This window comes from Arthrobacter sp. FB24 (genome assembly GCF_000196235.1).
Taxonomy (GTDB): Bacteria; Actinomycetota; Actinomycetes; order Actinomycetales; family Micrococcaceae; genus Arthrobacter.
The window spans coordinates 3,842,433-3,954,163 of the sequence record NC_008541.1; the positions used below are offsets into that span (position 1 = coordinate 3,842,433).

Below are 111,731 nucleotides of genomic sequence, written 5' to 3' on the forward strand. Positions count from 1 at the left end.
TTCCACCCCGGCGCCGAGGCTCCGGAGATCGCCTACCTCCTCGAGCGCCGCGCGGCACTCGGCGGCTACACGCCCGAGCGCCGCCCCGACCACAAGGCCATTGAACTGCCCGAAGCCAAGACCTTCGACGTCGCCAAGCGCGGCACCGGCAAGCAGCAGGCCGCCACCACCATGGCCTTCGTCAGGCTCCTGAAGGACCTGCTCCGCGACAAGAAGTTCGGGCACCGGATTGTTCCGATCGTGCCGGACGAATCCCGCACGTTCGGCATGGACGCGTTCTTCCCCACGGCCAAGATCTACAACCCGGGCGGCCAGAACTACCTCTCCGTGGACCGGGACCTGGTCCTGGCCTACAAGGAATCCGCCCAGGGCCAGCTGATCCACCCCGGCATCAACGAAGCCGGCGCCGTCGCAGCCTTCACCGCCGCCGGCACCGCCTACGCCACCCACGGCGTCCCGCTGATCCCGGTCTACGTGTTCTACTCCATGTTCGGCTTCCAGCGCACCGGCGACGCCTTCTGGGCCGCCGCGGACCAAATGACCCGCGGCTTCATCATCGGCGCCACCGCAGGCCGGACCACCCTCACCGGCGAAGGACTCCAGCACGCCGACGGCCACTCCCCCATCCTCGCCGCCACCAACCCGGCCGTCGTCACCTACGACCCCGCCTACGGCTACGAAATGGGCCACATCATCCGCGACGGCATCGAGCGGATGTACGGACCGGGGGCCGCAAGCGGCGAAGGAACCGGAGCTGCATCCGATAAAAACCTGATGTACTACCTCACCGTCTACAACGAACCCATCACCCAGCCCAACGAGCCTGAGAACCTCGACGTCAACGGTGTACTGAAAGGCATCTACCGGGTATCGGCGTCGGGTGCGGAAGGTCCCAAGAGCCAGATCCTGGCCTCGGGCGTTTCGGTGCCCTGGGCGCTGGAAGCCCAGCGGATCCTGGCCGAGGACTGGGGTGTCTCCGCGGACGTCTGGTCCGTCACGTCATGGAATGAACTCCGCCGCGACGGCCTCGCCGCCGAGGAGGAAGCCTTCCTGAACCCCGGCGAACCGGCCCGGATTCCGTTTGTGGCCCAGCAATTGGCTGATGCGCAAGGCCCGGTCGTTGCGGTCTCGGACTACATGAAGGCCGTCCCGGACCAGATCCGCCAGTTCCTCCCGAACCAGTTCGCCTCGCTCGGCGCGGACGGCTTCGGCTTCTCCGACACCCGCGCCGCAGCGCGCCGCTTCTTCAAGAACGACACCCACTCCATCGTGGTGAAGACGCTGCAAATGCTCGCGGCGAGGGGCGACGTGGAGGAGGGGGCGCCGTCGTACGCCATGGACCGCTACAAACTCCTGGACGTGAACGCCGGAACCACCGGAGGAGCCGGCGGCGACGCCTGACCGCCTCATCGATACAACAGTTGACGGCAGTGTTCCGTACGGAACACTGCCGTCAACTGTCATGTGGCTGGATAGGCTGGAGCGATGGCTGACTTACGGGAACGGAGTACGACGGCGGTGCTGCTCGCCGCCGGCGCGGGCACCCGTTTGGGGCGGGGCCCCAAGGCCCTGCTGCCGTTCCGCGGCCGCACCCTGGTGGACGTGATCGCCGGGGTGCTGCTCGACGGCGGATGCCGCGACGTCGTGATCGTCCTCGGGGCCGACGCGGTCCGGGTCCGCGAAACCGCCGACCTGGCCCCGTACACCGTCGTCCATAACCCGGACTGGCAGTCCGGGATGGGCGGTTCGTTCCGGCTGGGAGTTGCCGCAGCGGCAGCTGACGACCATGTGCTGGTCGCGCTGGTGGACCAGCCCGGCCTGACTCCGGAAACCGTGTCCCGGCTCCTGGCAGCCCACGCGCCCGGCCGGGTGACTGCCGCCGCCTACCGCGGTGAGGACGGTGTCCTCCGGCGCGGCCATCCGCTGCTGCTGGACGCCGGCCTGCGAGCCGACGCGGCTGAATCAGCAACAGGCGACGCCGGAGCCCGTCATTTCCTGCAGGCCCACCCCGAGCTCATCGATCTGGTGGACTGCAGCGACCAGTCCGGCGGCGGGGACCTCGACACCCCTGAGCAGCTGGGGCTTCTCGGCTAGCGGCTCAGGGCCGCATTCCCGCTGCGAGCAACTCCTCCAGTCCGCGTTTGAAGCCGGACCGGCCGCCATGGGCTGGATGCCTGATCTTCGGCACGTCCAGGCCGCTCCGGTGCAGGCTGCGGTGCGCCACATTGCCTACGGCCACCACGGTTTCGATCGGAAAGAGCTCTGTCAGTGCCTGCCAAAAAGGAGTGCCGAGTGCTGCCTCGGCCGGCTTCGGTGTGCGGTTGGACAACGGACGCCCCGGCACGTGCGTATGCCACGGGCAGGCGCTCCACAGCAGGGGCAGGACTTCCAGCTCGGCCAGGACCTGCCACATGACTGTTGCGGTGGGCTCGGCTGCGACGCCGGCTGCTTCAGCCGGCAGCACATATCCCTTGCCCGGCCCGAACAGGCCAAAGCTATTGGGCGGACCTTCAAACATGGTGCGGTTGGTAAAGGGAACACCGGTGACCCTCATGCCCCTGAAGCCGGGGGCCTCCCCCACCAGCAGCACTTTCGGGGATCGGTCCAGCATTTCCTGCAGGTAGATCCCCAGGTTCCGCCGGCGCTGCGCATTTTCCGGGACGGCGTGGTCGAAGAAGTTGTTGCACCCCGGCCCTGTTGCCACGGCCGCGAGCCGCTCGATGAAGGCATCGATTGCCGATGAAGTCATTCCATGCCGTTTCCCTTGGCAGCTGGTCGGGCAACCAGAATATCCGGGCCGCCGCCGTAGCATGGGGGCATGACGGATATGACCATCTTCACGGTGGGGCACTCCACTCATGCCATCGACGAATTCGTCGGCATCCTCAAGGCCCACGGCATCAAGAAGCTGATCGACGTGCGCACCGTCGCGAAGTCGCGGCACAATCCGCAGTTCAACGAGGGCGCCCTGGCGGCGAGCGTGCGCGCCAGCGGGATCACCTACCGGCGGATGGAATCCCTTGGCGGACTGCGGCACGCCCGGAAAGACAGCTCCAACGGCGCCTGGCGGAACGCGTCTTTCCGGGGGTATGCGGACTACATGCAGACCGAAGAGTTCTCGTCAGCGATCGATCAGCTGATGGAACGCGGGCGCACCAACAACGCGGCGATCATGTGCGCTGAGGCGGTCCCGTGGCGCTGCCACCGCTCATTGATCGGTGACGCACTCCTGGTCCGCAACGTCCAGGTGCTGGACATCATGACCGAAAAGTCCGCCAAACCCCACACCCTGACTTCCTTTGCACGCGTCGAGGGAGAGCGGGTGTGGTATCCGGCGGACTAACGAGCTGTCCGTTCCAGGACGGCGGCCACTTGCTCGGCAGCTGCCGGGTCGGCCCGGGCCAGGCGTGCCTTCTTGAGGTTTTCCCGCACGATCCAGCGCACATCCTTGTCGTCGCTGGCCGCCCACCTTTCCAGCCGGTGGAAGCCCTCCGCCGGTGCCGCCGCAATGGCAACACTCCAGCAGTACCCCAGCCCCTGCCGCAGCACGCGGAACTCTTGGGCACGCCGGGACTGGGGCCCCAGTCCCTGGACTGACGCCGTGATCCGGTCCAGGACCTCCACCGCCCGGCGGCCATCGTCCGGATTGGCGAGCAGCCGGGGTTCACAGATACCGGCCGCCACGGCGCGCTGCACCAGTAGCGGGCCATCCACCCAGTCATCGGTTACGGCCCACAATGCCGGCATGTCCGCATCGCCGAGTCGCTGCAGGGCCATCGCCACACCCTCGCGCACCCGCCAGCGGGAATCCGCTGCCAGCGACCTCAACACTTCCGCAGCCTGCGGCTCGCCGTCGGCAAGTAAACGGCCAAAGCCGACGGCGCCGCAGGTGGCCAGGAATTCGTCCTGGCTCTCCGCGCACCTTCGGATCAGGGCGGGGTCAGCCACGTCGGCGAATGCCTCCGCAAGTTCTATGTTGCCGCGGGGGCCGGGAAGGCCGGATTCGTGGTTAAGGTAGGCCACCACCTGGTCAGCGGGGAGCGACTCCAGCACCGCCCTGTAATCCGAACGTTTGGTCATCGGCCAATTTCCCCGCTCCCGAAGTGCCCCTGACCGTCAAGGAATCCTGCGCGCTACCAGCGCGGGTGGATCGATTCGCGGAAGTAGCGGTCGTAGATTTCGTGGACACCGACGTCGAACGTGGCATCGATTCCGCTGACATCCGCAGCTGCAGCGTTGGAGCGCGCCTGGTCCACGTTGCGTGCACCCGGGATCACCGTGCTGACCCCGTTCTGAGCCGTGATCCAGGCGATGGCCGCCTGTGCGGTGCTGACGCCGTCGGGCACCAGTTCCTCGAACTCGGCCACGGCTTTGAGGCCCTGCCCGAAGTCCACGCCGGAGAAGGTCTCCCCGACGTCGAACGCAGAGCCGGTGCGGTTGTAATTCCGGTGGTCGTTCTCCGCGAAGGAGGTATCCTCGGTGTATTTTCCGGAGAGCAGCCCGGAGGCGAGCGGCACGCGGGCGATGATGCCCACCCCGGCAGCCTCCGCCGCGGGCAGCACGTCGTCCAGCGGCTTGAGCCGGAAAGCGTTGAGGATGATCTGCACGGTGGCAGTGCCCTGGTGGCGCATGGCTTCAAGGGCTTCGTCGGTACGCTCCACGCTGACGCCGTAGTTCCGGATAGCACCCTCGGCCACCAGTGTGTCCAGCGCATCGTAGACTTCCGCGTTGCTGTACACGGCGGTGGGCGGGCAGTGGAGCTGGACCAGGTCCAGCTGTTCCACGCCCAGGTTCCGCCTGGACCGGTCCGTCCACTCGCGGAAGTTGGCCAGGTTGTAGTTCTCCGGCCGCTGCTCCATCCGGCGGCCCATCTTTGTGGCCACCGTGATGTCCAGGCCCGGGTTATCGGCCAGGAACGCGCCGATGGCCTGCTCGCTGCGGCCGTCGCCATAAACGTCTGCAGTATCGAAGAACGTGACGCCCTCTTCCACGGATGCAGCCAGGATGGCCTGCGCCTGCGCAGGGTCCACGTTGCCCCAGTCCGCGCCAAGCTGCCAGGTCCCCAGGCCAACAATGGAGACGTTCCGTCCGGTCTTGCCCAATATTCGCTTTTCCATCATCCGACTATAGGCCGTTAGCGCTCTCAAATCGCGAGGCGACGCCTGCTTCCTTCAGACCAAGGTAGATCTTGTCCCTGGCGATGGGCAGCTCGGCGAACCTCACTCCGGTGGCGTTCCGGATGGCATTGGCGAGCGCCGGCGCCACTGGGTTGAACGGGCTTTCGCTCATCGATTTCGCCCCCAGCGGGCCCAGTTTGTCGCTGGTCTCGGCGAAATAGACCTCGCTGCGGGGCACGTCCGCGAAAGTGGGGATGTGGTACTGCCGCAGGATGTCCGTGGTGACCTTTCCGCCGGCGTCCACCTTCACTTCCTCGTACAGCGCAGCGCCGAGGGCCTGCGCGATCCCGCCTTCGATCTGCCCGCGGCACTGCCGCGGGTTGACCACCACGCCGGCGTCGGCGGCCTGGACGCTCTGCAGGATCTTCAGTTCGCCGGTGCCCGTATTTACGGCCACGCGGAAGCCCTGGACATTGAATGCCACCGAGCGCGGCGTGCCGCCCCAGTGTCCCTCGGTGGCGAGTTCGACGCCGGCGGCCTCGGCGGCGTCGAAAATTTCCGTCAGCGGCACCCGCGTTCCTTCGCACACCACAGCGTCATCCTCCAGCACGCAGCCGGAGGACTGGACCTGACGGATGCCGGCAGCGAACGCCCGGATCCGGATGGCGAGTTCTTCGGCCGCGGCCAGCGTGGCCTTGCCTGCCACCACGGTTCCGGCCGAGCCGAACGCGCCGGTATCGTGCTGCACCAGGTCCGTGTCCGACTGCCGCACCGTGATGCGCCCCGCCGTCGTGGACAGCGCGGTGGCCGCGAGCTGCGCATGGACGGTGGTGGTGCCGTTGCCGAATTCGGCGGTCCCGACGTCGGCAGCGTACGTTCCGTCCGGAAGGAGCCGGAGCTTTGAGTGGGCAAAGTGGCCGCGCGGCGGGACGGTGTCGATCATGGACAGCGCGGTCCCCTCGCCCGTGACCCAGTCCGGGCCCAGGTCGTCCAGTCCGGCGGCACGGTACCGTTCCAACCCGCGGGCCAGGGCACCCTGCACCAGCCGCGTGCACTGGTCCAGCCCGTAGCTGCCATAGTGCACGTCTTCCTCGGGCTCGGGATGCGTGGAGAGCATGTCGTCGCCCTCCAGGACCATGTTGCGGCGGCGGAACTCCAGCGGATCCATCCCGATCCCGGTGGCCAGCTCGTCAATGCCGGATTCGATGGCGAAGATCATCTGGCTGAGGCCGTAGCCCCGGAACGCGCCCGACGGGACTGTGTTGGTGTACACGGCGTGGGCGTCCACTTTCTTGTTGGCGCACTTGTACACGCCGAGTGATTCGCCGCAGCCGTGGAACATCACGCCCGGGGCATGGTTGCCGTAGGCGCCCGTGTTGGTGAGCACGTCCAGCTGCAGCGCGGTGACCCTGCCGTCCCTCCTGGCGCCGGCCTTGAGGTGGATGGTGAACGGGTGCCGGGTGGTGGCGGCCGTGAACTGCTCCGTCCGGGTGAATTCGAGCTGCACCGGCCGCTTCAGCTTCATCGCAGCCAGTGCCACCACGTCCTCCGTGAGCACCTCCTGCTTGCCGCCGAAGCCGCCGCCCACGCGGCCGGCCACCACGCGGATCTGTTCTTCCGGGATATCGAAGACCCGGGACAGGGTGCGCCGGACCAGGAACGGGACCTGGCTGGAGGTGCGGACCTGCAGCCGGCCTTCCCCGTCCACGGATGCGATCGCGGCGTGCGTCTCCAGTGCGGTGTGCTGCACCCGCTGGGTCCGGTATGTCTGTTCGTGGATGAAGTCGGCCTCGGCGAACCCGGCTGCCACGCTGCCGAGTTCCGAATGCAGCTCTGCCACGACGTTCTGCCCGGGCCGGCTGATGCGGGCCGTGACCGCGTCCTTTTCCCCGTGGATCGCGGGGGCACCTGGGCGCATCGCGTCCTCGGGGGTGAAGACGGCGTCGAGCACCTCGTACTCGACTGTGAGGGCGCGGACGCCGGCTTCCGCCGCCGCCACGGATTCGGCGACGACGGCAGCCACCTTCTGTCCGATGAACCGCACGACGTTGTCCAGGACGCGGGTATCGTCCGGATCGTCGGTGTAAAGCTCGTGCTGGGCGGTCGAGAAAAGCTGCGCCGGAGCGTCCTCGTGGGTGAGGACGGCCACGACGCCTGGAACCTGCAGCGCCGCGCCCGAGTCAATGGAGACGACCCGCGCATGGGCGTGGGGTGACCGCAGGAGCTTCAGGTGCAGTAGCCCTTGCAGCTCCTCTGCCGGAACGTCCAGGGTATAGCGGGCTTTCCCGGTGACCACCGCAAGGCTGGCAGGGGCGGGAACGTCGTCTCCGAGCTGGCCCGGCTTGGGCTCGGGCTGGCCTTCGCCGGCGATGCCCGAACCCGGGCCCCTGGGGTCCGGGTGTCCTTCCTGGCCGCACACGGCATCCTCGATGGCCCGGTAGCCGGTGCAGCGACACAGGTTTCCCTTGAGGTTCCGGGGCAGGTTTTCCTTCTGCTCCTCGTCGAACGTGGCCGCCGTCATCACCATGCCGGCGGTGCAGAATCCGCACTGGAATCCCTGGCGGTCCAGGAACTGCTGCTGCATCGGGTGGAGGGCGCCGGCAGTTCCACAGGTGCCGGCCAGGCCCTCGACCGTGGTGACGGAGTGCCCTTCGGCCCGAACGGCCGGGTAGATGCAGCTGTGCACGGGAGTGCCGTCCACGTGCACGGTGCAGGCACCGCAATCGCCACCGTCGCAGCCCTTCTTGACGCCGAAGTTGCCCTGTTCGCGCAGGAAGGTGCGCAGGCACTGGCCGGGGCGCGGCGCGGCTTCGGCCTGGACGCCGTTGATTTCAATGGCGCGGGTGGTGTCGTTGGCCATGCTCAGGCCCCTTCCTGCAGAGACGAAGCCTGCGGTGAAGACGTTTGCTGTGGTGAACCGTGCTGTGGTGATTTTCGCTGCGGCGGCCAGAAATCCCCGGAGACACGGACCGGCGGAACCCCGGCAGGGGCTGCCAGCTCTGCCCGGATTTCCTCGGCAAGCCGGTACGTCATGTCTTTCCGCCAGGCGGGCAGGCCGTGGATGTCATCGTGGTAGAGCTCCGCCGGAATGGCGGCGTCGAGCGCGTCTACGAGGGAAGCCGCGGAGACCGCCGCGGTGGCCGGAAAGCGCAGCTGCACGGGGCGTTTCGTGGCGGCCGTGACGGTCAGGACCAGGGTGCCGTCGTCGTCGAGCCTTCCGAGCAGCAGCACCCCGGACCGTCCCAGGTTGCTCAGCGACAGCCGGCGGAAAGCCACCCGGGCGGCAAGGGCCGACGCCGGAAGGTGGACTTTGCGGAGGAGCTCGCCGGGTGCCAGGCAGTTGCGCCCGTCCCCCGTGACGAACTCCGCCACCGGGACGGTCCGGCTGGCGCCGTCCGCCCCGAGCACCGTGGCCACTCCGTCGAGGGCGGCGCAGAGCGAGGTCATGGGGCCGGCGGGCAGCGCGGTGCAGAGATTGCCGCCCACGGTGGACATGTTCCACACCTTGAAGGAGGCCACGAAGGAGTCGCAGCAGGGGCGGATGAGGTCCAAGGCGGGCCAGGCAGCGGCCTGGTCCACCGCGGCAGCGGACCCGGGCAGGGCGTACAGCTCCGCCACCGTGCAGGTCGCCGCGAGCTCGATGCCCGCGTCCGTCACCGTGACGGCGGGCCAGCCGGCGGAGCCGAGGTCCAGCAGACGGCGGAGCGGTTCTTTGCCGAAGGCAAGGCTTCCATAGGAGAAGAGCACCGTTCCGCCGGCCAGCCAGGCATCGCCGTCGCGCCATTCGGCCGGGTCCTCGGTGCGGACCACGGCCTCGATGGTGTTCATGTCCATGGGGTCTCCTGGTGTTGCGCGGTGTTGACGTTGTCAATGGGTCCGGTTTCGTGAACGGGGCCGGTTCTGTGAATGGGGCCTGCGCCGTCTTTCAGCGACGCCGCCAGCATGGAGGCACCGGCCGAGCGGCTGCGGCTGGCCACGAGTTCTGCGGTGATGGACACGGCCACTTCGGCCGGGGTCACGGCGCCGAGGTCCAGCCCGATGGGCGAATGTAGCCGGGACAGGTCTTCGGGGCCTACCCCGGCGGCAAGCAGTGCATCGACGCGTTGCCGGTGGCTGCGCCGCGATCCCATGGCGCCCACATAGGCGAGGTCAAGCCCCAGCGCGGTGTGCAGCAGCGGGATGTCGAACTTGGGATCGTGGGTCAGGACGCACGCCACGGTACGGGCGTCGATGCGCCCTGACGCAGCTTCCTCAGCCAGGTAGCGGTGCGGCCAGGCAGTGACCACCTGGTCCGCCCCGGCAAACCGTGACTGGCCGGCGAAGGCCGGGCGGGCGTCGCAGAGGGTCACGTGGTAGCCCAGCAGTTGGGCGGCGGGCAGCAGGGCGGCGCCGAAGTCGTTGGCTCCGAAGATCAGCAGCCGCGCAGGGGGCAGCCGGCTCTCTACGAGGAGTGTGACGGGCTCCGGTACGGTGGCCGGGCTGGTTGGGGCGTTAGGCGGCACGGCTGCGCCGGAAAGGCAGCCTTCCGGCGGGGCGAGCCGGACCAGGCCCGTGCGGCCGCCGCGCAGCAGGGGTTCCAGCTGGGCGGCGGCCGCCAGCATCAGATGCCCGGCCGCGGGTGCTCCCAGCCCGGTCAGGCCCAGCAGCGCCGCGAGTTCCGTGGAATGCTCCGCCTGGAAACTTGCCGGGTCCGGAATCACGACGGCGCCGCCCCCGTGGGCGTCCACCCTGCGGATGAGTGCGAGTGCGCTGGCGGATCCCTGACCGGCAAGGAGCCGCAGGCTTTCCAGCCGGAGCGCGCCGGGCGCCGCGCCCAGGGGTTCGATATGGATCTCCAGCTCTCCCCCGCAGGTGAGCCCGACGGCGAACGCGTCCTCCGCGCTGTAGCCGAAAAACTCGCGGCGTGTGCCGCCGTCGTGCATTGCCGCCAGCGCCGCCTCCACGACGGCGCCCTCAACGCAGCCGCCGGACAGGCTCCCCAGGACGTCGCCGGCCTCGGACACCAGCATGGAGGTGCCCAAGGGCCGGGGTACGGATCCGCCGGCCCCCACCACGGTGGCCAGTGCGCAGCGCTGCCCGGTGGCGGCGGGCCGCCATTCCTTCAGTGAAGGCATCAGATCCAACATTGCTGCACTCCCTTTTCCTGTGCGGCGATGGTGTCCATATTCTCGTTCCTATCGTGCGCCGGGGGAAGCACCGGCAGTTGTGGCGCCTGCGTCAGTTTCATTGCACTCTGTGGCTTGCCGTTGTTGAACAACCGGGTAGTGAACCAGCGGTTTGGTGGACCGGGGCCGGCCCCATCTGCCTGCCCCGGTCCGGTCTATGTGGTCCCTACGGGGGTCCCTATGCGCCCAGCAGCGCGTTGATGGGACCGCGGGCAAAATAGATCAGGAAGCCGGCCGTGACCACCCACATCAGCGGGTGCACCTTCCGGATCCTGCCGGAGCAGGCACTGATCACCGCCCAGGAGATGAAGCCCACGCCGATGCCGTTGGCGATGGAATAGCTCAGCGGCATGGTGACGATGGTCAGGAAGGCGGGCAGTGCCACGGAGAACTTGCTGAACTTGATCTCGCGGATCTGGGCCATCATCATTGCGCCAACAACCACCAGCGCTGCCGCGGCCACTTCCAGCGGCACCACGGACGTGAGCGGCGTCAGGAACATCGAACCCAGGAACAACGCGCCGGTGACCACGGAGGCCAGACCCGTGCGGGCGCCTTCCCCGATGCCCGCGGCGGAGTCGATGTACACCGTGTTGGACGAACCTGACGTGGCACCGCCGGCCACGGCCCCCAGACCTTCGACGATGAAGGCGGACTTCAGCCGCGGGAACGTGCCGTCCTTGTGCGCCACTCCGGCGCTCCTGGCCAGGCCGGTCATGGTGCCCATGGCATCAAAGAAGTTGGTGAACACCAGCGTGAACACCAGCATGGTCGCCGCGAGGCCGCCGATCCGGCCGAAGGCGCCGAACAGGTCGAACTGCCCCACCAGGGAAAGGTCCGGGGCGGACACCAGGTGGCCGGAGAGGACAGGGGTGTTCAGGTGCCAGCCGCCGGGGTTGCTCGCGCTGCCGGGGCCGATCTTCATGACTGCCTCGACCACCGCGGCGAGTACGGTGGTCGCCACGATGCCGATCAGCAGGCCGCCCTGCACCTTGCGGGCCACAAGCACTCCCATGACGAGCAGGCCCACGATGAACACCAGGGTTGGAACCGACGTGATGGAACCGTTGTCGCCCAGCTGGACAGGGGGACCCGCCGTGGTGGCCCGGACAAATCCGGAATCCACGAATCCGATGAAGGCGATGAACAGCCCGATGCCCACCGTGATGGCGGCCTTCAGTTCCTTGGGCACGGCCCGGAAGATGGCGGTCCGTGCGCCGGTGACGCCGAAGAGGACGATCAGGATTCCGTTGATGACCACCAGGCCCATGGCCTCGGCCCAGGTGACCTCCTGGATCACGGCCACGGCCAGGAAGGAGTTGATGCCCAGCCCTGCCGCGAGCCCGAAGGGGAGGTTGGCGATCAGGCCGAACAGGATGGTCATGACGCCGGCGGTGAGGCCGGTGACGGCGCCCACCTGCGCTGCGGACAGCCAGCCCCCGGCAACGTCGGTGGGGGCATTGTCCGCGCTGAAACCACCCAGGATCAACGGGTTCAGGATGACGATGTAGGCCATGGTGAAGAAGGTGACCAGGCCGCCGCGAACCTCGCGGGCCACAGTGGAACCGCGTTTGGTGATTTCGAAGAATCGGTCCAGGAAAGCATTGGCTGGCTGCGGGCGCTTGGGTGCGGCCGGTTGCTGCCGCTCGTCGGAGGTAGTGTCCAGGATTGTCATCTCAGCCGCCGGCCCTAGTAGTCAATCCTGGAGTCGAGCGTGTTCCAGGTGTTGAAAGGTTCGAGGATCGGCGGTGCCTGCGGGTCGTCGAGTTCCAGCTTGGCCACCGGCATCAGCGCGTCGCGCCCGCCGTTTTCGAAGTACTCGTAGAAGACTGCGTCGTCGAAGCCAACGGAGGCGGCGTCGTGCCGGTCCGCTGCGAACACCACGCGCTCCACCCGCGCCCACAGTGCTGACGCCAGGCACATGGGGCACGGCTCGCAGCTCGTATAGAGGGTGGCGCCGGTGAGGTCGAAGGTGCCCAGCTCGCTGCAGGCACGGCGGATGGCCGTGACTTCGGCGTGGGCTGTGGGGTCGTTCGTAGCGGTGACGCGATTGACGCCGCCGAACGATTGTCCGTCTGCCGTGACAACGACGGCACCGAACGGGCCGCCGCTGTTAAGGACGTTGGCCGTGGCCAACCTGATTGATTTGGCCAGGTAATCCTGGGCCGTGACGGTGGTACTCATGATGCGACTCCCTTTGCTGGGAAGCCGGTACGCCGAGGTGGGACGAAAAGGCCAGATGCGACGGTTACCAGGCTTCAGCATGTGCTTTTGAAGGTTAAGTTGCGCCTGGTAGATAGCTTCCCCGGAGTCCGGGGGCCCGCCTTTGGCAAAATCGAGATTAGCACCTGAACGTGAGCTGCGCCATAGGTTTTGGAAAGTTAATTTCGTGATGTGAAATTACGGCGGCCGGGCCGGCCGCCAGACGGGGCGCCACGTGCTGTCACAATCCAGTGCGTTGACGCGGCGCTTCCCGCCGTCCTACGCTGATGCCGAACCGGCGCTCGCCTTACCCGCGCCGGGAGCCTGGATCAGCAGACAGGCCCTCACTGAGCTGGCATTCCATCCGCACGCTCAGACAGGAATCCCGTTTATGGCTACCCACCGCTCCGCACACAGGCTCTGGATCCGGAATCCACTCGCAGCCTTCACCGCCAACAATCTTGATGCCACCGGCGGGATCGTGGTGGCCGGCGGCATCATCACGGAAGTCCTGGCCGCCGGCCAGCAGCCTTCCGCGCCCTGCCAGGAAACGTTCGAGGCCGGCAGCCACGTCCTGCTGCCGGGCCTGATCAACACCCACCACCACTTCTACCAAACACTCACGCGTGCCTGGGGTCCGGTGGCCAACGTCCCGCTGTTTCCGTGGCTGCAGAACCTGTACCCGGTCTGGGCCCGGCTCAAGCCGCGGGACCTGGAACTGGCTACCACCGTTGCACTCGCGGAACTGCTGCTCTCCGGCTGCACCACAGCCGCTGACCACCACTACCTCTTCCCCCAGGGCATGGAAGACGCCATCGACATCGAGGTCCGGGCGGTGCGGGAGCTCGGCATGCGGGCCACGCTCACCCGCGGCTCCATGACGCTCGGAGAGGACGACGGCGGCCTGCCGCCACAGTCCACCGTCCAGCAGCCGGACGTGATCCTGGCGGACAGCGAGCGGCTCATCCGGGAGTATCACGAACGCGGCGACGGCGCCGTCATCCAGGTTGCCCTGGCCCCGTGCTCGCCGTTCTCCGTGACCAAGGAGATCATGGCCGAGAGCGCCGCACTGGCCGAACGGCATGACGTCCGGCTGCACACGCACCTGGCTGAAACGCTGGACGAGGAAGACTTCTGCCGGAAGATGTTCGGCCTGCGCACGGTGGAATACCTGGAGAGCGTGGGCTGGCTCGGCAACCGGACCTGGCTGGGCCACGGCATCCATTTCAGCGATGCAGAGATCGCCGCGCTGGGAGCCGCGGGCACCGCCGTCGCGCACTGCCCCACGTCCAACATGCGGCTGGCCTCGGGCACTGCCCGGGTACTCGAACTGGAGGATGCCGGAGTGCCGGTGGGGCTGGGAGTGGACGGGTCGGCGTCGAACGACGCCTCGAACATGATCCTGGAGGCACGGCAGGCCCTGTACCTGCAGCGGCTGCGCTACGGGGCGCAGGTCCCGGTGGAGCGGGCGCTGGGCTGGGCGACCCGGGGGTCGGCGGCGGTGCTGGGCCGCTCCGACCTGGGCCAGCTGGCACCCGGGATGCAGGCGGACCTGGCGTTGTTCCGGCTCGACGAGCTGCGGTTCTCCGGCAGCCACGACCCCCTCGCCGCGCTCCTGCTGTGCGGAGCGGACCGGGCCGACCGGGTGATGGTGGGCGGGCAGTGGCGCGTGGTGGACGGGCAGATCCCGGGCCTTGATGTTGCCGGGCTGATCGCGGAACACTCGGCCGCTGCACGGAAGCTGGTGAACGGGTAGCCATTTCCCGCCGTTTCGACGGTTCCCTGCGCCCACGACGTTCGGCGGCGTCGTGGGCGCAGGGAACCGTCGAAACGGGCCTATGCCCCGGCAGGTGTTCGTTGCTAGCGTGGCGGCATGAATCCGTCGAAGACGCCGGCCGAGATCCTCGACATTTCCGGCACCGAGGTTCGCATCTCGAGTCCGGACAAGGTGGTTTTTCCCGAGCCCGGGCTGACGAAGCTCGACCTGGTGCGCTACTACCTCGCAGTCGCGGATGGTGCGCTGCGCGGCGCGGGCGGCCGGCCCATGGTGCTCAAGCGCTTCCCGAAGGGCATCGACGCCGAGCCGTTCTTCCAGAAGCGCGTGCCGGAAAACCACCCCGACTTCATCGAGACGGCAACACTGCACTATGCGTCCGGAACATCGGCCGAAGAGGCCGTGATCCGCGATGCCGCCGGCCTGGCGTGGGTGGTGAACCTTGGATGCCTCGACCTCAACCCCCATCCCGTACGCGCCGAGGACCTCGAGCACCCCGACGAGCTCCGGGTGGACCTCGATCCGATGCCGGGGGTCGACTGGTCGCAGATCGTCGACGTCGCGTATGTGGCACGGGAGGTCCTCGACGACACGGGACTGGTGGGGTGGCCGAAGACGAGCGGCTCGCGGGGACTCCATATCCTGGTGCGCATCGCGCCGCACTGGTCGTACCGAGACGTGCGCCTCGCCGCCGAGACCCTCGCCCGCGAGGTGGAGAACCGCGCTCCCGGCCTTGCCACCGCGCGTTGGTGGAAGGAGGAACGCGGCGAGAGTGTGTTCGTCGACTTCAACCAGAATGCCAAAGACCGCACCGTGGCCTCCGCATACTCGATCCGACCCCTGCCCGATGCCCGGGTCTCGACGCCGCTCACCTGGGACGAGGTCCGCTCCACCCGGCCCGAACAGTTCACGGTGCCCACCGTACTCGGGCGCTTTGCAGAGGTGGGCGACCCGCACGCCGGCATCGACGACGCGGCCGGCAGCCTCGACGGGCTCCTCGCCCTGGCTGCCAAGCTCGGCCCCGCCGAGAAGCCGCCGCGCGGCGGCGACGGCTCCGGCCGCCGGCAGTCGGTGATGCCGCTGATCGAGGTGGCCCGCACCAGGACCAGACCCGAGGCGCTCGCGGCACTCGACGAGTGGAAGTCCCGGCATGCGGACCTCGTCCCGGCCCTGCACCCGGCCGATGTCCTCGTCGACGGAATGCGCGGATCGAGCTCGCTCTGGTACAGGGTGCGGGTGAACCTGCAACACATCCCCGAAGCGGAGCGTCCAGCGCAGGAGGAGCTCATCGCCGACTATGACCCCTGGGCCGGCAAGGAATGGCCGGGGCGCCCGGGGGCCTGACGCAGGCGACACGCAAAGCGCCCGGCGACACGCAAAGCGCCCGGCGACACGCAAAAGGCCTGGCGACACGCAAAGTGTCCGGCGACACGCAAAAGGCCTGGCGACACCCGGATTCGGGTGTCGCCAGGCCTTTTGGGCGTCGTCAGCGAAGAAGCGTGTCGTCAGCCTCGTTGCGACCGTTGGCCGCCGAAGCCCGGCAGGCCGTGGACCCAGCGCGAGAAGCGGCCCGGGACGTGCTCCCGGTCTGCAGGCAGGTAGAAGTCCGGATCCGTTCCGCCTCCGAGGGGGAGGTAGAACTCCGGGACTGAAGGTGCCGCCGTCGGTGCCGGTGCAACCGGCGTTGTGTCCTGCTGGTACATCTGATCCTCCTCCAAGGTGATTTGGTTAAGCTCTCAACTTCCACAAAATGGAAAATAACTTTTGCTATGTGAAATAGCGTAGAGCGCTGCCCGGTATTCGTCAATGGTCCGGGAGGCCGCCGGTCACAATCTGATTTTTCAGCTAGTGATGTACACCACGGCGATGCTCGGCTACGCTTTAAGTCAACTCGTGGCGTAGGTCACGTAACCTGGGAGCAGCAGGCAGGGTCGTAATGAGCTGGCGTCATTGGATGCCGGCTCTTTTTTGTTGGGTCGGCTCCATCAGAAACGCGTGTGTAACACGCGCTTAATTTCAATGATGGAACCTAGGTTCCACATCACGGAAGTTGGGAACAGACCATGAGCAGCAAAATCATCCTCGGCCAGAACCAGTACGGCAAGGCCGAAGTCCGGGTCGTCAAGATCACCAGGGACACCGACCGCCACGAGATCGAAGACCTGAACGTCACCTCGCAGCTCCGCGGGGACTTCGCCGCCGCGCACCTCCAGGGCGACAACAGCCACGTCGTTGCCACGGACACGCAGAAGAACACCATCTACGCGTTTGCCCGTGAAGGCGTCGGTTCGCCGGAGGCCTTCCTCCTGCGACTGGGCGAGCACTTCACCTCCAGCTTCGACTGGGTTACGGGCGGCCGCTGGGAAGCCGAGTCCTACAGCTGGGATCGGATCCAGGCCCATGGAGCCGAGCACGACCACTCCTTCGTGCGTAACGGCCAGGAAGTCCGCACTGCGGTGCTGGTCCGCGACGGCGCGGCCGCTCATCTCATCTCCGGCCTGAAGGACCTCACCGTCCTCAAGTCCACCCAGTCCGGCTTCGTCGGCTACCCGCGGGACAAGTACACCACCCTCCCGGAAACCACTGACCGCATCCTGGCTACGGACGTTTCCGCCCGCTGGCGCTTCAACGCCAACACGGACTTCAGCGCGCTCGACTTCAACAAGAGCTACGAGGACGTCAAGAGCCTGTTGCTGGAGGGTTTCACCGAAAAGTACTCCCACGCCCTGCAGCAGACCCTGTTCGACATGGGCGCCAAGGTACTGGAAGCGCACAGCGAGATCGACGAGATCAAGTTCTCGATGCCCAACAAGCACCACTTCCTGGTGGACCTCTCACCGTTCGGCCTCGACAACCCCAACGAGGTCTTCTTTGCCGCGGACCGTCCGTACGGCCTGATCGAGGCCACGGTCCAGCGCGAGGACGCCACCCCGGCGGACATCGCCTGGTCCGGCATCGCCGGCTTCTGCTAGACCGCACTTAGCGGCCCGCGCCGGTGGTTGAGCCGGGCCCCGCCTGACGGGTTCCCTGACCGAGCTTGCGAGGTTAGGGGGCAGGCGGGGCCCGACATCCCCGGGTCTCGCCAGTCTCGACCACCGGGCACCTCCCGGCCTCACTCCCCAGCTCGACCACCCGGGCCACCAACGATTCAAAACTGTTAGCCAGACACCGTTAGCCAGACAAAGACGTCTGCCATGAACACCAAGAAAGTCTGCCATGAACACCAAGAAGAAATCGGCCGCCGCAGCCGCAGCCGGCCGCAAGAAGTCCGACCGCCCCGAAGACCAGCGGCTGCCCCTGGGAAGCACCTTCGCCTACGGCTTCCAGCACGTCCTCACCATGTATGGCGGCATCATCGCCCCGCCGCTGATCATCGGCGCAGCCGCCGGCATGTCTTCGCAGGACATTGGCCTGCTGATCGCCGCCTGCCTGTTTGTGGGCGGCCTTGCCACCATCCTGCAGACCATCGGCATTCCGTTTTTCGGGTCGAAGCTCCCGCTGGTCCAGGGCGTCTCCTTCGCCGGTGTTTCCACCATGGTGGCGATCGTCCACGGCGGCGGCGGTATCCAGGCGGTCTTTGGCTCGGTGATTGCCGCTTCGCTGATCGGCCTGCTCATCACTCCCCTGTTTTCCAAGATCATCCGGTTCTTCCCGCCGGTGGTGACGGGCACGGTGATCACCACCATCGGGCTGACCCTCATGCCGGTCGCGGCCAACTGGGCCATGGGCGGCAACAACAAGGCCCCGAACTACGGCAGCATGGCCAACATCGGCCTGGCCGCGGCCACCATGGCGATCGTGCTGCTCCTGAGCAAGGTGGGCAACGCGGCAATCTCGAGGCTTTCCATCCTGCTGGCGATGGTGCTCGGCACGGTGATTGCCTTCGCCTTCGGCATGGCTGATTTCTCCAAGGTGGGCCAGGGCGAAATCGTGGCGTTCCCCACCCCGTTCGCGTTCGGCCCGCCCACTTTCGAGCTCGCGGCGATCATCTCCATGCTGATCGTCATCCTGGTCACGCTCACCGAGACCTCGGCGGACATCATCGCAGTCGGCGAGATCGTGGGCACCAAGGTTGACTCCAAGCGCATCGGCGACGGCCTGCGGGCCGATATGCTCTCCAGCGCCATCTCCCCGCTGTTCAACTCCTTCACCCAGAGCGCTTTTGCCCAGAACGTTGGCCTCGTGGCCATCACCGGGGTCAAGAGCCGCTTCGTGGTGAGCGCCGGCGGACTCATCCTGGTGATCCTCGGCCTGCTGCCGGTGCTTGGCCGCGTGGTCGCAGCGGTGCCGACGCCCGTCCTGGGCGGCGCCGGCGTCGTTCTCTTTGGAACCGTTGCCGCAAGCGGCATCCGGACACTCGCCAAAGTGGAATACAAGAACAACATGAACCTGATCATCGTGGCGGCGTCCATTGGTTTCGGCATGATCCCCATCGCCGCGCCGGCGTTCTACGACAAGTTCCCGTCCTGGTTCGGCACCATCTTCCACTCGGGCATCAGCTCGGCCGCCGTGATGGCCATCCTGCTGAACCTGCTCTTCAACCACCTCAAGGCCGGCAACTCAGAGAACCAGTCCGTCTTCGTGGCGGGAACCGGACGGGTTGTCCGCGAAGAGGACCTGAAATGCCTGGCCGACGGCGACCGTTACGAAGGCGGGAAGCTGATCGACTGCGACGGCAAGGAAGTCCCGGTGGAGTCGGCGTCGAAATCTGACCACTAAGCCCGCACACCGGCACAACAAGCGCGAACGGACAGTTGGGGCCCCTTTCCCACAGGGGCCCCACTGTCCGTTCGCGCTTCTGCGTCGCTGATCCATGCCACCGGGTCCCCGCTGTGAGACGGTTGTTTCATGAGGATCGATGAACGAATCGAACGGCACTATGCGGAGCTGGGCCCGCAGGAACAAAAGGCGGCAGACACGCTCCTGGACCGCCTCGGCGACCTCGCCATGTACAACGCCGCCGAACTTGCCAGGCTCAGCGGCGTCTCCAAAGCCACCATGAGCCGGCTGTTCCGCCGCCTCGGCTTCGAGGATTTCAACGAGGTCAAGGAACATACCCGGTCCATCCGTTCCAGCGGCATGCCTCTGGGTCCGCAGTCGTCCGACGGCGGTCTGCCTGCCCATTGGGGGCAGGAGCAGGAAAACCTGCGCCGCCTGGCTGAATCGCTCGACGAGGACAAACTGTCGGCAGCCTGCGGCAAGCTCGCCGGCGCCGGGACCGTGCTGCTGCTCGGCTTCCGCAACAGCTTTCCCGTGGCGCTGCACTTCCGGCAGCAGTTGCTCCAGTGCCGCCCCGCGGTGTCTGTGGCGCCACAGCCCGGACAGAGCCTGGGCGAGGAGCTCGCCGGGCTGGGCGCCGGCGACGCGGTGGTCCTGTTCGGCTTCCGGCGGCGGCCCGCCGGGTTCCGTAAAGTCCTCCAGGGGGCGGCCGCCACAGGGGCAACCACGATTCTGATCGGGGACCCGGGGGCACGCCGCCTCGCAGCTGATGCCGCCCTGTGGCTCGAGTGCCCGGTGGACGGCGCCCACGCCTTCGACAGCTACGCCGCCGCCATGAGCCTGGTCAGCGTCCTTGCGAACGGCGTCCTCGTAGCCTTGGGACGTCCCGGCCGCGAGCGCGTCCGCGAGGTGACGGGAATATTCGACACCCTGGGCGAGATCGAAGCGAAGTAAACAGGAATTGTTGCGCCAGAAACAGCTTTGAAACATTGGTTCCATCTAATTGAAAGCGTGAAACGGCCGGATCGGCGGCTGTCCCAATCTCTTAGAGGAAACCATGACAGATTCCGCGATGGCCGCCCCCCGGGTTGAAGCATCCGCCCGCACCGGCCAGCTCCCCGACTACGATCCGCAGCTCAGCAATGAGGATCTTGTCCCCCTGAAGAACCAGCGCTGGACCAGCTACAACCTGTTCGCCTTCTGGATGTCGGACGTCCACAGCATCGGCGGCTATGTCACGGCAGGAAGCCTCTTCGCCCTGGGGCTGGCCAGCTGGCAGGTGCTCGTGGCCCTGCTGGCGGGCATCGTGATCGTCAATATCTTCTGCAACCTCGTAGCCAAGCCCAGCCAGCTGACGGGTGTTCCGTACCCGGTCATCAACCGGGCCGTCTTCGGCGTCAAGGGCGCCAACATCCCGGCCATCATCCGCGGCCTGATCGCAGTGGCCTGGTACGGCGTTCAGACCTTCCTCGCCTCCGAGGCGCTGGTGATTGTCTTCCTCAAGTTCTTCCCCGGCATGGCGCCGCTGTACGACGTCGAACAGAACGGCTTCCTGGGCCTCTCCACCTTGGGCTGGATCTGCTACGGCATCCTCTGGGTGGCGCAGGCAGCACTCTTCTGGAACGGCATGGAGAGCATCCGAAGGTTCATCGACTTCGCCGGCCCCGCCGTCTACGTGGTGATGCTGTTCCTGGCCATCTACCTGGTGTCCAAGGCGGGCATCGGGAACATCAGCCTGAACCTGTCCAGCGGGCCGCCCCTGGACTTCGCCGCCTCCATCCCCGTCATGGTCTCCGCCGTCGCGCTGGTGGTGTCCTACTTCTCCGGCCCGATGCTCAACTTCGGCGACTTCGCCCGGTACGGCAAGAGCTACAAGGCGGTCAAGAAGGGGAACTTCCTGGGGCTGCCGGTGAACTTCCTGTTCTTCTCGCTCCTGACCGTCATCACCGCCTCAGCCACCATCCCGGTTTTCGGCCGCCTCATCACGGACCCGGTCAAGACCGTCCAGGAAATCGACACCGTGTTCGCCGTGCTGCTGGGCGGACTCACCTTCGTCATCGCTACCGTCGGCATTAACATCGTGGCCAACTTCATCTCGCCCGCGTTCGACTTCTCCAACGTCAGCCCGCAGAAAATCAGCTGGCGGGCAGGCGGCATGATTGCCGCCGTCGGCTCCGTCATCCTGACGCCGTGGAACTGGTACTCCAACAACGACGCCATCCACTACACACTGGGTGTCCTGGGCGCGTTGATCGGCCCGCTGTTCGGCATCCTGATCGCCGGGTACTACGTGGTGAGCCGCCAGAAGGTCTGGGTGGACGACATGTACACGCTGAAAACCACCGGCCGGTACTGGTTCCGGAACGGCTACAACCCGAACGCCGTCAAGGCCGTGGCCATCAGCGGAGCCATCTCCATCGCCTCCGTGCTGATTCCCAAGATCCTGCTCGACACCGGTGCCACGGCAGTGAACGCAACCTGGATCGGCAACTACAGCTGGTTCCTCGGATGCGCCCTCGGCTACGTAGTCTTCCGGGCGCTGGAGCGGCGGTCCCCGATGATTTCGCTTGAACCGGCCGGCAAGGAAAGCGGCACCGTCAGCGACGGCACGCTGGTTTAGGACCGGCCGCCGTCGACCTCGCCTACGGCGGGGAAGTGCGACGGCGGGGGTCAGTTCTGGTTGAGTTCGTCGGAGATCGCCTGGGCTGCTTCGCGCAGCAGCGGCACGGCGCGTTCGGCGAAGGACTGGTCCACGCGCGACACCGGCCCGGACACCGAAATCGCCGTGGGCGTCGGCGCATTGGGGACTGCCATCGCAAAGCAGCGGACGCCGATCTCCTGCTCCTCCTCGTCGATGGAATAGCCGCGTTCCCGGATCAGCTTGAGGTCAAGGAGCAGGGAGTCGATGTCACCGATGCTCTTGGGGGTGGGCGTGGGCATGCCGCTGCGCTGGACGATTCCGCGGACGGTCTCGTCATCCAGCTGGGCCAGGATCGCCTTGCCAACGCCGGTGGCGTGGGTGTGCGCGCGGCGGCCCACCTCGGTGAACATGCGCATGGAGTGCAGGGACGGCACCTGGGCCACGTAGATGACCATGTCCGAGTCCAGCACCGCCATGTTGGACGTCTCCCCCAGCCGGTCCACGAGGGACTTGAGCTGCGGACGCGCGAGTGCACCGAGCTGCTTGTTGGCACCTTCGCCGAGCCGGATGAGCCGCGGACCGAGTGCGTACCGCCGGTTCGGCAGCTGGCGGATGTAGCCCAGCGTGACCAGGGTGCGCAGCAGGCGGTGGATCGTGGGAAGAGGCAGGTCGGTGGAGGAAGACAGCTCGCTGAGCGTGACGTCTCCGCCGGCGTCAGTGATCAGTTCCAAAAGTTCGAAGACGCGCTCAACGGACTGCACGCCTCCCGGGGCTTTTTCAGCCATAACCGTGGTCTCCTGCGGTATCGATTCCGACAACTCTTATCCACATCGTGAAAAAAATTGCTTAGAAGTCCCAAGATACAGCACGCATCGCCCTCCGTCGATGCACAGGCGGGGCTTGTGTTTCCACAAAGTAGATAATAATATCCATAATACGAAAACATTTGATTGAGCAGTACGTCCGGGTGCGCTCCGCGTCCGGACCCGACCAGGAGGAACATTCAATGGCGAACCCGAGCCCCGGAAATTCGATCACCCTGCGCGTGGAAGCGCCGTCCAGCTTTACCGCGACGAGCGAGCTGGCCGCCGCCGTCGGAGCCGCCGGAGCAGCCATCACGGCACTGGACGTCACCGAATCGCACCACGAAACGCTGGTTGTTGACGTCACCTGCAACACCACCGACGACGAACACGCCGCCCGCGTCAAGGACGCCCTGAACGCGCTCGACGGCGTCACGGTCCAGCACGTCTCCGACCGCACCTTCCTGATGCACCTCGGCGGCAAGCTCGAAGTGGTCCCGAAGGTGGCCCTGCGCAACCGGGACGATCTCTCCCGCGCCTACACCCCCGGCGTCGCCCGCGTCTGCCTGGCCATCGCGGAGGACCCCTCAGCGGCCCGCAACCTGACAGTCAAGCGCAACACCATCGCAGTCCTGACCGACGGCTCGGCTGTCCTTGGCCTGGGCAACATTGGCCCGGCCGCGGCCCTGCCCGTCATGGAAGGCAAAGCCGCTCTGTTCAAGCAGTTCGCCAACGTTGACGCCTGGCCGGTCTGCCTTGACACCCAGGACACCGAAGAAATCATTATGATCGCCAAGGCCATGGCCCCCGTCTACGGCGGCATCAACCTTGAAGACATCGCCGCCCCGCGCTGCTTCGAAATCGAAAAGCGCCTCCGCGAGGAACTGGACATCCCGGTCTTCCACGACGACCAGCACGGCACGGCCATCGTCACCCTGGCTGCCCTGGTCAACGCCCTCCGCGTGGTGGACAAGAAGCTTTCGGAGGTCAGGATCGTGGTCTCCGGCGTCGGCGCCGCGGGCTCGGCGATCATCCAGCTCCTCAAGGCCCAGGGCGCGCAGCACATCATCGCTGCCGGCCGCTCCGGCGCCATCCACTCCGGCGCGGAATACAGCGACGAACACCGCAGCTGGATCGCCGCGAACACCAACGAAGAAGGCTTCTCCGGCACGCTGCATGAGGCACTCGTCGGCGCGGATGTCTTCATCGGTGTGAGCGCCCCTCATGTGATCGGCGAGGAGCAGGTGGCCGCGATGGCTGAGAAGGCGATCGTATTCGCCATGGCCAACCCCACTCCGGAAATCGACCCGGTGGTAGCGTCAAAGCATGCGGCAGTGGTGGCTACGGGGCGCAGCGACTTCCCCAACCAGATCAACAACGTCCTGGCATTCCCGGGGTTCTTCCGCGGGCTGCTCGACGCTGGCGCCTCGGACATCACGCCGGACATGCTGGTCGCGGCCGCCGAAGCCATTGCCAACCGCGTGGCTGACGACGAACTCAATGCCAGCTACATCATCCCCAGCGTCTTCGACCCGCATGTTGCGGCCGATGTGGCCACCGCGGTCGCAAATGCAGCTAACGCAGCAAGCGCCGCCAAGGCAGCAAGCGCAGCGCACGCAAACCTAGAACCCGCCAACGCCTGATTCGCAGCCTAGAAAGGACCCGGACAATGGCTCTCACAGTCACAGACCCGCAGCCGATTGCACGAGCAGAGGAAATCCTCACCCCGAAGGCACTGGCCTTCGTGGAGGAGCTCCACAAGCGGTTTGCGGGCACCCGCGCCGAACTCCTCAAAGCCCGCGTGGCCAAGCGCGAGCAGGTAGCCCGGACCGGAAAGCTTGATTTCCTGTCCGAAACCAAGGATGTCCGCGAGGGCGACTGGAAGGTTGCGCCGGCGCCCGCCGCGCTGCAGGACCGCCGCGTGGAAATGACCGGACCCGCCTCGCCGGCCAAGATGGCCATCAATGCCCTCAACTCCGGCGCCAAGGTGTGGCTGGCCGACCTCGAGGACGCCAGCACGCCCACCTGGGCCAACGTCATTGACGCCATCCTGAACCTCCGCGATGCCGCCACGGGAACCCTGAGCTACACCTCCCCGGAGGGCAAGGAATACCGGCTCCGCTCCGACGCCCCGCTCGCCGTCGTGGTGGCCCGGCCCCGCGGCTGGCACATGGACGAGCACCACCTGCTGCTCGACGGCGAACACACCGTGGGCGCGCTGGTGGACTTCGGCCTGCACTTCTTCCACACGGCCAAGCAGCTCCTGCTCAACGGCCAGGGCCCGTACTACTACCTGCCGAAGATGGAGAGCCACCTTGAGGCGCGCCTCTGGAACGACGTGTTCGTCTTCGCGCAGGATTTCCTGGGCATTCCGCAGGGCACCATCAAGGCCACCGTGCTGATCGAGACGATCCCCGCGGCCTTCGAGATGGACGAGATCCTGTACGAGCTCCGCGACCACGCCGCCGGGCTCAACGCCGGCCGCTGGGACTACCTGTTCAGCATCATCAAGTACTTCCGCGACGCCGGAGCGGACTTTGTACTGCCGGACCGCGCCACCGTGGCCATGACGGCACCGTTCATGCGGGCCTACACCGAGCTGCTCGTCAAGACCTGCCACCACCGCGGCGCGTTTGCCATGGGAGGCATGGCCGCAGTCATCCCCAACCGTCGCGAACCCGAGGTCACCGCCCAGGCATTCGAGAAGGTCCGCGCCGACAAGACGCGCGAAGCCAACGACGGCTTTGACGGCTCTTGGGTGGCCCACCCTGACCTGGTGCCGGTGTGCCGGGAAGTGTTCGATTCCGTCCTGGGCGAGCGCCCCAACCAGCTGGACAAGCAGCGCCCGGAGGTCCATGTCACGGCGGACCAACTGCTGGACATTGCCTCGGCCGACGGCACGGTGACGGAGGCCGGGCTGCGGCTGAACCTCTACGTTGCGGTCGCATACACGGCTGTTTGGATCTCAGGCAACGGTGCGGTGGCCATCCACAACCTGATGGAAGACGCCGCCACGGCCGAGATCTCCCGTTCGCAGGTCTGGCAGCAGATCCGCAACAAGGTGGTCCTGGCCGATACCGGCAACACTGTCACCCGTGAACTGGTCAGCAGCATCCTGGCCCAGGAAACCGACAAGCTCCGCGGTGAAGTGGGCGAGGAGACCTTCGCCAAGTACTACCAGCCGGCCAGCGAACTGATCGCTGATATCTGCCTTTCCGAGGACTACACCGACTTCCTCACCACGCCGGCCTACGAACTGGTGGGCTGAGGCATGGCGGTACCCTCCGGATCGCTCAGCGCTGCCGATCTGGCACAGATCGACGAACAACTGGCCGCCACCGACCAGCTGCTGGAGCGCAACTACCCGGGCGATGATGGCTCCCGCCAGCCGGTACATACCGTGTATGTACCGGCGGACCGTTTCACGCCGTCGTTCTCCGCTGAGTGGGGGGCTACGGCGCTGGCGACGGCGGAAGCCCACGGCGGCCTGGCCCGTCTGGGCCACCTGCTGGGCCAGGACGCCGAGCTCGCCGAGGCCGTAGCGGCGCGCGTCCAGTCGAAATTGGAAAGCGAACCGGTTGAGGACCTGCGCCTGGACTTCGAAGACGGTTTCGGGGACAGGGGCGACGACGCCGAGGACGCGGCCGCTGTTGCGGCGGCTTCCGCCGTGGCCGCCGCCGTTGCGGCCGGCACAGCTCCCCCGTTCATCGGCATCCGCTTCAAGTGCTTTGAGGCGGCCACCAGGGTGCGCGGCCTGCGCACACTGGACCTGTTCGTCTCCGGTCTGGCCGCCGCGGGCGAGCTGCCGCAGGGCCTGATCCTGACGCTGCCCAAGGTCACCACCGTGGCGCAGGTCAAGGCGATGGACTTCGCCGTCTCCCGGCTGGAGGACGTGCACTCCCTGCCCGCAGGCCGGCTGCGGTTCGAGGTGCAGGTGGAGACGCCCCAGCTCATCCTCGGTCCGGAAGGAACGTCACCGGTGGCGCAGCTGCCCCACGCCGTGCCCGGTCGGATCAGCGGTCTGCACTACGGCACCTACGACTACTCCGCCTCGCTGCAGATCTCGGCCGAGTACCAGTCCATGGAGCACCCGGTGGCTGACTTCGCCAAAGAAGTCATGCAGCTGGCGGTGGCCGGAACGGGCATCCGGCTGTCGGACGGCTCCACCAACATCATCCCCGTGGGCGACAACGTGGAAAATGCGTGGCGCCTGCACGGCCGGCTGGTGCGGCGTTCCCTGGAGCGCGGCTACTACCAGGGCTGGGACCTTCACCCGGCGCAGCTGCCCAGCCGGTTCGCGGCCACCTACGCGTTCTACCGCCAAGGCCTCCCCGCCGCGGCGGCCAGGCTGCGCAACTACGTGGAACACACCGAAGGCGGGGTCATGGACGAGCCCGCCACGGCACGTGCGCTAGCAGCGTTCGTGCTGCGCGGCGTCCAGTGCGGAGCCGTCGGCGCCGAAGACGTCCAGGCGCTTGCCGGCGTCGGAATCCCCCAGTTGACCGGCCTGGCCCACCCTCGGCTGGCCCACTCCACTTCGAAGTAAGGATCCAATGATGGGAAAGTATTACTACCCCCAGGGCGGCCTGCCGCCCCAGACCCACCTCACCACGGAACGGGCCATCGTCACGGAGGCCTACACGGTCATCCCCAAGGGCGTCATGACCGACATCGTGACCAGCACCCTGCCGGGTTTCTCCAACACCCGGTCCTGGATCCTGGCTCGCCCGATTGCCGGCTTTGCCACCACCTTCTCCCAGCTCATCGTGGAGATCGGCCCCGGCGGCGGCGCTCCGAAAGCCGAGTTTGAGCCCGGCGTCGAAGGCGTCGTCTTCGTCACCAAGGGCAAGGTCAACCTGACCCTCGACGGCGAACTGCACCAGCTTGAGGAGGGCGGCTATGCCTACTTGGCCGCCGGCTCCACCTGGGGCCTGGAGAACGTCTCGGATGACATCGTTTCCTTCCAATGGATCCGCAAGGCCTATGAGCGGCTTGAGGGTTACGAGGCAAAGTCCTTCGTCACCAGTGATGCCGAGGTGGAACCCACCGCAATGCCGGATACCGACGGCGCCTGGAAGACCACCCGCTTCACGGATTCCAGCGACCTGGCCCACGACATGCAGGTGAACATCGTGACGTTCCAGCCGGGCGGGGTCATCCCGTTTCCGGAGACCCACGTCATGGAGCACGGACTGTATGTCCTCGAGGGCAAGGCCATGTACCTGCTCAACAACGACTGGGTTGAGGTGGAGGCCGGCGACTTCATGTGGCTCCGCGCCTTCTGCCCGCAGGCCTGCTACGCCGGCGGCCCGGGCGAGTTCCGCTACCTGCTGTACAAGGACATGAACCGCCAGATCCGCCTGACCTAAGGCCTGACCTTCCCCACCCCAACTGACTGGCAGTTAACGTCGCCAAAACGCGGTTTCGCAACGTTAACTGCGGGTCAGTTGGGGGTTAACGGGACTTTGACCGGGTTGCGACGGCGGCGCCCGCTAGCTATTGACGCGTCGGAAAGCCCTGAGGAACATGAGTTCCGTGGCACGGATTCGCGCACTTCCGTTTCGGACGGCGGCCGCGGCAACCGTCACCGTTCTGGTCGCCTCACTGGGCGGCTGCACCGCGGCCCCGGAGCCGCCGTCATCCCTGGCGCGGCTGGCGGCGGAGCTGGAAGAGTTTGGCAACGAAATGCTCGACGACGGCGCCCCCGCCGTCCTGATGCAGGCCAAAGTGCGGGGTGGAGAATGGGCTCGCGCCTCCGGTGTCAGGAGCCTGGAAGGCCGGGAGCCGGTGGAGTCCGCCGATCAGGTGCACATTGCCGGCGTGACCGAATCCTTCGTGGCTGTATCCGTGTTCAAGCTGGTCGCAGAAGGGAGGCTGGGGCTCGAGGACGACGTCAGCAAGCATCTACCGGACTTTGGGGCCATCATGCACCCGCCAGGGCCGGTCACGGTCCGGCAACTGTTGCAGCACCGATCAGGGATGCCGGACTACATCATCCCGCTCCTCCAGCAGGGCAGCCTGCGCGATGTGCTGGCCACTGGCCGGAGCCACCGCGAATTACTTGCCTTGGCAGCGACCCAGCCGTGGAAGGGCCGGCTCGCACAGGGTTTTGAGCACTCCAATACGAACTACGTCGTGCTGGGCATGATCGTGGAACGGCTGCGCGGACACCGGATCGGCGACGTGCTGCGGTCTGACATCATTGAGCCGCTGGGGCTGCGTTCCACCTCGATGACCGGCTCCGGTCCGGCCCCGCCCTCGCTGGTCCATGGCTATGTCACCACCTTCGGCGAGCGCTTGGACGCCAGTTACGCCGCACTGCATGCGGGCGATCCTGCCGGAGGCTTGGTGTCCACCGTCAGCGATCTGAACGTTTTCTTCGCGGCACTCCTCCAGGGCCGGCTGATCCCCCGGGCCTTGGTCACGGAAATGCAGGACCCTCCCTATGCGCAGTACGGCCTGGGCATCCAGCGCTGGAACGATACCTGTACCAACAACTTCTACTACGGCCATGCCGGGCAGATCGCCGGGTACGGCGCCATTTCAATGTCCAGCGCTGACGGAACCCGGCAGGCATCGTTCGCCCTTGCCATTCCGCCGCAGCCATTCAGCTACACCGGCAACGGCATCGTGGACGACCTCACCGACGTCGTGGAGGAAGCCCTCAACGCAAGCTGTTAGGTCGCAGCTTATCCGGGGAACGGCAGGTCGTGCGGCCCTTCTGGCGGCACCCCGGGCGACGTAAAGTGAAGCATGCCCACCACGGCCGGCGAGGTCGGCCAAGCGCCAGCGTTGTCGCGTGGACCTTCCTGGCCGACCTGGGCAGGAGGGTTTCCCGGTGGAGGAAATTTTCCCGCCACCGGGCCCGCGGCTAGGGCTGCAGCACCACCTTGATGCAGCCATCCTCTTTTTTCTGGAATTTCTCGTACATCGCCGGAGCTTCTTCCAGGCCCACCCGGTGCGTCACCAGGTCCATGACGCCGAGCGGATCAGCTTCGTCTTCTACCAGCGGCAGGAGTTCATCGGTCCAGTTCCGGACATTGCACTGGCCCATCCGCAGCTGGAGCTGCTTGTCGAACATCGACAGGAGCGGCATCGGGCTCGCCTGGCCGCCATAGACGCCGCTGAGGGAAACCGTGCCTCCGCGGCGTACGGCATCCAAGGATGCATGCAGAGCCGCAAGGCGGTCCACGCCAGCGGTTTCCATGGCCTTTTGCGCCAACTTGTCCGGCAGAAGTCCCAGCGCCTGGTGGGCAAAACCTGCGACCGGGGAACCATGCGCCTCCATGCCGACGGCGTCAATTACCGAATCGGGCCCCCTTCCCTTGGTCGCCTCACGAAGCTCGTCGGCAATGCCCTTGGCATAGTCCATGGTTTCGATGCCATGCCGCTCGGCCATCGCCCGCCGCTCGGGTACGGGATCGACTCCGATCACACGGAGGCCGAGATGCCTTCCGATGCGGCTCGCGAACTGACCCACCGGCCCCAGGCCAAACACTGCCAGCGTGCCGCCCTCCTCGGTGTCTGCGTATTTCACTGCCTGCCATGCCGTGGGCAGGATGTCGGAGAGGAACAAGTAGCGTTCGTCCGGCAGCTCCGTTCCCACCTTGACCGGCCCATAGTCCGCATGCGGAACCCTCAGGTATTCGGCCTGTCCGCCGGGCACGGAGCCGTACAGCTCTGAATAGCCAAAAAGGGCGGCGCCTGAACCATGGCTCTTCACCTGCGTGGTTTCACATTGGGACTGCAGTCCGCGGAAACACATAAAGCACTTGCCGCAGGAGATGTTAAAGGGGATCACCACGCGGTCCCCTATGGACAGGTTGGTAACCGAACTTCCAACTTCCTCCACGATGCCCATCGGTTCATGCCCTATAACGTCGCCTTTGTGCATGTAGGGGCCGAGAACCTCGTAGAGGTGCAGGTCCGATCCGCAGATTGCGGTGGAGGTGACGCGGATGATCGCGTCCGTGGGCTCCTGGATGATGGGATCAGGAACGTTCTCCACGCTGACTGAGCGTTTGCCTTGCCAGGTAAGTGCCTTCATGGTGCGCCTTTCTCTCAGCAGGGAGCTTGAAGATCAGCAAGCTTACTATTCTTTGCAAGAAAAGCTAAGCACCCTGAGCAATCCCTTGCTAAGCAGGGCGACGGATCATAGCGTTGAGTAATCCGAGCATCGAGGAAAGGCAACGACATGACGCTTTATCAACCGGAGCCGGTAGAGATCTCAACGCGGATGCGTCCCGGCGAGTGGACCGAATCCAGCCTTGAAGAACTGATCACGTCATACCGGGCCAAGCTGATGGAAATGGGCGCGGGGCCCAACGATGTCATCACCGAAGTTGAGCGGGACGACGACGGCTCGGTCAGCGTCGCCGTCTCCTGGAACAAGGGTGCCATCGCGGACGTCTAAGATCCCCGGTCACTGCGAGCTTCCGGCGAGCCTGCCGATTGCACTGTCACGCAGGTTCGCCAGGAGCTCCCTCGGATTTTCATAGATTTCCACTGCGCCGGCCTCCAGCAGTTCAGCGGCGGAGGTGCCGCCGCAGGTGAGTCCTATGGTGGGAATGCCCAGCCTGCCGGCGGCGTAAACATCCCAGACGGCATCACCCACGTACACAACGTCCGCTGCCTGCAGGCCGACCGCGGCGAGGGCCGCTTCCAGGATGTCCGGAGCGGGTTTACCCTCTTTGGCATCGTTGGCACTGGTGGCGGCATGGATAAAGGCGTCGGCCCGCAAAGTGGCACGAAGTACCTCAAGGTCCCGCTGGCGCGCAGAGGAGGCCAGCGCGACGGCGAAGCCGCTTTCGTAGCATTGGGCTAAAAGGTCACGGGCCCCGTCGAGCGGACGGAGCGACGGCCAGAACGTGGCAAACACCGCCCCGTGGGAGGACATAATGGCGGAGTCAAGGGATTTGTCCCGGCCAGCCGGCAGGAGCCTGTCCAGCAGCTCCCGACCCCCCATCCCCACGGACCGGTGGATGGATGCCATCGGCACATCCAGCCCCGACTCCCGGAACGCCTGCCACCACGCGAGGGTATGCAGGTAACAGGAATCCACCAGGGTACCGTCGACATCAAAAAGTACGCCGCGCCTTCGCCCGCCAGGCCCGTTAGGCGACATGGTCGGCTGTGGACTCAGTAGTGCGTCCGGGCGCGTTTGACACCCGTGGCTCCGGTGGGCCTACCGGAACCCAGAACGCCGATGTTCTTGGGTGCCTTCACATGTTGCCGCACGGGCGGCTGCTTCAGCGGTTCCGAGTCCTGGCTAACGCTTAGGTCCCGGATCAACCCGGTTCCGGCGATCTCCCGGGCCTTGGCCACACCCGCCGCCGCGGCGCGCTTGGTTGGAAATGTCACCGAGATGGCCATCAGGTTTCCGCTTCCGTCGATGAGCTTGACGCGGTAGCCGCCATCCGGGGCATCAACCAGCTCGAAATGTCCAGCCATTGCAACTCCTCCGTTTTTACCCCAACCTGAGGTATTAGTAAGTATACTTACCTGTGTTGGATTCGGAAGTCCCCAGGAGTTGTCAGGCGCTGGCGCCCGGAGTTCCACAAGCCGGAACCCTTGGCGAGGGCTTTCGGGTTGCGCTTAGGGTGCCGTGGTCCGGCGGAGAACCTGGCGCTGGCGGCCCAGTCCCTCGACCTCCAGCTCCAGCACGTCGCCGTCCTGCAGGTAGGGAAAGCGCCCCGACAGAGCCACCCCCTCCGGTGTCCCCGTAAGGATCACATCACCGGGTTCCAGCACCATGAACTGGCTCAGGTGGTGCACCACGGCCGGGACGTCAAAGATGAGATCCGCCGTGGACGAGTCCTGGCGCAGCTCGCCGTTCACCCAGGTCCGCAGCCGCAGGGCCGACGGGTCCAGGTCTGCGGCCGGGACGAACCAGGGGCCAAGGGGCGTTGACGCGGGAAGCGACTTTCCCTTGACCCATTGCCCCGCCGCGCCCGGCAGCTGGTAGTCCCGTTCCGACAGGTCGTTGGCCAGCACGTAGCCGGCGACGCAGCCCGCGGCCTCGTCCACTGATTTCAGGTAGGAGGCTCGCTGTCCGATCACCACGGCCAGCTCAACTTCCCAGTCGTACTTGCGCGACAGCGGCGGGATGGGGGCGTCGTCGAACGGCCCTGCCACCGTGTTGCTTGGCTTCAGGAACACCACCGGCACCTCCGGCACCGCGGCGCCGGACTCGGCGGCATGCCCGGCGTAGTTCAGGCCGATCCCCACGACGGCGCCGGGGCGGGAAAGCGGGGCTCCGAGGCGGAGGCTGCCGGCATCGGGGATCTCGGCCAGGTCCCCGGCTGCGAGCGCGTCGCGAACCCGGTCAATGCCACCGGTTCCAAGGAACGTTCCGTTAATGTCGGCGGTGATGCCGGCGAGTGAATACCACTTCCCGTTGGACTCGGGCCCGCCGGGCTGAACGGCCGGCTGCTCCCTGCCGGCATCTCCAAGACGCGCAAATTTCACCGGTCCACACTCCTTCGTGCCTGTTCCAATAGGTTCCCTGACCATGGAACCACGCGGGGGACCGCGGTCCCCAGCTGAACCAAATGTGACCGTTAGTGCCCGTGCACGGGGGCGTCACTGCGCTGCACACTGTCCTCGTGCAGCTCCATGGCACTCATGACCAGCGCGAAGTGGCTGAACGCCTGCGGCGTGTTCCCCAGCTGTCGCCCCGCTTCCACGCCCCATTCCTCGCTAAGCAGGCCCACGTCGTTGCGCAGCGCCAGAAGCCTGTCGAACAGTTCCCTTGCTTCGCGGCGCCGGCCCACGCCGATGAGTGCTTCCACCAGCCAGAACGAGCAGGCCAGGAAGACGCCTTCGTCGCCCGGCAGTCCGTCGTCGGAGTCCTGAGGACGGTACCGGAGCACGAAGCCGTCGCGGGTGAGTTCCCGCTGCACGGCGTCGATGGTGCCCACCACCCTGGGGTCGTCGGGCGGCAGGAACCCGACGCGGGGTATGAGCAGCAGGCTCGCGTCCAGCTCGGGCCTGCCGTAGGACTGGACAAAGGTGTTGCGTTCAGCGTCGAAGCCGTTCGCCATGACGTCGGCGTGGATAGTGTCGCGCAGGACCTCCCAACGGTCAGCGGGTCCCACCAGGCCGAAGTCCCGGACGCCCTTAACCATGCGGTCTGCCGCGACCCAGGCCATCACCTTTGAGTGGGTGAAGTGGCGCTGCGGCCCGCGCATTTCCCACAGGCCGTTGTCCGGCCGTCGCCAGGCCCCCTCGAGGTGTTCCATCAGGGCGACCTGGACGTCCCAGGCTTCGTCGGTATGCTTCAGCAGGGAGTGCCGGGTCAGGGCCAGGCAATCCAGTACCTCGCCCCACACGTCCAGCTGGAGCTGACCCGCGGCGCCGTTTCCGATCCGAACGGGGGTCGAATTTTCGTATCCGGCCAGCCAGGGCAACTCCATCTCCGGCAGCCGCCGCTCGCCGTGGATGCCGTACATGATCTGCAGGTCGGCCGGGTCCCCGGCCACCGCCCGCAGCAGCCAGTCCCGCCAGGAGGCGGCTTCCTCCGTGTAGCCGGCGGCGAGCAGCGCCTGCAGCGTCAGCGTGGCATCCCGGAGCCAGCAGTACCGGTAATCCCAGTTGCGCGGTCCGCCCAGCTGTTCCGGGAGGGACGTGGTCACGGCGGCAACAATGCCGCCGGTCGGAGCGTACGTCAGCGCTTTGAGAGTGATCAGCGAGCGCTGGATGGCCTCCCGGTACGGGCCGGTGATCTTGCATCGGGCGGACCACTCCCGCCAGAACGATTCCGTTGACTCCAGGTACGCCTCAGGGTCAATGGCCCGGGGGCGGTCCAGGTGGCTGGGGGTCCAGGTCAGCACGAACGGGACCCTCTCGCCTGCATGGACGGTGAAGTCGCTGACCGTCTTCATGCGTTCGCCGCGCAGCGGGGCCTTGGTGACCAGATAGGCCGCATCCGGCCCGGCGACGGCGTGGATGCCGTGCTCATCATGCCGGACCCACGGCACGATGTGCCCGTAGTCGAACCGGAGCGCCAGTTCGCCGCGCATACGGACGGACCCGTGGACACCCACAACTATCCGCACAATGTCCGCCACGCTGTCCCGCGGCGGCATGAAGTCGATGACCTTCACCTTGCCGCTGGGGGTTTCCCATTCGGTCTCAAGAATCAGCGTTCCCTTGCGGTAATGGCGCCGGGTGCAGTCCCCGGCCCCGGCAGGCGCCAGCAGCCACCGCCCGGCCTTCGGCGTGTCCAGCAGCGCATTGAAGCAGGCGGGGGAATCAAACCGCGGCAGGCAGAGCCAGTCGATGGAGCCTTCAGTGCTGATGAGGGCCGCCGTGTGAAGGTCCCCCACTACCGCGTAGTCCTCGATGTGTGCCATGGACCTTACAGTGCCACAACCGGACCGGGCCGACTACTATCCAAGGCATGCTGCAACGGAACTTCGGAAACTCGTCCCTGACCGTGTCCGACCTCGGATTCGGCCCCGGCCATGTTGGCCTTGACGACGTCAGCGCCGCTGCTGCGGCGGCTGGCTGAGTTCGAAGGACGCCATGGGGATCCACATCGGAACGTCCGGCTGGAGCTATGACCACTGGGAGAACGTGCTCTACCCGCCGGGACTTCCGGCGCGCGACCGTCTGGCCCACTACGCGGCCCGTTTCGGCACGGTGGAGCTGAATGCGAGTTTCTACCGCTGGCCGCGGGAATCATCCTTCGCCAGCTGGCGCCGGCGCCTTCCCGACGGCTTCATGATGTCCGTCAAGGCCCCGCGCGGACTGACCCACGCGAAGAAGCTCTACGCCCCCGAGGTCTGGGTTGAACGGATCATCAGGTGCTGGCATGAGCTCGGCGACAAGCGGGCGGTCCTGCTGGTCCAGCTCCCGCCGGGTTTCGCCCGCGACGACGCCCGGCTTGACTACTTCCTCGCGGCGCTGCCCTGGTGGGTGCGCGTGGCGGTGGAATTCCGCCACCCCAGCTGGGACCATCCCGAGGTATATGCCCTGCTGGAACGCCACGAGGCTGCCTATTGCATCATGAGCGGCGCCTTCCTGCCCTGCATCCTGCGGGCCACGGCGCCGTTCGTGTACGTCCGCCTGCACGGGCCGGACCATGATTACCTTTACGGGGGATCGTATTCCGACGACGACCTGCGGTGGTGGGCTGACCGCGTCCGGGAGTGGCAGGGCCAGGGCAAGGACGTCTTCGTCTATTTCAACAACGACGGCGGCGGCAACGCCGTGCGGAACGCCGACACCCTGCGATGGCTGTTGGGCGACGGCTGACTCTGTTGTTACGGTGCGGCGCCTTAGTGGCACCGCGCGGTTGGCGATGGGCGCCGTTGTGGCAGAGTGGAGACATGGAATTGGCGTCGCAGGAATCATCGGTGTCCGGAAATCATGCGTTCCGGGCGGCCCACAAGGTCTCGGACACGGTCAATACCGCCCGCATCAAGCTGGCCCGGCGCTGGAATTTTATTCCGCAGACGGTCGCCTACCAGGGGTACGGCTCCACGTCGTGGGTGCGGGTCCTTGGCCGGGTGGTTCTGACCACCAAACCGAAGCCGGGCAGCCGCGCCGAGCACGCCGCGAAAAACGGCAACCAGAACATCCGCGGCTGGCGGGCGTTCACCAGCGTGCCCCTCCAGTTCACCGAGGTGGACATCGAGATCGAGGGGGTGACCACGCGCGTCAAGGCGGACCGAGGCGGCCTGGTGGACACCGTGGTGGAGGTAGCGCTCTCCCCCGGCTGGCACACGGCGACGCTCCGGGCTGTCGGAACCGAAGCCGTGCAGGCCAATATCATCGTGATAGGTCCTGAGACCAAGTTCGGCATCGTGTCGGATATCGACGACACCGTGATGGTCACGGCGCTGCCCAGGCCGTTCCTGGCCTTGTGGAACACCTTCGTATTGAGTGAGCGGGCACGGATGGCCACGCCCGGCATGCCGGTCCTCATGGACCGGCTGGTGGTGGAGCACCCCGATGCGCCGGTGATCTACCTGTCCACCGGGCCGTGGAATGCCGCACCCACGCTGGCACGGTTCCTGACCCGCAACATGTACCCGGCCGGTCCACTCCTCCTGACGGACTGGGGGCTGACCCAGGACCGCTGGTTCCGGAGCGGCCAGGAGCACAAGAACGGGAACCTGGACCGGCTCGCCAAGGAATTCCCCGACATGCGGTGGCTGTTGATCGGCGACAACGGCCAGCACGACGAACAGATCTATTCGCGGTTCGCCCGGGATCATGGCGACCGCGTAGCCGCCATTGCCATCCGCCAGCTCTCGGTCGGCGAGTCCGTGCTGGCCGGCGGCCACTCGGAGAACGGCGACCACACCGGTTCAACCGTTCCGTGGATCTACTCCCCCGACGGCGCAGGCATCACCAAAGGCCTGGCCGACCTCAGGATCGTCTGATTCAAGCACCCTTGCCGGCCGGTGTGCATACCGGCCGGCCGCAGGTGACGCGTCAGGCTACGGGCTCCGGTTCCCCGGCTGCACTCTCGCCAACAGCCTCAGCCGCGGCTTCCTTGCGGGCTTCCTGCAGCTCCTGCAGCCAGTAGTAGGACGCCTTGGGCGTTCTGGCCATCGTCTCGAAGTCAACATGCAGGAGTCCGAAGGGCTGTTTATAGCCCGCGGACCACTCGAAGTTGTCGAGAAGGGACCATACGTAGTAGCCACGCAGGTCAATGGATTCAGCAGGTCCCCCCGGGCTGGTGGCCTCCACCGCGCTGGAGATGTGCTCGGCAAGATAGCGCAGGCGGCGCTCGTCCGGAATGATGATCCTGTCCCCGGCCTTGTCCCGGACCACCACATCCTCAAAGCTCGCTCCGCCTTCCGTGATGAAGACGGGGGGCAGCTCCGGGTAGCGTTCGGCCATCTCGGCTAGGGCCACGGGCATGTAGTCGGGCCTGATCGGCCAGCCGTACGCAGTCGTCTCGGCATCCGGAAACTCAGTGATGTGGAACGGTGCGCCGGGAGCGCTGCCGCTGAGGTCATCCCCCATGGCCTCGGCCATCCCCGGGGGAACGGCGCCGTCGCCGGGACCTGCCGCAACCCGCGTTGGCATGTAGTAGTTGAGCCCGTAGAAGTCCAACGGCTGCGAGATCAGGTCCATGTCCTCATCGGAGGGGCTGAACGAGCTGAAGAACGTGGCGGCCCGGACGACGTCAGGGTACTTTCCGAGGAGCACCGGATCCGCGAAGAGCCTGTTCTGGAAAACGTCCATCAGCGCCGTGCTCAGCTTGTCCAGCGGGTTGATCGAGGCCGGAACCATGGGCGAATAGACATTGGTGATGCCTATTTCGCCGGGTACGTTGGCAGCCCGCAATGCCTGCATGGCCAGGCCGTGGCCGAGGAGCTGGTGGTGGACTGTGGGGAGCGCTTTGAGCAACTGCGATTCGCCCGGCGCGTGGAGTCCCAGGGCGTAGCCGTTGGTGGTCACGGTGGCAGGCTCATTGACGGTGACCCAGCGGGCCACGCGGTCGCCAAAGGCCGCAGCCGCAATAGAGGCAAACTCGCCGAGCCGGTACGCCGTGTCCCGGTTCAACCAGCCGCCGGCCTCGTCGAGCGGCAGCGGGGTGTCCCAGTGGTAGAGCGTCACCATGGGTGAGATGCCGCTGGCCAGCAGCTGGTCCAGCAGCCGGTCGTAGAAGTCGATGCCCTTCGGATTGACCGGCCCGCTGCCGCCGGGCTGGATGCGGGACCAGGACAGCGAGAACCGGTAGGAATCCACCCCCAGTTCCTTCATCAGCGCAACGTCTTCAGGCATGCGGTGGTAGTGGTCGCAGGCTGTGACAGGGCTGTGGTCGTCCACTATGGCGCCGGGCTTCCGGGCAAACACGTCCCACCCGGAGGGCCCGCGGCCGTCCTCGTCGAGGGCTCCCTCAATCTGGAAGGCGGCTGTGGCCACGCCCATCGTGAAGGACGGCGGGATCCTGGCAGCCAGGTCTTTGGCGGAGTGCTTCATCTGCTTGATCCCTTATGTAGTTCGGGTGGTGGACTGATTTTAGTGCACCGCGGCGTCGGAGCCGAAGAGGAATTCCTTGGCATGCGCCAGGGCTTTTTTGAACGCGTCGTTGCGGAGCGTAATCAGGTGTTCCGTCTCATCCGCTGCGGGTTCAAGGTAGCCCGTGAAGCCAGGGCGCAGCACCCAGATATCGCCGCCCGGTGGGAGATAAAAGACCCCAAAGGACCGGTGCTGGCTGTCATCCGGCGTCCAGACGGGCACCACGGCCAGTGCCGCACCCGTCTCCGGATGGATCCACTGGGCCCGCGGCAGCGGCTCCTCATGGGCTTCGGGGTCCAGGAACGGGGCCGTGCCCACGCCCCACCTTTGCTCAAAGCGTTCATGGAACGCCGGAATCAGATGGGAATCATAACGGCGCCAGGCGCTCATGGATTGCTCCTTCTCTACTCATCCGGTGCCCGGCCAGGGGCCGCGCTCCCAAAGCACTGGTGTGACCCGCAGCAACGGCGGCTGCGGAGTGTAAGTCCGGCGGACCGGCACCTCACGGGGTTCTCCCCCGCCAGGACGGGAAACGGATAATGTCCGGTCGTATTCAGCACGCGTTTTGGCATCACTGAGGACCGCAAAGGCTTCCATAATGCCCAGCAGCCCGTTATTGTCCGCGCCGCCGTTTTTCGGTCCGCCGCCGGTGTCCGGGCCGGCGCTGCTGGACCTGCCCTCGAGGTCGGGATGGTGGAGGCGCATCAGCGCCCGGTAGGCGCGCGATATCTCCTGCCTTGTGGCTGTCCTGGCCACGTTGAGTACGTCGTAGTAGTCCGGGGACTGGTTGATCATGGCGGTGCCACTTCTGTCCGCTGCGTGGCGGGGCGGCCGCCGGCACCGGCCGGCTGCCGCCCCGCGGGTTCCACTGGGGACTAGGTGCTGATCTCGTGCATCTTGTCTTGCTTGGTTTCGATTTCGATCTTGCGCGGCTTCGCCTGTTCGGCAACCGGGATGCGGAGAGTCAACACGCCGGCGTCGTAGCTGGCCTTGACGTTGTCCGTGTCCAGGGTGTCGCCGAGGATCAACTGGCGGCTGAAGACGCCGCGGGGGCGCTCCGAAACGACCAGTTCCACGTTGGGCTGAGTTTGATCGCGCCGTTCAGCCCGCACAGTCAGCACGTTCCGCTCAATATTGAGGTCCACAGAGTCGATGTCGACTCCCGGCAGATCGAACGCGACTACGAACTCCCCGTCCTCCTGCCAGGCATCCATCGGCATGGCCGCGGGCCGGGCCGCGGTTCCAAACACCTGCTGGGTAAGCCTGTCCAGTTCACGGAACGGGTCCGTACGCATCAACATCATTTCCCACTCCTTCAGCATGTGGTTATTGCATTCTCTTGGGCCGCCCGCCTCACATATCTATGGTGGCGGGTATAGATTTTTTATAGCACCGGTGGGAGACTGTTGCAAGACCAATTTGCACGAATTTTTCGGGGAGGATCATGGCCGAGCGCAATGCGGAGACAGGCCTCTACGCGATCTCCGTGGTGGCCCACCTGGTGGGAACGGGCCAGCAGAACATCAGGCTTTACGAACGGAAGGGTCTGCTCACTCCGGACCGCACCTCTGGAGGGACGCGGCAGTACAGCGACGCGGACCTCGCGGTGCTAAAACGCATCGGTGAACTGCTGGACGAGGGGCTCAACCTGGCCGGAGTGGCGAAGGTGCTGGAACTCGAGGCAGCCAATGCGAAGCTCAGGATCGAGCTGAAGAAGGCCCGCTCTCGCCCGCGGGGCTGACCCCCGCAGAGGTGATTTACGCAGATGATCGGGTATTCAGGTCCGGCCGCCCGCGATCAGGTAGGACTCCCCAAGAAGTTCCGCCTGCTCCTAGCTTTCCACCGTATCGGCCTTGGACAATTCACCGGTGATCTGTTCTCCCGGGATGCGCGCCGTTCGCCACGTGTCCAGGGCGATGACGGCGCCCAGAACGACGAAGGAGATGAACAGAGAGGCCAGGGCGTCGCTGACCCAGTGGTAGCCGAGGTAGAGCCGGCTGATGGATGCCAGGAAAATCCCGAAAACGGCCAGGGCGAAGGCGGCCACCGCCGGCCAGGTACTTTGGCGTCGCGAGAAGATCAGGAACGTGGTGACCAGCAGGAAGTCGCAAGCACCGAGCACGTGCCCGGAGGGGAAGGAGAAGGTGACGTCCGGACCGAACAGCATGAGGTCCAGCGGCGGCCGCTGCCGTCCGACCGACCGCCCGATGATTTGGGCGAGCGCAACTCCGGTGAGCATTGCCCCGGCCAGCAGCATGGGCCGCCAGGCGTGCTTGGCGGCGATGCCCCAGGCCACGGTGACCACCAGGACGATGATCGGCAACGCCACTGGCCCGAACACGATCGCAAGGAAGATCATGACGGCGGTGAGCGGCTCCGACCGCTGGGTGACAAGCCACGCCCTGACCGGCTCGTCCATGAAGGTAAGGCCGTCTTTTCCGAGCACCCCGGTCAGGGCGAGCGAAAACAGCACCGCGCCAACAATCATCAGGGTCACTGCGATGCGGTAGAGGTTCTTCCTGGAGTCAGCGCTCATGAACCGCTCTTCGACCACGAATTTGTCGTGGAAGACCCGCCACCAGTGGGGCGATTTCCGTGATCGATCTTCAGTCATGTCCCGCTTCCGCCTATGCAGTCTTGAAAATTTGTGTCCGCTGAGATTATCCCGATTCCCAGGATTTGGCTCGCGGCGGCACGAAGAGCCAGTGCCGCCTGGCCACCGGCAGCCAGGCCGGGACGGGGCAACGGCAACCTGGCTGCACACGGTAGCCTGACTGCATGGGTGCCATGAACGAACTGATTGACCAGGCCGCCGTCGGCCGGCTGGTTCGGGTCCTCGCGGACGCCGCCCCCGGGGCTTGCTGGTCCAACCTCGGCGACGCAGGGTCTTCCCTGGGGAACCTGAGCCTTCGCGAACGCACCGATCATGTGAGCCGGGGACTGCTCGCCGACTTTGCCGCTGCCGCCAGTCCGGCGGACTATTCGACGGCGGCGCGCGTCTTCCGGAGCGCCCTCCTGGATCCTGGCTTCACCGGCTGGACGCTCTGGCCGGTTACGGAAACAGCGGTAACGCTGGCCTTGAATTCGACCCGGTCCGCGGATTTTGAAGACTGCCTCCAGCTTCTGGCCGAACTGACTCCGCGGCTGACCGGGGAATTCGCCATCCGGCGGATGCTGGCCGCCGACCTGGACCGTGCACTCGCCGTCGTCCTGACCTGGACCGCCCACCCTGACCAGCATGTGCGCCGCCTCGCCAGCGAAGGCACCCGACCGTATCTCCCGTGGGCGGTCCGGATTCCCGGCCTGGTCCAGCGCCCGGACGCCACGATTCCCATCCTGGACGCGCTCTACCGGGATCCACACGAGTACGTCCGGCGTTCAGTGGCCAATCACCTCAACGACCTGGCACGCCATTCTCCCGAGGCGGTGCTGGCCGCAGCTGCCGGCTGGACTGCCGCGCCGGACGCCAATACTCCGTGGGTGGTCCGGCATGGACTCCGCACCCTCGTGAAGAAGGCCCACCCGGGCGCACTGGCCCTGCAGGGGTTCGCTCCCGCGTCCCTCTCGGTATCCCCGCCGAGGCTGGACCGGCACACCGTGGCCCTGCCGGCGGACCTCGCCTTCGAATTCGAGATCTCCAACACGGGTGTCGATCCGGCCAGGCTCGCGGTGGATTACATCGTGCACTACATGAAGGCAAACGGCTCACAAACGGAGAAGGTCTTCAAACTGGCGGCCCTGACCCTGAATCCCGGCGAAACCCGGACAGTGTCCAAACGCCATGCGTTCCGCCAGATGACCACCCGGGTGCACCATCCGGGCAGCCACGCTCTGGAGCTCCAGATCAACGGCGTCCGGTACGCCCACACGCAGTTCCTCGTCGAGATCTGACCTGGAGGGTTGATCCCAGCGTCGGCAACGCGGCGGCCTCCGAATCGAGAGGCGTTCCCGGCCCCAGCGCACGCGCCCGACTTCCACGCAGTGAGTGTGATTTGCTTCACACCCTCTTGGTGGATAGCATTCCATGACTGTTAGCGTTCACAGAAGAGGACCCCCGGATGACCGCCCCCGCACCTGACCCAACCTCAACCTGGCAGCAGTTGATTGGCAGCCGGGTGGAGCTGCGGCTCGACGGCCGGATAGTCCGCACCGGGGAGGTGGAAGACGCCACCCATGATTCCTCAGTGATGTGGCTGCGCTTCGACGGCAACCACGGCCGACAGCTGGTGTCCAAGACCGACGGCTACGAGGTTCTACCGCTTAGCTAAGGGAACCGCTCTCGCTTTGGCGTCGGTCGCCGCCCGGGCGACAGGCTTGCTGGTCACTTTCAACCCGCAGCCTTCCTCGGCAAATGCCTTCAGGGTCTTATATCCGAAGGTCCTGTAGGTCACGTTGGGCCAGCGGTCCCTCAAGAGCTGGCCGAGGCGGGGAGCGTTCACCAGGCCTTTCACCCAGAGGGAGGGATCGTCTTTGAGGAACGCATGGACACTGGCTGTGTAGAGTTCAAGCTCGGTGTGCTGCCCTCCGGTTTTCTTCCGGCACGGCTTTGCCGAGGCCGGGGGCTTCTTCACCGCCGGGACAACCGCGGCGGCAGGCGGCGCCGGGATGTCGATGACGTGGAAATGGTCGGCCACCGACTGCAGGACCTTGTTGACGACGCCGGCTTTCGGCTGTGACGTGGTGGCCACGAGCGAACGCTTTCCCAGCGCATGCAGGCGGCGGAGCAACGGGACGAAGTCGCCGTCTCCGCTGACAACCACAAAGAGCTCGATCCAGGGCATATCAGCGGCCACTTCCAGTGCATCAACCACCAGTTCAATGTCCGCGGCGTTCTTGCTGCTCTGGTCAAACGAGAAAACCTGCACGGGCTTGATGTTGTGGGCCAGCAGCTGGCTCCGGTAGCCGCCCATATCTGCCCTGCCCCAGTTGGCATATGCCCTCGTCAGTGCCGTTTGCCCGCCAAGACCCGTATCCTCCACGACCTTTTCGATGTCACGCACGACCGTGGCGAGCGGTACGGACGTGACGTCGTTCTTGTACCCGCCAAAGAGATTCTCCATGTCCAGGAAAATGGCGACGTTCCGTTGCTGCGACCCTGCCACGTAGACCGTCCTCCCCCAGCGAATAGTAAACAGATCCTATCCCCCAGCAGGCGGTCGGTGACAAGTAAGGGAGGCCGACGGCGGCAGCCTCCTGCCGCCGTCGGCCTCCCTTGTCAGTTGCTTGTGCGCCGGCTACCGGCCGCCCTCAATCTTCCGGTTGCGTTGCTCCTGGGCCATGGGACCGTACGGGTACACGCCCACCCGTGGCTGGCTGGCCTCGGTCAGCCGCCGGGTCTCCTCCTCCGTCAGCTCCAGGTCCGCGGCTGCGAGGTTGTCCGCCAGCTGCTCCGTGGTGCGGGCGCCGAGGATCACGGACGTAACCGCCGGCCGGTCCGCCAGCCAGGCCAGTGCCACCTGGGATGCGCTCACTCCGTGGTCCGCCGCGATCTTCTCGACCGTTCCGATGACCTCCCAGGTGCGGGGATCGTCGTTGCGGGCCTGCCAGGCTTCCATGCCGCGCTTGGGGTTCTCGCCCAGCCGGGTCGCGCCGGCCGGAGCCTCATCGCGCTTGTATTTGCCGGAGAGCCAGCCTCCGCCAAGGGGGGACCACGGCAGCAGCCCGATCCCCGCGTCCAGTGACGCAGGAACAATCTCTGATTCGATCTCCCGGACCAGCAGGCTGTACTGCGGCTGCAGTGTTACCGGCGCGCTCCAGCCATGGGCCTTGGCCAGGTGCACCGCCTTGGTCAGCTGCCAGCCCAGGAAGTTGGAGAACCCGTAGTAGGCGATCTTGCCGCTGCTGACGGAGTCATGCAGGAAGCGCAGCGTCTCCTCCAGGGGCGTAATGGGGTCCCACGCGTGCATCTGGTACAGGTCGATCTGTTCGACGCCGAGACGGCGCAGCGAGTCGTCCAGCGCCCGGGTGAGGTGGCGGCGGGAGGTTCCGAGGTCGTTCGGGGCCTGCCCCATGGGGAAGCGTCCCTTGGTGGCCAGAACGGCGCGGTCCTTGACGTCGGGACGGGCGGCCAGCCAGCGGCCGATGATCTCTTCCGAGACGCCCTGGCTGTAGACGTCCGCAGTATCGATGAAGTTGCCACCTGCTGCAAAGTAGTCGTCAAGAATGGCGAAGGATGTTTCCTCGGTGGCCTCTGCGCCAAAGGTCATGGTGCCCAGCGCGTAATTGGAAACGACGGCGCCGCTGTTGCCTAGTGTGCGGTATTGCATGGTTCTCCTCAGTCCTCGGTGGGCGTGGTGCGGTTCGAGTGGTACGTCCGCCATGTGTGCTCCGGGGCAAACCCCAGGAGGCGCTTGGCCTTGTCGATGGAAAGCATGGTCTCGTGTTCGCCGAGCTCCTTGACCACCTTGACGTCCGGAAAGACTTCCGCTGCGAGGCTGGCGCTGGACCGGCTCATGACGGTGTCTTCGTTGGCAATGATGAACGCCTCGAATCCGGGCTTGCCGTTCTCCAACGCGCGGGCCACGGCCTGCGCGCCGTCGCGCCCGTCGATGTACCCCCAGAGGTTCCACTTCCGCAGGGAGGCGTCGGAGTCGAAGGAGGGAAAAGCCTCATAGTCCTCAGGGTCCATCACGTTGGAGAACCGCAGGCCGGTGATGCTCAGTTCCGGGTCCCAGCGGGTCAGCTGGATGGCCATCTGCTCCTCCAGGTGCTTCACCAGCGAGTAAGTGCTTTCAGGCCTGGCCGGGTATTCCTCATCCACCGGGATGTAGGGAGGATCGACGTCGAACGGCAGCCCCAGCACCGTCTCGCTGGAGGCGTACACCACCTTCTTGATTCCGGCCCGGCGTGCGGCCTGGAAGACGTTGTAGGTGGCGAGAATGTTGTTCTCGAACGTGGCCGCATCCGGCGCGAGGCCCGGAGCCGGGATGGCCCCCAGGTGCACGATCGCGTCGAAGCCCTCGTGGCGGTCATCGAGGCCCAGGATGACGTCCAGGACCTGCCCGTAATTGCGCAGGTCAACCTCGGTGAAACCGCGGTCCCGGGTGCCCGTGCGGTCCAGGTTCAGGACGTCATGGCCGTCCTCGGTGAGCCTGCGGACCACGCTCCTGCCCAGTTTTCCGCTTCCTCCGGTTACAGCAACTCTCATCAGGAACTCCTCTGGGTAGTTGGCGGCCGGCGGTCATCCGCGACCGTGCGCCGCCGCCGTCGTCATTCCACCCTAGAGGCGCAGCGGTACGGATGCAGCCTTTCAGCATGGCCCTCTGAGTCCTAGGAAGGAACGCCCCTGCCTGCCGGCGGCCTTCAGCCAAGCCGGAACAGCAGCGGGAGGGTGTTCGTGATGATGCTGAAGGCGGCGGCCACGATGCCGATGACTGCCGGTATGAGGCCCCGCGCCTCGCCGCGGCCCCGGGCCCTGAATCCGAGCACCGCCGCGGCCAGCTCGGGCGCCAGGATCAGCAGCAGGGCCGGCCCTGCTGCGAGCGCAACCACTCCCGGAGGCACTGAGTCCTCACCGGTGTATCCCTGCAGGGTCAACAGGCCCTCCCCGATGAGCATTCCGGCCACGAACGCCACGGGAATGGCGGCAACGGCGATCCATGCCCAGCGAAGGGGCCGGAGGCCGGGGCGGGAGCTTGCGGAACCCGGGGCGGCGGGCACCTCGCCGGGTGAAGTCATCCGGGATGGCTGTCAGATGTGCTGCGACTGGCCCGGCAAACCAAGGCTCGGCCGGCCGAAAGGAAGCCTGCTCGGGCTGATGCCCAGGGATGCGTAATAGCCGCCGGCCACCATCGCGGCGAACCCGGCGACGCCCAGGTAGACAATCTGCAAGGCGGCGCCGGCGATCACTGCAAGGAATCCGCAGACCACGCACAGGGCACCAAGGACGATCCGCCGCATCAGCGACCAGGACTGGCCCTCCATGCGCGCGGCGAATTGCGGATCGTCCTCGTGAAGCGACTGCTCCATCTGCCTGAGGATGTCCTTTTCATGTTCAGAAAGCGGCATCATTGACCTCCGAACCGGATTGATATTAAGGATCGTCCCTCGGACGGTTAAGTCAATAGAGCCGAAAGTCATGGCGGAACCCCGGTGACTTTGGACCCTAGGCAAGGGGTGCCGGGCGGCGCACGCTGGAACCCATGAACACTGAAGAACGCATTGTGGTGGGAGTGGACGGTTCCGAATTCTCCACGGCTGCCTTGCAGCTCGCCGGACGAATGGCCCGAAGCCTCAACGCCCCGCTGGAGATCATCACATGCCTGGGCACCTCTGATTTCTACCTCGCTTCGCACATGCCTGCCGGGCGGGTCCCCAGCATGGAGGAACTCGAAGAGACAGCCAAGCGCCTGGTGGACCAGGCCGTGGAAAGGGCCTTTGGGGCAGAACCTCCGGCGCGGCTGTCCCGCACCGTGAAGTTCGGTCCGCCGGCAAAGACCCTGGTCGATGAAAGCCGCGATGCGCAGCTGCTGGTGGTGGGCCGGCGAGGGGAAGGCGGGTTCCTCACCCAGGTCATGGGATCCGTCAGCGGAGCCTGCGCCGCGCACGCACACTGCCCGGTCCTCGTGGTGGGCCAGGACTCGAAGGTTGCCGAACCGGAACCGGGTCCCACGTCCGGGTGAAGCCGGGCATCCCCGTGGCAGGCCCCTGGGCGTTCAGTGACTTTGTGCCCTGATCACGGTTCGTACCCAAGCCATAACCTGAATGCATCAGCGCGGCACGCCCCGCGCGCCAAGTCCCGGGAGCATCGTCATGAAAGCAACAACGGCGAGCATCATCGCAGGCGTGGTCCTCCTGCTGGCCGGAATCCTCTTATTGTTGGACGCCCTGCGCATCCTCGACACCGCACTGCTGGTGTGGCCCTTCATCTTTGGCGCCTCCGGCGCCGCCTTCCTGGCAGTGTTTTCCAGAAGCCGCGCCAATTGGTGGGCAGCCATCCCGGGCTTTGTCCTCCTTGGGCTTGCCGCGGTGGTCGCCACCACACAGCTGTGGCCCGGGGTGGCGGGCGATTGGCCAGGTTCGCTGTTCTTCCTCTTCATCTCCGCCGGCTTCGCTGCCGTGTACCTCCGGGAGCGGGCCAACTGGTGGGCGCTGATTCCTTGCGGCGTCCTGCTCACCCTTGCACTGGTGGTGGCATTGCCGCCGGGCCTGGACGGCACACCGGTGGCCGCGGTGCTGTTCCTGGGGTTCGCCGCGACCTTTGCAGCGCTGACCCTCACGCCGGAGAGGATGAAGTGGCCATTAATCCCGGCGGCTGTGCTGGCCGTTCTTGGGCTGTCCTTCGCCATCCAGTCGGCCGTGAATTTCCGCACCATGGAGTACCTCACCGCCGTGGTGCCGCTGATAGTCGGCGTGTGCCTGCTGTACTACGCATTCCATAACCGCCGGAGCGGCAGCCGGCACACGGGCCGTGCCGTGCCGGATCAGATGAAGCCGGGACTGGGTGATGCTCACGGTGGCCACTGACCCAGCAATCGACAACACCGTTGTTGGGGGAACGCGCGTATACATCCTGGACAGCCATGCGCTGGTCCGGACAGGACTCCGCGAGCTGCTGGAAGAAGCTCACTTCACGGTGGTTGGCGAGAGCGGATCCGCCTCCGAAGCAAGCCGCCGGATCCCGGAACTGTGTCCCGACCTCGTGGTGATCGGAGCCCATCTGCCGGATGGCACCGGCATCGAAGTGTGCCGGGAAATTCTCGCGGACAATCCCGGCGTCCGGTGCCTGCTCCTGAGCAGTTACGACGACGACCATGCACTCAGCAGCGCCGTGCTGGCGGGAGCAGCCGGCTACGTGCTCCGGCAGTTACCCGGAACCGCGCTGGTTGAGGGAATCCGCCGGGTGGCCACCGGCGAGTCATTGCTGGAGCCCGGCACCGAGCGCAAGGTAATGGAGAGCCTGTACAAGGCGCAGGCGAACCGCGGGCTCAGCGGCCTCAGCTCACAGGAACTGAGGGTTTTGGCCCTCATGGCGGAGGGCCTGACCAACAGCCAGATCAGCGAGGAGACGCGCTTCGCGCGGACTGCGGTGACGATACAGGTTGCCGGCATCCTGGCCAAGCTGGGCTTCGAACTGCGCGGCTAGTGGCCGGTGGACTAGGGCGCTGACGCAGCCAGTTCATCTCGACGGTGCGGTCCATGTCAGTCGGGTGCCGTGCCCGGGGCTGCTCGTGATGGAGCACTCGCCGCCCAGTGCCCTGGCCCGGTGCTTCATGTTTGCGATGCCGCTGATGCGGTCGGGATTTTCGAACCCGCAGCCGTTGTCCGCAATCCGAAGTTCCACGCCGTCGGGCCGGGCGGTCAGCGAAATCTCGATTTCGTCCGCCCCGGAGTGCCGGACGGCGTTGCTCAGTCCCTCGGACAGCACCGGCAGCAACTGCTCGACGACGGCATCGGGCACCGCTTCGTCCACCGGTCCCGTCAGCTGGACCTTGGGGGAAAAGTCGGAGTTCCGGATCCCCTCGTGAATGGTCCGCATGATGAGGCCGGTGAGCGGCTCCTTCAGGCCGTGGCCGGTCCGCATTGAGTAAATGGTGTCCCTGAGCTCATGGATGGTGCTGTCCAATTCGGCTGTCACCGCAGAGATACGTTCCTGGGCCACAGGGTCCGGGACATAGCGACGCAGGCTCTGCATGCTCAGCCCGGCACCGAAGAGCCGCTGGATCACCAGATCGTGCAGGTCCCGCGCAATCCTGTCGCGGTCCATTGACAGCAACTGCTCTTCCCGCCGCCGCCGCGCCCTGGCCAGCCCGAGCGCCAGGCCAACCCGGGAGGCGAAAACGGCGCAGGACTGGATGTCCGATTGGAGGTACAACGGACCTCCCGGGGGACGCGCCAGGATCAGCAGGCCGCGTTCACCGCTCTTCCGTCCCAGGGCAGCCACCAGCAGGGGGCCGAGTTTCTCGTCCGTTCCCGGCCCAAAGACCTCGTACGGGTCCCTGACGAGGGCGGAAAGCCCGGTTTCCAGGACGTCGGCGATGGCCTTGGACGCAGGCAGCTCCTGGCCGGCAGGAAGGGACTGGGCCCCCACCATGGTGCGGCACCGTTGCATGCCGTCGGCGTCAGGGTAGGCAATCACGGCGAGGATCGAATCCGAGACAGTCAGTGCCCGCTCGGCCACGAGGTCCAGGTTGTCGGTTTCGCCGGGGAACATCGCCGAACTCAGCTGGTCACTGACTTCCAGCCCGGCCTCCAGCCAACGTTGCCGGCGTCGGGTGTCCTCGTACAGGCGGGCATTTTCGATTGCGACGCCGGCAGCCGCCGCCAAGGCGGAAGCGAGCTCCTGGTCCTCTGCGGTGAAGGGGCCGCCGTCGAGCTTGTCCGTCAGGTAGAGGTTTCCGAAGACGGAACCGCGGACCCTGACCGGCACCCCAAGGAATGTCTTCATGTCCGGGTGGTTGGGCGGGAACCCGCTGGCCATTTCGTGCGCGGTCAGATCCTCCAGCCTCAGTGCCTCTGGTTGGCGGATCAGATGCCCCAGTACCCCGCGTCCCGTAGGGAGGTCGCCGATCAGGCGGACGCCGTCGTCGTCGATTCCCACCGTGATGAAGTGCCCCAGCTCATGATCGCCGTCGATCACGCCCAGCGCGCCGTAGCGCGCGCCCACCAGCTCGCAGGCTGACTGCACCACACGGTCCAGGACGGCTTCGAGGCTGAGGTCTTCGGTGAGCGAAACCACGGCACCCAGCAGGCCCTGCATCTGGTCCTGGGCGCGCACCAATTCATCTGCCCGGGCCACGAAGTCGCGCAGCAGGTCCTCGGTGCGCCGGCGGATCGGTTCACGCCACATGGCGTCCCCGAAGGCAAGGACCGCGGAAGAGGCCGTCGGCCAGTCCAGCGGCAGGCGCAGTAAAAGGTGCGCCGCTCGGGCGACTAAGAAGAATTTTGTTTGACCGATACATGGTGACTACCGGAAGGTCCGGGCTCATGCGACTCCCCACAGCAGTGAGACACACACACGGCGGACTGCTTCACCGAGTTCTATTGCATCAACCCCAGACTGATACCAACACAGTACCAAGACCGACACAGGGGCTCAATAGACAGCGTAACGGGACTAAAGGCACTGGGCATCCACCTGCACGGCTGGGAATCTGATCGAGCGGCAAACTGCGGCGTCCCCGGGTCCGAGGAGATGATCCAACGTGCGTATCGGACTGATCGCTCCCCCTTGGCTGCAGGTCCCGCCGCCCCGTTATGGCGGCACCGAAGTGGTGGTTGACGGGCTGGCCCGCGGACTCGTAGCCGCCGGTCATGACGTGCTGCTGGCCGCCCCGGCGGGAAGCACCTGCCCGGTTCCCCTTGTTCCGGACATGCCGGAGCCCAGCTTCGGTTCGTCGGCCACCTGGTCCGCTGGTGCCGAGCTTTACCATGTGGCCTTGGCCTATGCCGCCCTGACGGACGTGGACCTCGTCCACGACCACACGGTGGCCGGTCCCTTTTTCCGCTACCGCCCGGCCTCGCTTCCCGTGGTCACCACCAACCACGGGCCGTTCAGCTCGCGCCTTGGCGACCTCTACCGGCTGATGGGGCCGGATGTGGCCATGGTGGCCATTTCGCACCGGCAGGCGGCGGATGCCGGGGGTGTGCGGATCGCCCGGGTGATCCATCACGGAATCGACGTTGATGCCGTGCCGGTGGGAGACGGCACCGGCGGCTACGCGGCGTTCCTCGGGCGGATGAGCCCGGACAAAGGGCCGCGGGAGGCCATCCTCATCGCGCGGCAGGCCGGGTTCAGGCTTCTGCTGTCCGCCCGGATCCAAGGCCGGGAGGAACAGGAATACTTCGACAGCCAGGTTGCCCCGCTCCTTGGGCCGGAGGTGGAGTTCCTCGGAGAACTCAATGTCGCGGAAAAATATCAGCTCATGGGCGGTGCAGCGGCATTCCTCAACCCGATCCAGTGGCCCGAACCGTTCGGCCTGGTGATGATCGAAGCACTGGCAACGGGCACCCCGGTGGTGGGCACCGGTTCCGGTGCGGCCCCTGAAATAGTGGACGACGGCGTCACCGGTTATCTCCGGACCGGCATAGACGACCTCGCCGAGGCCCTGACCTTGGCCCCTGGCCTGGACCGGGCTGCCTGCCGCCGGGCCGCCGAGCTGCGCTTCAGCGTGGGCCGGATGGTGGCCGATCACATCTCATTGTATGAGGAGATATTGCGGGACAAGCGGTTGGATCAGTCGCCGGCCCCGTCCCCGCCCGGCTGAAGGTAGCGGAGGAACCAGTCCCTGGCCAGCGCCGCGGCTTCCGACAACGTGCCGGGTTCCTCGAAAAGATGCGTGGCCCCCGGAACCACGGACAGCTGGCTGGGACAGCGCAACAGTGCCTGGGCCCAGCGGTTCAGTTCCAGGACCTCCCGGTCCGCCCCGCCCACTATCAGGAGCGTGGGGGCACGGACGGCTGAGAGCCTGTCACCGGCGAGATCCGGACGGCCGCCCCGCGACACCACGGCGCCAATACGGGCGCCGGGTTCCGCCGCAGCCCACAAAGCGGCCCCGGCCCCCGTGCTTGCACCGAAGTACCCCACCCTGCTCCGGGCGGTCTCCGGCCGTCCGGCGAGCCATTCCGTTGCCCCCGTCAGCCGGCCGGCAAGCAGCCCGATGTCGAACACATTGGCCCGATTAAGTTCCTCGGCCGGGGTGAGCAGGTCCAGCAGCAAGGTTCCCAGTCCCGCCCGCTGGAGGAACGACGCCACAAAACGGTTCCGGGGACTGTGCCTGCTGCTGCCGCTGCCGTGGGCGAACACCACGACGGCGGCGCCCTCCACCGGCACGTAGAGGTGCCCCTGGAGCCGCGCCGCTCCCGCTTCGATCTGGACGTCCTCGTCGACGGCAGTCCCGTTGGCTACGGCCTGGGCGCTGTGCAGCCGCTTGGCTGCCGCGTCGAGCAGCAGCACGACTTCGGCGTCGTCAGTCGGCGAGAAGTCACGGTAGTGATATCCGACGGCGGTGAACTGGCGCGGCGTGGCCAGGCAGACCACTTCATCCGGTTCCGTGAGGTCCGCCAGCGTGTCCGCCGGTGCCACCGGAACCGCCAGGATCACCCTGGCGGCGCCCAGCTGCCGGGCGATGTGGCACGCAACGCGGGCCGTGGAGCCGGTGGCGATGCCGTCGTCGACGATCACCGCGGTGCGTCCCCTCAGATCCGCACGGGTCCGCCCTTTCCTGAACCGGGCCACCCGCGTCTCGAGCAGGGCGCGCTCCCGGTCTTCAACGGCGTCAAGCTCTGCCTGCGTCACGCCCACGCGGGAAATGATGTGCTTGTCCAGGACCCGGGCACCGCCCTCGCCTATGGCTCCCATGGCCAGCTCAGGCTGGAACGGAACGCCCAGCTTCCGCACCACGATCACGTCCAGGGGTGCATCCAGCGCCGTGGCCACCTCGAACGCCACCGGAACGCCGCCCCGGGGCAGCCCCAGAACTACGATGTTCTGGCCGCGAAGGTATTCGAGCCGCTGCCCCAGCCGCCGTCCCGCTTCTACCCTGTCCTCGAAAATGCTCATGGCCAGCCGTTCGCCTCGTGGCTCAAGGCCGCCAGGCGGGTCCGGTGAGCCGGCGTAGGAAGCTCGGCGTGGAGGGACGGACTGCGGCCGCTTTTCTCCAACTATCCGGCAGGTGGCGGCCGGTTGCGAGGGACTTTCGGCCCGGATTCGGCAGGCATCGACGGCCTCCTTCGCGGTGCGCGCACGACCGGGGGTGGGCCTTGTCACACGGGTCCGGAGCCCGGCGAGTGATGTATATAATTTCCCGGTACGGTTTAGCAGAGAGCCGTTGGATAGTTCTACGATCCGGTTCTCTGCCTGCTACCCGCCTTGCGACCGACAAGGTGGGCGGCCGCGTTGCCGGTTCGTTTTGACCTGAACGAAACGGCAGCAAGAACATCGTGGCCAGCGAGTCGACCGCAAACACCGCAACGTCCATCAGCCAGCACCTGAACGAATTGGTGTTGAACAGCTCGGATGTCGAGCAATTCCTCCACGAACTCGCGCGCGTCTCCGCGCGCAGCCTCTCCGAACCGGGGGACGCCGTCCTGTGCGGGATCACCCTGCTCCGGCACCGGAAAGCGGCCACCGTGGCCAGCAGCAGCCCGGAAGCACAAGCTATGGATGAAATCCAGTACGCCTTCGGTGACGGCCCGTGCATGACCGCTTCCCGCGACCAGGTGACGGTGCACATCAAGGACCTTGAAGCCCACGAACGCTGGCCGACGTACTCCACCACAGTCCTGGGGCACGGAGTCCGGTCCATCCTCGCCGTGCCCTTCCAGCTTGAGGGCGACACTCGCGCGGCGCTGAACCTCTATTCCCACCGCCCCGGCCGTTTCGAGGGCAAGGTCCTGGAGCTCGCCGAGGATTTTGTCAGCCAGACGTCCATGGCCCTCCGGCTGGCCGTGCGCTTCGCCCACTTCAGCGATACGGCGGCCAACCTCAAGGCAACGCTGGAGTCCCGCACCGCGATCGACGTCGCCATCGGGATCATCATGGCCCAGAACCGCTGCAGCCAGGAGGAAGCCTTCGAACTCCTGAAGGCGGCCTCAAGTGCACGGAACGTCAAACTGCACGGCGTGGCAACGGCCATTGTGGATTCCTTGGGCCAGGGACCGACGAGGACGCACTTCGAGCTGTAACCGGCGCCGTTCAGCTTCGGCCGGGGCTGTGGACCGAAATAAGCATTGCGCACGAATGTGATGCGTGCCATACTCTTCTCGATACGCATCGACGATACGCATCGATAACATACATGTACCCAGCGCCGGCGCGGCCCGGAGCCGGTAGGCTCGGGACCCAAAGAGTGCCAGGAACAAAGGAGGTGGAGAAGAGTGCCAACCAGCAAAGACGTTGCGGAAGCCGCCGGCGTCGCCCAAAGCACTGTCTCCTACGTCCTGAGCGGCAAGCGGCCCATCTCCGAGAAAACCCGAAGAAAGGTCGAAGCGGCAATTGAGCAGCTGACCTACCAGCCCAACGCCGGGGCGCGGGCGCTTGCCAGCCGCAAGACCCGGGTCATCGGGCTTGTGATCCCCTTCATTCCCGAACTGCATATGGCTTCCATCATGGAGTTCGTCTCCGTCATCGCCTCCACGGCCCGGCAATACGACCACGACATCCTGCTGGTCACTGAGGATGAAGGAGCCGCCGGGCTCCGCCGCGTCGTCGGACAGCAGATCTGCGACGGCCTCATCCTGATGCAGGTCGAGGGCGAGGATGAGCGCCTTCCCGTGGCGCGGACGCTGAACGTACCGGTGGTTCTCATCGGCATCCCCCGCGACCCGTCCGGCCTCGTCTGTATAGACGCGGACTTCGAAATGGCAGGCGAACAATGCGTCCGGGACCTCGCCGCAGCGGGGCATTCCGTTATTTCCGTCATCGACTGGCAGCCTGAAGTGGTGGAACGCCATGTGAATTACGTGGACCGGTTCATGCTTGGCACGGACAGCGCGGCACGAACCCTCGGCGTCACCGTGCAGCACCTGCCCGGCGGCGCGGACCGGGACACCATTTCCGCTTCCGTGGACCGGGCCCTTGCTCGGACCACGGGTGTACCGGCTTTCATCGCACCGGACGGCACGGTGCAGGACATCCTGCGCCGGACCCTCGCGTCCAGGGGACTGACTCCCGGGGTGGATGTCTCGGTTATTGGCAGCGCCTCACCCACTCTGGCCGAACTCCAGCCCGTCCCGCTCTCCACCATCGACCTGCGCCCCGCGGAGGTCTCCCGCCGGGCGGTGAAAATCATCTGCCAGCTTCTCGACGCCGATTCCCAGGGACCACACGAATCCCTGGAGTTGGTGCCCACGGTCATCACGCACCGTTCCAGCACGCTCCGTCCACCCCACGGCGCCTAACACCACTCGCACCGCCCTGCCCGAAGTATTCATTTTGCCCATTGTCGATACGCATCGATGACTCAGCCCAACAACCCAAGGAACAGACAATGAAGTCAGCATTCACCAAGAGCCGTCCTCTCGCCGTTGCCGTCACCGCCCTCATCGGGCTGCCGGCCATGCTCTCCGGCTGCGGTACCGCCGCCTCATCATCATCCACGGAGTCAGTCTCGGAGATCTCCGTCATGGACTACTACAACAATGAACCTGACAAGACCTTCATCGGCGACGCCCTCACCGCCTGCGGCACCAAGGCCGGCGTCAACATCAAGCGGGAAACGGTGCCCGGTAAATCCCTGATCTCCAAGGTCCTTCAGCAGTCCTCATCCAAGACCTTGCCGGACGTGCTGATGCTGGACAACCCGGACCTGCAGCAGATTGCGGCCACGGGCGCCCTGGCTCCCCTGGCCGATTTCAACATCAGCACCGCCGACTTCGCCCCCGGCGTGCTCAGTGCGGGCACGTACAAGGACAAGGTCTACGGGCTGGCCCCCACTGTCAATACCATCGCCCTCTTCTACAACAAGGACATCCTGACGAAGGCCGGAGTGACCCCGCCGGCCACGTGGGACGAGCTGGAAGCGGCCGCCGCCAAACTGACGTCCGGGGACCAATACGGGCTGGCGTTCAATGCCAACCCCACTTATGAAGGCACCTGGCAGTTCCTGCCGGTCATGTGGTCCAACGGCGGCAACGAAAAGAACATCGACACGGAGGAAACGGCACAGGCCCTGCAGCTCTGGACCGACCTGGTGAAGGACGGCTCGGTGTCCTCCTCCGCCCTGAACTGGACGCAGGCCGATGTCAAGGACCAGTTCCTGGCCGGCAAGGCCGCCATGATGGTCAACGGACCGTGGCAGATCCCCTCCCTCGACAAGCAGGCCTCCCTGCAGTACGGCGTGGTGAAGATACCCGTCAGGGAGGCCGGCCAGACCGTTGTTGCCCCGCTCGGCGGAGAAGTCTGGACTGTTCCGCAGACCGGGAACAAGGCCCGGCAGGCCAAGGCCGCAGAGGTGGTCTCCTGCCTCAACAGCGACGAAAACCAGCTGGCCATGGCCAAGGTCCGGAACACTATCCCGTCCAAAACGACCCTGGCAGCCAAGTTTGCCGAAGAAAACCCAAAACTCGCCACGTTCACCGAACTTGTGAAAACCGCCCGCGCCCGCACGGGACAGCTGGGTGAGGAATGGCCCGCGCAGGCCACCAAGATCTACACCGCCATCCAGACGGCCCTCACCGGTAAGGCGACCCCGTCCGAGGCCCTGAAGCAAGCGCAGGGACAGTAGGCAGCGGCCATGTCACTGACAACTGATTTGTCGCAGGCGACACCTCCCAATGGAAAGGCATCCAAGGGAAAGCCGGGCGGATGGAGGGCCGGCGGCCGGCAGTCCGGCGGCGCCGGAAGGAAGGATACCTTTGCGGCGCCGCGCCGACGCAGCCGCCAGCGGCGGGAGCGCCTCTTCCAGTGGCTGTTCCTGGTGCCCGCGGTGGTCTACATGGCACTCTTCTTCGGCTACCCCGTGGTCAAGAACGTCGTCATGAGTTTCCAGGACTACACAACCGCCACGTTCTTCACCGGCGAGGCCCCGTGGGTGGGGCTGGCCAACTACGTGACGGTGCTGTCGTCGTCGTTGTTTTCCACCGCGTTGCTCAACACCGCACTGTTCACCGTAGGGTCCATCCTGGGCCAGTTCGTGATCGGTCTGGCGCTGGCGATTTTCTTCCAGCAAAAGTTCCCGCTCAACGGGATCCTCCGGAGCCTGCTCCTGCTCCCCTGGCTGCTGCCGCTGATTGTCTCCAGCGCCGTGTGGCGGTGGATCCTGGACAAGGACAGCGGTGCACTGAACCGCTTCCTGGGTGACCTGAACATCGTGGACACCGGGGTGCCATGGCTAACCAGCACGTCGCTGGCCCTGATCGCCGTCGTCGGCGTGAACATCTGGATCGGCATCCCGTTCAACCTGACTATCCTTTACGGCGGCCTGCAGGAGATCCCCGACGAGCTGTATGAGGCAGGCTCCTTGGACGGTGCCACGGGCTGGAAAGCATTCCGGCACATTACGTGGCCCATGCTCCGGCCGGTAGTGAGTGTGGTCCTGGTGCTCGGCGTCGTCTACACGCTCAAGGTCCTGGACATCATCCTTGGGCTAACAAACGGCGGACCGGCCAACTCGACACAGACGATCGCCACGCAGTCCTACGCGCTCTCCTTCCAGGAGTTCAAGTTCGGCGAGGGCGCCGCGCTGGGCAACATCCTGGTGATCATTTCGCTGGTGTTCGCGGTCCTGTATCTCCGTGCCAGCCGGCGAGCCGTTGATGAGTAAGGAAACCATGACGACGACAACAATCACCTCCCGCGCCGGCGGTCACCGGCCCGGCGGGCGCAAGGCGGCCGGCCGCAGTACCGGGCCGACCCCGGATCGCAAGAACTGGGGTGCCACGGCGCTGGCCATTTTCTTCCTGGCGGTCATGCTGTTTCCGGTCTACTGGATGGTCAACGCCTCGCTGCAGCCGAACGGCACCACCCTGGAAACATCCTGGCTGCCGCTGAAACCGGATTTCACCGGCTACGCCACCGCCATCAGCGAACAGGGCGGAAACCTGGGCACCAGCCTGGTCATTTCGCTCGGCAGCGTGGCGCTGAGTCTGGCCATCGCCGCTCCGGCAGCGTACGCCCTGGCCTACTTCAAGGTCCGCGGCGCCGGTATCGTGCTGTTCGCCATCCTGATCAGCCAGATGATCCCCGGAATCGTAGTGGCCAACGCCCTCTACACCGCCTACAACGACCTCGGCCTGCTCAACTCCATCCCGGGCCTCATCCTGGCGGACTCGGCGCACGGCATCCCGTTCGCAATCCTGATCATCCGTGCCTTCATGAACGGCATGCCGGCATCGGTGATCGAGGCGGCCCGGGTGGATGGCGCCGGGCACATCCGGGCGTTCTGGTCCATCGTGCTGCCGCTGAGCCGGAACTCGCTCATCACCGCCGGACTGTTCACGTTCCTGTTCGCCTGGAGCGACTTCCTGTTCGCCCTGACCCTGACCACCACCGAAGCTGTCCGGCCCGTAACGCTGGGAATCTTCCAGTACATCGGCGCCTACGTGAACGACTGGAGTTCGGTGATGGCCACGGCCGTGCTCGCATCCATCCCTGCCATCATCCTGCTGGTCGCCGCACAGAAATACATCGCCGCAGGCACAACCGGCGGCGCGGTCAAATAGGCCGTCTTCAACAACACTTACGAGGAGAACATCATGACTGACACCAAGCCCGTCCGCGTCACCGTCTGGAGCGAGAACCGCCACGAAAAGCGCGACGAACTCGTGGCCCGACTCTATCCCGACGGCATGCACGGCGCCGTCAAGGCAGGAATCGAGGAGAACCTCGGGGCCAAGGTCAGTGTCCGCACCGCCACTCTCGACGAACCCCAACACGGCCTTAGCGAGGAGGTCCTGGCCAACACCGACGTCCTGACCTGGTGGGGGCACATGTCGCACGGCGACGTGGAAGACGAGATCGTGGAGCGCGTGCACCGCCATGTCCTTTCCGGCATGGGCCTGATCGTTCTGCACTCCGGCCACTGGTCCAAGATCTTCACCAAGCTCATGGGCACCTCCTGCACCCTGCGCTGGCGTTCCGAACAGGACCGCGAACTTGTCTGGACCGTGGACCCCACCCACCCGATTACCAGGGGTGTACCGCATCCCATCGTGATCGACCAGCAGGAAATGTACGGCGAGTTCTTCGACATCCCCACCCCTGAGGAACTCGTGTTCATCAGCTCCTTCAGCGGCGGCGAGGTGTTCCGTTCCGGCTGCACCTTCCGCCGCGGCCACGGCAAGATCTTCTTCTTCAGCCCCGGCGACCAGGACTACCCCGTCTACCACCACAAGGACGTCCGGCGCGTCATCGCCAACGCCGTCGAGTGGGCTGTGACCGACCGCCCCGAACGCGCCTACCCCGAACTGCTGCGCTACGAAACGAACGACTTCTTCAACGGCAAGAGCTACCAGGGGGCCAACGCGTGAGCACGGACTTCGCCACTATTCCCGACGACGGAGCTCCCCTGCGCGTCATCGTCGTCGGTGCCGGCGGCATGGGCCGCGCCTGGCTAAACACGGTCCAGCAGTCGCCCCAGGTGGAACTGGCCGGCATCGTTGACCTCGACCTGGATGCCGCCCGCGCGGCAGCCGCCGCCATCGGGCGCCCGGACCTTCCGGTCGGCACCGGCACTGCAGCACTTGCGGCCGACGTCGGCGCCCGGGCCGTCATCAACGTGACAGTTCCTGCCGCGCACCACCCGGTCACCGCCGAGGCGCTGGCCGCCGGCCTGCCGGTCCTGGGCGAGAAGCCGGTTGCCTCCACCGTGTCACAGGGCCTCTCCCTCGCGGCCGCCGCCCAACTGTCCGGCCAGCTGTTTATGGTCAGCCAGTCGCGGCGCTACAACCGGCAGCTCTTCGAGGCGAAGCGGCTGGCGTCATCGCTGGGCAGCATCGGGATCGTGTCGGCCGAGTTCTTCAAAGCCCCGCATTTCGGCGGTTTCCGCGACGCCATGGACCACCCGCTGCTGTTGGACATGGCCATTCACCAGTTCGACATGGCCCGGTTCCTGCTCGACGCCGATCCGGTGTCGGTTTTCTGCGAGGAGTACAACCCGTCATGGAGCTGGTACCGCGGCGATGCCGGGGCCAGCGCCATCTTCGAAATGACCGGCGGGGAACGCTTCGTCTTCACCGGCAGCTGGTGCAGCCCCGGGCAGGAGACGTCGTGGAACGCTTCGTGGCGGATCAGCGGCGAGCACGGCACCGTGCTGTGGGACGGCGACAACGAACCCACCGTGGAATCGGCCAAACCGGCCGGATCGGCGCCGGGCGCCGACCCCGGCCAGGAGATCGCCGGCTCTCTCCGGGACTTCGTGGCAGCACTCCGCACGGGCGGCACCCCCATGGGTCAGGTTCACCGGAACATCATGAGCCTGGCAATGGTGGAGGCCGCCGTTCTCAGCGCCGCGACAGGAACCAGGGTTTCCGTCGATGGCCTGCTGGAAGAGTCCTACGCGGAGGCCATCCTGGCTGAGCGCGATCCGGGCGTGCTCGAGATCCTCAAAACCTGGCCGTCCGTCAGGGCCGCCTTGTAACTACTCAGAACATCGGCAGCAGGAACCCGGCAACCATGGCCGCCGCACCGATGCCGCTCAGGATCCAGCCGAGGACTCCGGCCGCCTCTCCGCGCACCTCCGGGGCACTGGTCCGCCAGCGGGTGGGCGTCTTCACCGCGTAGTGGATGGTGACGGCGTCCCCCGGGGCCATATGCCGGATGTCATACGGGGACATGGGCGCGTTGTGGACCTCGTGATGGTGGTCGTACCAGCGGAACCCCACGCCGCTCTCGTCGGAGTAGACCACGCCCTCCGACTGGGTCCACTGATCCTCGAACCGCCTCATCGTCTCCACCACCACCAGAAGAATGAGGCCGGCAGGCAGGCAAATCCAGGTCAGCACTTCCAGGATGGGGCCTGCAATGTCAAGAACTCCGGGCATGGTCACGATGCTACCGTTCCCGCGCATTCACGGGCCACATCCGTCGTCCGCTCCGGGGCGGGCCACGAGCCCGGCCGGCGTGCCACACTAAGGACTACGAACGGCGCACGCCTAAGGGAGCAACACACATGGTGACGGGGCAACGCACCCACCGGTTTGGCAAGGACAGGTGGCGCGGGAACGGCCTGTCCAGTGCGGACGTCTCCGAACGTGTCCGCGGGGGCCTGACCAACCTGGTTTCCAACGCGTCAAGCCGCAGCCTGTGGGACATCTTCCGTGCGAACGTCCTGACACTTTTCAATGCGATTGTGGCCGGCAGCTTCGTGCTGCTCCTGGCCTTGGGCCAGTGGCAGGACGCCCTCTTTGGCTTCGCCGCCGTCGGAAACGCCGTCATCGGGGTGGTCCAGGAGTACCGGGCCAAGAAGTCGCTGGACCGGCTTGCTGTGCTGAACTCCCCGCACGCACGGGTCCTGAGGGACGGCGCCATCCAGGACATTCCCACGGCCGAGGTGGTCCTTGACGACGTCATCCTGCTCTTCGCCGGAGACCAGGTGCCTGCGGACGCCACCGTGTTCGCCGCCAACGGTCTGGAAATCGACGAGTCCCTGCTCACCGGTGAATCCAACCCCGTGGACAAAGAAGCTGGGTCCGAGGCGCTGGCCGGGTCCAGTGTTGTGGGCGGTCAGGGCCGGGCGCAGGTTGTCCGGGTGGGGGACGACTCCTTCGCCGGCAAGCTCACGACGGCAGCCAAGCGTTTTTCCCTGGTGAACTCGGAAATCCGCACCGGCCTCAACCGGGTCCTGCGCTGGATCACATGGGGCCTCCTTCCTGTCATGGCTGTCGTTGTCAACGGGGAGATGCAAGCCCAGGGAGGCTGGAACCAGGCGCTGGCCACGGGTTCCTGGAAGACCGCCGCGGTCGGCGCCGTGGCCAGTGTCATCGCCATGGTTCCGCTGGGCCTGGTGCTTATGGCCAGCGTCGCTTTCGCCCTCGGCGGGCTGCGGCTCGCGCGCGACAAGGTCCTCATCCAGGAACTGGCAGCCGTGGAAGGGCTGGCCCGGGTGGACATGCTTTGCCTGGACAAGACCGGCACCCTCACTGAAGGACGAATCGTTTTCGACGGGATGCACGACGCCGGCGCCTCACCGGTGCAGGGGTGGAAGGAGGCGCTGGGCTGGTTCGGGGCCGACCCCGATGCAAACGCCACCGCCCGCTGCCTCGCCGCCGTCTACAAGGACGACGGCGTCCCCCGCCCGGTATCCTCCGTCCCCTTCGCGTCGTCCCGGAAATGGAGCGCCGTCAGCTTCACCGACGGGTCAGCGCCCGGCACCTGGGTGCTGGGCGCGCCGGAACTCGTCCTCGAGTCCACGACCCCGGGACACGTCCAGGCCCTGTCCTCCGCGGCCGGGCTGGCATCGTCCGGCCTCCGGACCCTGGTTCTGGCCCATGCCGGACAGCCCATGGCAGTCCGGGAAGCCGAGGAGGCAGCCCTGCCGTCCGTGCTGGTGCCTGCCGCGATACTGACATTCCGCGAAAAGATACGGCCCGACGCCGCAACGACCCTCGCCTACTTCCGGGAACAGGGCGTCGACCTCCGCATTATCTCCGGTGACGATCCGCGGACCGTGGCGGCAGTCGCCCGCGACGTGGGCCTGGACACCGCCGACGGCTACGATGCCCGCGACCTGCCGGAAGATCCCGAACTCATGGCGGACGTCCTGCAGGACCACAAGGTATTCGGCCGGGTTACCCCCGCGCAAAAGAAGGCCATGGTCTCTGCGCTGCGCAGCCGGGGCCACGTGGTGGCCATGACCGGGGACGGCGTCAATGATGCCCTCGCGCTGAAGGAAGCGGACATCGGGATTGCCATGGGCACGGCCGCCGCGGCCACCAAGGCCGTCTCCCGGCTTGTGTTGTTGGACGGGCGGTTCGACAGGCTTCCCGGCGTCGTGGCTGAGGGAAGACGGGTCATCGCCAACATCGAGCGCGTCTCGATGCTGTTCCTTGCCAAGACAGCGTATGCCATTGCCCTTTCGGTGGTCTTCGGCGGTTTGCTGTGGGGCTTTCCGTTCCTGCCGCGGCAGCTCTCCGCCACCGACGGGCTCACCATCGGCATCCCCGCTTTCTTCCTCGCGCTCATGCCCAACGCCCGGCTCTACAGGCCCGGCTTCCTCAAACGCTCCCTGACGTTTGCCGTGCCCGCAGGCCTCATCATTACCGTGGCCGTCGTTGCACTGAATACCTATGCCGCGATCGCAGGCGTGTACGGGGAGGATTCCGTGCGAACCGGGTCGGTCATGGTGCTCGCCCTGGTGGCACTCTGGGTGCTCGTGGTGCTTTCCCGGCCGCTGAACCGCTGGCGTCTCCTCATCGTCGCCTCAATGTATGCCGGCCTCCTCGCGCTGCTCACCGTCCCCGTCATCGCAGACTTCTTCGGCATCTCTTGGCCCCCGGACGAGCTCCGCAACGCGGCCCTGCTGGCGGCGCTTGTCGGGTGCGCCGCCGTCGAGCTCGTGTTCCGGTTACGCCGCCGCCTCAACGTTTGACAGTGCGCGGGCCGCGGCGCCGTGGACGCATAACTGTGTTTGGCACTACCCGGGGCCGGTTGCACCTAGGGTGGAGGGGCAACGGTTGGCATCCGCCCGCCTGCGACTGATCAACTGATTGAGGAAACAAACATGGGTTTGGGCGACAAGATCAAGAACGCTGCCGAGAAAGCAATCGGCGAGGCCAAGGAAGCACTGGGCAAGCTGACCAACAACAGCAAGCTTGAGACCGAGGGCAAGATTGATCAGGGCACGGCAGATGCGAAGCACGCAGCCGAGGACGTCAAGGACACCATCAACGACAAGTAGTCGTTACCCGATGGCCGGGGCGCGGAACCTTCCGTGTCCCGGCCATTTGGTGTCCGGGACACGGCTTGCCGGGACCTTCGCCCCTTCCATTTGAGGGCGTCCGCGACCAGTCTTGTCACATGGCAGCCTGCCCCGGGGGGAACCGACAACGGCGGGCAATGATCGGTACAGGCGGCGACAGCCATGGACGAGCCAGTGGTGCATATCAGCGGTTTCCGGATGGACTTCGCGGACACCACCGTGGTCCGCGACCTGTCCTTCGATGTCCGGGCCGGCGAGACGTTCGGGTTCCTGGGCAGCAACGGCTCGGGCAAGACCACCACCATCCGCGCCCTCCTGGGCCTCTACGAACCCACGGCCGGGGTCCTCCACATCAACGGCCGGCCCTTCAAACCCGAGCACGGCAGCAGGCTGGGCTATCTTCCGGAGGAACGCGGGCTCTACAAGAAGGAAAAGGTCATGGACGTCATGACCTACTTCGGCCGGCTCAAGGGAATGGACCGGCATTCGGCGCGGCAGTGGTCCCTGGCCTACCTCGACCGGGTGGACCTGGCCGGCAAGGCCGCCACCCAGGTGGACAAGCTCTCCAGCGGCGAGCAGCAAAAAGTCCAGCTCGGCGTCACCATCATGAACCGTCCGGAGCTCCTCATCCTCGATGAGCCCACCAAGGGCTTCGACCCCGTGAACCGCCGGCTGCTGATGGACATCATCGGGGAACAGAAGAACGACGGCGCCACGGTGGTCATGGTGACCCACCAGATGGAGGAGGTGGAGCGGCTTTGCGACCGCATCATCCTCCTGAAAGACGGCACGTCCGAGGCCTACGGCACCATCGATGAGGTGCAGAACAAATACGGCGGCCGGATCGTCCGTATCCGGCATGCCGGGCCCATACCTCCTTCACCCCATTACGAGGTGACGCTGGAGGAGACCAACTATGCGGAGCTCTCCATCACGGACGACAGCGACGAAGCGGCCATCCTGCGGGAACTCATGGACGCCGGCCTGGTCATCCGCAGCTTCACCACCACCAAAATCTCGATGGAGGACATCTTCATCCGCGTGTACGGGGACCGCACCCAGCCGCCGTCGTCCGTTCCCGGGCGCGCAGCCGCAGAGCGGGGTGCCTAGCCATGGCACAGCACAACCTTGGAACGGTCATCAGCTTCGAATTCGTGCGCACCGTCACCAAGGTGCGCTTCTGGATCGGCACGCTGTCCGTGCCCGTCATCATGGCGGTGGTGTTCGGGATGATCTTCCTCAGCAACACCAGCACCAGCACTGCCGCCGAGGCCCAGAAGAACGCCCAGTTCAGCATCTCCTACCTGGACGCCTCCGGCCTCATCACACCCGCCGACGCGGCCGCATTCGGCGCCGTTCCCGCGGCCTCGTCCGACGCCGGGATCCGGGCCGTGCAGTCCGGCGCCGTCGATGCCTACTTCGAGTTCCCCGCGCACCCCGAGACCACTGCGGTGAAGGCGTACGGCGCGGACCGGGGACTGTTCGAGAACGGCAAGTACGCCGCCGTCGCGCAGGCCATGCTGGCCCGCGCTGTGGCAGTCAAAATCGGCTCGCCCCAACTGTCCAGCCTTGCGTCGGGGTCGGCGCAGGTGGACACCGTCACCTACCAGGGGTCCGAGGTGTCCGGCGGCATGAATTCCGTGATCCCGCCGATGGCATTCCTGGTGGTTTTCTACGGACTGGTGGTGCTCCTTGCCGGGCAGATGCTGAACTCCACCCTGGAGGAGAAGGAGAACAGGGTCACCGAAATGATCCTGACAACGCTCAAGCCCACCACCCTCATCACCGGAAAGGTGCTGGCCCTGTTCATGGTGGGCCTGGTGCAGGTGGCCGTTTTCGCGTCCCCCATCCTGATCGGCGCCCTTTTCTATCGTGACGCCATGCGCATCCCCGAGTTTGACGCGTCGCAGCTCGTCTTCGACCCCCTGCGCATGACCGTCGGCCTGCTCATCCTCGTGGGCGGCTTCGCCCTGTTCACCACCACCCTGGTGGCCATCGGCGCCGTGATGCCCACCGCCAAGGAAGCCGGGAACTTCATGGGCGTGATGATCGCCCTGATCTTTATTCCGTTCTACTCCGTCAGCCTGGTGGTCTCCGAGCCGCACTCCCCGATCGTGCAGGTGTTCACCTACTTCCCGTTCTCCGCCCCGGTTACCGCGCTGCTACGGAACGCCTTCGGCTCACTGAACATCGTGGAGGCAGCCGTCGTGATCGCCGTCCTCTACATCGGGGCCGCCCTGATGCTCCGGATGGCCGTGCGGCTCTTCCAATACGGGTCCATCTCCTACACCTCGAAGGTCAGCATCAGGACCGCCCTCAAAGCTGGATCCCGGCATGCCGTGGCCGGCCCCGCGAAGCACCCGTCAGAGACGCACCCGTCAGAGACGCACGCGGCGGAGCAGTAGGCGGCGGAAAGGGGCGGGAGGCAGACCATGCGCCTGATATTCCTGGGTGACGTGATGCTGGGCCGCCTGGTGAACCGGCAGCTCAGGACCGTCCCGCCTGCCTTCCCCTGGGGCGATACCCTCCCCGTCCTGGCACAGGGGGACATCCGGTTCGCCAACCTCGAATGCGTCCTGGCCGACGGCGGGACGCCGCAACCGGGGAAAGTGTTCCATTTCCGCTCGGACGCCCGCAACGCGGCCGTCCTGGCCGCGGCGGGCATCGACGCCGTATCGCTTGCCAACAACCATGTGCTCGACTACGGGGCGGACGCCTTCCGGGAGACGCTGCCGGCGCTGGAACGCAGCGGAATCCTGCACGCCGGCGCGGGGCCGGACCTGGAGGCCGCGCAAAGGCCGGCGATCAGGCGGGCGGGTCCGGCCGCCGTCGGGCTCATCGCCTTCACGGACAACCAGCCGGACTGGGAGGCGGGTCCGGACCGCCCCGGGGTGTATTACGTGCCGGTGGCCGGGCGGCAGCAGGACGACAGAAGGGTCCATGACCTGCTGGCGCTGGTCCGCCGCACCAAGGCCAGGGCCGATCTGCTGGTGGTTTCGGCGCACTGGGGCGGCAACTGGGGAGCCGATGTGCCCTCCGGCCACCGGGACCTGGGACGGGCGCTGGTGGATGCCGGGGCCGACGTCGTGTTCGGACATTCGGCGCATATCTTCCGCGGCGTGGAACTCTACCGCGGCCGGCCCCTCATCTACAGCGCCGGCGACTTCATTGACGACTATGCCGTGGACCCCGGCGAGCGCAACGACCAGTCGTTCATCTTCTGCATGGAAACCGCAGGGATCTCGCCTGCCCGGCTGCAGCTCCATCCAACGGTCATCGCCGGGTTCCAGGCGCAACTGGCCGGTAGGGGCGCACGCCACATCGCCATGCGGATGAAGGGACTCTGCGCGCAGCTGGGAACGCAGAGCCGATGGATCGACGAATCGAACGTGCTGGAAATACCGGTGGACAGTTAGTCCCGTTTGTCCCGATCGGTGAATTCCTCATCGAGGTCGTAGTGCCTGAATTCGGTCTCCGGATTCGGTTCGCCCTCGGCCACGTATTCATAGTCCAGTTGGCGCTGGACCTGGCTGTCGAGGATCTGAAGATCCTTGTCCTCGACTTTGGTGAGGTCTTCCGGAAACTCGTCTTCCGGGGTGAGATGCAGCTTCTCGGTCATTTAGTGCCTCTCTTGGCCAGGAACTGGGTGCTGTTCTGGCAGCATCCTGGCAGTCCCCAGAATATCCGCACCTGGCGGCGGACGGAAGTCTGGCCGGCGCACGACTAGGCGGCGGACGGAAGTCTGGCCGGCGCACGACTAGCCGGCGGAGGACCGGGCCCGGGTCTTTCCGTGTTCCTCCCTCCGCCATGCCGAGGCGAAGAGCCCGCCGGTCCATCCGAGGACCAGCACAATGCCGGCCAGGGTGGGCAGGGTATTGGACACCGAGAAGCCCTCGGCGCCGATGATCCAGCCCTGGGCCAGGTAGGCCGCACCGGAGAGCACCATCAGGTACCCGATGACTCGGGAGATCCTGTGCGTGGCGGCGACTGAGATGCCGACGAGGATGAGCGCCGCTCCCAACATGAAGCTCTGGTAGCTCCGGACTCCCCACTCAAGCCACCGGATGTCCTCCGCGGCCGCGAAGCGCAGGGCTTTCTCCCCCTCGGCAGCGCCTGCCCAGGCATCCACGGCATGTTTGAGGGCCACGCCGTCCACGCCCTGCAGGACGCCGTAGAGCGCCAATGCTGCGACGGCTGCCGCAGCTCCCAGCCGGACTGTCCAGGCCGCCCGCCCGTGCCGCACGTTGAGGGCGTAGGCCAGCACCAGCAGTCCGCAGAGGATCAGCGCCATGCCGAGGAACTGCCCGAGGTGGACCGCAATCCAGATGTCACTGGCCGCATATTCGGCGAACGTCGCGGGGTGGTCGTTGGCGCTGGCCGCATCCGGGTGCTGGAGTCCGGACAGCAGCGACACAAGGACGCCGGCGAAGAGCAGCGTGGCGGACAGCCGCAGCTCGGGTCGGCGCAGCACGCCGTCGTCCGGGGAATCGTCCATGGCACTTGGTCCCTTCCGTCAGATCGCAGTTAGGGGTTTGCGGCCCGGAGCGGCCGGATCCGCCGCCGGCGCAGGGCATGTCCGCTGCTGCCCTGGCCGGTGGTCCGGGACCTCACGGCGAGGTACGCCGCGACCGCCGCTGTCAGCACCACCACCGCCGGGATGAACTGCCACCAGTCCACCGTGTCCATGCCTTGGGACGCATTCATGGACCCGTGCAGGAGTCCGAGAACCAGGATGCTTCCGCCGGTTCCAACAAAGACCATACCCAGTAGGTAACGCGCTATGGCGGCGAAGCCGAAAAGGACGGCCCACGAGAGGGCAACGTCCGCCCAGGGCGTGGCGGCGAACCCGCGCTGCGCGAAAGCCTGGGGCAGATGGATCAGAGCGAACGGTACGGCCGTCAGCAGGGAGCCTGCGAGCACGCCCTTCCGGTCCATCAACCGCCGCTGAACCACTCCCGCCCAGGCCAGTTCCTCCCAGACGTTGCCCAGCAGGGCGCCGATCACCACGGCCTTCAGCAGATACAGCCCTGCGGTTGACGCCCACGTGCTGCCGGGCTCGCGGAGGGTACCGGTCACGACGGCGGTCAGCAGCGTCAGGACCGGCAGCGCCAGCAACGCGATGACGTACCAGCCGGCAGCCACGCGCCAACGGACAACCCCGGCGAAGAGTCGCCTGACGCCGGCGCGGCCTTCGGCCGCCGCCGTCACGAGGACCGCGGTCCCCAGCAGGACCAGCAGTTCCACCAGGAGTCCGGGAGTGATGTCCTGCAGCAGGACGATGGCCAGGGCCTGCGCCAGCCAGGCCAACGGGATGGCGAGGATCAGGAAAGCGGCAACAGGGTGCGCGGCTATCCGGGAGCGGATGCTTCCCGCGGACTCCGGTGCATGCGATTCACCACTCATGATGCGCCTCGGATCCAGGCCAAATCACCAGATGCTATCAGCTGCAGAGTACGCCGGTTGCAGCGCTGAATCCATGGTCTCCCGTGCGGGCGCCCGCCCGTCAGCGACCATGGGTGGTCCTGGCCTTCCGCTTCCGCCCGCCGCGGACCAGCTGTCCGCGCAGGGGGCGGGCTACCGGGGTGCTGAAACGGGCCGCGCGGCGGGAAATATGGTGCGTGGACCGCCGTCGCGGAATGACGGCCGGCCGGACCGGAGGCTGCTGGGCTGTGCGGGCAAAGAACCAGCTCTTGGCGAATTCGACCATGACCAGGTACACCACCGTCATGCCAAGCAGCGCCAGGAAGAAAGGCGTGGGCAGCGGGTCGAACCCCAAAACACCGGCCAGCGGAGACAGCGGGAGGAAGATACCCAGTGCCACCACGCCAAGGGATGCGCCCAGCAGGCCGGCCGAGGGCCTGCTCCGCAGGAAAGGAACCCGCCGGGTGCGGATGGCAAAAATGATCAGTGTTTGCGTGGCGATCGATTCGATGAACCAGCCCGCCCGGAATTCGCCGGGCACCGCGTTGAACGCGAACAGCATCAGGGCGAAGGTGGCGAAATCGAACACGGAGCTGATGGGGCCGAAGAGGAGCATAAAACGCCGGATGAAGCCGATGTTCCAGTGCGACGGGGCCAGCAGCTGTTCCTTGTCCACGCGGTCGCCCGGGATCGCCAGCTGGCCGGTGTCGTAGAGCAGGTTGTTCAGCAGGATCTGCCCGGGCAGCATCGGCAGGAAGCTCAGGAAGACGGAGGCCGTGGCGGCACTGAACATGTTGCCGAAGTTACTCGAGGTTCCCATCAGCACGTACTTGATGGTGTTGGCGAAAATCCTCCGCCCTTCCATCACCCCCTCCGCCAGCACGCCCAGGTCTTTGTCCAGCAGGACAACGTCGGCGGCATCCTTGGCCACATCCGTGGCGCTGTCCACGGAGATGCCGATGTCCGCCGCGTGCAGGGCCAGCGCGTCATTGACGCCGTCGCCCATGAACCCGACGGACCCCCCGCTTTGGCGCAGCAGGCGGATGATCCGGGCCTTCTGCTCCGGCGAGACACGAGCGAAGATGCTGGCCTCGCGGGCCGCCGCGGCCAGTTCTGAGTCCGAGAGGGCTTCCACCTCGGCGCCGGTGAGCGTGCCGCCGGAGAGCACCCCGAGCTCGTCACAGACCTTCTCGGCAACCTTGGCGTTGTCCCCGGTGGCGATCTTAACCGTGATGCCGAGCGTTTCAAGCTGGTCCAGTGAAGCCCTGGCGTTTGCTTTGGGCCGGTCCAGGAAGACCAGCAGCCCCTCCAGGACCAGGTCCTTCTCGTCGGGGGGTTCAATCGACGTCATTCCGCCGGCGGCCCGGCTGGCGACGGCCACCACGCGGGATCCCGCGTTGAACTGTTCGTCCAGCATCGCCTGCACGCCTGCCGGGGTGTCCACGCAGAGCGCCAGGACATCTTCCGGCGAGCCCTTGGTGACCAGCCGCGCCGCTGCGCCGTCCTCGCTGACCAGCACGCTGGTCCGGCGGCGCAGGTGGTCAAAATCAATGACGTCGAGCCGTTCGTAGCGGTCCGGCTGGAATCCGGCCGCGTCGGCGGAGGCCCAGAGCGCCATGTCCAGCGGGTTTAGTCCCACCGTGGACACCTTCGCTTCCGTGTACTCCGCTTCCGTGGCGAGAAGTCCCAGCGTCAACAGGGCGCCCGGGGATACGCCGTCCCTGGCGGGCAACGCTGCAGTGAAGCTGATCCTGCCTTCGGTGAGCGTGCCGGTCTTATCCGTGACCAGCACGTCCATGTCCCCGAGGTCCTCAATGCACACCAGCCGCTTGACCAGCACTTTGCGTTTGGCCAGCTGGCGGGTACCCGTGGCCAGGCTGGTGCTCACGACGGCCGGCAACAGCTGCGGGGTGATTCCGACGGCGATGGCCAGCGAGAACAGCAGGGATTCAATGACAGGCCGCTGCAACAGGAGGTTGGCGATGAAGATCAGCGAGGTGAGAACAATGGCCACCTGCAGCAGCAGGTAGGAGAAACGCTTCAGGCCGAGCTGGAACTCGGTCTGCGGCTGCCGCTCACCGAGCCCCAGGGCGATCCTTCCGAATTCGGCCCGCCCGCCCGTGGCCACCACCACCCCTGTGCAGCTCCCCGATTGGACCACGGTCCCCATGAACAGGCAGGACGTCAGGTCCGCGAGCGCAACGGCACCGGTGACTGGTGCAGGGTCTTTGCTGACGGGCAGGGATTCGCCGGTCAGGATGCTTTCGTCGCAGAGCAGGTCTTTGGCCGTCAGCAACCTGATGTCAGCCGGGATGATCGCACCGATGGCCAGATGCACGACGTCGCCGGGCACCAGCGTGGTGACGCCGACTTCGTCCATGGTCCCGTCGCGGAGAACCGCCGCCAGGTGGGTGACGCGGGAGTGCAGCGCCTCGGCGGCGCGTTCGGCCCGGAACTCGTTGGTAAAGCCCAGACCGACGCTGACAAGCAGGATCACACCGATCACGATGGAGTTTGTGGCATCCCCCAGGAAGAGCGACAGCCCGGCAGTGATGGCGAGAAGGATCAGGATGGGGCTGCCTAGTTGCCGCCCCAGCACAGACCATCCGCTGGCTTGATGCGTCCGCACGGCGTTGGGGCCCACGGCAGCCAGCCGTTTGGCGGCTTCCCCGCTGGCCAGCCCCCCGCTGCCGGATTCCAACTGGTCCAGGACCTCTTCCACGGGAAGCTGCGCGGCGTGCGCCATCGTCACTTTCCCGGGTAACTGCTCCTGGACGTGGGAGTCCGGCACGTGGAGTTCCGGCACGCTAGGACAGCCGCCAAACGTAGGCGTAGGGCTGCGGGAACTGCGTGATCCGGAAAGCCCTGACCACGATCCTGGCCTGGCCGGGCGGCATGCCCGTCCAGAGCACCTGTTCCACGTTGTTGCGGCGGTCGAAGCCGGCGGTCGTTCCTGAATTTCCGTGGCGCTCGCTGCCGTCGGCTGCCAGCACAATGAGGTCGAGGTCGTTCTGCAGCTGCGGGCCGGGCGGATCGGACCACACGAGGGTGATCTTCAGCGTCACCCCGGCTGCGGTCAGCGCCGGTTCCGCGGCCGGGCCCCGGTTCCGCCTCCCTTTGGCAGCAACCTTCGGGACTTCCTCAGGGATGTCGATGGTGAAGGAGTCCTCCTGCCCCTGCTCCAGCGGTCCCCCTTCGCCCAGGCCGGCGTTGCCGGGCTGCCCGGGCAGGACCACGGACCGGGCCAGGTTGACCCGGCCCCACCCGGAGTTCCCGTTCGGCGATTCCCCGGCCTCACTGGGGTTGTACTGTCCGGGCAGGACGTCGGCGCCATTGACCAGGAGGGCTTTGACCAGGGCCGCACTTGGCGAGTTGAGGCCGTTCTTCACCAAGGTCTCGCGCAGAACCGCGGCGCAGCCGGCCACCAGCGGGGTGGCCATGGAAGTTCCGGAGTCGAAGAAGAACAGCGGATCGGTGGAGGTGCCGAAGGTGTTGCCCATCGGAGCGTTCCGCGAGAGCGTGGACAGGATGCTGGTTCCCGGCGCCACGACGTCGGGCTTGATGCGGCCCTCCTTGGTGGGCCCGCGGCTGGAGAAGGCCACCATCCCGTCCGGGTTGTTGGCCTGCTTGTCCCGCTTGACGGGATTCGCGGGGAAATCTCCGGGCCAGTAGGTGCCGTAGGACGGCGTGAACTCCTTGCGGAGGCTTTCGCTGGCGCCCACGGTGATGCAGTTCTTCGCAGCGGACTGGGAACCGATGGAGTTCGAGTCCACCGTGCCGTCGCTGTTGCCGTCCACGCCGTCATTCCCCGCCGCAAAGCAGATCACCTGGTCCGGGTGGTTCCACACGAATTCGTCGATCTCCCGCGAACTCGCATCGTACGGAAGGTTGAGTCCGGGCACGCCCCAGGAATTCGTGTGTACGCGTGCGCCGTCGTCGTACGTCTTTTGGAAGAGGTCGTTGAGATTGACCGGGATGCCGCCCAGGCCGCCGTTGGGGTCGAGGAGGCTCTGCAGGATCAGCAGGGCCTCCGGCGCCGTGCCCTCAATCGCTCCGCCCATGGTGGCCGAGTTTCCCCGGCCCAGCACCGAGCCGGCCACGTGCGTCCCGTGGCCATGCGGGTCGTCTGCCTTGTCCGGTGCCGTGCGGCCCAATGCGTAGAGTGTCTGGACCCGTCCGGTGAATGCCGGGTGCGGGTTGGCGGCGTCTCCGGTGTCAAAGCCGGTGTCCGCTACGGCCACCACCTCGCCGGCGCCGCGGTATGTTGTCCCGTTGAGCTGAACGTCGGCGTTCAGGATCTCCCGGGCCACGTTGTTGAAGAGCTGGCGCTCGCGGACCGGATGGATCTCGCGGATCTCATCGATGGCGGCAAGTTCCGGGAGCTGGCCGACCGACGTGGTGATGCGCAGCTTGCCCGGGGTCACCGCGACGGCGTCGGGCTCCACCCTGGCGGCGGCGGCCACCCGGGCGATCAGCTCCGGTCCGGCCTCGATGCCCGGGTGCAGGAGCAGGTCCACTCTTTCCAGCCGCCGGTCCGGATGCGGTTCATGGTCCGCCAGGGACCGGACATTGCCCGTGTCCGCGCTGCGCGGCAGCAGGGGCGGCGGGATCTTGAAAACGCGGGAGTAAACGTCCGCCCAGCTCACGAACGGCAGGGCGCGCACCCGGTTCAGGTCCGCCGGCGGGAACGCCGCCAGGTAGGTGTTGTCCGAGACGTATTCCTGCATCTCGACGTCGATGCCGGCAAGTTCCGCACGCTGTTCCGCTGTCAGCGGCTCGGCGGTCTGGATGAGGATGTGGTCCGACTCCGAGGCGTCCTCGGCAACCAGCCCGGCGTCACGCAGGGCCCGGTTCTGTTTGATCGGATCAATGGTGATGCCGTTGATGGTTATTTCAGACATGGAATTGTGCCCCCTGGCGCGCCGCCGGAAACAGCCTCGGCACCCGGCGGCCGCGTGCGTTCTAGAAGGAGACCCGGGCCCCCGCCGAGCGGGGGCCCCGGAAGGTGAGCGTCAGCTTACGCTCGGCACCCTAGGCGGTCAACGCCGCATGGGTAGCCGGCGGCGCAGCGGGCCCGGCAGCAGGTCCCTCCGGCGTCGCCTGCGCCACATTGATGTCGTCCTCATACGCGCCGGCCCCGGCCAGGTCCCTGCCGGCGATGTAGCCGAAGGTGAGGGCCGGTCCCAGGTTGATGCCGCCCGCGGGGTAGTGCCCGCCCATCACGTTGGCCTGGTCGTTGCCCGCAACGTAGAGACCTTCGATCGGCCGGCCGTGGTTGTCCAGGACTCGGCTGCGGCCGTCCGCCTCCAGACCGGCGAAGGTGCCGAAGCTGCCGGGAACCACGCGGACGGCGTAATAGGGCCCCTTCTCAATCGGGGCCAGCGACGGATTGGGCCGGTTGCCCGCGTCGCCGCCGTAGCGGTTGAAGGCTGTCTCGCCGCGCCCGAAGTCCGGGTCCACGCCGTCGCGGGCGTTGCGGTTGAACTCCTCCACGGTGGCTTTGAGGCCGCCGGGGTCGATCCCGCACTTTGCGGCGAGTTCCTCGATGGTGCGCCCCTTCTTGAGGTAGCCGGAGCGCAGATACGGGAACAGCGGGACCGGCAGCGGCTTGGCCATGCCCAGCGGGAATTTCCGGACGAACCGGCTGTCCGCGATCTGCCACGACTCTGCGGTGCCGCCCGCGGGCGTGGCCGCCATCAGGGCGGCAACATAGTCGTAGTAGCCGTTGGCCTCGTTGACGAAGCGTTTGCCGTTCGCGAGGACGCCGATGCTGCCCGGCTTGGCGCGGTCCATGATGTGCGGGAAGGTGCCCGTGCGGCCGTTGCGGTAAGGCACCAGCGAGACGGGGCACCACGCCGCGGCGGACTTCACGTCGGTCTTGAACCGGGCGCCCACGGCCTGGGCCAGGCTGATGCCGTCGCCGCTGGTTTCCGCGGGGGCCAGCGTCCAGTGTTCGCGGCCGGTGGGAGTGTGGGGAAACAGCTCTTTCCGGCGCTGGATGTCGTGGGGGAAGCCGCCTGCGGCGAGCACGACGCCGCGCGCCGCGTTGATCTGCAGCTCACCGTCCGGGGAACCGACGACGGCGCCGGTCACCTTGCCTGTGTTGTCGGTGAGAAGCCGTTTAGCGGGCGTGGAGACGCGGAGGTCCACGCCCAGGTCGTCAGCGGATTTCAGGAGGCGCCCGGTGAGGGCAGTGCCGTTGACCAGCTGCATGTTGCGCCGGTGGATCAGCAGGTCCAGGAGGTGGAGGCCCAGGCGCCAGCCGGCGTGGAAGATGCCTTTGAGGTTTCCCTGCGAGGCGGAAAGGAACAAGCTGAGGTCCGGTCCGGCCATGATGCCCATGCCCAGGAAGGACGTCTCGTAGAGCTGGTGGCGCATCTTGGCCCGGAGTTCCGGGCGGATCCGGCGTGCGTTGATGGGTTTGGGCCCCACCGAGCGGTTGCCGGTGCCTGCGCCCGGTACCTTGCCGTAGATGTCATTGATCCTGGCTCCCGGGACGAACTGAAGGGACGTCTTGTCCTGGAAGAACCCCACCATGTGCGGCACGGCCTCGAGGAAGGCGTCCACCTTGTCCGCCTGGTACTCCTCCCCCAGCGTGTGGCGCAGATAGGTTCGGAAGGTTTCCTTGTCCTCGTTGACGCCGGCCGCCTTGGCGAGTGGGTTGCCGGGGCTCCAGGCCCAGCCTCCGGACCAGGACGTGGCCCCGCCGCAGACTTCGGCCTTTTCCACCACGATGACTTTGAGGCCGTGGTAGGCGGCGGTGACGGCGGCGGATAATCCGCCGGCACCGGATCCCACCACCAGGACATCGCAGTCCAGGGCGGGAAGCCGGTGGTCCTGTTCCGGTGTGGAAGCCGGTGCCTGTGTCGAGTCCGGCATTGCCGAATCGGTGCTCGCGTTCATGGGGTTCTCCATTTGTGGTTCTTTCGGTGTCTCGTAGTGTCCGTAGCTTGGGCCAGCCCGATCAGCGGAACGTGGATGCCGGGGGCGAGCTCCGTCGTCGTGCTTTCCTGCACCGTGCTCATTTGGACCCCGCTTCCTGGAGGTCCTCCGCTGCCGCCAGCACGGCGTCGGCAGCGGCCTTCAGTGCCCGGGCCCAGCCCTGCTCGCCGAGTTGGGCAACCCTCCGGTCCGACGGCGTTTCCACGCTGACCGGTGTCCCGGCGGGGAAGGCGGCTACCAGTGCGGCGAGATCGAAGGCGCCCTCGCCGGGAACGCCGCGTTCAGAGCGGGACTCGGCCACGAGTTCCTCGCGGCTGGCGGGCCGCTGTACCGGGCCGTCGCAGAGCTGCAGCAGCGGGACAAGGTCCACGCTGGCTGCCAGCTGCTCGAAAGTGCCGCCGAAGCGGTTGAAGTGCAGGGCGTCCACCACGATGTTGCAGCCGGCTGCACGGGCCAGCTCCGCGGCGGCGGGGATGGAATGTACCGCCTGGTAGGAGATCGGTTCCAGCGTGGGCACGATGCCAAAGTCCCGGCCGTCCTCCGTCATCCGGGCCAGGGTGTCTGCCAGCCGGGCGGTGTCCGCATCGGCGCCGGCAACGGTCAGCGAGCCGGCGCCCAGCGCGTGGCCTGCTTCCATCATCCGCAGCCAGGCCTCGCGCTGCTCGCTGCCGTCCAGGAGCAGGAACTCGATGTCCTTCACCGCCACCCCGGTGTCCCGCATCCGGGCCAGGGTTTCCTTCAGCATGGGCGATCCGGGGTGCAGGTCGTAGGCCCGCTCGGCGGCGGTGACCGGCCGCACGCGGGCGCCGATGAAATCGAAGCCCGCTTCTGCGGCGATGGTCACGAGGTCCGGCGGCGCGGTCCCCACGAGGGACAGCTGGGCGAGGCCCACCTGGCGGCGTGCCTGCGTGGTCATGATGCTGCTCCGTTCAGGGAAAGATTCGCTTGATCTCGGCGGGCTCGATCAGCAGAGGGGCGGGCGGCCAGCGCAGCTGCCACGCGCTGGGCTGCGTCGTAGCCGCTCTTCACGGCGTTGGAGGCGATGGCCGGGGTCCGGTCCACCACTGTGCCGGCGAGGGTCACGGGAACTCCGGCCGCGAAGCTCAGTGCGGCATCGCGCTCACGGGCAGGCACGGAGCCGTCCAGCGGGGCAACCGAACGGGAGACCAGCAGGGGCCCCGGGGCGTCCAGCCATTCGCCGCTGCTGAGCCGGACGCGGGCGCCGTCGTATGCCTCGATGCTCACTCCGAGCCGGATCCGGACCCGGGGGTTCTCCTCGAGCCGCGGCACGGCCAGGATCTTTGCGCGCCGGCCCGATTCGGGCGCGATGACCTCCTGCCGCCCTACGAGCAGCACGGCGGTGCCGCGGTCCGCCAGGGTGTCCGCCACGCTCATGGCCACGGAGTCGGCACCCCAGATGGTCACGGTCCCGGGGATCTCCGAACCGTCCAGAACGCGCGGGTGGGCGGCAAGCCACTCGCGGATGTCCAGGACGTTCGGGGAATCCCCGCCGGGAAACCCGGCGGCCGGGCGCAGCCCGCCCGTGGCCAGCACGACGGCGTCGGCGCCGGTTTCCCGGACGAGCGCGGCGACGTCGTCGGTGTCCACGTGCGTGCCGGGCCGGACCTCGACGCCGAGCCGTGCGTTCTCCTCCGCCGACCATTCGGCGAAGCGGTGGAAGTCCGGGGTGGACTTCATGCGCTCGGCGAGGGCGAACTGGCCTCCGGGGCGGGCGCCGTCGTCGAGCACGGTCACCTGCGCACCGGCTTCGGCGAGTTCACGGGCGGCGGTGAGGCCGGCCGGACCGGCGCCCACCACCACTATGCGGGAGCCTTCCCGGACGGCGGGCGTGGGGACAGGGACGCGGGAGCGGCCGACGGCAGGGTTGACGGTGCAGGTCACCTGGCCGAGCCCCAGGTTGTCGATGCAGACGTTGCAGGCGATGCACGGGCGGTACCGCTCGTCGTGAAGGACGCCGCCAACGAAGGCGGGGTCGGCATGGATGGCGCGTGCCAGGCTGACGTAGTCGCAGGTGCCCTCGCTGAGGACCTCCTCGATGATGGCCGCGGAGTTCAGCCGGCCGGCCATGCCCAGGGGGAGGCCGAAGCGGCGGTAAGCCTTGGCGTAATCGGCCAGGATGCCGGGCTTCCACTCGCCCGGCTGCACGATCCATTCGCCTGCCTCATAGCTGCCGGCGGAGATGTCCAGGAAGTCGAGGTGCTCGAGGTGGGCCTTGGCGACGATCTCCAGCTGCCGGTCAGCGGTGATGCCGTCCGCCGGGCCCTCCACCACGGAGACGCGCATGCCGACGATGGCATCGGGAGCGGCGTGCCGGACTTGGTCGATCACCAGGTTCATGAAGCGTTCCGGTGCGGCGAATTCGTCCGTGCGGCGGTTGGAGACCGGGGACATGAACTGATGGATCAGGTAGCCGTGCGCGCCGTGGATGTTGATGACGTCGAAGCCGGCTTGCACCGCGCGGCGGGCGGCCTGCCCGTACGCGTCCACGAGGTCGTGGCACTCCCCGGCGGTGAGCTCGCGCGGCACCTCGCCGCCGGCCACCTCGCACGGCACCGGCGACGGCGCCAGGTTCTTGAACCCGGACACCGCGGCCTGCGCGGTGCGGCCGCCATGGTTGATTTCGACGGCGGCGAGGGCGCCCTCGGCGTGCAGGGCGTCCGTGAGTCTGCGCAGGCCCGGGACCATGGCATCGTTGTGCAGTCCCAGCTGGTGGGTGCGGCCCTTGCCGTCGGCGCGGACGTAGGTGGCCTCGGTGGTCACCATACCCAGTCCGGCCCTGGCACGGGTTACGAGGTAATCGATGTATTGCTCGGTGATGCGGCCGTCCGTGGTGCCGTAGTTGCGTTCCATCGGAGCGGACGCCAGCCGGTTACGGAGGGTCCGCGGTGTGCGGCCGTTGCGTCCGAGGGTCAGCGGGCGGGCTGCGTAGCGTTCGGTGGTCATGGGCCTTCCCTAGCGTGCGGCCGCAGTGCGGCTGGTGAGTTGAACTGCCGGTGCCTCCGGCGCGGAGTGCCGGCCGGTGATGTCCGGTGGCTCCACGGCGGCGAAGCGGACCGGGACGCCGGTCCGGGAGGATTCGTAGACGGCCAGCAGGATGCGCAGCGCCTTGGTGGCGTCCTCGCCCGTGATGGCCGGTTCGGTGCCGTTTTCCAGCGCGGCCACGAAGTCGCGGACCTGGCTGGTGTGGTGCGGAATGAGCTGGCCGTTGATGGAGGCCAGGTCCACGTTGGGGCGGACGCCGGCCGGGTGGACGGCTTCCGTGCTGATGGTCTCGCCGACGGCCCACAGGTCCAACCGGCCGTCGCTGCCCTCGGGGAACTCGGTGAGGGAAGCCGACGCGCCGGTCTCGCCGGTGATCCGGATCTGCACGCCCAGGCTGGGCGAGACCGCCGTCGAGGCTTCCAGCGTTGCCATGGCCCCCGAGGTGAACGTCAGGACGGCCGTGGCGGAGTCCTCCACCTCGATGTGGGCGCCGTGCTTGTAGCTGTTGATCCTGCCGTAGACCTCGGCGATGTCCCCCATGAACCACTGCAGCAGGTCGATGTAGTGGATGGCCTGCGTCATCAGCACGCCGCCGCCGTCGTTGGCCCAGGTTCCCCGCCAGGCGTCCTTGGAGTAGTACTCGGGTTCGCGGTGCAGCATCACCGAGCACTGGCCCATCACCGGGCGGCCCAGCGTTCCGTCGTCGATCGCCTTACGGATCCGCTGGGCGCCAGGCCAGAAGCGGCGCTGGAAGAGCACGCCCAGCTTCACGCCGGCGTCGGCGCAGGCAGCGGTCATCCGCTCGGCGGAGGGCAGGTCGGTTGAGATGGGCTTCTCGCAGAGCACGTGGACGCCGGCGGCGGCCGCCTGCAGCACCACTTCCTCGTGGGTGGGGTGCGGCGTGCAGACCGAGATGATGTCCACGCCGAGGTCCAGCAGTTCGCCCACCGTGCTCACGGCGTTCGGCACATCCCAGGACTCGGCAGTGGCACGGGCCCGGTCCAGGTCGATGTCGCAGACCCCGACGATCCGGACGTTGGCCAGGGAGCCGAAGGCCTCAAGGTGGTTGCGGGAAATGGCGCCGCAGCCGACGATGCCGACGCGGAAGGTGCGGGCGGATACTGATGGAGTCACGGGAGGATCAACTTTCTGGTGCGTGGATGCGGGCCGCCAGCCGGGCGGCCAAGCGGGCGGGGCGCTGGGCACAAACTGGTGCGTTAGGCGGAAACGCGGCGCTTCCGGGGCAGGCCGAGCTCTTCGAGCGGGGTCCTGTGGGTTTCCTTCGCCGTCGCAATGGCGATCGCGGAGACCGCCAGGCAGACCACCGTGAAGCTGGCCACCGGGATCCAGCCGCCGGGGCCGGGCTGTGCGAGGACCGTGGCGATGACGGGGGCGAACCCGGTGAGGATCAGTCCCACCTGGCTGCCGATGGCCATGCCCGAGTAGCGGACCGCTGCGGGGAACATCTCGGGGAAGAAGACCGTCCAGACGCCGTTCCAGCAGGAGTAGAACACGCTCATGTTCAGGAAGCCGAAAACGAAGATCAGGGGGACGTTGTGCTCGCTGATGGCCCAGAAGTAGCCGAACGAGGTGACAGCGCAGCCAAGGGCGCCCACCAGGAGCACCTTCTTGCGGCCGAACTTGTCCGAGATGATGCCGGCCAGCGGGATGGTGAACATGGACAGGCCAATGGTGACGGCGTTGACGGTGAGCATCAACGTCCGGTCCAGCCCGATGGAGCTTCCCGTGGCGTAGGCCAGGGCGTAGACAGTGAAAGTGGTCTGCATGACGGAGAACAGCATGACGAGGGCTACCCGCAGGACGTCGCGCCACTGGGTTTTCAGTACTTCGGCCGCGGGCATGCCCTTGGGCTTGGCCGGATCTACGGCTTCTTCGAAGACCGGCGGTTCCTCCAGCCGGGTGCGGATCCAGTAGGCGACGCCGAGGACCACAACGGAGAGCCAGAACGGGATGCGCCAGCCCCAACTGAGCAGCTGGTCTTCGGGGAGGGCCGCCAGCGGGATGAAGACCACGGTGGAGAGCACCATGCCGGAGGCGTAGCCGGTCATGACGAAGCTGGTGAAGAAGCCGCGGCGGCCTTCCGGGGAGTGTTCCATGGTGAGGGTGGATGCGCCGGCGGCTTCGGCACCCGCCGAGAAGCCCTGGGCCAGGCGGCCAACCAGGAGCAGGGCCGTGGCCCAGTAGCCTATTTGGCCGTAGGTGGGCAGGAAGCCGATGCCGATGGACGCGACGCCCATGATCACCAGCGTGATCATGAGGGCCTGCTTACGGCCCACCTTGTCACCGAAGTGGCTCATCACGATGCCGCCGAGCGGCCGGGCCAGGTAACCGACGCCGAAGGTGGCCATCGCTCCAAGCAGTGCCACCACGGGGTCGCCGCCGGGGAAGAAGATCTTGGGGAAGACCAGCGCTGCCGCGGTGCCGTAGATGAAGAAATCGTAGTACTCCAGGGTGGAACCCAGGAACGAGGCCAGCGCCGCTTTCCTGGGCATCTTGGCCGGACGGATTTCGGCCTGGTTTTGGATGTCCGGTTCCAGGACGTCGCCGCGCAGGACGGCAGTCTCCCGGACGTCAAGTGCCGGGGGTTCTTGGACAAGTCCCATTAGTGTCTCCTCATCGAGTTCACGGGCTAAGTGTGGTGGGAGCCGGCGCCACAATGCGGCGGCACGGTCCGTAAGAGTTCTCGCGGCCGGCGTCCTGTTCAGGGCCGGACTTCCGGGTGCCCGTTGGCGGTGGCTTGCGTGGCTCCCTGACTCAAAACTGTATGAGCGGCATCACGACAGACAGCGGTCAATCCCATTCAACGGGACGGTGGCGGATGCTTAGATGTTCGCGTCCCGGGCGTCCGCGGACTGGCGGCCCGTCTCGAGCCAGGGCCGGGTGCCGTACGGCCGGCGCTCCGCACCCATCGTTCGGGAGAGGCCGCGGCCCGCGGCCACCAGGACCGGGAGGATCACCTGGGGCTTCTCGTCAGCGGTGGGGACGACGACGGCGATCGCACCGATCACGCTATTGCCCTCACCAAACACAGGCACGGAGTACGCGGTGTTTTCGGGGACCAGGACGCCGGCCAGCCGGACGTAGCCCCGCTCGCGGATCAGGGCCAGGTGCGCGCGGATCTTGACGGGATCCGTTTCCGTAGCGGGCGTGGTCTTCTGCAGCGGGCCCGCCAGGAAACGCTCCTGGACGTGGCGGGGCATGTGGGCCATCATGGCGAGGCCCGATGACGTGTTGTGGATGTCCAGCCGGCCGGCGACGTCGGCGAGGTTCAGCACTGTGCCGTGCCGGTCAAGCCGCTCAAGGTACAGGACACTGCCGGATTCCACGTCGGGGACGGACAGGGAAACGTTCTCGCGGACGGCCGCGTGGACGCCTTCCAGGAAGGGAAGCCCGCGGCGCCGGAACTCTTCGAGGGGGTTGCTGCGCGAGGCGAGCTCCCACATTTTTACGCCTACGCCGTAGTCCCCGTCAGCGCCGCGGTTGAGCAGCCCGCTGTCCACCAGGCCGCCTGCCAGGCGGTGGGCGGTGCTGCTGGACATCCCGGTGATGCGGACCAGCTCAGCGAGCGTCAGCCGCGGATTCCCCCGGGAGAAGGCGTCCAGGATTTTCACCACGCGCTGGATGACGGACTCCCCCGATGCGGAGTTCGCCATGGTCCCTCCCGGTTGCGCCAGCTGTTGTCCTGCCAATATATCCCCCTGCCGGCAGGACCGCGGACGCGTGGAAGTAGCCCAGGACCGAGCAAAGCCGCACGCGGATACGAACCCCCGGAGCGGGCCATCAAGGGAACACCGCCGGGAGGAACTACGTGGAGCTGCGGCTGATCGGGGAACGCCGCGGCAAGGGGCCGACGGACAAACGTGTGATGCAGGACACACGGGAAATTCCACTGAAATGATTGCCTTGCGGCCCGGCTGTCCGCCACACTAAGGGTGGATCCGCAGGAACGACACAACGTTCCCGGTCCCTCCGCCGGAAGCTTCGCACCGGCCCCGCCCCATCACAGAATGCCGGGCCCCCTCGAATTATCTCCAGCCTCAACCGGCGCTACTTTTGTCCTCGGCAATTTTGTCCAAGGAACACCCCTCACCAAATCCGCCCTCAGAGGCCTACCGCCCCGTCATCGCGAAAGAGAGCACCCCATGATCAAGCACCACTCGGACATCCTGCTGGAAATCATTGCCCACGACCCCGCAACCATCGAAAACGACCTCAACAGTGCGGTGGACATCGCCCTCCGGCACGCCATGCAGGAGCGGCGCCACGGTGTGCTGGTCACCCAGACCGGCTTCTCCAGTTACACCGTGGCCGTCAGCCGCGACGTTCCCTACGGCGAAACCCGCGAACTGCGGCAATGGGCTTCCATGGCATAGGGCAGCAGCGGAGGCGCCTGTACTCGCTTCCCGCCCGCCTGTAGCGTGGGAAAGTCAGTGCACTTTCTACACGCTCGTGCAGTCAGACACCGCAAGACGAGGAGTAGTCAATGAGCACGGAACACAACGAGCCCCAAGACATCGTGAGCGACGGCGTCGAGGACGGAACAAGACCAGTGCCGAGGGAGGAGCCGGCGGACCGCAGCTCCGGCCGCCACGCAGCCTCCGGCCCCGCTGATGGCGGCCCGGCCGGCTCAGGAGGCACCAGGCCTCCGGGACCGGCCGAGGAACAGAACAGCGAAACCGCGGACGACCGGGGCCTCACCACGGAACCCAGCTCCAGCGACTGACCCGGGTGACAGAAGAAGAGAGGCCCGACGGCGGCAATTGCCGCCGTCGGGCCTCTCTTCTTCTGTGGTCACGCAGTTGCTGCGCGACGGTCAGGCAGTCTGGCCGGCGTGCTCGCCTTCCTCGATCTCCTCGAGCAGTTTGTCGTTGAAGGCGTTGAGGTCGCCGGGGTGCCTGCTGGTCACGAACCCCTGGTCCACCACCACTTCCGCGTCACTCCAGTCCGCACCGGCGTTCTTCAGGTCGGTCTGGAGCGTGTGGTACGAGGTCAGCTTGCGCCCGCGGACCACTCCGGCGTCGATCAGCAGCCACGGGCCGTGGCAGATGGAGGCCACGGGCTTGTGCTGCTCAAAGAAGCTGCGGGCAAAGGCCTGGGCGTCCTTGTCCACGCGAAGGTGGTCGGCGTTGACCACACCGCCGGGGATGACCAGGGCGTGAAAATCGGAGGCATTGGCCTCCGCCACCGTGATGTCGACGTCGAAGGTCTCGCCTTTTTCGGTGCCGTCGTAACCCTGCAGCTTTCCCGCCTTGGGCGCGACGAGCGTGGGCTCGCCGCCGGCTTCCTTCACGGCATTCCAAGGGCTGGTGAGCTCCACCTGTTCCACGCCGTCGGTCAGCAGGAACGCAACCTTCTTGCCTGCAATATTGTGCGCTGACATATGTCCTCCTCTTGCCGGATTCCTTACGGGTTTAACACTAGGAACCCCGGAAATAATAAGCAAGCTGATAATCCTGCTGCGCCGGACAAACAGTGCGGGCCAAACAGTGCCGGACAAACAGTGCCGGACAAACAGTGCTAGCACGGAAGTCAGCGACAGCACCCCCGCCGCACCATGGAAACACGGCATCAGGAAAGGATTCCTGGCCGAAACCACAATCACCGCAACAGGAGCAAACAAATGTCCATGACCGCCGGAACAACGAAGTCCCGTCCCTCCCGCGCCAAGATCGCACTCGTTTCAGCAATGACGCTGGGACTTGCTGCGGGCGGCGTCGCCCTGGCCGCGCCTGCCCAGGCCGCCACCACCAACTACGCCTGCACCGTCACCCCGCTGAAGCCCGTCTTTGCCGGTTTCAACTCCTCGGGCACCAAGCTGGTGGATTACCAGATCCAGGTGCGCTGCTACAACAACCGTTCCGTCTACATCGAGCAGCAGCGTTGGGAAAGTGACGACTGGCCCAACGGCGACGACCACCTCGGCAACTCCAGCTTCAGCCGCAGCCTCGGCTACTACAGCGGCACTGTCACCATCCACAACGTCCGGACCCTGACCAATACGGAGATCGGCAATGAGGAGGTGTACCAGAAGGTCCGCCACCAGGAAGGAGCCGGCGGGGTCTGGTCGCCGTTCACGGGCTGGAAGAGCAGCGGCACCACGTCCATGTCCAACTAGCGCGATGTCCAACTAGCGTCCCTCTGACCGGAACCCGGCGGCCGTCCCACAAGGGCGGCCGCCGGGTTTGCTAGTGCTGGCGCAGGTAGGTGAGCACGGCGAGGACCCGGCGGTGGTCCTCGGGTTCAGGTCGCAGACCAAGCTTCAGGAAGATGCTCCGGATGTGCGCCTCCACCGTCCGCTCCCCCAGGAACAGGGTCTTCCCGATCGCCTGGTTGGTGCGCCCCTGGGCCATCAGTTCCAGGACGTCCCGTTCCCGGCTGCTGAGCTCATCTTCCCGCTGGTGGCCGTTATGCGGCCGCGCCACCATCCGTGCCACCAGTTCAGGGTCGACGGCGGTCCCGCCGGCTGCCACCCGGTGCAGCGCGTCGATGAACTCGTCGATGTCCGAGACCCGCTCCTTCAGGAGGTAGCCCAGGCCTTTCGCTCCGTTCCCCAGGAGCTGCATGGCGTTTTCCGTCTCCACATACTGGGACAGCAGGAGGACGCCCGTTCCGGGTTGGTCTTGCCTGATCGCCGTCGCGGCCTGGATCCCTTCGGTAGTGAAGGTGGGCGGCATGCGGATGTCGACGACGGCAACATCGGGCTGAAGGGCGGCAACACACGCCAGCAGTTCCTGGCCATCCGCAGCCTCGCAGACCACCTCCAGCCCTTCGGAGGCGAGCAGCGCGGCCAGGCCCCGGCGCAGCAGCGCCGAATCGTCCGCGATGGCGACGCGCAATGTCATGGCATGTCCTCCGTGGGGTCGGCCGCGAACGGCAGGGTTGCCGCCACGGTTGTTCCGCCGCCTTCCGGACTGGTGACCGTCAGGGAGCCGCCCAGGGCTGCCGCCCGGTCGGCCAGCCCCAGCAGCCCGCCGTCGGCCCCGGGGCTTGCCCCGCCGATCCCGTTGTCCGTGACGTGGAGCCTGAGTCCGGCGTCCGCGCCCGTGACGCTGATCTGCAGGTTCGAGGCACGGGCGTGTTTGGCCGCATTGGTCACGGCCTCGGCGCAAATGAAATACGCCGCGAGTTCCACCTGCGGCGGCGGCCTCTGCGGCAGGTCAACGTCCAGTTCGATGGGGAGCGCCGAGCGCTCGGCGAGCGCCGTCAGGGAGCCTGCCAGCCCCCTTTCCCGCAACGACGGCGGGTAAACGCCCCGGGCCAGCTCACGAAGTTCCGCCAGTGCGACGGCGAGCTCGTCGCTGGCCTGGTCCACCAGCTCCTTCATCTCCGCCGGGGTCGCGGCCCGCCGCGCCCTTGCCAGGTCCATGGACACCGCAACGAGCCGCTGCTGGGCGCCGTCGTGAAGGTCCCGCTCGAGCTCACGACGCCGGGCGTCCCCGGCCGTGACAATCCGTTCCCGGGAGCGCCGGACCTCGATCAGCTGGTCCCGCAGCTGCTGTTCCATGTTCTGGTTGTCCAGGGCCAGGGACGTGGCGCTCCGCACGGCGGCCATTAGCTGGGGCTGGTCCCGGAGGGCCTCGTCGAAAACCAGCGCCCCCACAGGAGTGCCGTTGCGCTCCAGCACCATGGCCGCCCGCCCGGATCCGTCCTCCGGGACCGCGCGGGGCACGCCGTCGTCGTCCACGAAGCCGGACAGCGCGGGCGACCACCGCCACAGACTGAGGGTGGGGTCCCGGACCGACCTGCGCAGGGCCCGGATGAGCCGGTCGCTGACCGGCGCCATCCCGATCTCCACCATCAGCTCGCTCAGGGCACCGCGGGCGAACCTGTAGCGCCACAGCCCCAGCAAGACGGCGAGCGGGACGATCGCCGTCGCCGGGTACTGCCAGAACAGAGCCTCGTTGGAGAGTGATCCGGTCAGCTGCACCACGGCGAGCGAGACCCAGACGGTGGACGCGGTCTTGATGATCACCGCCAGCCACAGCGGCAGGAATGCTGCCCGGTACGCGGGCGAGCCGGACCGCCAGCGGGAGACCAGCACGGCCACAATGGCCATGCCGATGCCCACCTGGACAATGCGGGCAGCGTCCCCGATGGCGCTGGTCAGCTGCGGGCTGTCCCACAGCAGAAGCAGGTTGCGGGAGGTGGACTCCCCCGCCGCGATGTGCAGCCGCGGGTCGAAAAAGGCCCAGCTCGCCACTGCGATGACTGCCCAGGCAGCAAAGAAGAAAACGACGGCAGCCCGTTCCGCCCGCGAGCGCAGGACTCCCGAGGGGAAGCTCAGGGCCAGCTGCAGCAGCGGCGGCTGGTACATGAGCGTCAGCGCCACACCGGCTGTGAACAGCACCGGATCACTGGACCGCCGCACTCCGGCGGCCAGCCACAGCAGTCCGGCGAGCACCAGCAGAAGGCCGGGATTCCGGTTGGGCCGGGTCTGCCACGCCGTCATGCCGGCCAGGACAAAGGCCAGTCCCACTGCCACGAACAGGGAGAGTTCAAACACGGAGAAAGGTGCCCTGTCCGGGTTCTCGCCCCAGCGGATGACTCCTTGGGCATTCAGGACGCCCAAGGTCCGGGCGGGATCCTGCAACGCAGCCGGTGCCCAGTCGATCGAAATCAGCACCAGGGCCAGGACGCCCACGGTGGCAGCCACTACGAGAACCAGTTGCTTGGGAGTCACGGTGCTTCCCTCCGCCAAGCTTAAGAATCCCATGCCACGGGGCCCCCGGCCATAGTTCGGGGCCATGTTCGGGGCCATGGCTCGGACGTGCAGCCGGGGGCAGGTCAGCCGGCATCTAGTTGCGGCGCGAGCCGGTAGCCGATTCCCCTGACGGTCTCAACCCATCGCGGCGCGCGCGAATCGTCCCCCAGCCTTTTCCGCAGATTCCCCATGTGGACTTCGACGGCGCGCTCTTCGGCGGTGCTGACATAGGAACCGGTGTCGTAGGGTTCGTTCCTCAGGCGGCGGACCAGGTCGGCCTTGGTCTGCACCAGGCGTCCGTTTTCCAGGAGGACCAGGAGGAGATCGAACTGCGTCCGGGTCAACTCAACCCTCGTTCCCTCAAACTCGGCGGTCCTGGTTCCCTCGCTCAGCGTGAGCCCGTTGTGCTCGAACTCCGCGAGATCTGAACCGGAACGGTCTCGCTCACGGGGTCCGACCTGCAGCATGCCGGCCGGACGCGTTGGCACGGCCGGCCCGGCAGGGGCTCCGCGCAGGTCACCGGCAGGCACGGCCGCCTCGACGGCCTGCCTGGGCCGGCGGAGCATCGCGGCGATCCTCGCGCGGAGCTCGCGGGGGCGGAAGGGCTTGGTCAGAAAATCGTCCGCCCTGCTTCGAATCCCATGATGGCGTCGGCTTCGTCCACCCGGCCGGTCACGATGACGAGGTAGGCGTCGCTGAACGTGCGGATGCGGCGGGAGGCCTCAAGGCCGTCAAAGTCCGGAAGCCCCAGGTCCATGGTGACCACCACGGGGTTGTACCGGCGGACCGCCTCTACCCCTTCGAGCCCGGAAGACGTCGCGTAAACGGAGAACCCTGATTGCAGCAGCACTTCCCTGAGGGAATGCCTGACGTCGTCGTCGTCCTCTACAACAACGGCAATACCGCGTTCTTCCATCTATGCCCCCATAGTCTCCGGTCACACCCTTAAACATTCGTCTGCGAAAACACCTTGGATGGGTATTTCCATTATCTGGATTTAAGGGGGTTCGTTGATGAGCCTACACACGGAGCGAGATGCGGCATCGCCGGGTCATCAAATCTTGTGCATCTCTTGAGACGACCACGGGAATCCTCCTGAACTTGAGCAAAAATTGCGTCAAAGTCGCGTCATTCGTGATTCCGCCGGTCCACCCTTGAGTCATACATCCAGGCGGGAACCCAGCACCCGTGAGAAGGAAGCATCACAGGCTGCAAGGAAGCAGGACTGGCCATGAAAAAGGCTCCAGCTGTCAATGAAGTCGCCGCGATCCACGGCGTCATTACCGATCAGGCACCGGTGGATTTTCATGCCCTCGGGCTCGCCGGCTGCATAGACCGGCTCGCCGCCCCGCTCCGGGAGCAGGGGACCACGGTCCGGTGGGAGACGCCGCACCACGGTATCGAGATCCCGGCCGGCAGTGCCGGGCTGCTTTACCACGCCGCGCAGGAGGCGCTGAGCAACGCTTTCAAATTCGCCGCCGCCACCGAACTCACGGTCCGGCTCGCTGCGGTGCACCACGGCATCCGGCTGACCGTGGCTGACAACGGCACCGGTTTCGACCGCGCTGACCGCTGCGGCAGCCGGCCGCAGGGGTTCGGACTGCTCCTGATGTCCATCGCGGTCCACGAAGCCGGCGGCACCGCGACCGTCGACACCGCGCCCGGCCAGGGCACACGCATCACGGTCACCCTTCCACTGGACTGACCGCCACGCTTCACGGGGGGAAACACCATGCACCTCAGTCCGGGCCGCTGTGCCCACAGGACCAGCCACCTGCTCCAGTATTATTCTGCCCATGACCAGGCCTGCGGTGAAGGTGCCTGTCGCGGGCGTTTCCCGCACAGCGCTCGATACCGCATGGGACCGGATCTTCTTCCTGGTCGGTGGTGTCGCCGCCGTCTGGTTGACCTATCTCCTCCTTGAGCTGAGCTTCCAGTGGGGCTGGGGCCAGCTTTGGTTCATGTTCATCTTTTGGGCCATGCTCGCCTACCTCGTGCTGCCCAGGCTCCACTCGATCCTGACCCGCCTCTATGTGCCCGATTACTTCATCGGGCGCGCCCGCACCAGCGACGGCCTCCTCGGCGATCCGGTGAACGTTGCCCTGCTTGGCTCCGAAGCCCAGCTCCACCACGTGATGCGCCGGGCGGGCTGGACCATCGCGGACGACGTGACCCTCGCCAGCAGCTGGAGGATCGTCACCTCCACCGTGCTGCGCCGCAGCTACCTTGAGGCTCCGGTCAGCCCGCTCTTCCTGTTCGGCCGGCAGCAGGACTTCGCCTACCAGCAGGAGGTGGACGGAAACCCCGGCAAGCGCCACCACGTCCGTTTCTGGCGATGCCCGCCCGGCTGGCTGCTCCCCGGCGGCGTGGCCGCGGACTGGTTGGCTGCCGGTACCTATGACCGCAGCGTCGGCTTCTCGCTGTTCACCCTCCAGATCACGCACAAGATCGACGAACACACGGACGACGAGCGGGACCATATCGTCGCGTCCATTTCCGACGCCGACCCGGCAGCCGTCGTCCGGGTCATCCGGGACTTCTCCACCGGCTACCACAGCCGCAACGGCGGGGGTGATGAGATTGCCACCGACGGAGACCTCCCCATTGTTGACCTGCGCGCAACGCCGGTGCCCGGACTTGCCGCGCCGCGGCTCCCGAGCGACAGCCGGAACAGACGGCCCGCCCCCACCATCATCGGGGCGGTCCTCGTCGCCGGCCGTGCAGTGGCCGCGGCAGCCCTGGCCGTGTCCATCATTCTTTTCCCGGCCGCGCACCTGGAGCCGCTCCTTCAACCTGGCAGCGGAACCAGGGCGGGCCTGACCACGGGCCAGGCGCTGCTGGCGCTTTACCTTGGCGTGGCCGTGGTGGCCCTTTTTGCCTTCGCTGAAATGCTTCTCGCCTGGTTCGTTTTCCTGGGCCGGAACTGGGCGCGAACGCTCACGATGGCGGTGAGTACGGCGGCGATCGGCTTGCAGGTCATTGACGTGGCCAACGGCGGCCCGGGGATCACCCTGCAGACCAACCTGCCAGGCCTCACCCTGGATATCCTGCTGATCCTGGCCCTGTCCAGCGAGCGGTCCCGCATCTACGCCCGGCGCGACCGCAAGGAGCCAAAACGGATCGCAGCACGTCCGGGCGGCCGCGCGGCGATCTAATCGACGGGCGAACTGACCGACGCGGCGAAGTGACCGACGGTCAGAGCGTGGACGGGTCCGTGTTCGCTCCGCAGAGGATCACGGCTACGCGCTCGCTCTGCGTCGGGACGTAGGCCCCCGAGGCCAGGGCGGCAAAAGCGGCCGCCGCGCCATGCTCCACCACCATCCGGTAGTCGGCCCACAGCCGCGAGCGCGCGGCGACGATCTCGTCGTCGGACACCAGCACGCCCACCACGCCCGTCCGTACCGCGACATCGAAACCGATCTGTCCGATCCGGCGCGCCCCCAGCGAGTCGGCGGCGATCCCGGAGACGGCCACGTCCACCGGCGTGCCTGCCTTCAGCGCGGCGTGCAGGGTGGGGGCCGTTGCCGGCTCCACGGCCACCACCTTGGCAAAGCCTTCGACGGCGGCCGCTATCCCGGCCATCAGGCCCCCGCCGCCCACTGCCACCAGCACGGTATCCACGCCGCCCAGTTGTTCCAGGAGTTCCGAGCCGACAGTGCCGGCACCGGCGGCAATCTCGGGCTGGTCGTAGGCGTGGCAGTACACGGCCCCGGTTTCGGCCGCATACGCGATCGCGGCGTCGTAGGCGACGGCGTATTCGGCACCGCGCTGGACGACGGACGCCCCGGATTCCCGGAGTTTCTTCACCTTCATGGCCGGGGCGGTCTCGGGGACAAAGACCGTGGCAGGCACGCCTGCCTGTGCTGCGGCATAGGCGTTGGCGAGGCCGGCATTCCCTCCGGAGGCGACGACGATTCCGATGTCCTCTTTGAGCTCGCCCCTCTCGCGGCAGGCCAGCACGCGGTTGAACGCACCCCGGGCCTTGAACGTACCCGTGTGCTGCATGAACTCGCATTTGAGCCAGACAGTCCCGGGGAAGCTCTCCCGGTCCGCTTCGATCACCGGAGTGCGGCGGATCAGCCCGGCGATCCTGTCTGCGGCTTCATCGACGTCGTGGCGTGTGATCATGTTATCCCCGGGTTGCAGTAGTGAGTGGTGCGGCGGCCCGGCCGCCGTAGTCGTGGCCGATCTGCCGTGCGGCGTCCTGCAGCAGCGGAACCACCGTTTTTTCGATGGCTTCCGCCGGGGCCCGGTGGGTCTGGAGGGACACGTTGACCGCGGCGACCACCTCGTGGCCGCGCCAGACCGGAACGGCCACACCGCGGAGGCCCTCCTCCAGTTCCTGCGAGACCATGGACCATCCCTTCGTCCTGGCCTGGTCCACCTCGGCCTGGAGCTGCTCCAGGCTCCCGATTGAGCGTTCGGTAAACCGCTGCAGCTGGACGGACTCGAAGTACGTCTCCAGCTCGGCGGTGGACAGCGCACCCAGCAGGACCCGGCCCATCGAGGTTGCCCAGGCGGGGAACCGGGTGCCCACACTGATGGAGACACTCAGGAGCCGGGGCGACGGAACGCAGGCGACATAGACGACGTCGGTGCCGTCGAGAATGCACAAGGAGGTCGTTTCGTTGAGTTCCGCGGCCAGCGACTTGAGGTGCCGCTCGGCGATTCTCGGAAGTGCCAGGTTCGCCAGGAAGGACTGTCCGATGTCCAGCGAACGGGGCGTCAGTTCGAAGTACGGACCGTCGGCACGAAGGTATCCGAGGTCGGTCAGCGTCAGCAGGAACCTCCGGGCGGAGGCCCGGGTCATGTCCGATTTTGCGGCGACCTGGGACACAGTCAGGCGGGGCTCGTCGGGGGCGAAGGAGCGCAGCACGTCAAACGCTTTTTCCACAGACTTCACGAAGTAATCGGGTTGCTCCGCCATGGAATCGCTTGCCCTCCCTGAAGCTCAATGTCGGCCTCCGCGGACGCGGGTCCGCAGGCTTATTCCGATCATATCCGGATAAAGCGCGGCGGGTCCGCGGGGTCAGACCGGTTTCGGCCCGTGGTCAGTTCCCTGTCCTGATGTCCGCGAGTGTCCGGCCCAGGAGGGCACCGGTCTCCGGTGCCAGTCCAAGGATGGGGATCATAGCCACCGCCTGCGCCCGAAGGTGGTCCCAGCCGTCGGCACAAGGCAGGCCCTGCGCCCTCGCGGCTGCGATGGTGGCAGTCGTGTGGCCTGCATAGACGAAGTCATAGACAAAGGTGTCCGGCGAGAGCCCTGCAGGACCCCAGGCAGGTTCGTCGGCACTGCTCTTGCCGAGGGGCGTCGCATTGACGATCAGCGAGGCGTCCGCCGCATGATCCCGCGCCTCGGCCCACGTCACTGCAGCGGCTTCCATGCCCAGGCTGGTGGCGAGATCCAGCAACTGCCGCGACGCACGCGGATCCTTGTCTGTCACAGTGACCCGGTCCGCCAGTTCCGCCAGCGCGACCAGTGCTGCACGCGCGGCGCCGCCCGCCCCGAGCATCAGGGCATGCCGCTGGTGCCCGCCGCCCAGCAGCTCGGCGACGGCAGTGATGTCAGTGTTGTGTGCACTCAGCCGCCGCCCGTGCCGGACCAGCAGGTTGGAAGCTCCGCTGATCCGGACCTGTTCGGTAACAGTGTCAGCCGTCCCCGCGGCCCACTGCTTGTGGGGCATTGTCACGTTTGCGGCCACGACGTCGGCGCCCAGCATCGCGGCGCGGACGCCGGACATGTCCTGCCCGGCGGGGACATCCCAGGCCTCGTAGGTCCAGCTGCTTCCCAGCTGTTCCAGGACAGGACCCCAGAGCCCGGGTGACATGGCGGCCGAGGCTTGCGAGCCGATGAGGAACAGCCGGGAGGCCGGTGTGCGGTTTTCCATGGTGGCACCTTTCGCTTGGGAGACTCAGCCGGGGGTGTTGTGAGGCACCTCACTCTGCGCTACTCTTTCAATAATCGCATACCGCACAGCTGTTCGGAATGCGCACAAATTTAGCAAACAACGACCGTCTTTCAGCGCGGAAGGGCAAGCACCATGACAAATACAGCTACAGGCGCCAGCATCGGAGCCGAACAGCGCCAGCTCAAGCGGGCCAAGAAAGCAGCCCTCGCCGCGTTCCTTGGCGGCGCGCTGGAGTATTACGACTTCTTCATTTACGCGACCGCCGCGTCGCTGGTCTTTTCCAAGATCTTCTTTCCGGCAGGAGACCCCACCGTTGCCCTGATCGCTTCTTTCGCCACCTTCGGCGTGGCGTATGTGGCACGCCCCTTCGGCGCGGTGGTCTTCGGCCACCTGGGTGACAAGATCGGCCGCAAGAACACCCTGGTGCTGACGCTGGTGCTGATGGGTTCGGCCACGTTCCTCATCGGCATGCTGCCCGACTTCAACACCGCCGGCTACTGGGCCCCTGCCCTGCTGGTGCTCCTGCGACTCATGCAGGGCCTCTCCGCAGGAGCCGAAACGGCCGGCGCCTCCGCCCTGTCCACCGAGGAGGCCCCGGAAGGGCGCCGCGGCTTCTTCGCAAGTTTTGCGATGAGCGGCATCTCCGCCGGCATCGTCCTGGCCTCGCTGGCATTCCTGCCCGTGGCTGCCATGAGTGAAGCCGACCGCCTCGCCTGGGGCTGGCGCATCCCGTTCTGGCTCTCGTTGATCGTGCTGATCGTCGCGTACCTGGTCCGCCGCTCGCTCGAGGAACCCGAAGTGTTCGAGGAGAAACATGATCACGGCGAGCTGGTGAAGCTCCCCTTCGCCAAGATGTTCAAAACGCACCCGGCCCAGTTCTTCCAGGTGGCCCTGATGTCCTTCGAGACCGTCACCAACACCTTCATGCAGTCCTTTGGCCTGGCCTATGCGGTGTCTGTCGGGGTTCCCGCTTCCACCATGCTCTGGGTCAGCATCACCGGCAACGTCCTGGCCATCGCAACCCAGCCGCTGATGGCCTGGTTCTCTGACAAGTACGGCCGCCGCCCGGTGTTCATCACCGGCGTCCTCGGATCAGGAGCCATGATCTTCGTCTACTTCTCCGTGATTTCCACCGGCAACGTCCCCATGATCTTCCTGACAAGCACGCTGATCACGGCCGGCACCTACGCCATGTCCAACGCCATCTACCCGGCCTGGTTCTCGGAGCTATTCAACGTGAAAGTCCGCTACTCGGGCATGGCCATCGGCCTGCAGGTCGGCATTCTGTGCGCCGGCTTCACCCCGCTGCTCGGCACCGCACTCGTCGGCGCGGACAAGGCAAACTGGGGCCCCGCCGCCTGGATCGTGGCCGCGTCCTCGCTCCTGGCCGTCGCCGGTGCGATCTGGGCCCGCGAGACCAGCAAGACCCCGCTGCGCGAACTGGGCAACTCGGTCCACTGACGGACAGTCGGTCCGGCCTGCCGGGACCCGGGTCCCGGCAGGCCCGCGCACAGTTGCCCGCCGCAACAATGGGACCTTGTTGGCTGGAGGCCGGGGGAAACAACACAGCGGTTGCCATTTGCCACCAGAGGAGTTCCGATGGGCCACATCAAGCTGAACACAACGATTGACGCACCCGTGGAGCGGGTCACGGAGATCGCCACGGATCCGCGGCACTGGGCCTCCTGGTGGGTGAATCTCGGAGAAGCCAAGAAAGTAACGGGCGACGGCGGTGCCGGCACCGTGGTGGAGCACAGTTACCTGATGGCCGGCGTTCCGTTTCCGGTGACCACGCACGTTGTGGAGAACCAGCCGACGCCCGCCGGAGGGAAACACCTACGGATTGAATTCGACGGTCCGCTCAAGGGCTGGCAGAACTGGGATTACGAACCAGCTGGGACCGGGACGCTCGTCTCTATGGAGATCGAATACAACGTGCCGGGCAGTGCGATCGGCAAGTTCGTGGACCATGTCATGATTGAACACCTCCAGGAACGCGCACGGCAGCAGACGCTGGAAAACCTCAAGCTCATTGCGGAGCGCTAAGGGCCGACCATCAAGGCCGTACGCCGCAGCCTGGCCACCAGCGTCGCGGCGAGTAACGCCGTCGTGATTTCCATGGCGATGATGGGGAGCATGCCCCCGGCAGCGGAAACCGCGGCGTCCGCTGCCGGCAGCCCGGAGACCCCGTGGCTGTGGCCGGCCGGACCGGCAGCCGGCACGTCGCCCAGCAACAGGAAAGCGTGCACGGCGGCCATCGCCAGCGCGCACGCCATCACCTGCCGCAGCGAACCAGGCCTGCCGTCGCGCCAGATGTGGACCGCGCACGGCAGGCATACCCCCACCATGGCCAGCATCAGCAGGTTCAGCCACATCCCGTGGTGGTTTCCCGCGACGAGCCACAGGTGCACCAGGGAGGACGCAACAGTGGCCGCGGCAACGGCGCGCATGTGCAGCACGGGCCGGGGGTGGCGGACGGAGCCGGCGGCGCGGCTCCATCCACGCAGTGCTGTCATGGCGTCGTCCTAGCCGTGGCAGTGTGCGCCGGCGGCGGGCGTGCTGTTCGGGTTGGCTGGCACATCCAGCACGGGGCTGCGGTCGAAGAAACCCTCAGGCCGCAGCTTGAAGCCGACCGTGTCCACGGGCATGATGGGCCAGTCCTCGATCCGGGGGAAGTGGGTCAGGCCGAAGGTGTGCCAGACCACGATGTCCTGGCCGTCGATCTCGCGGTCCTGGGCGATGTAGGCCGGCAGCCCCGCTCCCCCGGAGTGCTGGTTCACGAAGTCGCCGGTGGGGTACCGCTCGTCCTCTGCGAACCGGGTCACCCACAGGTCCTTGGTGGCGAACGCCGCCCGGCGGGCAATGGAGGAATCCGGATCCGCCAGGAGCGTGGGCTGGCCCTGGGCATGCAGCTTGTAGCCCACCGGTTCGCCCAGCCGGTTGCGCGACTCCGGGTTGGAGATGATCCAGGTCCGGCCGCTGCGTGCATCGGCTTCCCGGACGGCCTCGGATTCCCGGGTCAGGACAGTCCTCTTCCGGGAAAACGCGTTGCCGCGCTCGTTGCCTTCGCCCATGGGCGGCCGGACCACGTCCTCCTCCTCCACCCGGTTGGTGAAGCCGTCAATCGCCATGTCCAGGCGGGCGCTGAAGAGGTGCTGGTGGAACGGTGCGCCGAGCCCCGGTGCGAGCTGGGAAATGTTGGCCGAGCCGCCTTCGGGGAAGGCGCTGGTGAAGACGACGCCGGTGGCCTTGGCCTCGAATTCGATGGTGCCGTCGAGGTAGAGGTACCAGTAGAAGCCGTAGTCGTAGTTGCCTATGGTGGTGAAGAAGGAGATGACCAGGCGGCGGTTGCGGCGGGTGTAGTTGATGCCCGTCCAGAGGTCGCTGTGCTTTGCCAGGATGCCCCAGTCCTCCTCGTGCATGCAGATGCCGTTGCGGATTTCGCGTGGGTTGCCGAACGCATCGCTGATCACAGGGCTGAGGTACGTGATCTCGCCGAGGCAGTCGCAGCCCAGTTCGAGCGAGTTGGCGTACTGGCCCACCAGGTATTCGCCGGTGTCGAAGTAGTTCTGCCAGGACCGGATGGGCGACGGGTCGCCGTAGGGAACCACCATCTCGGCAATGGAGGCGCGGTTGATGATGGGGCGCTTCCGGTCGCCGTCCTGGAAAGCCAGGTTGTGCAGCACCACGCCCTCGCGGACATCGAAGCCGACGTCAACGCTCCACTTTTCCCACTCAACGTGGTTGCCGCCCGTGACCGTAAAGCTGGGCCCTTCGGGCTGCGTGATGTGGAGCGGCTTCTGGGTGGTGCGGACCGGACCGGTGAGCTCGGGGTCGGTGTAGTTACCGTGTTCGGCCGGGATGGGCACGGCTCCCAGGTCCAGGACCTGCGTGACTTCCCTGCTGACGACGTCGATGTAGGCCACCAGGCCGTCAACGGGATGCGCCCAGGCGCTGTCCTCGGGAAAGTCCTGCACAAAGGCCAGCCCGCGGAGGATGCGCCGGCCCTTTTCCTCCGGGTACTCGAAGACACCGGCGGACAGCGGAGCAACGCGGACCTTGCGGACGTCGAGTCCGCGGTCGGCCAGGGCCTTCAGCCACCGCCCGTCGGAGGCCAGGAGCTCCTCGACCACCTCGAACTCCTCTTCCAGCACCGGAAGTTCGCCGGCGACGGCGGTGTCCAGTTCGACGGCGGAGGTCACCTCGCCGCGCGTCACGGAGACCGTCACGTCGAGGGGGCGGCCGCCGGAAACATCGTGGACGAACACGCGGAAGCGACGGTCCTCGGAATCCTTGGCACTGCCCCGGGCGCGGTCCAGCAGGCCGAGGTAGGCGATCCGCTTCGCCGGGTCCAGCAGTCCCCCGGCGCGGAGAATGCCCTGGACTTCGGTGATTTCAGCGCCGGTTGCCAGGCGGTACGGGGTGACTGTGTCAGTTGATGCAAGTGTCATGCGCTCGACCTTCGTCCGGGACCGTGTTGGGGTCGGAATTTTTATTTTCTATAGTTGTAGAGAATAACCGTCCGTAAGATGGCTCACAATAGCCAGCCGCAAAATATTTCCGGGGGAGCACCACCGTGCCAAAGATTGTTGACCATGATGAACGGCGCCTGGAACTCGTGGATGCGACTTGGCGGATCATCGCGCGGCTGGGCATCGAAGGTGCCACCATGCGGGAGATCGCCCTCGAGGCCGGCTTCGCCAACGGCGCCTTGAAGCCTTACTTCCCCACCAAGGACACGCTGCTGACATTTGCCTTCGGTCACGTCTTCAACAGGACCAATGAGCGCATCCGGGAGGTGACGGCGGGCAAGGCCGGAATTCCGGCGCTCAGGGCTTTTTGCGTTGAGGTGCTGCCGTTGGACTCCGAGCGCGTCAATGAAGCGCGGATCGTGGTCCCGTTCTGGCAGAAGGCCATCAACGATCCGGAAAAGGCTGCCATCCACCGCGAGTCCATGGACCAATGGCATGCCGCGATCGTGGCGCACCTGGCCCAGGCCAGGACGCGGGGTGACGTGCATGCCGCCGTCGACGACTCAGCGGTTGCCGGTCACCTGCTGAACATGCTGCTGGGTGCGCAAATAGCTGCCGCACTCGCCCCGGACGGCCAGGCGGATCCGGGCCTGAACGACCAGCTGGAAGCATTCCTGACCCTGCTTCAGGCCGCGCCCTGATCTTTTTTCGACGTCCGTCGAAAAAAGATGACAATGCCAGCCATCGGCGCTAACCTGAAATGACTGTGTCGCAGGACACAGTATTGGGGAACCACTATTCAGATGGCTATCCGGCGTCAGGAACATCCATGTCTGCAATTACAGCCCGCCCCGCTGGCCAGGACCTCACGTCCAGCGTGGCCACCTCATTCGACCACTGGCGGCACCTCGTGGCGCAGTCCTTTGTGCCGCTGGCCGCCGAGACGGATCATCCCGACACTTTCCGCGGCCGGATGCGCTCCAGGGTCCTGGACCGGCTGTGCATCGTGGAGGTCTCCGCCTCGGGCCACAGCGTCCACCGCACGCCGGCCCTGGTGGCCCGGCCTGGCCAGCGCTATTTCAAGCTCAACCTCCAGCTGGAGGGCACCGGGCTGCTCATCCAGGACAACCGTGAGGCAGTGCTGCGCCCAGGCGACCTCGCCATTTACGACACCAACCGCCCGTACACCCTGGCGTTCGAAGAGCAGGCCCGGGTCATGGTGGTTATGTTTCCGCACGACTCCCTGTCCCTGCCCCCGGATTACGTGGGCCAGCTTTCGGCGGTCCGGCTGGCCGGCGGGCACGGGCTGACCGGCATCGTGGGCCCGTTCATTGCCCAACTGGCAGAGAACCTCGAGGCCCTCAGCGGCCCCAGCGGTTCGCGGCTGGCAGCCAACGCCCTGGACCTGGTATCAACCATGCTTCATTCTGAACTGGACATGGCCCGGGACAGCATGAAGCCCCAGGTACTGCTGGCCACGTCCGTCCGCGAATACATCGAGGCCAACCTCGCCGATCCGCAGCTTTCGCCGGCCAGCATTGCGGCGGCGCACTTCATTTCCACCCGCCACCTGCACAACATCTTCCACGAGACGGGCACCACTGTTGCCAGCTGGATCCGGAGCCAGCGCCTGGAACGCATCCGCCGCGACCTGAGGGATCCGCTACTCAACGGCACGTCCGTGGGGGCAGTCGCCGCACGGTGGGGGTTCCTGGACGCAGCGCATTTCAGCCGCACCTTCCGGGATGCCTACGGCGAATCCCCCAGCGACTGGCGCCGCGGCGCCTGAATCGGCTGCTAGATCAGGCCCTGCGCAAGCATGGCGTCGGCCACCTTGACGAAGCCGCCGATATTGGCGCCCAGCACATAGTTGCCGGGTTCCCCGTACTCGTCGGCTGTGGAGGCGCAGCGGTGGTGGATCCCCACCATGATGTCCGTGAGCCGCTGTTCCGTGTGCTCGAACGACCAGGAGTCGCGGCTCGCATTCTGCTGCATCTCCAGCGCGGACGTCGCCACGCCGCCCGCGTTGGCGGCCTTGCCCGGGCCGAACAGCACGCCGGCCTCCTGGAACACCGCTACGGCCTCGCGGGTGGACGGCATGTTGGCGCCTTCGCCGATGGCGAGCAGTCCGTTGCGGACCAGCCTCGCGGCAGCATCGCCGTCGAGCTCGTTTTGCGTCGCGCACGGCAGCGCCACCGTCGCGTCGACGTCCCACACCGAACCGGCCTCCACATAGGAGACGCCGGAACGGCGCAGCGCATAGTCCTTCAGGCGTCCGCGCTCCACTTCCTTGATCTCGCGGAGAAGCCCGACGTCGATGCCCGCCTCGTCCACGATGTAGCCGGAGGAGTCGGAGCAGGCCACCACCGTGGCACCGAGCGACTGGGCCTTGGCGACCGCGTTGATGGCCACGTTCCCGGAACCGGAAACCACCACGCGCTGCCCGTCGAAGGACTTTCCGCGGGTCTTCAGCATTTCCTGGGTGAAGATCACCGTGCCGAAGCCGGTGGCCTCGGGCCGGACCAGCGACCCGCCCCAGGAGATGCCCTTGCCGGTCAGGACGCCGGATTCGTAGCGGTTGGTGATGCGTTTGTACTGGCCGAAAAGGTAGCCGATTTCGCGCCCGCCGACGCCGATGTCGCCGGCCGGCACATCGGTGTATTCGCCGATGTGGCGGTACAGCTCGGTCATGAAGGACTGGCAGAACCGCATGACTTCGGCATCGCTGCGGCCGCGGGGGTCGAAGTCCGAGCCGCCCTTGCCGCCACCGATGGGCATGCCGGTGAGGGCGTTCTTGAAGATCTGCTCGAAGCCGAGGAATTTCACGATGCCCAGGTAGACGGACGGGTGGAATCGCAGGCCGCCCTTGTAGGGGCCGAGCGCCGAGTTGAACTCCACCCGGAAGCCGCGGTTGATCTGCACGCGGCCCTGGTCATCGGTCCACGGCACCCGGAAAATGATCTGGCGTTCGGGTTCGCAGAGCCGCTCCAGGATGGCCGCTTCGAGGAATTCGGGGTGACGGTCGTGGACAGGGCCCAGGCTTTCAAACACCTCGACCACTGCCTGGTGGAACTCCGCTTCTCCGGGGTTCCTGGCCAGGACGGTGTCCCTGATGGCCTCGAGCCGTGCATCCATGATGATTCCTTAAGTCGAACCGGGGCCCGGGACGTCTCCGGCGACGCCGCACCGGCAGCCTTTTATTGAAACTTCAACATACCCAATTGTGACTGCGAGGGCCACCCACGGCCAGTCGCCGTTCCACTAACCTCCGTATTGTGACATCTAATATCCATAAAACGAAAGTTACGGCCTCGGTTCCAGCTCCGGCGGGGGACTCCTGATGGCCCACATTTGCCTGCTTCTCTCCGGGCCCGCGCTCCTGATCAACGGGCTCGCAGCGCTGAAGCTGCTCCCCCGCAGGGACTCCGCGGTGATCAGCCTGGTCATCGGCAGCATCCAGCTGGTCCTCGGCATCACGTACTTAGGCGGCGCCTATACGGGCACCGGCGACGGCGGCCCGCATTTGCTGCTCGGGGCGTCCGGGATGTTCCTGTTTGGACTGACCTACATGTACGTCGGCCTGGATTTCCTGCTGGGGCTCGGGTCCAGGGGGCTCGGCTGGTTCTGCGGGGTGGTGGGGCTGTGCGGCCTCCTGCTTGCCGCCGCCTGGTCCGGGGAGGATCCGCTGCTGGCCGTTCTCTGGCTCTGCTGGACCTACCTGTGGCTGCTGTTCTACCTGCAGCTTGCGCTGGGCATGGAGCGCCTCACGCCACTCATCGGATGGTCGCTCGTCCTCACCAGCCAGGCATCGGCAACGATTCCGGCGTTCATGGGTATGACAGGCCGCTGGCCCGATGGTCCGGAAGCGGCGACGACGGCGGCGGGCGGCGCAGCAGCTCTGGCGGTGCTTCTGCTGCTGGCCGGCTGCCTCGCGTGGCGCGGGCGCCACACCGCCGCCCGCGCCGCCGTCGCCGGCTCTTTCGGCGTCCCTGTTGTTACCCAGGAAAGCCGGCTACCGGACCAGCTCAAGCTCTGAGGCCCGGATCTGCCGCTCCACCCGGATCTCCACCAGCACGCCGGCCAGGAACAGGGCGGGAACAGCCGCCAGCAGGCCCGCGGCCGTTTCGGTGCTGCCACCGATAAGGGACGTGAAGTTGCTGACCACCAGATACAGCACCCACGCCAGCAGCGCGGAAGCGAGCACCGGGGCGATGAACGTCTGCCAATGCTGGCCGGCTACCTTTTCCCGGCGGAAATAGGCGACGACGGCGAGGGAGGACAGCATGTACAGCACCAGCAGTGCCGCGACGGCGAGGCCGCTGAACCAGGAGAACAGGGTCAGCACCGGGTCCAGCCCCAGCAAGGCGAACGGCGCCACCAGCAGGGCGGCCACTACGGTCTGGATCCAGGCCGCGGCGGCCGGCGCGCGGTGCCTGTTGGTCCGGGCCACCACTGCCGGCATGGAACCGCGCAGGGCCAGCGAGTGGAGATATCGGTTGATGCCGTTGTGGAAGGCAATGATGCCTGCCAGCAGCGAGGTCACCAGCAGCACTCCGGCGGTGATGCCGGCCCAGGGGCCGAACATTTCAACGATGGGGCCGATTACGAACGATGTGGCATCGCCGGATTCCAGGGCGGCGCCCGCGGCATCCGCCACGTGTGAGGGCCCGTAGAAGCTGACCAGCATCCAGGTGATGAAGGAGAAGAAGACGGCGATGATGCCCACGGACAGGTAGGTGGCCCGTGCAACGGTCCGGTGCGGGTCTTTGGCCTCGGCGGAGTAGATGGCGGTGGATTCGAAGCCGAACATGGAGGCCACTGCGAACATGATGGCGACGCCGGGAGCTCCGCTGGCAATGGCTTCCGGCGCGAACGAGGCGGCGAGGTCCAGCCCTTCGGGGCCGCCGCCTTTGAACAGCACGGCGAATCCGAACATCAGGAGGATTGCCACTTCCAGGCCCACCAGTACGGCGAGGACGCGGGCTCCGAGTTCAATGTTCATGGAACCCAGGACCTGGACGCCGGCCATGGTGGCCACCGCGAGCAGCCACCAGGGAACAGTTACGCCCGCGGTTGCCAGCAGCCCGGAGAATGCCGCTCCGTACAGCCCGTACATCGCCGCCTGCACCGTGCTGTAGGCCAGGAGGGCAAGCCACGCCGCGCCGGCACCGATCTTGCGGCCGAACGCTGCGGTGACATAAGCGTAGAAGGCGCCGTTGGTCTGCACCTTCCGGCTCATGGCCACGAAGCCCACCGCGAAGATGACAATGACGATGCCGACCACGAGGTAGGCGCCCGGGGCGCCGGCACCGTTGCCGAGCGCGGCAGCGAGCGGCGCTGCTCCCACGATGCCGGTCAGCGGGGCCTGTGCGGAAAGGACAAAGAACAGGATGCCCAGGACTCCGATGCTTCCTGCGCGCAGGGCGGTGGAGTGTTCCTGGCGGGAACCGGGTTCTGCGGTCCGCGATTCAGGGTTCGAAATACTCATTGGATCCTTCTTAACGGTAATGAGTGCTGGGTGAAAGAGCTAGGGGAGGGGGCCTGGGCCCGGGCAAAGGTGCACCGTGAAATCCAGCATGGCACTTGCCGCCGGGCCCGGCTTGTCGTGCAGCGATCAGTTGTTGTTCCTGAGCGCAGCGTGGTTCAGGGCCGCCCGCCTGCCAGCAGGGACGCTGCGTCAAGGGCGGCCCCCATGCCGCTCTCAATGGCGCCGTCGATGAATCCGCACCAGCCGTTGGCAATATCGGAACCAGCAAAGAGAACCAGGCCGTGCGAGGCCTGCATGGCGGGTAGGTGCGTCGACAGAAAGCCGGTGCGGTGCATGGGCCAGGTTTCACCGGACAACGGATCGTCCACCCAGTTGTGGCTGGCCACCGCGACCACTTCGGCTCCCGGCACCAGGCGCGCGAGCTGTGCTTGGACGGCGACCGGATCCTCCACCTCGATCTTTGCGGCGTCAGGACCGAACCCGACGGCGATCGTGTCGCCGTCGAGCGCGTATTCCACCTGGAAGAAATTCAGTGGCCAATCGGCACCTCCCAGGGCCACGAACGGTGCATGTTCGCCGCGAAGCCGGAACCAGACCTTGGCCCCCTTGGAGACCTGCCCAAGGCTGGCGGCTTCGGCCTTGGCCGCCGGCAGGGGCGGCTCGAAGTCAACTGCATTCAGGGCATGAAGCGGAACGGTGACAATCGCAGTCCGGGCACGGACCGTCCGACCGTCCGCACTGCGGATTTCCACGACATCCGCGTCCTCAGCGACGGCTTCAACCTTAAAGCCGTATTGGATGCCGGCCCCCGAGTCCGCGAGCATCGAAGCTGCCAGTGCGGCTGTGCCACCAACGATCTTGTACGTGGCACACGCCTCGAAGTTCACCGCCCAGTCGCCGTTGGTTAGTGCCACCCAGCGAAAAGCCTGAGTCAACGCGGCGTTGTCCAGTGGACCATTGAAGTTGAGGGCCCAAAAGGATTCAAGAATGTCCCGCGGCGCGCCTGCGGGGAATTGTTCACGGATCCTCGCTTGGACTGACACGTGGTCGATCGACTTGAAATCGTCGCGGGCCATGGGCCTGAAGGGCTCCGGAAAATACTTGCGGGAGTCGCGGACGAACTCCTCGTTTGTCTGGCCGATGAGCCCCAGCAACTCATCCGGCCTGCCTTCGTGACGGCACCCGTCCGCCCACCAGAAGGCGCGTTCCGGTTCGGGACTTGGCGTGGTCTCCAGCCCGTAGCGTGTCAGTTCGGCCCAGACGTGCGGCTGCGTCCAGTGCACCCAGGTCCCGCCGATTTCAAGGTCCCGGCCCAAGCGGTGGTCCAGCCAGGTCCGGCCGCCTATCCGGTCCCTGGCCTCGACGATATGGACGGCCAGTCCCTGCCTGCTGAGCTCGCGGGCCGCGGTCAGACCGGCAAAGCCTGCGCCGACCACCACTGCGTCATACACTTCGTTTCCCATGGCGCGCCCTACGAGTACACAAAGAATTCGACGGTGGGCGCAAGGACAGCCCACCGGGTACGCGCACCCTTGTTGAAGGAGGCTGCACCTCCGGCAGTGAGATCGTAGGCGTCCCCGCCCTCCACTTCGATGCGCAGGTGCCCGTCGACGATCGAGATCGTCTCGTCCGCCTCCATCACCAGGTCGAAAGGCTCCGGCGCCTCGGCGGGCGTTACATGCCAGTAACCGCAGGCAAGGGAGGGACGGTCCCCCTCCCCGAAGCGGCGCACCCACTGAACCTGCCCGAGTTCGAAGGGTTCTATCTTCTCTGGATTAAGGGCGGACGAAGTGGTGAAAGCAATGGGCTCTGGCATGTTGACTCCAAGGGGAATGACGGCTCGGCCGGGCGCGGGTCGGGTTGGGTTGGGGTGGTGTTCCAGCAAGCCTGAATAGTGAGCCGCATCACCACCTGGGATCAATCTAAGCAGTTGCTTAGTTTAAGTCAATAGCGTTTTAACGGCTCTTCGTCGCTGGCTAGACTCGGATTATGAATTCCTCTCCTGCCGCCGCCCCGCCGTCAAAATACGGCACGGGCAAGGAGGCCTTGCTCCGCGCCGCCGTGACTGTGGTGGCAGCAAAGGGATTGCGCGGGCTGACGTACCGGTCGGTGGCAGAAGCTGCCGGCGTCAACAACACGCTGGTGGCCCACCATTTCGGTTCCCGGGACGCGCTCATCGCCGCGGCCCTGGACTGGGCCACCGAGCAGTCCATCAGCGCGTCCAAGTTGCGCGAGGCGGCCACGCTGGGCCACTCGTTCACGGAGACGTTGCTGGGGCTGCTGCTGGCCGACCCCGAACTACAGGTATTTCAGTACGAGATGATCCTGGAAGCGCGGCGGCGCCCCGAGCTTTCGGAAGCGGTCACCGCCCTCTACGAAAACTATGTCGGGGCCCTGGCCGCAGGGCTGAGTGCCTCCGGCGTGACCCACAACGTTCAGGTTGTGGCCCGCACCCTGTTTGCTGCCCTCGATGGCCTTGTCCTCCAGTATCTGGCAGGTGTCGATCGCTCAGCGATCGCGGCATCCCTCGAGGAAGTCCACGAGGTACTCCTGCTCAGGACGGGCTCCGGCACACAGCCCTGAGGCCAGCCCTGTCGTTCAGGCCCGCCGGACTGTTCGCCACAGGTCAAGTGCCGTACGCGGATACACAAGACCCGCGGCGCCGGCCGGAGCACGCTTAAGGCAGCGCTATTAGGCCGTACCGGCCGCGTTCTCTGACCTACTCGAAGTGGAGTACCCCATGGAAACCTACGACGCCCTTCTGGCCTCGATCACCGCGGACACCGGCGAAACCCGGACCATCCTGGACCCCGCCACCGGGGAACCTGTAGGCGAGGCGCCGGTCCACACCGTTGCGGACCTCGAGGCGGCCATCGCCGCCGCCGCAGCCGCCCAGCCCGCGTGGGCAGCACTGGGCCACGACGCCCGGTCCGCCGCGCTCCTCAAAGCAGCCGACGCCGTCGAACGTTCCGCCGAAGAACTCGCCCGGCTGCTCTCCCGCGAGCAGGGCAAACCGCTGAACGGCCCCAACGCCCGCTTCGAAGTCGGTGCCTGTGCCGCGTGGCTGCGCGTCGCTGCCGGCACGCCGCTGGAACCGGAAACCGTGGTGGACGACGGCGAAACCCGGGCCGAACTGCACTACCGCCCCATCGGTGTCGTGGGCGCGATCGGGCCGTGGAACTGGCCCATGATGATCACCGTCTGGCAGATCGCCCCCGCCCTGCGGATGGGCAACGCAGTGGTGGTCAAGCCCTCCGAATACACCCCGTTGTCCGTCCTGGCGCTGGCCAGGGTCCTCAACGAGGAACTCCCCGAGGGCCTCCTCACGGTGGTCTCCGGCGGCCGCGACGTCGGCGCCCGGCTCGCCGAACACCCCGCGATCGGCAAGGTCATGTTCACCGGCTCCACCGCCACCGGCAAGGCGATCATCAAATCCTCCGCGGACACCGTGAAGCGCCTCACCCTGGAACTCGGCGGCAATGACGCCGGCATCGTCCTTCCTGACGCCGATCCCAAGGCCATCGCTGAAGGCCTCTTCTGGGGCGCCTTCATCAACACCGGCCAGACCTGCGCGGCCCTCAAGCGCCTCTACGTCCACGATTCGCTGTATGAGGCCGTGTGCGAGGAGCTCACCACGGTGGCCGCCGCGATGCCCATGGGCAACGGCCTGGATGAGAACAACGTCCTGGGCCCGCTGCAGAACCGGCAGCAGTACGACATCGTGGCCCGCCTCGTCGAGGCCGCCCGCGACTCCGGGGCCCGCGTGCTGCTGGGCGGCAACCCGGACACGGACCAGCCCGGCCACTTCTACCCCGCCACCCTCGTGGCGGACATCGACAACGGCAACCCGCTGGTGGCGGAGGAGCAGTTCGGCCCGGCCCTGCCCATCATCCGCTACAGCACCGTGGATGAGGCAGTCACCATGGCGAACGCGCTCGACGTCGGGCTGGGCGCCTCCGTCTGGTCCTCCGATCCCGCCGCCGCGCGGGACGTTGCCGCCAGGCTCGAGGCAGGCACCGTCTGGATCAACAAGCACGGCGCCGTTGACCCCCGCGTCCCCTTCGGCGGCGCCAAGCAGTCCGGCTACGGCCTGGAATTCGGCGTCGAAGGCCTGAAAGCCCTCGGCGTCCCGCAGGTGATCAACGGCTAGCGCGGGCCCTGGCTACAGCGGCCGCTGCAGCCAGGGCCTGGTGGGCGTTTGGCCCAGCTGGTCGTTGAACTCCTGGGCGTCCCGGTAGTAGTCCAGCAGGCTCAGGCGGGACGCCGCTGCCGGGTCCAGGATGACCACGGCCCGGCGGTGCAGCTGCAGCACGGAAGCGGGGCAGTGCGCGCTGACCGGCCCTTCCACCATGGCCTGGACCGCACCGGCCTTGTTCTCCCCCATGGCAACGAGTACCGCAAGCCTGGCTTCTCGGATGGTTCCCAGCCCCTGCGTCAGGCACAGCCGCGGAACGTCGCCAGCCGGAAAGAACCGGGCGTTGTCGGCACGGGTGGCACCGGCCAGGGTCTTCACCCTGGTGCGCGAGGCAAGGGATGAGGTGGGCTCATTGAAGCCGATGTGGCCGTTGGCACCGATGCCCAGGATCTGGATGTCCACCCCGCCGGCGGCCGAGATGGCGGCGTCGTAGCGGTCGGCTTCGGCGATGAGGTCCGGCGCATTCCCCTGCGGGGTGATGAGCTGCTCCGGCGGCAGGTCCACGTGGTCGGTGAATTCGCGCCGGATAGTGGAGTGATAGCTCTGTTCGTGCTCCGGCGCCAGCCCGGCGTATTCGTCCAGGGTGAAAGCGGTGACCCGGCTGAAGCTCAGCTGTTCCTCGCGGTGCCTCCGGATGAGTTCCCGGTACGTGGATTTTGGCGAACCTCCCGTGGCCAGCCCCAGGACGGCCGGGCCCTGCCGGACCCGGGCGTCAATGATGTCGGCGGCCCTGCCCCCTACGTGTTCCGCGGACTCACACAGAATGATCTGCACTCGTTTTCCTTTCCTCCGTTAGCGGTGCGCCGGCCCGGTAGGCCTGCAGCAGTTCAATTTCTTCGGTGGCCACCAGCACGTCGGCGCGGTACCCGGTGATGATGGATCCGACCTGCGAGGGGCCCGGCTGATCCAGGCCCATAAGGCGGGCGGGAGTGGCCGAGGCCGCAGCAACGGCGTCGGCCAAGGGCACGCCCCACCCGACGCAGCGGCGGACGTTTTCCAGCAACAGGCTGGTGGCCCCGGCGATCGCCCCGGGAGGGGCACCCTCCGCCGCGGGCGCCAGCCGGGCCACCCGGTCCTGGACCAGCACGTCCAGGCTCCCCAGCGTGTACTGGCCATCGGACATCCCGGCGGCGGCCATGGCGTCCGTTATCAGCGCGATCGAGCCCGGTCCCACCAGGTTGAACACCATGCGGACAATCTCCGGGTCCAGGTGCACACCGTCGGCCACCAGCTCCACGACCATCCGGTCCGGTGACTGCCGGGCCTCCTGCAGCAGGACCGGAATAGGCCCCGGCGCCCGGTGGCCCAGCGCCGGCATCCGGTTGAACAGGTGGGTGGCGGACCAGCGTCCGGCGCCCGCCCCTCCCCCGAGTACTTCACGCGTCCGGGCCGCCGTCGCACCTGTGTGGCCAAGGGACGGGACCACCCGGTACTCCCGGCACAGGGCAACCAACTCGGCAAAGTGCGGCGTTTCCGGGGCAAGGGTCAGCGACCGCACCGTTCCCCGCCCCGCCTCGAGCCACTGCCGCAGGAGCGCCGGGTCCCCATCGATGATGGCCGCCGGGTCCTGCGCTCCGCACATGCTCCTGGCGATGAACGGCCCTTCCAGGTGCAGGCCGGCCAGCGTGCCGTCGTGCACCAGCTCCCGCAGCACGGCGATCTGCTCAAGCAGCACACCGGACGGCGCCGAAACGAGCGAGGCGAGCACCGACGTCGTACCCTGCCCGGCATGGAAACCTGCCGCCCGGCGGGCGCCGTCCGCATCCGCGGAGAAGGTGTGCCCCACTGCGCCGTGGCAGTGCACGTCCACCAGTCCGGGCAGGATGAGCGGAACCTGTGTCGTTTGGACGTCGACGTCGGCGGGCAGCTCCGCCGTCGGGCCGCACCACACGATGCGTCCCCCGGCGATCACCACCGTGCCGTCGTCGATCACTCCATCCCCGGGGCGGCCGGTGACCAGGCGGCCCCGCAGCCCCAGGCCGCCGCCGTCTTCGCCTTCCGCTCCGGGTTGAGTCAGCCCCGGCGCGCCGGGTTCAGCTTGCATCGGCTTTGGCCATCGAGCCGTTCTCGTCGGTTTCGTCTTCGCGCCCCATGGTGCGGAGGTTCCAGCGCCGGATCACGAAGCGGAACACCACGTAGTACACCGCCGCGTAGCCCAGCCCGATGGGCACCAGCCAGAGCGGATTCTGCGCGATGCCGAAGTTGAGCAGGTAGTCGATGGCCCCGGCGGAGAACCCGAACCCGTGGTGGATGCCCAGGAAGTTGACCAGCATCATGGAAGTTCCGGTCAGGACGGCGTGGACGAGGTAGAGCGGCCATGCCACGAACATAAAGGAGAATTCCAGCGGTTCGGTGATGCCGGTGAGGAAGGCGGTGAGGCCGGTGGAGAGCATGACGCCGCCGACGATCTTCTTCTGGGACGGTTTGGCCTCATGCCAGATGGCGAGGGCGGCCGCCGGCAGGGCGAACATCATGATGGGGAAGAACCCGGTCATGAAGACACCCGCCGAGGGGTCACCCGCGAAGAAGCGGTTCAGGTCGCCGTGGGCGCCGTTGTAGTCGCCGATGATGAACCAGACGATCGAGTTCAGGATGTGGTGCAGGCCCAGCGGGATAAGCAGCCGGTTGAGTGTGCCGTAGATGCCGCTGCCCACCACCGTGTTGTCCGCGACGGCGTTGCCCACGGCTGTCAGGCCCGTGTTGAAGAAGGGGTAGAGGAGCGCCATGACCACGCCGATCACGATGGCCGCGAACGAGGTCAGGATGGGCACCAGCCGCCGGCCGGCGAAGAACCCGAGCCAGTCCGGCAGGGTGGTCCGGTGGAACTTCTGCCACAGCCAGGCCGTGGTCAGGCCCATCACGATGCCGGCCAGCACCCCGTAGTTGATGACGGGATCCTTGCCGCCCTCCGGGGCGGCACCCAGCACCATGGGTGCCATGACTTTGAAGACGTTGGTCAGCACCAGGAAGCCGACGACGGCGGCCAGCGCCGTGGAACCGTCGCCCTTCTTGGCGAAGCCAAAGGAAATGCCGACGGCGAAGAGCAGAGGCAGGTTCTCAAAGAGAGCTCCGCCGGCCGCGCCGATCACCTGGGCAACGGTGGTCAGGCCTTCAAACCGGCCCAGCAGGTCGTCCTGGCCCAGGCGCAGGAGGAGCGCGGCGGCGGGAAGGGCGGCGATGGGGAGCATGAGGCTGCGGCCGAAGCGCTGCATGTTCTGCAATGCCTTGCCGCTGCCCTTGGCCTTGCCCGGGGCCGGTGTGGCCAGCGGGCCGGCCCCGGCTGAAGCGGACGGGTTTTCCGTGGACATGAGGTTCCTCGTTTCCAGAAAGGGGTGCTTGTGCGGGGATGCGGGATTCAGTAGAGTTTTGCTAACTGGTTATAACCAGTGACAATCATCACTGTGAAGTGCACCGGGCTTAGTTGTCAACCTCAGGCAGGAAAAAAGCTTCAGGACCGGCCGGACTCACCGCGAAAACGACCAACAGGAGTGGACATGTCCAAAGCAGAAATCATCCTCGCCGCCCTGGGCGGCGCCGATAACGTCGAAGAGATCGAAGGGTGCATCACCCGCCTGCGCACCGAAGTGGTGGACGCCGGAAAGGTGGACGAGGCAGCCCTCAAGGCGGCGGGCGCCCACGGCGTCATGATGGCCGGCTCGGTGGTCCAGGTGGTAGTTGGCCCCGAAGCGGAGAGCCTGGCAGAAGACATCCAGGACCTGATGTGAGCACGGCGGATATGAGCACGGCGGACGTGGAGGCTGCGCCGGCCGGGGCCATCAGCGTGGCCTCGCCCCTGCCCGGCCGGCTCATCCCGCTGGGCGAAGTGCCGGACCCCGTGTTCGCCAAGGGGCTCGTCGGCGGAGGCGCCGCCGTCATCCCGGA

At 66.5% G+C, this 111,731-nt stretch carries 104 protein-coding genes and 1 pseudogene (2 of these 105 cut by a window edge); 50 read left to right on the forward strand and 55 right to left on the reverse strand.

Annotation, left to right across the window (positions count from 1 at the left end; genetic code table 11):
• Both aceE and nboR read left to right on the forward strand, forming a co-directional pair.
• Positions 1 to 1,401, forward strand: the 3' portion of a protein-coding gene (aceE, locus tag ARTH_RS17310; RefSeq protein ID WP_011693239.1) for a pyruvate dehydrogenase (acetyl-transferring), homodimeric type. Its footprint begins 1,368 nt before the window's first position; only the last 1,401 of its 2,769 coding nucleotides appear in the window; the start codon falls outside the window, past its left edge; its stop codon occupies positions 1,399 to 1,401.
• A gap of 84 nt (positions 1,402 to 1,485) precedes the next feature.
• On the forward strand, positions 1,486 to 2,094 hold the full coding sequence (nboR, locus tag ARTH_RS17315; RefSeq protein ID WP_043430020.1) for a nicotine blue oxidoreductase: 609 nt from the start codon (positions 1,486 to 1,488) through the stop codon (positions 2,092 to 2,094).
• Between the two features lie 4 nt (positions 2,095 to 2,098).
• Here the strand turns inward: nboR and ARTH_RS17320 are convergent, their stop codons facing one another.
• Complete coding sequence (locus ARTH_RS17320; RefSeq protein ID WP_011693241.1) at positions 2,099 to 2,749, reverse strand: uracil-DNA glycosylase; 651 nt, start codon at positions 2,747 to 2,749, stop codon at positions 2,099 to 2,101.
• Positions 2,750 to 2,818: 69 nt separating this feature from the next.
• On the opposite strand from ARTH_RS17320, the gene ARTH_RS17325 reads away from it, so the two are divergent.
• On the forward strand, positions 2,819 to 3,343 hold the full coding sequence (locus tag ARTH_RS17325; RefSeq protein WP_011693242.1) for a DUF488 domain-containing protein: 525 nt from the start codon (positions 2,819 to 2,821) through the stop codon (positions 3,341 to 3,343).
• On the opposite strand, the gene ARTH_RS17330 is transcribed toward ARTH_RS17325, so the two are convergent.
• From ARTH_RS17330 to ARTH_RS17360, 7 genes are all read right to left on the reverse strand, one after another.
• The gene (locus tag ARTH_RS17330) at positions 3,340 to 4,080 is read right to left on the reverse strand and encodes a hypothetical protein (protein ID WP_011693243.1); all 741 of its coding nucleotides are present in this window, start codon (positions 4,078 to 4,080) and stop codon (positions 3,340 to 3,342) included. The genes ARTH_RS17325 and ARTH_RS17330 overlap by 4 nt on opposite strands.
• A 53-nt stretch (positions 4,081 to 4,133) precedes the next feature.
• Positions 4,134 to 5,117, reverse strand: coding sequence for an aldo/keto reductase (locus ARTH_RS17335; protein ID WP_043431023.1), 984 nt, complete (start codon positions 5,115 to 5,117; stop codon positions 4,134 to 4,136).
• Between the two features lie 7 nt (positions 5,118 to 5,124).
• Positions 5,125 to 7,977, reverse strand: a complete 2,853-nt coding sequence (locus ARTH_RS17340) for a molybdopterin-dependent oxidoreductase (RefSeq protein ID WP_011693245.1) — start codon at positions 7,975 to 7,977, stop codon at positions 5,125 to 5,127.
• Positions 7,978 to 7,979: 2 nt separating this feature from the next.
• Complete coding sequence (locus ARTH_RS17345) at positions 7,980 to 8,951, reverse strand: FAD binding domain-containing protein (protein WP_011693246.1); 972 nt, start codon at positions 8,949 to 8,951, stop codon at positions 7,980 to 7,982.
• A complete protein-coding gene (locus ARTH_RS17350; RefSeq protein WP_011693247.1) occupies positions 8,942 to 10,243 on the reverse strand; it encodes an XdhC family protein in 1,302 nt (433 codons plus the stop codon). The genes ARTH_RS17345 and ARTH_RS17350 overlap by 10 nt, the downstream gene beginning before the upstream one ends.
• A gap of 217 nt (positions 10,244 to 10,460) precedes the next feature.
• Positions 10,461 to 11,957, reverse strand: a complete 1,497-nt coding sequence (locus ARTH_RS17355; RefSeq protein WP_011693248.1) for an NCS2 family permease — start codon at positions 11,955 to 11,957, stop codon at positions 10,461 to 10,463.
• A 14-nt stretch (positions 11,958 to 11,971) separates the two neighbouring features.
• The gene (locus tag ARTH_RS17360; protein WP_011693249.1) at positions 11,972 to 12,466 is read right to left on the reverse strand and encodes a nucleoside deaminase; all 495 of its coding nucleotides are present in this window, start codon (positions 12,464 to 12,466) and stop codon (positions 11,972 to 11,974) included.
• Positions 12,467 to 12,875: 409 nt separating this feature from the next.
• Here ARTH_RS17360 and ARTH_RS17365 point away from each other — a divergent pair, with 409 nt between their 5' ends.
• Positions 12,876 to 14,240 (forward strand): 8-oxoguanine deaminase, encoded by a 1,365-nt coding sequence (locus ARTH_RS17365; protein WP_011693250.1) that lies wholly within the window; start codon positions 12,876 to 12,878, stop codon positions 14,238 to 14,240.
• Between the two features lie 117 nt (positions 14,241 to 14,357).
• The gene (gene ligD / locus ARTH_RS17370; RefSeq protein ID WP_011693251.1) at positions 14,358 to 15,602 is read left to right on the forward strand and encodes a non-homologous end-joining DNA ligase; all 1,245 of its coding nucleotides are present in this window, start codon (positions 14,358 to 14,360) and stop codon (positions 15,600 to 15,602) included.
• Between the two features lie 161 nt (positions 15,603 to 15,763).
• Here ligD and ARTH_RS17375 read toward each other — a convergent pair whose 3' ends face one another.
• Entirely contained in the window at positions 15,764 to 15,961 is a 198-nt protein-coding gene (locus ARTH_RS17375; protein WP_043430022.1) for a hypothetical protein, read from the reverse strand.
• A gap of 360 nt (positions 15,962 to 16,321) precedes the next feature.
• Here ARTH_RS17375 and pucL point away from each other — a divergent pair, with 360 nt between their 5' ends.
• The 4 genes from pucL (at position 16,322) to ARTH_RS17395 (ending at position 21,597) form a co-directional block, all read left to right on the forward strand.
• Positions 16,322 to 17,230, forward strand: a complete 909-nt coding sequence (pucL, locus tag ARTH_RS17380; protein WP_011693252.1) for a factor-independent urate hydroxylase — start codon at positions 16,322 to 16,324, stop codon at positions 17,228 to 17,230.
• Between the two features lie 244 nt (positions 17,231 to 17,474).
• On the forward strand, positions 17,475 to 18,977 hold the full coding sequence (locus ARTH_RS17385; protein ID WP_011693253.1) for a nucleobase:cation symporter-2 family protein: 1,503 nt from the start codon (positions 17,475 to 17,477) through the stop codon (positions 18,975 to 18,977).
• A 129-nt stretch (positions 18,978 to 19,106) separates the two neighbouring features.
• The gene (locus ARTH_RS17390) at positions 19,107 to 19,931 is read left to right on the forward strand and encodes a MurR/RpiR family transcriptional regulator (RefSeq protein ID WP_011693254.1); all 825 of its coding nucleotides are present in this window, start codon (positions 19,107 to 19,109) and stop codon (positions 19,929 to 19,931) included.
• 103 nt (positions 19,932 to 20,034) lie between these two features.
• On the forward strand, positions 20,035 to 21,597 hold the full coding sequence (locus ARTH_RS17395; RefSeq protein WP_011693255.1) for an NCS1 family nucleobase:cation symporter-1: 1,563 nt from the start codon (positions 20,035 to 20,037) through the stop codon (positions 21,595 to 21,597).
• Between the two features lie 50 nt (positions 21,598 to 21,647).
• Here the strand turns inward: ARTH_RS17395 and ARTH_RS17400 are convergent, their stop codons facing one another.
• Entirely contained in the window at positions 21,648 to 22,403 is a 756-nt protein-coding gene (locus ARTH_RS17400) for an IclR family transcriptional regulator (protein WP_011693256.1), read from the reverse strand.
• A 221-nt stretch (positions 22,404 to 22,624) separates the two neighbouring features.
• On the opposite strand from ARTH_RS17400, the gene ARTH_RS17405 reads away from it, so the two are divergent.
• The 5 genes from ARTH_RS17405 (at position 22,625) to ARTH_RS17425 (ending at position 29,102) form a co-directional block, all read left to right on the forward strand.
• The gene (locus ARTH_RS17405) at positions 22,625 to 24,064 is read left to right on the forward strand and encodes an NAD-dependent malic enzyme (RefSeq protein WP_011693257.1); all 1,440 of its coding nucleotides are present in this window, start codon (positions 22,625 to 22,627) and stop codon (positions 24,062 to 24,064) included.
• 26 nt (positions 24,065 to 24,090) lie between these two features.
• Positions 24,091 to 25,689 carry a malate synthase A gene (gene aceB, locus ARTH_RS17410; RefSeq protein ID WP_011693258.1) on the forward strand — a complete coding sequence of 533 codons (1,599 nt, stop codon included), beginning with the start codon at positions 24,091 to 24,093 and terminating at the stop codon, positions 25,687 to 25,689.
• Between the two features lie 3 nt (positions 25,690 to 25,692).
• Positions 25,693 to 26,967: a DUF6986 family protein gene (locus ARTH_RS17415; RefSeq protein WP_011693259.1), complete on the forward strand. Its 1,275-nt coding sequence runs from the start codon at positions 25,693 to 25,695 to the stop codon at positions 26,965 to 26,967.
• A 10-nt stretch (positions 26,968 to 26,977) separates the two neighbouring features.
• Entirely contained in the window at positions 26,978 to 27,790 is an 813-nt protein-coding gene (locus ARTH_RS17420; protein WP_043431026.1) for a bifunctional allantoicase/(S)-ureidoglycine aminohydrolase, read from the forward strand.
• Positions 27,791 to 27,947: 157 nt separating this feature from the next.
• Entirely contained in the window at positions 27,948 to 29,102 is a 1,155-nt protein-coding gene (locus ARTH_RS17425) for a serine hydrolase domain-containing protein (RefSeq protein ID WP_156810700.1), read from the forward strand.
• Positions 29,103 to 29,292: 190 nt separating this feature from the next.
• Here ARTH_RS17425 and ARTH_RS17430 read toward each other — a convergent pair whose 3' ends face one another.
• The gene (locus tag ARTH_RS17430) at positions 29,293 to 30,468 is read right to left on the reverse strand and encodes a zinc-dependent alcohol dehydrogenase (protein ID WP_011693262.1); all 1,176 of its coding nucleotides are present in this window, start codon (positions 30,466 to 30,468) and stop codon (positions 29,293 to 29,295) included.
• 147 nt (positions 30,469 to 30,615) lie between these two features.
• Here ARTH_RS17430 and ARTH_RS17435 point away from each other — a divergent pair, with 147 nt between their 5' ends.
• Complete coding sequence (locus ARTH_RS17435) at positions 30,616 to 30,834, forward strand: hypothetical protein (protein WP_011693263.1); 219 nt, start codon at positions 30,616 to 30,618, stop codon at positions 30,832 to 30,834.
• Between the two features lie 9 nt (positions 30,835 to 30,843).
• Here the strand turns inward: ARTH_RS17435 and ARTH_RS17440 are convergent, their stop codons facing one another.
• The 4 genes from ARTH_RS17440 to ARTH_RS17455 all read right to left on the reverse strand — a co-directional run bounded on the left by ARTH_RS17440 (position 30,844) and on the right by ARTH_RS17455 (position 34,774).
• The gene (locus ARTH_RS17440; RefSeq protein ID WP_011693264.1) at positions 30,844 to 31,545 is read right to left on the reverse strand and encodes an HAD family hydrolase; all 702 of its coding nucleotides are present in this window, start codon (positions 31,543 to 31,545) and stop codon (positions 30,844 to 30,846) included.
• Between the two features lie 14 nt (positions 31,546 to 31,559).
• Positions 31,560 to 31,871 (reverse strand): hypothetical protein, encoded by a 312-nt coding sequence (locus ARTH_RS24330; protein ID WP_011693265.1) that lies wholly within the window; start codon positions 31,869 to 31,871, stop codon positions 31,560 to 31,562.
• 144 nt (positions 31,872 to 32,015) lie between these two features.
• Positions 32,016 to 32,888 carry a fumarylacetoacetate hydrolase family protein gene (locus ARTH_RS17450; protein ID WP_011693266.1) on the reverse strand — a complete coding sequence of 291 codons (873 nt, stop codon included), beginning with the start codon at positions 32,886 to 32,888 and terminating at the stop codon, positions 32,016 to 32,018.
• Positions 32,889 to 32,980: 92 nt separating this feature from the next.
• Positions 32,981 to 34,774 carry a glycoside hydrolase family 15 protein gene (locus tag ARTH_RS17455; protein WP_011693267.1) on the reverse strand — a complete coding sequence of 598 codons (1,794 nt, stop codon included), beginning with the start codon at positions 34,772 to 34,774 and terminating at the stop codon, positions 32,981 to 32,983.
• 172 nt (positions 34,775 to 34,946) lie between these two features.
• On the opposite strand from ARTH_RS17455, the gene ARTH_RS17460 reads away from it, so the two are divergent.
• Positions 34,947 to 35,678 (forward strand): DUF72 domain-containing protein, encoded by a 732-nt coding sequence (locus tag ARTH_RS17460; RefSeq protein WP_011693268.1) that lies wholly within the window; start codon positions 34,947 to 34,949, stop codon positions 35,676 to 35,678.
• A 74-nt stretch (positions 35,679 to 35,752) separates the two neighbouring features.
• Positions 35,753 to 36,811 (forward strand): App1 family protein, encoded by a 1,059-nt coding sequence (locus ARTH_RS17465; RefSeq protein WP_043430025.1) that lies wholly within the window; start codon positions 35,753 to 35,755, stop codon positions 36,809 to 36,811.
• A gap of 52 nt (positions 36,812 to 36,863) precedes the next feature.
• Here the strand turns inward: ARTH_RS17465 and ARTH_RS17470 are convergent, their stop codons facing one another.
• The 4 genes from ARTH_RS17470 to ARTH_RS17485 form a co-directional block, all read right to left on the reverse strand.
• Positions 36,864 to 38,363, reverse strand: coding sequence for a GH1 family beta-glucosidase (locus ARTH_RS17470; RefSeq protein ID WP_011693270.1), 1,500 nt, complete (start codon positions 38,361 to 38,363; stop codon positions 36,864 to 36,866).
• 39 nt (positions 38,364 to 38,402) lie between these two features.
• Positions 38,403 to 38,792: a hypothetical protein gene (locus tag ARTH_RS17475; protein ID WP_011693271.1), complete on the reverse strand. Its 390-nt coding sequence runs from the start codon at positions 38,790 to 38,792 to the stop codon at positions 38,403 to 38,405.
• Positions 38,793 to 38,810: 18 nt separating this feature from the next.
• Complete coding sequence (locus ARTH_RS17480) at positions 38,811 to 39,197, reverse strand: J domain-containing protein (protein WP_011693272.1); 387 nt, start codon at positions 39,195 to 39,197, stop codon at positions 38,811 to 38,813.
• 80 nt (positions 39,198 to 39,277) lie between these two features.
• Positions 39,278 to 39,703 (reverse strand): Hsp20/alpha crystallin family protein, encoded by a 426-nt coding sequence (locus tag ARTH_RS17485; protein ID WP_043431030.1) that lies wholly within the window; start codon positions 39,701 to 39,703, stop codon positions 39,278 to 39,280.
• 143 nt (positions 39,704 to 39,846) lie between these two features.
• Between ARTH_RS17485 and ARTH_RS17490 the strand changes: the two genes are divergently transcribed.
• On the forward strand, positions 39,847 to 40,143 hold the full coding sequence (locus ARTH_RS17490) for a MerR family transcriptional regulator (RefSeq protein WP_011693274.1): 297 nt from the start codon (positions 39,847 to 39,849) through the stop codon (positions 40,141 to 40,143).
• A gap of 90 nt (positions 40,144 to 40,233) precedes the next feature.
• Here ARTH_RS17490 and ARTH_RS17495 read toward each other — a convergent pair whose 3' ends face one another.
• On the reverse strand, positions 40,234 to 41,016 hold the full coding sequence (locus ARTH_RS17495; protein WP_011693275.1) for a phosphatase PAP2 family protein: 783 nt from the start codon (positions 41,014 to 41,016) through the stop codon (positions 40,234 to 40,236).
• A gap of 164 nt (positions 41,017 to 41,180) precedes the next feature.
• Here ARTH_RS17495 and ARTH_RS17500 point away from each other — a divergent pair, with 164 nt between their 5' ends.
• On the forward strand, positions 41,181 to 42,293 hold the full coding sequence (locus ARTH_RS17500; RefSeq protein WP_011693276.1) for a DNA alkylation repair protein: 1,113 nt from the start codon (positions 41,181 to 41,183) through the stop codon (positions 42,291 to 42,293).
• A 167-nt stretch (positions 42,294 to 42,460) separates the two neighbouring features.
• Entirely contained in the window at positions 42,461 to 42,670 is a 210-nt protein-coding gene (locus ARTH_RS17505) for a hypothetical protein (RefSeq protein WP_043430028.1), read from the forward strand.
• Here the strand turns inward: ARTH_RS17505 and ARTH_RS23230 are convergent.
• The 5 genes from ARTH_RS23230 to ARTH_RS17530 form a co-directional block, all read right to left on the reverse strand.
• Positions 42,656 to 43,504 carry an NYN domain-containing protein gene (locus ARTH_RS23230; protein WP_011693277.1) on the reverse strand — a complete coding sequence of 283 codons (849 nt, stop codon included), beginning with the start codon at positions 43,502 to 43,504 and terminating at the stop codon, positions 42,656 to 42,658. The two genes, ARTH_RS17505 and ARTH_RS23230, sit on opposite strands and share 15 nt — an antisense overlap.
• 132 nt (positions 43,505 to 43,636) lie before the next feature.
• Positions 43,637 to 44,668 (reverse strand): aldo/keto reductase, encoded by a 1,032-nt coding sequence (locus ARTH_RS17515; protein WP_011693278.1) that lies wholly within the window; start codon positions 44,666 to 44,668, stop codon positions 43,637 to 43,639.
• Between the two features lie 8 nt (positions 44,669 to 44,676).
• Positions 44,677 to 45,549: an NAD-dependent epimerase/dehydratase family protein gene (locus tag ARTH_RS17520; RefSeq protein WP_011693279.1), complete on the reverse strand. Its 873-nt coding sequence runs from the start codon at positions 45,547 to 45,549 to the stop codon at positions 44,677 to 44,679.
• Between the two features lie 155 nt (positions 45,550 to 45,704).
• Positions 45,705 to 46,079, reverse strand: a complete 375-nt coding sequence (locus ARTH_RS17525; RefSeq protein WP_011693280.1) for a hypothetical protein — start codon at positions 46,077 to 46,079, stop codon at positions 45,705 to 45,707.
• 12 nt (positions 46,080 to 46,091) lie between these two features.
• A complete protein-coding gene (locus tag ARTH_RS17530) occupies positions 46,092 to 46,412 on the reverse strand; it encodes a DUF3040 domain-containing protein (protein ID WP_198011521.1) in 321 nt (106 codons plus the stop codon).
• 131 nt (positions 46,413 to 46,543) lie between these two features.
• Between ARTH_RS17530 and ARTH_RS17535 the strand changes: the two genes are divergently transcribed.
• From ARTH_RS17535 to ARTH_RS17545, 3 genes are all read left to right on the forward strand, one after another.
• Complete coding sequence (locus ARTH_RS17535; protein ID WP_011693282.1) at positions 46,544 to 47,023, forward strand: universal stress protein; 480 nt, start codon at positions 46,544 to 46,546, stop codon at positions 47,021 to 47,023.
• A gap of 130 nt (positions 47,024 to 47,153) precedes the next feature.
• Positions 47,154 to 47,867: a hypothetical protein gene (locus tag ARTH_RS17540; RefSeq protein ID WP_011693283.1), complete on the forward strand. Its 714-nt coding sequence runs from the start codon at positions 47,154 to 47,156 to the stop codon at positions 47,865 to 47,867.
• A complete protein-coding gene (locus ARTH_RS17545; protein ID WP_011693284.1) occupies positions 47,848 to 48,486 on the forward strand; it encodes a response regulator transcription factor in 639 nt (212 codons plus the stop codon). Before ARTH_RS17540 ends, ARTH_RS17545 begins: the two co-directional genes overlap by 20 nt.
• 33 nt (positions 48,487 to 48,519) lie before the next feature.
• On the opposite strand, the gene ARTH_RS17550 is transcribed toward ARTH_RS17545, so the two are convergent.
• On the reverse strand, positions 48,520 to 50,190 hold the full coding sequence (locus tag ARTH_RS17550) for a GAF domain-containing sensor histidine kinase (RefSeq protein WP_011693285.1): 1,671 nt from the start codon (positions 50,188 to 50,190) through the stop codon (positions 48,520 to 48,522).
• 355 nt (positions 50,191 to 50,545) lie between these two features.
• On the opposite strand from ARTH_RS17550, the gene ARTH_RS17555 reads away from it, so the two are divergent.
• Positions 50,546 to 51,607, forward strand: coding sequence for a glycosyltransferase family 4 protein (locus tag ARTH_RS17555; RefSeq protein WP_011693286.1), 1,062 nt, complete (start codon positions 50,546 to 50,548; stop codon positions 51,605 to 51,607).
• Here the strand turns inward: ARTH_RS17555 and ARTH_RS17560 are convergent.
• Positions 51,577 to 52,902 (reverse strand): phosphoribosyltransferase, encoded by a 1,326-nt coding sequence (locus ARTH_RS17560; protein ID WP_011693287.1) that lies wholly within the window; start codon positions 52,900 to 52,902, stop codon positions 51,577 to 51,579. The two genes, ARTH_RS17555 and ARTH_RS17560, sit on opposite strands and share 31 nt — an antisense overlap.
• Positions 52,903 to 53,282: 380 nt before the next feature.
• On the opposite strand from ARTH_RS17560, the gene ARTH_RS17565 reads away from it, so the two are divergent.
• From ARTH_RS17565 to ARTH_RS17595, 7 genes are all read left to right on the forward strand, one after another.
• Positions 53,283 to 54,026 (forward strand): GAF and ANTAR domain-containing protein, encoded by a 744-nt coding sequence (locus ARTH_RS17565; RefSeq protein WP_011693288.1) that lies wholly within the window; start codon positions 53,283 to 53,285, stop codon positions 54,024 to 54,026.
• Between the two features lie 192 nt (positions 54,027 to 54,218).
• Positions 54,219 to 55,241: a LacI family DNA-binding transcriptional regulator gene (locus tag ARTH_RS17570; protein ID WP_011693289.1), complete on the forward strand. Its 1,023-nt coding sequence runs from the start codon at positions 54,219 to 54,221 to the stop codon at positions 55,239 to 55,241.
• 89 nt (positions 55,242 to 55,330) lie between these two features.
• The gene (locus ARTH_RS17575; RefSeq protein WP_011693290.1) at positions 55,331 to 56,566 is read left to right on the forward strand and encodes a sugar ABC transporter substrate-binding protein; all 1,236 of its coding nucleotides are present in this window, start codon (positions 55,331 to 55,333) and stop codon (positions 56,564 to 56,566) included.
• 9 nt (positions 56,567 to 56,575) lie between these two features.
• On the forward strand, positions 56,576 to 57,604 hold the full coding sequence (locus ARTH_RS17580) for a carbohydrate ABC transporter permease (RefSeq protein ID WP_011693291.1): 1,029 nt from the start codon (positions 56,576 to 56,578) through the stop codon (positions 57,602 to 57,604).
• Positions 57,605 to 57,611: 7 nt separating this feature from the next.
• On the forward strand, positions 57,612 to 58,502 hold the full coding sequence (locus ARTH_RS17585; RefSeq protein ID WP_011693292.1) for a carbohydrate ABC transporter permease: 891 nt from the start codon (positions 57,612 to 57,614) through the stop codon (positions 58,500 to 58,502).
• A 33-nt stretch (positions 58,503 to 58,535) separates the two neighbouring features.
• Entirely contained in the window at positions 58,536 to 59,309 is a 774-nt protein-coding gene (locus ARTH_RS17590) for a ThuA domain-containing protein (protein WP_011693293.1), read from the forward strand.
• Positions 59,306 to 60,418 (forward strand): Gfo/Idh/MocA family protein, encoded by a 1,113-nt coding sequence (locus tag ARTH_RS17595; protein WP_011693294.1) that lies wholly within the window; start codon positions 59,306 to 59,308, stop codon positions 60,416 to 60,418. Before ARTH_RS17590 ends, ARTH_RS17595 begins: the two co-directional genes overlap by 4 nt.
• 4 nt (positions 60,419 to 60,422) lie before the next feature.
• On the opposite strand, the gene ARTH_RS17600 is transcribed toward ARTH_RS17595, so the two are convergent.
• Positions 60,423 to 60,821: a hypothetical protein gene (locus ARTH_RS17600; protein WP_043431040.1), complete on the reverse strand. Its 399-nt coding sequence runs from the start codon at positions 60,819 to 60,821 to the stop codon at positions 60,423 to 60,425.
• A gap of 128 nt (positions 60,822 to 60,949) precedes the next feature.
• Here ARTH_RS17600 and ARTH_RS17605 point away from each other — a divergent pair, with 128 nt between their 5' ends.
• The 5 genes from ARTH_RS17605 (at position 60,950) to ARTH_RS17620 (ending at position 67,113) form a co-directional block, all read left to right on the forward strand.
• The gene (locus tag ARTH_RS17605; protein ID WP_011693296.1) at positions 60,950 to 63,367 is read left to right on the forward strand and encodes an HAD-IC family P-type ATPase; all 2,418 of its coding nucleotides are present in this window, start codon (positions 60,950 to 60,952) and stop codon (positions 63,365 to 63,367) included.
• 132 nt (positions 63,368 to 63,499) lie between these two features.
• Complete coding sequence (locus ARTH_RS23605; protein WP_011693297.1) at positions 63,500 to 63,676, forward strand: CsbD family protein; 177 nt, start codon at positions 63,500 to 63,502, stop codon at positions 63,674 to 63,676.
• 183 nt (positions 63,677 to 63,859) lie between these two features.
• Entirely contained in the window at positions 63,860 to 64,807 is a 948-nt protein-coding gene (locus tag ARTH_RS17610) for an ABC transporter ATP-binding protein (protein WP_011693298.1), read from the forward strand.
• Positions 64,808 to 64,809: 2 nt separating this feature from the next.
• Positions 64,810 to 66,102, forward strand: a complete 1,293-nt coding sequence (locus ARTH_RS17615; RefSeq protein WP_011693299.1) for an ABC transporter permease — start codon at positions 64,810 to 64,812, stop codon at positions 66,100 to 66,102.
• A gap of 27 nt (positions 66,103 to 66,129) precedes the next feature.
• On the forward strand, positions 66,130 to 67,113 hold the full coding sequence (locus ARTH_RS17620) for a CapA family protein (protein WP_011693300.1): 984 nt from the start codon (positions 66,130 to 66,132) through the stop codon (positions 67,111 to 67,113).
• On the opposite strand, the gene ARTH_RS17625 is transcribed toward ARTH_RS17620, so the two are convergent.
• The 11 genes from ARTH_RS17625 to ARTH_RS17675 form a co-directional block, all read right to left on the reverse strand.
• Entirely contained in the window at positions 67,110 to 67,316 is a 207-nt protein-coding gene (locus ARTH_RS17625; RefSeq protein ID WP_011693998.1) for a hypothetical protein, read from the reverse strand. The two genes, ARTH_RS17620 and ARTH_RS17625, sit on opposite strands and share 4 nt — an antisense overlap.
• A gap of 138 nt (positions 67,317 to 67,454) precedes the next feature.
• Positions 67,455 to 68,192: a hypothetical protein gene (locus tag ARTH_RS17630; protein ID WP_011693301.1), complete on the reverse strand. Its 738-nt coding sequence runs from the start codon at positions 68,190 to 68,192 to the stop codon at positions 67,455 to 67,457.
• A gap of 29 nt (positions 68,193 to 68,221) precedes the next feature.
• Positions 68,222 to 69,100: a CPBP family intramembrane glutamic endopeptidase gene (locus ARTH_RS17635; protein ID WP_011693302.1), complete on the reverse strand. Its 879-nt coding sequence runs from the start codon at positions 69,098 to 69,100 to the stop codon at positions 68,222 to 68,224.
• 100 nt (positions 69,101 to 69,200) lie between these two features.
• On the reverse strand, positions 69,201 to 71,909 hold the full coding sequence (mgtA, locus tag ARTH_RS17640; protein WP_043430030.1) for a magnesium-translocating P-type ATPase: 2,709 nt from the start codon (positions 71,907 to 71,909) through the stop codon (positions 69,201 to 69,203).
• 16 nt (positions 71,910 to 71,925) lie between these two features.
• Positions 71,926 to 74,019, reverse strand: a complete 2,094-nt coding sequence (locus tag ARTH_RS17645; RefSeq protein ID WP_011693304.1) for a S8 family serine peptidase — start codon at positions 74,017 to 74,019, stop codon at positions 71,926 to 71,928.
• 130 nt (positions 74,020 to 74,149) lie between these two features.
• Positions 74,150 to 76,021 (reverse strand): FAD-dependent oxidoreductase, encoded by a 1,872-nt coding sequence (locus ARTH_RS17650; RefSeq protein ID WP_011693305.1) that lies wholly within the window; start codon positions 76,019 to 76,021, stop codon positions 74,150 to 74,152.
• 118 nt (positions 76,022 to 76,139) lie between these two features.
• The gene (locus tag ARTH_RS17655) at positions 76,140 to 76,976 is read right to left on the reverse strand and encodes a sugar phosphate isomerase/epimerase family protein (protein ID WP_011693306.1); all 837 of its coding nucleotides are present in this window, start codon (positions 76,974 to 76,976) and stop codon (positions 76,140 to 76,142) included.
• Positions 76,973 to 79,024, reverse strand: a complete 2,052-nt coding sequence (locus ARTH_RS17660; protein ID WP_011693307.1) for an FAD-dependent oxidoreductase — start codon at positions 79,022 to 79,024, stop codon at positions 76,973 to 76,975. The genes ARTH_RS17655 and ARTH_RS17660 overlap by 4 nt, the downstream gene beginning before the upstream one ends.
• Positions 79,025 to 79,033: 9 nt before the next feature.
• Positions 79,034 to 80,197 (reverse strand): Gfo/Idh/MocA family protein, encoded by a 1,164-nt coding sequence (locus ARTH_RS17665; protein ID WP_011693308.1) that lies wholly within the window; start codon positions 80,195 to 80,197, stop codon positions 79,034 to 79,036.
• An 83-nt stretch (positions 80,198 to 80,280) separates the two neighbouring features.
• On the reverse strand, positions 80,281 to 81,687 hold the full coding sequence (locus ARTH_RS17670; protein ID WP_011693309.1) for an MFS transporter: 1,407 nt from the start codon (positions 81,685 to 81,687) through the stop codon (positions 80,281 to 80,283).
• Positions 81,688 to 81,906: 219 nt separating this feature from the next.
• A complete protein-coding gene (locus ARTH_RS17675) occupies positions 81,907 to 82,737 on the reverse strand; it encodes an IclR family transcriptional regulator (RefSeq protein WP_011693310.1) in 831 nt (276 codons plus the stop codon).
• A gap of 489 nt (positions 82,738 to 83,226) precedes the next feature.
• Between ARTH_RS17675 and ARTH_RS17680 the strand changes: the two genes are divergently transcribed.
• Both ARTH_RS17680 and ARTH_RS17685 read left to right on the forward strand, forming a co-directional pair.
• Positions 83,227 to 83,457 (forward strand): hypothetical protein, encoded by a 231-nt coding sequence (locus ARTH_RS17680; protein ID WP_052309724.1) that lies wholly within the window; start codon positions 83,227 to 83,229, stop codon positions 83,455 to 83,457.
• A 110-nt stretch (positions 83,458 to 83,567) separates the two neighbouring features.
• Positions 83,568 to 83,807, forward strand: coding sequence for a hypothetical protein (locus ARTH_RS17685; protein ID WP_011693312.1), 240 nt, complete (start codon positions 83,568 to 83,570; stop codon positions 83,805 to 83,807).
• A 90-nt stretch (positions 83,808 to 83,897) separates the two neighbouring features.
• On the opposite strand, the gene ARTH_RS17690 is transcribed toward ARTH_RS17685, so the two are convergent.
• Positions 83,898 to 84,464, reverse strand: a complete 567-nt coding sequence (locus tag ARTH_RS17690; RefSeq protein WP_011693313.1) for a type 1 glutamine amidotransferase domain-containing protein — start codon at positions 84,462 to 84,464, stop codon at positions 83,898 to 83,900.
• A 240-nt stretch (positions 84,465 to 84,704) separates the two neighbouring features.
• Between ARTH_RS17690 and ARTH_RS17695 the strand changes: the two genes are divergently transcribed.
• The gene (locus ARTH_RS17695; protein WP_011693314.1) at positions 84,705 to 85,199 is read left to right on the forward strand and encodes a hypothetical protein; all 495 of its coding nucleotides are present in this window, start codon (positions 84,705 to 84,707) and stop codon (positions 85,197 to 85,199) included.
• Positions 85,200 to 85,269: 70 nt separating this feature from the next.
• Here the strand turns inward: ARTH_RS17695 and ARTH_RS17700 are convergent, their stop codons facing one another.
• The 3 genes and pseudogenes from ARTH_RS17700 to ARTH_RS17710 form a co-directional block, all read right to left on the reverse strand.
• Entirely contained in the window at positions 85,270 to 85,926 is a 657-nt protein-coding gene (locus ARTH_RS17700) for a response regulator transcription factor (protein ID WP_011693315.1), read from the reverse strand.
• Positions 85,923 to 87,764, reverse strand: coding sequence for a sensor histidine kinase (locus ARTH_RS17705; protein ID WP_156810702.1), 1,842 nt, complete (start codon positions 87,762 to 87,764; stop codon positions 85,923 to 85,925). Before ARTH_RS17705 ends, ARTH_RS17700 begins: the two co-directional genes overlap by 4 nt.
• A 104-nt stretch (positions 87,765 to 87,868) precedes the next feature.
• Positions 87,869 to 88,701 (reverse strand): annotated as a pseudogene (locus ARTH_RS17710) (response regulator transcription factor).
• Between the two features lie 315 nt (positions 88,702 to 89,016).
• Between ARTH_RS17710 and ARTH_RS17715 the strand changes: the two are divergent.
• Both ARTH_RS17715 and ARTH_RS17720 read left to right on the forward strand, forming a co-directional pair.
• The gene (locus ARTH_RS17715) at positions 89,017 to 89,490 is read left to right on the forward strand and encodes a sensor histidine kinase (protein ID WP_011693319.1); all 474 of its coding nucleotides are present in this window, start codon (positions 89,017 to 89,019) and stop codon (positions 89,488 to 89,490) included.
• 91 nt (positions 89,491 to 89,581) lie between these two features.
• The gene (locus ARTH_RS17720) at positions 89,582 to 90,940 is read left to right on the forward strand and encodes an LssY C-terminal domain-containing protein (RefSeq protein ID WP_011693320.1); all 1,359 of its coding nucleotides are present in this window, start codon (positions 89,582 to 89,584) and stop codon (positions 90,938 to 90,940) included.
• A gap of 40 nt (positions 90,941 to 90,980) precedes the next feature.
• Here the strand turns inward: ARTH_RS17720 and ARTH_RS17725 are convergent, their stop codons facing one another.
• From ARTH_RS17725 to ARTH_RS17735, 3 genes are all read right to left on the reverse strand, one after another.
• The gene (locus ARTH_RS17725; protein WP_011693321.1) at positions 90,981 to 91,913 is read right to left on the reverse strand and encodes a threonine/serine dehydratase; all 933 of its coding nucleotides are present in this window, start codon (positions 91,911 to 91,913) and stop codon (positions 90,981 to 90,983) included.
• A 1-nt stretch (position 91,914) separates the two neighbouring features.
• Complete coding sequence (locus tag ARTH_RS17730; protein ID WP_011693322.1) at positions 91,915 to 92,712, reverse strand: IclR family transcriptional regulator domain-containing protein; 798 nt, start codon at positions 92,710 to 92,712, stop codon at positions 91,915 to 91,917.
• A 124-nt stretch (positions 92,713 to 92,836) separates the two neighbouring features.
• On the reverse strand, positions 92,837 to 93,673 hold the full coding sequence (locus ARTH_RS17735) for a shikimate dehydrogenase family protein (protein WP_011693323.1): 837 nt from the start codon (positions 93,671 to 93,673) through the stop codon (positions 92,837 to 92,839).
• Between the two features lie 153 nt (positions 93,674 to 93,826).
• On the opposite strand from ARTH_RS17735, the gene ARTH_RS17740 reads away from it, so the two are divergent.
• Positions 93,827 to 95,155: an MFS transporter gene (locus ARTH_RS17740; RefSeq protein WP_011693324.1), complete on the forward strand. Its 1,329-nt coding sequence runs from the start codon at positions 93,827 to 93,829 to the stop codon at positions 95,153 to 95,155.
• A gap of 138 nt (positions 95,156 to 95,293) precedes the next feature.
• Positions 95,294 to 95,740, forward strand: a complete 447-nt coding sequence (locus ARTH_RS17745) for an SRPBCC family protein (RefSeq protein ID WP_011693325.1) — start codon at positions 95,294 to 95,296, stop codon at positions 95,738 to 95,740.
• On the opposite strand, the gene ARTH_RS17750 is transcribed toward ARTH_RS17745, so the two are convergent.
• Both ARTH_RS17750 and ARTH_RS17755 read right to left on the reverse strand, forming a co-directional pair.
• Positions 95,737 to 96,210, reverse strand: a complete 474-nt coding sequence (locus ARTH_RS17750) for a hypothetical protein (RefSeq protein WP_011693326.1) — start codon at positions 96,208 to 96,210, stop codon at positions 95,737 to 95,739. The two genes, ARTH_RS17745 and ARTH_RS17750, sit on opposite strands and share 4 nt — an antisense overlap.
• Before the next feature lie 9 nt (positions 96,211 to 96,219).
• The gene (locus ARTH_RS17755) at positions 96,220 to 98,145 is read right to left on the reverse strand and encodes a primary-amine oxidase (RefSeq protein ID WP_011693327.1); all 1,926 of its coding nucleotides are present in this window, start codon (positions 98,143 to 98,145) and stop codon (positions 96,220 to 96,222) included.
• A gap of 125 nt (positions 98,146 to 98,270) precedes the next feature.
• Between ARTH_RS17755 and ARTH_RS17760 the strand changes: the two genes are divergently transcribed.
• The gene (locus tag ARTH_RS17760) at positions 98,271 to 98,867 is read left to right on the forward strand and encodes a TetR/AcrR family transcriptional regulator (protein ID WP_011693328.1); all 597 of its coding nucleotides are present in this window, start codon (positions 98,271 to 98,273) and stop codon (positions 98,865 to 98,867) included.
• A 128-nt stretch (positions 98,868 to 98,995) separates the two neighbouring features.
• Positions 98,996 to 99,955, forward strand: a complete 960-nt coding sequence (locus ARTH_RS17765) for a helix-turn-helix domain-containing protein (RefSeq protein ID WP_011693329.1) — start codon at positions 98,996 to 98,998, stop codon at positions 99,953 to 99,955.
• A gap of 8 nt (positions 99,956 to 99,963) precedes the next feature.
• Here the strand turns inward: ARTH_RS17765 and gdhA are convergent, their stop codons facing one another.
• Complete coding sequence (gene gdhA / locus ARTH_RS17770) at positions 99,964 to 101,301, reverse strand: NADP-specific glutamate dehydrogenase (protein WP_011693330.1); 1,338 nt, start codon at positions 101,299 to 101,301, stop codon at positions 99,964 to 99,966.
• A gap of 205 nt (positions 101,302 to 101,506) precedes the next feature.
• On the opposite strand from gdhA, the gene ARTH_RS17775 reads away from it, so the two are divergent.
• On the forward strand, positions 101,507 to 102,202 hold the full coding sequence (locus ARTH_RS17775; protein ID WP_011693331.1) for an AmiS/UreI family transporter: 696 nt from the start codon (positions 101,507 to 101,509) through the stop codon (positions 102,200 to 102,202).
• Here ARTH_RS17775 and ARTH_RS17780 read toward each other — a convergent pair.
• The 3 genes from ARTH_RS17780 to ARTH_RS17790 form a co-directional block, all read right to left on the reverse strand.
• Positions 102,179 to 103,654: an APC family permease gene (locus ARTH_RS17780; protein WP_011693332.1), complete on the reverse strand. Its 1,476-nt coding sequence runs from the start codon at positions 103,652 to 103,654 to the stop codon at positions 102,179 to 102,181. The genes ARTH_RS17775 and ARTH_RS17780 overlap by 24 nt on opposite strands.
• Before the next feature lie 155 nt (positions 103,655 to 103,809).
• Positions 103,810 to 105,117 carry a flavin monoamine oxidase family protein gene (locus tag ARTH_RS17785; protein ID WP_011693333.1) on the reverse strand — a complete coding sequence of 436 codons (1,308 nt, stop codon included), beginning with the start codon at positions 105,115 to 105,117 and terminating at the stop codon, positions 103,810 to 103,812.
• An 8-nt stretch (positions 105,118 to 105,125) separates the two neighbouring features.
• Positions 105,126 to 105,470: a cupin domain-containing protein gene (locus ARTH_RS17790; RefSeq protein WP_011693334.1), complete on the reverse strand. Its 345-nt coding sequence runs from the start codon at positions 105,468 to 105,470 to the stop codon at positions 105,126 to 105,128.
• A gap of 173 nt (positions 105,471 to 105,643) precedes the next feature.
• Between ARTH_RS17790 and ARTH_RS17795 the strand changes: the two genes are divergently transcribed.
• Together ARTH_RS17795 and ARTH_RS17800 are read left to right on the forward strand one after the other, a co-directional pair.
• Entirely contained in the window at positions 105,644 to 106,237 is a 594-nt protein-coding gene (locus ARTH_RS17795) for a TetR/AcrR family transcriptional regulator (protein WP_011693335.1), read from the forward strand.
• A gap of 157 nt (positions 106,238 to 106,394) precedes the next feature.
• Positions 106,395 to 107,804, forward strand: coding sequence for an aldehyde dehydrogenase family protein (locus tag ARTH_RS17800; protein ID WP_011693336.1), 1,410 nt, complete (start codon positions 106,395 to 106,397; stop codon positions 107,802 to 107,804).
• A gap of 12 nt (positions 107,805 to 107,816) precedes the next feature.
• On the opposite strand, the gene nagB is transcribed toward ARTH_RS17800, so the two are convergent.
• From nagB to ARTH_RS17815, 3 genes are read right to left on the reverse strand one after another with little or no spacing between them, the layout of a single operon-like run.
• Positions 107,817 to 108,623: a glucosamine-6-phosphate deaminase gene (gene nagB, locus ARTH_RS17805; protein WP_011693337.1), complete on the reverse strand. Its 807-nt coding sequence runs from the start codon at positions 108,621 to 108,623 to the stop codon at positions 107,817 to 107,819.
• On the reverse strand, positions 108,604 to 109,893 hold the full coding sequence (locus tag ARTH_RS17810) for an N-acetylglucosamine-6-phosphate deacetylase (RefSeq protein ID WP_011693338.1): 1,290 nt from the start codon (positions 109,891 to 109,893) through the stop codon (positions 108,604 to 108,606). Before ARTH_RS17810 ends, nagB begins: the two co-directional genes overlap by 20 nt.
• On the reverse strand, positions 109,883 to 111,157 hold the full coding sequence (locus ARTH_RS17815) for a PTS transporter subunit EIIC (protein ID WP_011693339.1): 1,275 nt from the start codon (positions 111,155 to 111,157) through the stop codon (positions 109,883 to 109,885). Before ARTH_RS17815 ends, ARTH_RS17810 begins: the two co-directional genes overlap by 11 nt.
• A 186-nt stretch (positions 111,158 to 111,343) precedes the next feature.
• On the opposite strand from ARTH_RS17815, the gene ARTH_RS17820 reads away from it, so the two are divergent.
• Positions 111,344 to 111,574 (forward strand): glucose PTS transporter subunit EIIB, encoded by a 231-nt coding sequence (locus ARTH_RS17820; RefSeq protein WP_011693340.1) that lies wholly within the window; start codon positions 111,344 to 111,346, stop codon positions 111,572 to 111,574.
• Positions 111,571 to 111,731: the start of a PTS sugar transporter subunit IIA gene (locus ARTH_RS17825; protein ID WP_232223546.1), read on the forward strand. 352 nt of this gene lie beyond the right edge of the window; 161 of the gene's 513 nt are visible here — the first part of the coding sequence; it begins with the start codon at positions 111,571 to 111,573; its stop codon lies beyond the right edge, outside the window. The genes ARTH_RS17820 and ARTH_RS17825 overlap by 4 nt, the downstream gene beginning before the upstream one ends.

Excerpts from the sequence above, each read along its gene's own strand:
- ARTH_RS17340 (WP_011693245.1), bottom strand. The coding sequence starts at position 7,977 with ATGGCCAACGACACCACCCGCGCCATTGAAATCAACGGCGTCCAGGCC.
- ARTH_RS17785 (WP_011693333.1), bottom strand. The coding sequence starts at position 105,117 with ATGGGAAACGAAGTGTATGACGCAGTGGTGGTCGGCGCAGGCTTTGCC.
- ARTH_RS17775 (WP_011693331.1), top strand. The coding sequence starts at position 101,507 with ATGGCCCACATTTGCCTGCTTCTCTCCGGGCCCGCGCTCCTGATCAAC.
- ARTH_RS17350 (WP_011693247.1), bottom strand. The coding sequence starts at position 10,243 with ATGTTGGATCTGATGCCTTCACTGAAGGAATGGCGGCCCGCCGCCACC.
- ARTH_RS17525 (WP_011693280.1), bottom strand. The coding sequence starts at position 46,079 with ATGACTTCACCCGGCGAGGTGCCCGCCGCCCCGGGTTCCGCAAGCTCC.
- ARTH_RS17320 (WP_011693241.1), bottom strand. The coding sequence starts at position 2,749 with ATGACTTCATCGGCAATCGATGCCTTCATCGAGCGGCTCGCGGCCGTG.
- ARTH_RS17660 (WP_011693307.1), bottom strand. The coding sequence starts at position 79,024 with ATGACCACCGAACGCTACGCAGCCCGCCCGCTGACCCTCGGACGCAAC.
- ARTH_RS17420 (WP_043431026.1), top strand. The coding sequence starts at position 26,978 with ATGGGAAAGTATTACTACCCCCAGGGCGGCCTGCCGCCCCAGACCCAC.
- ARTH_RS17615 (WP_011693299.1), top strand. The coding sequence starts at position 64,810 with ATGGCACAGCACAACCTTGGAACGGTCATCAGCTTCGAATTCGTGCGC.
- ARTH_RS24330 (WP_011693265.1), bottom strand. The coding sequence starts at position 31,871 with ATGGCTGGACATTTCGAGCTGGTTGATGCCCCGGATGGCGGCTACCGC.
- ARTH_RS17630 (WP_011693301.1), bottom strand. The coding sequence starts at position 68,192 with ATGGACGATTCCCCGGACGACGGCGTGCTGCGCCGACCCGAGCTGCGG.
- ARTH_RS17535 (WP_011693282.1), top strand. The coding sequence starts at position 46,544 with ATGAACACTGAAGAACGCATTGTGGTGGGAGTGGACGGTTCCGAATTC.
- ARTH_RS17600 (WP_043431040.1), bottom strand. The coding sequence starts at position 60,821 with ATGCCCGGAGTTCTTGACATTGCAGGCCCCATCCTGGAAGTGCTGACC.
- gdhA (WP_011693330.1), bottom strand. The coding sequence starts at position 101,301 with ATGGATGCACGGCTCGAGGCCATCAGGGACACCGTCCTGGCCAGGAAC.
- ARTH_RS17560 (WP_011693287.1), bottom strand. The coding sequence starts at position 52,902 with ATGAGCATTTTCGAGGACAGGGTAGAAGCGGGACGGCGGCTGGGGCAG.
- ARTH_RS17620 (WP_011693300.1), top strand. The coding sequence starts at position 66,130 with ATGCGCCTGATATTCCTGGGTGACGTGATGCTGGGCCGCCTGGTGAAC.
- ARTH_RS17515 (WP_011693278.1), bottom strand. The coding sequence starts at position 44,668 with ATGCAATACCGCACACTAGGCAACAGCGGCGCCGTCGTTTCCAATTAC.
- ARTH_RS17745 (WP_011693325.1), top strand. The coding sequence starts at position 95,294 with ATGGGCCACATCAAGCTGAACACAACGATTGACGCACCCGTGGAGCGG.
- ARTH_RS17495 (WP_011693275.1), bottom strand. The coding sequence starts at position 41,016 with ATGACTGAAGATCGATCACGGAAATCGCCCCACTGGTGGCGGGTCTTC.
- ARTH_RS17385 (WP_011693253.1), top strand. The coding sequence starts at position 17,475 with ATGAACACCAAGAAGAAATCGGCCGCCGCAGCCGCAGCCGGCCGCAAG.
- nboR (WP_043430020.1), top strand. The coding sequence starts at position 1,486 with ATGGCTGACTTACGGGAACGGAGTACGACGGCGGTGCTGCTCGCCGCC.
- ARTH_RS17365 (WP_011693250.1), top strand. The coding sequence starts at position 12,876 with ATGGCTACCCACCGCTCCGCACACAGGCTCTGGATCCGGAATCCACTC.
- ARTH_RS17465 (WP_043430025.1), top strand. The coding sequence starts at position 35,753 with ATGGAATTGGCGTCGCAGGAATCATCGGTGTCCGGAAATCATGCGTTC.
- ARTH_RS17780 (WP_011693332.1), bottom strand. The coding sequence starts at position 103,654 with ATGAGTATTTCGAACCCTGAATCGCGGACCGCAGAACCCGGTTCCCGC.
- ARTH_RS17360 (WP_011693249.1), bottom strand. The coding sequence starts at position 12,466 with ATGAGTACCACCGTCACGGCCCAGGATTACCTGGCCAAATCAATCAGG.
- ARTH_RS17405 (WP_011693257.1), top strand. The coding sequence starts at position 22,625 with ATGGCGAACCCGAGCCCCGGAAATTCGATCACCCTGCGCGTGGAAGCG.
- ARTH_RS17395 (WP_011693255.1), top strand. The coding sequence starts at position 20,035 with ATGACAGATTCCGCGATGGCCGCCCCCCGGGTTGAAGCATCCGCCCGC.
- ARTH_RS17415 (WP_011693259.1), top strand. The coding sequence starts at position 25,693 with ATGGCGGTACCCTCCGGATCGCTCAGCGCTGCCGATCTGGCACAGATC.
- ARTH_RS17605 (WP_011693296.1), top strand. The coding sequence starts at position 60,950 with ATGGTGACGGGGCAACGCACCCACCGGTTTGGCAAGGACAGGTGGCGC.
- ARTH_RS17390 (WP_011693254.1), top strand. The coding sequence starts at position 19,107 with ATGAGGATCGATGAACGAATCGAACGGCACTATGCGGAGCTGGGCCCG.
- ARTH_RS17610 (WP_011693298.1), top strand. The coding sequence starts at position 63,860 with ATGGACGAGCCAGTGGTGCATATCAGCGGTTTCCGGATGGACTTCGCG.
- ARTH_RS17440 (WP_011693264.1), bottom strand. The coding sequence starts at position 31,545 with ATGTCGCCTAACGGGCCTGGCGGGCGAAGGCGCGGCGTACTTTTTGAT.
- ARTH_RS17655 (WP_011693306.1), bottom strand. The coding sequence starts at position 76,976 with ATGACCACGCAGGCACGCCGCCAGGTGGGCCTCGCCCAGCTGTCCCTC.
- ARTH_RS17740 (WP_011693324.1), top strand. The coding sequence starts at position 93,827 with ATGACAAATACAGCTACAGGCGCCAGCATCGGAGCCGAACAGCGCCAG.
- ARTH_RS17460 (WP_011693268.1), top strand. The coding sequence starts at position 34,947 with ATGGGGATCCACATCGGAACGTCCGGCTGGAGCTATGACCACTGGGAG.
- ARTH_RS17335 (WP_043431023.1), bottom strand. The coding sequence starts at position 5,117 with ATGGAAAAGCGAATATTGGGCAAGACCGGACGGAACGTCTCCATTGTT.
- ARTH_RS17675 (WP_011693310.1), bottom strand. The coding sequence starts at position 82,737 with ATGGCGAACTCCGCATCGGGGGAGTCCGTCATCCAGCGCGTGGTGAAA.
- ARTH_RS17725 (WP_011693321.1), bottom strand. The coding sequence starts at position 91,913 with ATGATCACACGCCACGACGTCGATGAAGCCGCAGACAGGATCGCCGGG.
- ARTH_RS17345 (WP_011693246.1), bottom strand. The coding sequence starts at position 8,951 with ATGGACATGAACACCATCGAGGCCGTGGTCCGCACCGAGGACCCGGCC.
- ARTH_RS17520 (WP_011693279.1), bottom strand. The coding sequence starts at position 45,549 with ATGAGAGTTGCTGTAACCGGAGGAAGCGGAAAACTGGGCAGGAGCGTG.
- ARTH_RS17545 (WP_011693284.1), top strand. The coding sequence starts at position 47,848 with ATGCTCACGGTGGCCACTGACCCAGCAATCGACAACACCGTTGTTGGG.
- ARTH_RS17490 (WP_011693274.1), top strand. The coding sequence starts at position 39,847 with ATGGCCGAGCGCAATGCGGAGACAGGCCTCTACGCGATCTCCGTGGTG.
- ARTH_RS17800 (WP_011693336.1), top strand. The coding sequence starts at position 106,395 with ATGGAAACCTACGACGCCCTTCTGGCCTCGATCACCGCGGACACCGGC.
- ARTH_RS17400 (WP_011693256.1), bottom strand. The coding sequence starts at position 22,403 with ATGGCTGAAAAAGCCCCGGGAGGCGTGCAGTCCGTTGAGCGCGTCTTC.
- ARTH_RS17530 (WP_198011521.1), bottom strand. The coding sequence starts at position 46,412 with ATGATGCCGCTTTCTGAACATGAAAAGGACATCCTCAGGCAGATGGAG.
- ARTH_RS17500 (WP_011693276.1), top strand. The coding sequence starts at position 41,181 with ATGGGTGCCATGAACGAACTGATTGACCAGGCCGCCGTCGGCCGGCTG.
- ARTH_RS17470 (WP_011693270.1), bottom strand. The coding sequence starts at position 38,363 with ATGAAGCACTCCGCCAAAGACCTGGCTGCCAGGATCCCGCCGTCCTTC.
- ARTH_RS17685 (WP_011693312.1), top strand. The coding sequence starts at position 83,568 with ATGAGCACGGAACACAACGAGCCCCAAGACATCGTGAGCGACGGCGTC.
- ARTH_RS17540 (WP_011693283.1), top strand. The coding sequence starts at position 47,154 with ATGAAAGCAACAACGGCGAGCATCATCGCAGGCGTGGTCCTCCTGCTG.
- ARTH_RS17425 (WP_156810700.1), top strand. The coding sequence starts at position 27,948 with ATGAGTTCCGTGGCACGGATTCGCGCACTTCCGTTTCGGACGGCGGCC.
- ARTH_RS17715 (WP_011693319.1), top strand. The coding sequence starts at position 89,017 with ATGAAAAAGGCTCCAGCTGTCAATGAAGTCGCCGCGATCCACGGCGTC.
- ARTH_RS17575 (WP_011693290.1), top strand. The coding sequence starts at position 55,331 with ATGAAGTCAGCATTCACCAAGAGCCGTCCTCTCGCCGTTGCCGTCACC.
- ARTH_RS17820 (WP_011693340.1), top strand. The coding sequence starts at position 111,344 with ATGTCCAAAGCAGAAATCATCCTCGCCGCCCTGGGCGGCGCCGATAAC.
- ARTH_RS17635 (WP_011693302.1), bottom strand. The coding sequence starts at position 69,100 with ATGAGTGGTGAATCGCATGCACCGGAGTCCGCGGGAAGCATCCGCTCC.
- ARTH_RS17435 (WP_011693263.1), top strand. The coding sequence starts at position 30,616 with ATGACGCTTTATCAACCGGAGCCGGTAGAGATCTCAACGCGGATGCGT.
- ARTH_RS17700 (WP_011693315.1), bottom strand. The coding sequence starts at position 85,926 with ATGACATTGCGCGTCGCCATCGCGGACGATTCGGCGCTGCTGCGCCGG.
- ARTH_RS17795 (WP_011693335.1), top strand. The coding sequence starts at position 105,644 with ATGAATTCCTCTCCTGCCGCCGCCCCGCCGTCAAAATACGGCACGGGC.
- ARTH_RS17505 (WP_043430028.1), top strand. The coding sequence starts at position 42,461 with ATGACCGCCCCCGCACCTGACCCAACCTCAACCTGGCAGCAGTTGATT.
- ARTH_RS17765 (WP_011693329.1), top strand. The coding sequence starts at position 98,996 with ATGTCTGCAATTACAGCCCGCCCCGCTGGCCAGGACCTCACGTCCAGC.
- aceB (WP_011693258.1), top strand. The coding sequence starts at position 24,091 with ATGGCTCTCACAGTCACAGACCCGCAGCCGATTGCACGAGCAGAGGAA.
- ARTH_RS17810 (WP_011693338.1), bottom strand. The coding sequence starts at position 109,893 with ATGCAAGCTGAACCCGGCGCGCCGGGGCTGACTCAACCCGGAGCGGAA.
- ARTH_RS17580 (WP_011693291.1), top strand. The coding sequence starts at position 56,576 with ATGTCACTGACAACTGATTTGTCGCAGGCGACACCTCCCAATGGAAAG.
- ARTH_RS23605 (WP_011693297.1), top strand. The coding sequence starts at position 63,500 with ATGGGTTTGGGCGACAAGATCAAGAACGCTGCCGAGAAAGCAATCGGC.
- ARTH_RS17735 (WP_011693323.1), bottom strand. The coding sequence starts at position 93,673 with ATGGAAAACCGCACACCGGCCTCCCGGCTGTTCCTCATCGGCTCGCAA.
- ARTH_RS17480 (WP_011693272.1), bottom strand. The coding sequence starts at position 39,197 with ATGATCAACCAGTCCCCGGACTACTACGACGTACTCAACGTGGCCAGG.
- ARTH_RS17625 (WP_011693998.1), bottom strand. The coding sequence starts at position 67,316 with ATGACCGAGAAGCTGCATCTCACCCCGGAAGACGAGTTTCCGGAAGAC.
- ARTH_RS17695 (WP_011693314.1), top strand. The coding sequence starts at position 84,705 with ATGTCCATGACCGCCGGAACAACGAAGTCCCGTCCCTCCCGCGCCAAG.
- ARTH_RS17680 (WP_052309724.1), top strand. The coding sequence starts at position 83,227 with ATGATCAAGCACCACTCGGACATCCTGCTGGAAATCATTGCCCACGAC.
- ARTH_RS17730 (WP_011693322.1), bottom strand. The coding sequence starts at position 92,712 with ATGGCGGAGCAACCCGATTACTTCGTGAAGTCTGTGGAAAAAGCGTTT.
- ligD (WP_011693251.1), top strand. The coding sequence starts at position 14,358 with ATGAATCCGTCGAAGACGCCGGCCGAGATCCTCGACATTTCCGGCACC.
- ARTH_RS17670 (WP_011693309.1), bottom strand. The coding sequence starts at position 81,687 with ATGGGACTTGTCCAAGAACCCCCGGCACTTGACGTCCGGGAGACTGCC.
- ARTH_RS17475 (WP_011693271.1), bottom strand. The coding sequence starts at position 38,792 with ATGAGCGCCTGGCGCCGTTATGATTCCCATCTGATTCCGGCGTTCCAT.
- ARTH_RS17485 (WP_043431030.1), bottom strand. The coding sequence starts at position 39,703 with ATGTTGATGCGTACGGACCCGTTCCGTGAACTGGACAGGCTTACCCAG.
- ARTH_RS17430 (WP_011693262.1), bottom strand. The coding sequence starts at position 30,468 with ATGAAGGCACTTACCTGGCAAGGCAAACGCTCAGTCAGCGTGGAGAAC.
- ARTH_RS17815 (WP_011693339.1), bottom strand. The coding sequence starts at position 111,157 with ATGTCCACGGAAAACCCGTCCGCTTCAGCCGGGGCCGGCCCGCTGGCC.
- ARTH_RS17330 (WP_011693243.1), bottom strand. The coding sequence starts at position 4,080 with ATGACCAAACGTTCGGATTACAGGGCGGTGCTGGAGTCGCTCCCCGCT.
- ARTH_RS17325 (WP_011693242.1), top strand. The coding sequence starts at position 2,819 with ATGACGGATATGACCATCTTCACGGTGGGGCACTCCACTCATGCCATC.
- ARTH_RS17690 (WP_011693313.1), bottom strand. The coding sequence starts at position 84,464 with ATGTCAGCGCACAATATTGCAGGCAAGAAGGTTGCGTTCCTGCTGACC.
- ARTH_RS17790 (WP_011693334.1), bottom strand. The coding sequence starts at position 105,470 with ATGCCAGAGCCCATTGCTTTCACCACTTCGTCCGCCCTTAATCCAGAG.
- ARTH_RS17550 (WP_011693285.1), bottom strand. The coding sequence starts at position 50,190 with ATGTGGCGTGAACCGATCCGCCGGCGCACCGAGGACCTGCTGCGCGAC.
- pucL (WP_011693252.1), top strand. The coding sequence starts at position 16,322 with ATGAGCAGCAAAATCATCCTCGGCCAGAACCAGTACGGCAAGGCCGAA.
- ARTH_RS17750 (WP_011693326.1), bottom strand. The coding sequence starts at position 96,210 with ATGACAGCACTGCGTGGATGGAGCCGCGCCGCCGGCTCCGTCCGCCAC.
- ARTH_RS17590 (WP_011693293.1), top strand. The coding sequence starts at position 58,536 with ATGACTGACACCAAGCCCGTCCGCGTCACCGTCTGGAGCGAGAACCGC.
- ARTH_RS17645 (WP_011693304.1), bottom strand. The coding sequence starts at position 74,019 with ATGTCTGAAATAACCATCAACGGCATCACCATTGATCCGATCAAACAG.
- ARTH_RS17755 (WP_011693327.1), bottom strand. The coding sequence starts at position 98,145 with ATGACACTTGCATCAACTGACACAGTCACCCCGTACCGCCTGGCAACC.
- ARTH_RS17355 (WP_011693248.1), bottom strand. The coding sequence starts at position 11,957 with ATGACAATCCTGGACACTACCTCCGACGAGCGGCAGCAACCGGCCGCA.
- ARTH_RS17650 (WP_011693305.1), bottom strand. The coding sequence starts at position 76,021 with ATGAACGCGAGCACCGATTCGGCAATGCCGGACTCGACACAGGCACCG.
- ARTH_RS17720 (WP_011693320.1), top strand. The coding sequence starts at position 89,582 with ATGACCAGGCCTGCGGTGAAGGTGCCTGTCGCGGGCGTTTCCCGCACA.
- ARTH_RS17375 (WP_043430022.1), bottom strand. The coding sequence starts at position 15,961 with ATGTACCAGCAGGACACAACGCCGGTTGCACCGGCACCGACGGCGGCA.
- ARTH_RS17585 (WP_011693292.1), top strand. The coding sequence starts at position 57,612 with ATGACGACGACAACAATCACCTCCCGCGCCGGCGGTCACCGGCCCGGC.
- ARTH_RS17455 (WP_011693267.1), bottom strand. The coding sequence starts at position 34,774 with ATGGCACACATCGAGGACTACGCGGTAGTGGGGGACCTTCACACGGCG.